Origin of the sequence: Sporolactobacillus sp. KGMB 08714 (genome assembly GCF_036598985.1) — a bacterium.
Lineage (GTDB): Bacteria > Bacillota > Bacilli > Bacillales > Sporolactobacillaceae > Sporolactobacillus.
This window is the reverse complement of record NZ_JAUUBW010000008.1, coordinates 1-100,420: the sequence shown is the minus strand read 5'-3', so window position 1 is coordinate 100,420 and position 100,420 is coordinate 1. Positions and strand designations below refer to the sequence as shown.

The following is a 100,420-nucleotide window of genomic DNA, read 5'->3' as shown; positions in this document are numbered from 1 at the left end:
TCATGCTTTTATTTTTTGTGTTACCCCCTTATCGGATAAGGCTTAAACACTGTTTTTGGTGTTTCAAGTTTTAGTTATAGAATAAAAAGCATTTAAATAGAGAGAAGACAAACATGAAGTTTGCTAAAAGAATAGATTGCAATAATAATTTAGCAAAAGTTTTTTTTGCTTTTTTCGTATAAATGATACGGACTCAACTGGTGATTTATCTTCTTTTTTTTCACTATCTTCCACCGGAAATGAGTGGCTAAGTGTGAAAGCCGGTTTTTTCTATGATTCGGGTTGGCTACCATCTCAGGTATTCAGCTATTATTTATCCCTTCCTGTATTTTCTCTTATTACAGAATCTGAGAATCGTTCGGAAGGTCATTTCAATAAGCAACCTCGAAAAAATAATCCCCGGTAAAGCCTGCTGCTTGGCATGAATAAAAGACCCATTTTCAGGGCCTTTAAATCTGAGAATATGACTTTAATGTTTACACATTAAGCATAATCAATGATTCCAGTTAAAACACCATGCTTTTGGATTTGACACACTGGATAGCCAATTGAGTAACGCACTTATCACAAAATAATTGGGACAGACTGTAAATGTTTTTACATAAAAGTGTGGCTTACTGTAATGAGAAGCTATTCATTACAGCAGCAACGGACGCTCCCAGGATTTATGTTAGAAAATGTCCGTCAGATGTTTTCGAGCTTTAACCGATCTTTTTTACTGGTTTAAAAGCAGGGCATCATCGACGATGTAATCTGCTTCTGTTTTGCTCCGAACCTCTTCAAGTGAGGTGCCTTCCTGGAGCTCCACCAGTTTCATACCTCCGCTTGTAAACTGGAAGACGGCAAGATCGGTAATAAGGCAATGGACAATCTGCCTGCCGGTGAGGGGAAGGGAGCACTCCTTCTTCACTTTGGGTTCACCATGTTTGTTCACATGATCCATAATTACGATAATCCGTTTTGCGCCCTGAACGAGATCCATTGCGCCGCCCATACCTTTGACCAGTTTCCCGGGAATCATCCAGTTGGCCAGATCTCCATTCTCTGAAACTTCCATTCCTCCAAGAATAGCGAGGTCAATATGTCCGCCCCGGATCATGGCAAAGGACTCGGCACTGTCAAAATAACAACCGCCTGGTTTAATGGTTACGGTTTCTTTTCCGGCATTGATTAAATCAGGATCCACTTCATCTTCCTTTGGATAGGCACCGATGCCAAGCAAGCCGTTTTCAGACTGGAGCATCACCTGAATTGAATCAGGAATCAAATCTGCGATTAAGGTCGGCATACCGATGCCAAGATTGACATACATGCCGTCTTTTATTTCCTTCAACGCCCGTTTCAGGATCAGCTGGCGGTTTTCTCGCATAGAAAGTCTCCTCTCTCAAGCTCGCGCAGTGACGAGCCGTTCGATTCTTTTTTGATAATGATTGCCGAGCAGAACATTCTGAACGTATACACCCGGTGTATGGATCTGATCGGGATCAAGCCTGCCCGGACCGACGAGTTCCTCGACTTCGGCAACAGTTATTTTTCCCGCGGCCGCAGCCAGCGGGTTAAAGTTCCGGGCTGTTTTTCTGTAGACGAGATTGCCAAGGGGGTCGGCCTTCCAAGCCTTTACAAGGGCATAATCACCAACAATGGCTTCTTCCAAGATATAGGTTCGACCGTTGAACGTCTGGTGTTCTTTACCCTTTGCTACATCCGTTCCTACGCCTGTTGCTGTATAGAAGGCGGGGATACCTGCTCCGCCCGCTCGGATCCGTTCGGCAAGTGTGCCTTGTGGAACCAGTTCCACCTCTATTTCCTCACGCAGGACCTGCTGCTCAAAAATCTTGTTTTCACCGATGTATGAGGCGATCATCTTCCTGATCTGTCTGTTTTCCAGTAAGAGACCCAGTCCCCAGTCATCCACTCCGCAGTTATTACTGACGATCGTCAGGTCTCGAACGCCTCTATCACGAAGCCCCTGGATCAGGTGTTCCGGAATGCCGCATAAACCAAAACCGCCGACAATCAATGTGTCTCCGTCTTTAATCCCACGGATCGCCTCTTTAATTGACGAAATGACTTTGTTCATTTTCTTCATCTCCATTCTTAAGGCCTGCAGAGAATACCTAGACAGCGCTTACATTTTGGCTGTCACGGCCTTCTGACAATTAATGCCGTTCCCTGGCCGCCGCCGATACAAAGCGAGGCAAGACCTTTTTTTGCACCGGTGCGTTTCATGTTGTAAAGAAGGGTCACCAGAATACGTGCTCCGGAAGCGCCGACAGGATGGCCGAGTGCGATCGCTCCGCCATTAATATTAATTCGGGTTGTATCAATTTTCAGATCATCCGCAACAGCTAGGGACTGTGCGGCAAAAGCTTCGTTAATTTCAAATAGATCAATATCTCCGATGGTCATGTTTGCTTTATTTAAAGCCTTTCGCGAGGCGGGAACAGGACCATAGCCCATGATTTTTGGATCAAGGGCGGTGCTGGCGTATGACTTGACGGTGGCTAAAATGTCAAGATCCATTGATTCCGCTTTCTCCCGGGACATGAGAACAATCATCGCTGCCCCATCGTTGATTCCGGATGAATTGCCTGCCGTGACTGTGCCTTTTTCTTTAAAAACAGGACGGAGCTTGCTCAGCTTATCAAGGGTCATACCGTGACGCGGATGTTCGTCCTGACTGATTATGGTCTTTTTTCGCTTGACCACAAATTCCACAGGAGCTATCTCCTCATCGAAATACTCCAAAAGCTGAGCTCTTTCCGCCTTTTTCTGGCTGTTCAGAGCAAACTCATCCTGTCGTTCGCGGCTGATTTCCCATCGTTCGGCGATATTTTCGGCGGTGACCCCCATATGGTACTGATTGAAAACATCAATCAATGCATCAGTGAGCATTCCATCGACAACTTTTGCATCGCCCATTTTCTTTCCCCAGCGAAAATTGTGAAGCAGGAAAGGAGCCAGGCTCATGTTCTCCGTGCCCCCGGCCAGGATCACATCTGCATCGCCAAGTGCAATCATTTGACTGGCTAAAATCACCGTTTTCAGCCCGGAACCGCAGACCATATTCACAGTGAATGCCGGAACCGACTCCGGGATGCCGGCATAAATGCTAATCTGCCTTGCGACATTCTGCCCCAGTCCGCTAGACAATACATTACCGATCACGACCTCGTCAATCAGATCCGCAGAGATATTGGCACGTCTGATCGCTTCCTTTGCAGCTGTAACCCCGAGACTGACAGCAGGAACTGCGGACAGACTCCCGCCAAAAGAGCCGATGGGTGTTCGTGCCGCCCCAACAATAGCGACCTCTCTCATTGAAATTCCTCCTTTTTCTGAAGAGCGACAGCGGATTGCTTCAAGGATGCTTTAAAAAATATTACGGAACAACTGAAAAAAGCGTGAAAAAAGACAGCAGGCAAGCAAGAAATGATTCAAGATCGTTCACCTGATGTCACAAACCTGGTGGTAATTCATTGTGATCCACATGTTCAATTTTCCGGAATGAAGATAAACCCATACAATAGAAAAATACAAGGTTAATATATTTTAATTCACTCGAAATTAGAATGATTAAAAATTATTTTTGAAATCCAAAGAACCGAAGAAACATGTCATCGCCGAAATTTTTTCGTTTTACAACAGCTTGACGAGGATTATCCGATCGGTAATTGTTTATTTATCAATCAATAATTTATTGTAGAGGGAGATAGCCCATGAGCCGTCCGAAAAAGGGGGACCGCAAAGAAGAGATCATCGAGGCCGGTCTGGAAGTTTTTGCGCAGAGGGGATATTATCAAACGACAACCGCGCTCATCGCGGAGATGGCGGGCATTTCTCAGCCGTATGTGTTTAAATTTTTTAAGACAAAAGAAGTCCTGTTCGAAACGGCGCTGAACAGGGCCTACGAACGGATTAACCGATCCTTTCAAAACGTGGAAGCCGATCCGGATCATCTGATCGAAGCGATGATCGCTGCTTACGAAAGCCTGTCGGATTCCCGCCCGTATGAAGTCGCTCTGCAAGTCATCGGCCTGTCCGTGCCCGATGCTGCGATAAGGGCCGTGACGCGGCAGGCCTGCTGAGGATTCGGGAAAATGTACTCAGCCGATTTCGGGAAGCCGGAATCAAAAACGCCGAACAGGAGGTCATCCGGTTTATGGCCGGGGGTACCGGGGGTATCCTCTGCAACCTTTCCTTTTTCCTTGAATTGCCGGAATTGATGGGGAAATAAACAACGGAGAATAAGAGAGGAGGGCCATTCTTTTGGCACGTTATGTTATTGATTGATCACTAAATATAAGGGGGAGATCTACGAATGAAAAGAGCTATTCCGCTGCATACGCGGATGATCGCATTGATCGGGCTCTTCGATCCGTTCATGCGGGAAATCACGGAAATCATGTATCTCACGAAAGAAGGTTCTATCTTAAACGGAGAAAAATATCGGAAACGGGTCGGACCGATCGTCAGGACATCTTTCCGGCAGGGACTGGCGCAAACACTGCGTGCCTATAAGGCCGAAGATCAGTAACGGAAGGCAGATCAGCATCTATAGAGGCAAATCCTACCCGCCGTTTGAAAATATGACCGACAGAAAAATCTTTACCCAAGGAAAACAACTGGCACACAAATCCATATGAATTATGGTATATTTATTATTTGTAGGAGTTCCTATTACTACCAACAGAACGGTTAAATAGGTACTTCCTTTTTGCTGATTGTCAAGTAGCAAATATTAAGAGCATAATTGGGATATAGAAAAGAGAACTATAAAGGATGAACATTATTGGAACACTTACAAAATGATTTGGTTAAAGTTAACGTTCAGCCATGTCTCAGAGAGGCGATGGCCGATGCGCATATATCTCAAAAAGAGTTATCCGGAAGAACAGGTATTTCTGCCAGTAGTTTATCCAGGTTTGACAGTCAGTCCAGCCATAAAGATGATCATTTATTTCTGATTGCGGAGGCCCTGAGTATACCGGTTACTGCTCTGTTTAAGATTCAGAAAGAGTGATCTAAAGTGAAAAGAATCAAAGATGATCAAATGATGCATGCTATTCAGTCAGCAAAGCATTCTCCTTCTCTCGAAGGGTTTATTGTGACCGCAGCAGCAGAAGCCGACGCTCGTCGAGTGCTGCAGGGGAAGATGAGTATGAATGAACCTGTGAATAACGTTAAGTCGGAAAGCAATGTATAATGGGTCCATCTGTTGTAATCCGGAGAGTAACGGGCTGATTAACAACCTGGATATTCATGGTCAGGGGCAATTGGATAAAATAGGCATGGATAGATTTATTGGCGGCCTCGCCGATAATGCAGATGCAGATCAAAATGTCTACCGGAAAGATATCAAGGATATTTTATCACTGCCCGCTCCACTGCATCAAAGGTGCTCAGACTGATGGGAACAGAAGGGCCTGATCCAAAGACAGTCAGACACCCACGAAGCGCGCCTGAAAAAGCGCGGAAAATCGGAGGACTTATGAGACTGATGCGGAAAGGATGCAGGCCTTTATCAGCGATTTACTGATGAAAAAGTAAATGCGTTGTATTCTTCTATTCAAAGAATGAAAGAAAATATAGCAAATATTAAGCCTGTTCTTTGATAAGGATCAGGCAGACCGCAGGGGGTCGTTTATGATTAAAAAACTCTTATCCAGTATACGGGAATACAAAAAAGATACTATCCTCACCCCGGTATATGTAACATTTGAAGCATTTTTTGAAATTGTTATTCCCACGCTGATGGCCTATCTGATCGATTACGGCATCATTAAGAAAAATATGTCCAATGTTTTATGGATAGGGCTTGCCCTTGTTATCACGGCGATGATTTCGCTGCTGGTCGGCGCTCTCGCAGGACGCAGCGCGGCAACTGCTTCTTCTGGCTATGCAAAGAATCTGCGCCGGGATATGTTCTATAACGTGCAAAAGTTTTCGTTTTCTAATATCGATAAATTTTCGACAGGCAGCATCATCACACGATTGACCACCGACGTTACCAATGTGCAAATGGCGTACCAGATGCTGATCCGCCTTGGGACACGTGCTCCGGTGATGATTGTGTTCGCATTGATCTTCTCTTTTCGTATCGATGTCCATTTATCACTGATTTTTCTTGCAACCATCCCGGTGCTCGGCATCGGCCTGTGGCTGATTATGTCGCACGTACATCCAATCTTCGTGCGGGTTTTCAATACCTATGACCGACTGAACAATGTCGTGCAGGAAAACCTGCTTGGCATCCGGGTGGTCAAATCGTATATCCGGGAGGATTATGAAGAACAGAAGTTTGCGGGCATTTCCCAAACAATCTTTCGGGATTTTTCCAAGGCAGAAAAAAGACTGGCATTCAATATGCCGCTCATGCAGTTCTGCCTTTACGCCAGCATGCTTTTACTTTCCTGGTTCGGCGCAAAAGAGATTGTTGCCAGCGGCAACAATCCGGCTTACGGGCTTTCTGCCGGCGATTTGACGGGCCTCATCACCTATGCGATGCAGATACTCATGAGCCTGATGATGCTTTCGATGGTATTTGTCATGATCATTATTTCCCGCGCGTCGGCCGAGCGCATTGTGGCAATTCTGAATGAGGAAAGCGACCTGAAAAACGGGGAACATCCGGTAACCACGGTAAAGGACGGTTCGATCACTTTTGAAAATGTCACTTTTACATATGCCAGAAAGGCCGACAAGCCGGTTCTTGATGGAATCAGCCTCTTTATCACATCCGGTGAAACGGTCGGCATCCTCGGCGGGACCGGCTCCTCGAAGTCGAGCCTTGTCCAACTGATTCCCCGCCTTTATGATGTCGTGCGCGGAAGGGTAACGGTCGGCGGTGTCGACGTACGGGATTATGATATTGAATCGCTTCGCAATCAGGTAGCGATGGTGCTGCAGAAGAATGTACTCTTTTCCGGAACGATCAAAGAAAATCTCCGCTGGGGTGATGAAAACGTGACGGATGAGGAAATGATTCATGCATGCGAGCTTGCCCAGGCCGACGGGTTTATCCGCGAGTTCCCGGATCAGTACGACACCTATATCGAGCAGGGCGGCACCAATGTGTCCGGCGGCCAGAAGCAGCGGCTCTGCATTGCACGGGCGTTGCTGAAGAAGCCCAAAATTCTGATCCTTGATGATTCCACCAGCGCTGTGGACACCAAGACTGATGGAATGATCCGCCAGGCGTTTAAGAATGATATCCCGGATACGACGAAGATCATTATTGCCCAGCGCGTTGCGTCCGTGCAGGACGCCGACAGGATCATCGTGCTCGACGACGGAAAAATCAACGCAGTCGGCACACACGACGAACTGCTTAAGACCTGTGCTATTTACAGGGAAATTTACGAGTCGCAGAATGAAGGGGGCGTTCTCCATGAATAAGATACCGCCGAAAGGAAATTCAGGCGGCAAGTCGCCGGTGCAACGCTTCAAACCTGGCACCATCAAAAGACTGTTTTCCTATATGGCTGCTTATAAAATCCAGCTGATTTTCGTTGTCATCTGTATCTTGATTAGCGCGGCGGCAAACGCGGCATCCGCTTTGTTCCTTCAAACCCTGATCGACAAGTATATCATTCCACTGTTAGGGCAGGTGCATCCCGTATTCATAGGACTGTTCAAGGCGATTCTTCTGATGGGGCTCATCTATATCATCGGAGTGCTTGCCACTTTATTCTACAACAGGGTCATGGTTGTCATCGAGCAGGGTACGCTCAAAAAAGTCCGCGACGAAATGTTCACGCACATGCAGACCTTGCCGATCCGGTACTTCGATACGCATACACACGGAGACGTGATGAGCCGCTATACTAATGATACCGATACGCTGCGCCAGGCTATCTCCCAAAGTTTGCCGCAGATGTTTTCGTCTCTTGTTACAGTGATGGCTTCGTTCTTTGCCATGCTTTATCTCAGCGTCAGCCTAACCGTTTTCGTCGCTCTGTTTGCCTTTGTTCTGCTGAAGGTGATCAAGGCACTGGTGGGCAGAAGCGGGATATTTTTTATGAAGCAGCAGCAATCTCTGGGTGGCGTGGATGGCTATATTGAAGAAATGATCAACGGTCAGAAGGTCATAAAAGTTTTTTGCCACGAGGAAAAGGTCGAGGAAGAGTTTGATAAAAAGAATGATGATCTCTGCTTCAGCTCGACCGAGGCAAACAAGTACGGCAATATCACGATGCCGGTTGTTGGCAATATGGGGTATCTGCTTTATGTGCTTCTTGCCATTATCGGAGGCGCGGCCGGCATTGCGGGTATTCCCAACCTGAGTTTTACCGGCGTCCATGCCCTGACAATCGGCACGATCGTCTCTTTCCTTACCCTGTCCCGCAGCTTTATTAACCCAATCGGCCAGATTTCCATGCAGTTCAACATGGTGGTTATGGCGCTCGCCGGAGCGTCCAGAATCTTTGACTTAATGGATGAAGAAAGCGAACAGGACAGTGGATATGTTATGCTCGTCAATACGAAAATGGAAAATGGCGAAATCAGGGAATGCAAGGAACGGACGGATACATGGGCGTGGAAACATCCGCACAGTAACGGCACGGTAACCTATACTCCATTGCAGGGTGAAATTCGCTTTTTTGATGTGGACTTTGGCTACGTGGAAAACAAAAATGTTCTGCATAACATCACGCTTTACGCCGAACCCGGCCAGAAGGTGGCGCTCGTCGGTGCAACCGGCGCCGGAAAAACGACGATTACCAACTTGATCAACCGTTTCTACGATATTGCCGACGGAAAAATCCGATATGATGGCATCAACATCAATAAGATAAAAAAGGCCGATCTGAGGCGGTCGCTTGGCGTTGTCCTTCAGGATGTGAACTTGTTCACGGGAACGGTCATGGACAATATCCGCTACGGCAAGCTGGATGCGACGGATGAAGAATGTACCATGGCCGCAAAACTTGCGAACGCCGACGGGTTCATCCGCATGCTCCCGCAAGGCTATGATACCTTGCTGGAAGGGGACGGCAGCGGCCTTTCGCAGGGGCAGCGGCAGCTGATTTCAATAGCCCGCGCTGCCGTAGCAGATCCGCCCGTCATGATTCTTGACGAGGCCACTTCCTCAATTGATACCCGGACCGAAGCCATTGTGCAGAAGGGTATGGACGCACTGATGAAGGGCAGGACGGTGTTTGTCATCGCCCACCGGCTATCCACCGTGCAGAACGCCGATGTTATTATGGTGCTTGAGCATGGGCGCATCATCGAACGCGGCAGCCATGGGCAGCTCATTGAGCAAAAGGGCAAATACTATCAGCTCTATACCGGCGCGTTTGAACTGGAGTGAACGACATCCGTTCTGCGTGGAAAGACAGCAGAAAATAATAACGCGGACTCTTCCCCGACCCGCGAAAGGCCGAGAAAAATGAAATTTAGAGTGGGTCTATCTAGTCAAGTGAAGCAGTGGACATTCATCCCGTCAATGAATAAACGGAGATTTTGGTCACTACTTCACCAAAACAGCAGATCGTTCAAATGCCGATTGACGCATCTGCATTTTCCATTCCGCGGGAACATGCAATGGGGCCATGTGTATTGATGTGCTGGAAAGCGGTGCGAACCCGAATGAAGTCTATCTGAATCACACATTTGAGACCAGATACCCAAACTCTTACAAGTGGGTCTGTCCAGGTGGCGGTCTAATCATTCGCTCAACTTGTTTATTCTAATAATTATAAAGACTGTACCCATGATTTTTAAATCAGTTGTTTATAAACTGTTGCGATTATTGGTGGAAAATACTTTGAAATGAACAGTAGACGAATAAATACTGTGTATTAGAAATCCACAATGATATAATACGCGGGGTCCGGTCTCCCAATTGTTTGCTGAAAAGAAGATGGTTTCGTCAGTCTCATCCCCTTTCTGCCGTGAAAGAGCGTGAGCGACGGCTTTTTTACCCCCTTTCGTACTAAGTCCCGACACGAGAGGGCTGACAGTTGCATGACTGGCTAAAAAAATCTTTTTGGAAACCAAAAAAACAGACGAACAGGCTGTTGCGGCTGTTCCTGTGTTTTGGGATGATTGTATTGAATTTTAAAAACATTGAGTTTCTTATGGGACCATGATATGATAAAAATAGATTTTTGTCAATAAGAAACCTCCAGTTTTTATAATTTTTACGATAGAGGTCCCTTTAATTTAATTGTTGAGGCTCGGGGGGAATAAAAGATGGACGAACAAAAGAAAGGGAGGCGCCGCCGCGGACAAGTTCTGGAAGAGGCGATCCTGCAGGCCGCGTGGGAGGAACTCTCCAAAACCGGCTATACGCAAATGACGATGGAGAGCGTCGCGACGCGGGCGAGGACAAATAAATCCGTCCTTTATCGCCGCTGGCCCGATAAGTCTGAGCTTGTGATGGCCGCCCTGCGCAAATATTATTTTCCAAAGATTACAAATGAGATCCCCAATACCGGGAACCTGCGCGATGATGTGTATGCCTATCTGCATGCGCGTGTCGCACCGCTGAAAACAATCGGCTCGGAGACGATCCGGGGGCTAATTATGGAACCGGCGGTGTGGCGCAGGATCATCGCATCCATGCCGAAAATATACGAGCGGAAATCAGAGAGCAAACAAATAGCAGCTATGGCAGCGATTTTGAAAAACGCGGAACTTCGCGGAGAAATCCGCCTTGAAAAGCTGACGCCCCGGATCATCTCATTGCCGTTGGATCTGCTGCAGCACGAGCTGATTACAAGGCTGGGACCCGTATCCGACAAAGCCATAGCAGAGATTGTAGACAACATTTTTATACCGCTTATACATGCAACACAGCAATAGCAGAATCTTTCATGAATGATGGGGGAAAAAGGTAAAAGAATCACAGCTTTTGGTCTTATAACATGAACAATCAAATCATAGGTGTGGCCATTGTGGACTTGGAAAGCTGACGCAAGGGAACGGCCGCACACGGCAACAATTCTGGGATTGATTATATCGTTGATCGGTGTGCTGCTGGTTCTTACCCATGGAGATCTTTTTCGTGTGTTTGCGATTGATTACAATGTCGGGGATCTCTTCATGCTTATGGTGATCATTTCATGGACCTTTTATACACTGCTCAGCAATAGAATCAAAGGTTTACCCCCGATCGGGGCAACTGCTGTTACCGTGGCCCTCAGTTTGCTGCTGATGCTGCCATTTTTCATTTATTCAAATTTCAACTGGTCCTTTACCCCTGCAACAACATTTGGAATTCTTTATCTGGCACTTTTCCCTTCTGTGGGTTCGCTGTTATTCTGGAATATTGGCGTACCCGTAGTGGGATCAGGCCACGCAGGCATCTTTCTGAATCTGATTACGGTTTTTACCGCAATCATCAGTATTTTATTAGGGAATGGTATTAATCTTTTTCAAATTATCGGCGGGATAGTGGTCATTTTCGGCGTCTACTTAACCAATAAAAAATTTGTTCAAAAGTCTGTTAATGATGAAATGAACTGATATCTTAAACAATATGTAATCATTCATTATAATTTATTATGTTTAGAAGGGGTACGGTAATGAGCTTAGGATAAGCAATTTTACATGGAGTTATTGATCTTCATGTGCATACATTCCCTGATGTTGTTTCAAGAAGAAATACTGATTTGGAATTGTCACGTATATAGGAACTAATAGGCTTTTTTGATTTTCTAGTGAATTTAATCCATAGATCATAGAGAATTTAAGAAAAAAGAACACGAGTCCTGCTGACGGTAGCATGGTTTGTGCCGATTCGAAATAGACTCTATTGTCCCGGCTGATGCGTAACGAAAAAGATCTTGACTGGACAGAAAAGCTGTTTACTGAGAGCTAAAATCCATATTTATCAGAGCTTGAGCCATCGTGAGGAAAGAACATTTTTGCCATTAAATTTATAGAGTGCAATGACTCCATAAGTCAACAATTATGATTATGATTCTGAACAGCGAATGACAATGCTATAAAAAATACGGGTTTAAGCAATCATCAGTAAACAGCTTTATTTGTATTTATCGAGAATCCAATAAGTCAAAATGAAATTGATTCCGGATGTCAGTGGTCGGGCGCTAAAAGATTTTACCCATACGTCACTGAAGTCCGGGGCTGATCATCCACAGTGATAGATACAGCTCGTATTAATCTCTGGCAAGTGAAGAGTCTGCTGTTAAAGGCATCAAGTTTGATCGAAGAAAAACCCGGATCACCGGCACTGGCTGCACACGATTATTTTCAATGCCCGGGCCTTTATCGCCGGCATCCTTCGTGGATGAATTCTGTTATCGGTTCAATCGTCGGCACTTCAAAGGAGAGTTGTTTAATCGCCTTTTGTCCTGCTGTACGACCATAGAAACGAACTTATAATGAGCTAACGGTATAATTAGATCAAATAAAAAGGGAACATCTGATTCTTTTCATGTGAAATGCAAGGTTGAGCGAAGCGGAACCATAGGAAAGAACGATGTCCTTTTTATTAAGCTGCTTCTCTTTTCGAATTGTTTCTGCTTTGTACAGCACCTGTCAGACTCTTGATGTTTCAGACAACGACAGTTTAGTTATCAGCAATCTTTGTATGGAATCAACTGTGCACTCTTTGTCTCCGATCAAGTGCCCATACTTCTCATCCTGTCGGATTTGCATCGTTTAATTTCCTGACGACTTTGATCTTCTATTCCGGCAGAAAAGCCGATCTCGCGATGCTCATATGACATCATGATTCTCGGCATCCTTCACTTTGCAGGTCGTCTTCGATCCCGATGAAACTTCGATGCAGCCCAAGTTGGAAACGCAGTAACATCGCCAGGTTAAATCCTACTACTAAAGCGATCATGATCCAGACATCGCTGATAATGGCTTGATGTGTTGAGATGAGGCTGCGCAAGGCGTCGATAAGATAGGTCATCGGCAGGCAGATATTAAGCGATCTGGCAAAGCTGTTGAGTAAGTAGGTCGGGTAAAGACCGCCAGAGGCAGCCAGCTGGATCACGAGAACAATAGAGACCAGCCAGGTTCCAAAACCCCCAAGCAGCAGTCTCAGGAGGAAAATCAGTGACAAGAACAGCCATGAACCAAGTAACAGGATCAGGAAAAAGGCAGCGGGGTCGGCAACGTGCAGGTGAGTGCCCTGGGTTAAAGACCAGTAGAGCAGGGCCGTTTGGAGCAAGCCGACTGATCCGACAATTGAGGCCTTGCTTGCCCACCAGGTAATGCGCGGTGTGGTTTGCGGCGCGGCAGGAAAGCCTCATACATTGTGCCCAGCGCGATGCCGCCGACGTACAGGCCCATTGCGATAGCAAAAGGAGCCATCCCGGTTCCATTATTGGGGATCTTAGCAATATCACTGGTGACTTCCCGGACAGGATTGGCTAAGGCGGCAGCATTGCGTTCTTGAGTATGGAGCACTTGAAGCTTTTCAACGCCGGTGTTCAAACTGGAAGCCAATGTCTGACTGCCGCTTAACAACTGGTTCGTGCCTTGGAGCAAGCTTGCAGTACCTGAATTTAATTTGCCGGCACCGGCCTGGATCATGGGCAGATTTTGTCGGACAGCAGCGAGTCGGCTGCCGATACGCTGATTCGCAGTTGCTAAGGTGCCGACTCCCTGGGCATAAACGTTCATACTGGCCGTCACTTTCTGTTCTCCGTTCAGTAAGGTCCGGGTACCATCACTACTTGCAGCACTGCCGGCCAGGTCTTTAACGAGAGCCGACGTTTCAGCTTGAATTTGTACCGGACTATTTGTTCCTGAGCTGAGCTGTTTTTTGATATCTTGTACCAGTTGTGTAAGCTTCGCGGCTCCGGCGGTTAATTGCGATGATTTCTGTGTGAGCTGCGTCAGGCCGGCTTCAATTTGTTGCAGGCCGCCGGTGAGTGCAACTGTGTTGCTGGTCAATTTGGCAAAGCCGGAGCTCATGGCCTGGTTGCCAGTGACAAGCTTGCTGTTCCCGCTGATCAGTTGATTGATGCCGCTGCTCATCGAGCTGCTGCCCGTGCCCATTTGAGTCTCGCCATGGATCAATTGCTGTGCCCCGTTTGCGAGCTGCTGCCCACCAGCAGCGGCTTTTTTCATACCGGAAGCGGCACTGTTCAGTGCATGGAGTACAGTCGTTGCATAAAGTCTAGTGACTTGAGCCGATACTTTTGCTTTGATTGCGGTCGCGACGCCGCCCGTCATCTTGGAAACGACGAAGCTTTGACCGGAATTGAAACGGAAGTACAGATTCATCTTCTGAGGACTTGCACTCATGATCGTGGCCGCTTTCTTTGAGAAATCCTCAGGAATCGTCAGAATCATATAGTACTTCCCGGCCTTCAACCGCTCCTCGGCAACTTTTTCTGAGATGCGATGAAAACTCAGTATATCCGACTTCACCAAACTGGCTGTTAGATCGTGGCCAATATTGATACGCTTGCCGCGGTAGGTAACCGCTTTGTCATGATTCACAATAGCCACGGGGAGGTGATCCATCTTGCCATAGGTATCCCACATTGAAGAAAGATAGATGAAGCAGTAGATCGCAGGGATCAGGGCAATCGCAATCAGAACAACGAACACCTTGTGTCGGACAAGGTATTTCCATTCACTCGCCAACATTTGATTACCTTCTTTCAAATTAACACTTTGTTCATTGATGATATTAGCTGCTCGATCTAAACCTGGCAATACACAATTTCGACCCGAATGTTAAGCTGAATACGTGCTTTTTCAGGTTTTATTCGATATTTATCATGTATGTTCCGCTTTCTTCCGCTACACAAAATCAGCAGAAGTGTTCATTGTAATTTTTTTAAATTTGTTGTTGAATGGTTATGAAATTGACGGTCTGTTAATTGGAGGCGAGCCCCATCGAAACGAACACAAAGATGTTAGAGACGGAGATCAAAATTCAAAAAGCCTTTATTAAGTTGGTTCATGAAAACGGCTTTGACAAACTTAACGTCCAGCAGCTTGCGAAGGCTGCAGGGATCAGCAGGGGTACCTTTTATCTGCACTATGTCGACAAGTATGATCTTTTAGCCCATTACGAAGATGATATCGTGGCCAATATTAGCGGGATTTTCCGGCGTTATCCGAAGCCGGCTTCCGATGCCGAAGCGGGGGAATTAAATCAGAACAACAATGCGTTTTACCAGTTGTTCAGGTATCTGTATCGACAGCGGGATTTGGCTGCACTGTTGTTGAATGAACATGCGGCAGCGATTGACGGCAAGGTGAAACACTTGATCGGCGAAGTGCTGCTGCAGACGGACTCGAGTTTTCATGGAAAGGCGGTGAATTTCTCAGCCGGCTTTGCGAAGGAAATCGTAATACAGGGAATCATTGATATTATCATTTATTGGTTGAACCAAAAAACGGTTTTGCCGCCGGAAGAAGCGTATCAAATCTTTCTGCAAAGCCGGTCATTGACCCCACAGCAACTCATAGCGGTTATTGCACGAAGCTAAAGAGGGAGTCCCTTGAAAATAAATCACAGTCTGGGCAAACAGTATGAGTGTCTGCGCGTCAATTAAGGAACTGCCGTATGCGGGGAACCGCAGGTACGATGGCGTGAGAAGTCGGCAGCGTTAGCTGACTCCTGCTCGATTATTTATAGAAGGGGCAAGTGCCTCTGTTTATTTCATAAATCATAAACACTGGGCTAGAAAGTACTGGAAACCGGGCAGCCAAGATGTATGATATCATCATGATGGTGTGAATGTAATTAATTTCACGGGATACCCATACCCATCCTCGGCCTGGTGACATTCATTTGTATTTGGAAAAAATTAAATATTTTTAAATTTATCCGATAATACAAGTAAAGATAGATTAAAAAAGTGAGGAAGCAAGTAAATTGATATAAGCTGTCCAGCATCTAGCGGAAAAAGAAATGAAGAAAAAAAGTCCGAATCCATGCCGGTTGCAGGACAGCGGAGTAAATAAAATTCATCTAACGAATTCAGTCATTGATTTTCTTACACCTTATAATGGAACGAACTATTCTTATGATCCTCAGGTGAAGCAAGCCGAGTTTCAATGGCTATATTTTCTGATATTTTTGATGCTCCCGGTGAACCAAAAATTTTTTTATTACTATTGAATTTGTTGATGAAAATAATAATCCTGTGCATTTTTCAAATTAAGTTTCAGCAACCGGGGCAGTCTGTTATTCCTTTTGAAGTAGAAGATTTATCGGATGTTTGGTCTGTTCCCATTTACCCAACTCTTAATATTGAAGCAGCTGATGGAAGTAATCGGCCGACATTCAGTCATTGGACAATCCTATCACCTCAGTGGCCTAAGCCGGACGGCCTTTCTGTGGGAGCTGGACCACAGCTTGAGAACAGAATCAAATTTAAGTTTTATGATTATACCTGATGACGCGATCACGCCTGTTGCCTATGATGAGGCCGCAGCTGCCGGCGGAAATTTTTCTTCATGGTTTTGGAACGGTTCATTAGATCCCGCTGATAGGTATCTTGTAATGGTCGGTGTGGCTGATTCGGAAAATAGTTGATCTGACTGGCAGACTCCATGTGTTGAAGATGATCTAAAGGTTCTGTTTTTAATATTCAACATGCCGCTGTCACGATCGGCGTCAATGGGCAGGCCGTTTATAGTACACGTGTATATGCCCATGCCATGGCTTATCGGACCCCTATAACACAGCAATCGTTTCGATAAATTTATGGAGATGAAGAAGAATGGAAATTCGTCCATTACAAACATTCCTTGCCGTGACCCGGCCGCAGGGACAGGCGTCAGGAAGCGTATCGGCACCGGCCGCAGATCAAAAGGCCCAATCCATTAAAGTTGATACGTCAACGATCTGGCTGATGCCCGGGTCTCCGGAAGACTATACGGAGGAGGAAAAACTTAAGCTTTACAACAAGGCGGGAGTTAAACAGGTCTTGTATGTCAGGCTCGTCAATCCCTACGACTGGCAGCCGGATTATCATTCCGTATTGGAAAAGGGATTAGATCCGCAGGCCTATCCGCAGAAAATTACCGATAATCAGTCCGTTGTGCCGGCGGGCGGAGAGACGATGGCTGACGAGACGAAGCAGCTTGTCAGCGAACAGGACGCCCAATCGGCAAACCTGGCGACGCCGATTGCGGACAGTTTGAACATCAGCCTGTTTGCCCCTTCGTCATCCGGAAACTTAACTATTCTCAGCGCTGATGATGCACTAACAACGGACTGGAATTTAACCAACGATAATCCGAATCTTCTGGCCGAAGCCGTAGTAGCCTATGATAAAACGCAGACAGAAATTGAGCAGACTTATTCCGATCAGGCCATCACTCAACGTGCGGCGGCAACAGGCATCACGAATCTGACTGCCTATGAACAAACTCAGGATCAGGCTCGTGATGCTGAAAAGTCGGCTGCTGAGCAGAAGTTTGAGAATGAAGTGGAGGCGGGCATCGGGTCTTATGTGACGGATTTATATCAATTTTTTGATCCTTCGCAGACGAATGCAGGGGGAGGATTCGACTTCAGAGCGGAACAGCTCATTGAAAACTCGACCTTTCAGCAAACTCAGGATGATATGGCTAATTTAACGCTTGAATTGAATAAATTATACGCACAATATAAGCAGACAAATTCCGTTGACTACTCAAAAGAGAGCGTCGGAGAAGTTGCCGCTCAGTTTAACGCTGCTGTCCTAAATCAGGCACAGACCACAGTGGATATCTCCGGAACTGATTTTACCTATAAGGATTTATATGTGTCTCACTCAGTCCTGCGGGCGATAGGAAACAATGATCAGTCTCTATCCGACCCTTTCCCGGCAGCGCTTGGTCAGTCGGGCATAAATTATCTGGCCCAAAATGAGATGACATCCGGGGCGGCGGCAATGCTGAAAAAAGGGTATGCTGCCTCGCTTGATCAAGCGATCACGCAGCTGAACGATCTTGTTTATGGTGAAGATCAACCTAGTACGCCGGATCGGGCTTTTCAGATGCTCGGGAATCTTGACACGAGTTCTGCCGCCGCTTTTTCATCCGGTTTCAGTCAGGCTTTCTCTCAGCTTGAGGATGAGTATGCTTCCCTTGGAAACCTTAATCAGAGCGGGATCAACCATTCTAATGCGGCTCAAACAGAGCTCGGTAAGGTTCAGGATCTCTATAATGTCCTTCAAACTGTTTTCAATGAAGCCGGCTAATCAAAGAGGCCCTTTCTCTAAATGCGGATCATTCGATGCAATTGACCAGACTGTTGTAATGATCGTGGCCTCCGGATTCTTGGGAAGACGTTTGATCGGCTGAAGGTTAGTTGCACTTCCCCATCCGGAATGATTATCCGGCCATCATGAACGAATTCTATCCTCTTCTTTGCCGGTAACAGCATTTCTTCGTTTCAATCTGGAAACGTGAGAGGACCGGCGTGAACCGGAAGGGGTACCTCCATGGACACGCTGTAACCATCCTCTCTTATCATTCAATGCACACCTCAGCATGAGTAACTGAACTCATTTTATCTGAATTTTTCAACACAGTATGTGCGCGATAATCTTAGTAACATATTAAATATTGAAACTATCCGGGGAAAACAACGTACTTAGAAGAGACATTAAAAGCGAAAATTTATATGATTCATCCATGCTTTTTTTATCGCAGGAATTCTGCACAAATCACAATGAGCGGGTTTTGTGATTTCTTCAAAATCCAACGTGTTCGCTGTGATCAAGGGCAAGCGGACTGTGCGATTCATCCATCAACGCCCGCGTCAGTTTTTAGTCAGGCGCAGGTCTTTTTCTCAAGGAAAGCTACCGTATCTGGCTGAATAATTGTCTCAGGCAAAATTCCTGAACGACCATAAATGACCAACAGGCGGAGGAGCATTAATTTGAAAATAAAACGGTTGAACAAAGCTACACGGTATACTGATTTTCGGGAAATGATTTACGCGAGCGCAAAGAAGTTCAGGAAAAAGCATGCTTTTCAGATAAAGATTGGGAGCGGGAGCTACCGCTATGTGACTTATTCTCAATTTAAAGAGGATTACAGAGCGTTAGGCACGCATTTTCTCGATCTGGGCCTGCTTGATAAGCGAATCGCAGTTGTCGGAAAGAACAGCTATGCATGGGTGCTGCACTATGCCTGCGCTGCTACAGTCGGTGTGGCCGTTCCAATTGATCGCGAACTGTCGCCGGAAGATATGCGCCATTTTATTGTCAGTGCCGGCTGCACGGCGGTGTGTGCGGACAAAGAGATACTTGAACAATTAGAACCGCTGCTCAGCAGTGAATTATTGCTTTTGTCTTTGCAGGATGCTTTACGGCCCGTGCCTGCGGACGATACACGAATTGACACCGTTCCGATTGCTGAGGATGAAATGAGTGTGCTGATTTTCACTTCCGGCACCGCCGGAAAACCAAAAGGTGTGTGCCTTTCTCAAAAGAATATTTGCTCGAATATCTTTTCGACCTCGCAGATCGTGAAGATCACGCCCCGCGACAAAACCCTTTCGATCCTGCCGCTTTGTCATACGTACGAATGCACATTGGATTGTTTGCTTATTTTATCGCGCGGAGCCTGCATTGCTTACGCAGACAGCCTGAATGCGATACGCCGCAACATTCTTGAATACAGGCCAACCGTTCTCGTCGTCGTTCCCGCACTGCTTCAGCTTTTAGACAAGCGGATTCAAGCGGCTATTTCAAAAAATGGTCCGGCGAAGTACCAATCAAAATTCAAAACATCTTCAATCTCAAAGGCGCTTCGAGATTTGTCCGGGTTTGTAAGAATGATTATTCGCCGAAAAGTGAAGAAATCGCTCGGGGGCAAAATTCATACGTGCATTGTCGGCGGAGCCGATCTCTCCCCTGCTGTGGTAGAGGATTTTCTGGCGCTTGGCATACGGGCTTTGCAAGGCTATGGGCTCACTGAATCTGCTCCTCTTCTGGCGGGAAACAATGATTTTTATTTCAATGCCCAATCGGCCGGCGTTGCTATTCCCGGCGTCGAATTGATAATAGACAGCCCCGATGGAGCCGGTGTCGGCGAAATTCTTGCCAAGGGAGACAATATCATGCTTGGATACTATAATGATCCGGATGCCACGGCCGACACTTTCCGCAACGGTTATTTCCGGACAGGTGATTTGGGATTCATTGACAGGGACGGGGCTTTGTATATCAAAGGGCGCATGAAGAATGTGATCGTAACAGCTAACGGCAACAACATTTATCCGGAGGAATTAGAAGCGCGGCTTCTGGAAAAGGAGACGATCGGCGAAGCCCTTATTCTTCCCGGAAATGATCGCAATGGAGATACCTGCGTGAAGGCTAAAATTTTTCCTAATTTAGACTGCATGACCCAAATAATAGGTCATCTGCCCGCAAAAGAAGAAATACAAGCTATGGTAAAATCAATTGTTGATGAAGTGAACAACAAAATGCCGGATTATAAACACATCCGTGTGTTTGAAATTCTGGAAAAAGAATTTGAAAAAACAACGACGAGGAAAATCAGACGATGTGGTATGAATCTCGCCTGATTGCATCCGGCAAACGAAAAGAATTCCATTAGCCGATCGAAGGATGTCGTATTCAAAACATGTGAAGGTCGGCAGCCGGCTCAGACAATCGAAGTCAACCAAAACTGTGAAACCTTGATTGAAAGATATGGCCAACCTTCAGAATAACGATGCTTCGTAATCCCCAAACCCGTTTCATTTCGAAACGGGTTATTTTTACCCCCCTAGAAAACATATAGACTAACATCCTGCATAAAAAACTTCAGCCGATCCTTCCCTGTATATAAAAATTTATGATTTAAAATGACTAAAATCCGCCCTCCGTCATATCAGGATAATAGATCTTTGTCATATAATATAAACCCCGGATTTTTTATTGTTTCTTTCTTAATAATTTTTATAAACCATTCTATGAAAGGAAGGACCGTGTAATGCGATCAGACACGGATCTCGTCGGAACTGTCCAAATTAAACCTGAATTTACAATCATCATTCAATCCATTTTCAATGACACGCCTTTCCATACATCAAAATTTCATTTGAAACGTTTTAAGCAGCCCAAATTTCGACCGTTTTCCAATCTGTTAAAAAAAGAAAAAGGCCCTTGTCTGCTCGAAAATACAACCGGGGAAAATAGCTGCCTGAGCGGCGATCTCTGGCACTTTGAAGCGGAACTGACCGATTATGACGACGAGATCAATTCATTTCTCACCGTCATCGAGACCTTCTGCAGCAAACTCCACTGTGTCACTCAAGAAATAAAATTTACATACACGCCTTTCGTCCGCCTGACCGACAGCGCGGGTAACCTGATCAGCTATGTCATAAGAAACCCGGACGACTTCAATCCCGATCACGGCTGTGACGACGGTGAAAACGATCCTGAGTACATGAGAAACAAACTTTTCATTCATTATGTCAATGACTTCGAAACACTGTTTGCCCCGGATCGGCAGGAAGAAAACAGCGGCAGCAATTTGATCCGAATAGTGAACGAAAAACATCGGCGCTTTTTAGATGACCTTCAGAAAATCAAAGACGGCAATAGCAATGTTTTAAGAAAAGAGGCCAGATAATGGGGAAAAGCCCTTTCTCACTCCGAACTGATCGAGTTGAATCATATTAAAATGTAAGCATGACAATTATTTATGGATCCCGGAAGGAGTTAAATCTGCCAAAAAGAAGGTTCATTTGTCTATGCGAAAAGACCGCATCGTTTGCTGCGGCAAACCGATGAGAGTTCTCAGCATTTTTGATCCCAATACCGGTGAGTCATCAATTATTTATGATCTGTGACCATTGCCATCAATCTATTGAAATTAAAGAAAAAAATGATATAAAGAGTGCTCATTAAGGGGGGTGCTCTTTTTCGTATGCTGTGTCCCTGATGTTCGGGACACTTTAATGGGGAAGGGAGTTAAATCTCTGTAACTTTTTATTGATAATTACGCTATGGGTAAATACCCTTGTTAAGAGAAAAACAAAACGGCAACACTGATGGCTTATGAACCTTTGGTAAATTTAGATTGAACCGCCGCTTGATAAATTGTCCGACTCTTTCAGGAATCAGTATCACTGTATTCGTTCTTGTGAAATCATTATAGTTCGCAAGTAGGCAGGCAATGTTTACTGGTTTGTAGGAAATGGGCTCCCTGTTGCATAGCAAAGCCCGGCATTAGCCGGGCTCACACATATCGGATCTTAAACTATCTTTAGAACAAGAGCGCACGGTGACATGTTGTGAATGTTCACTTGCTTTTGCCTGGAATCAACCTGGCAGAATTTAGAATAAAGATGGACTCACTGACAACATGGATAACGGCTGCGATAATCGGTGTTAGGATCCCAAAGGCTGCAAGGAACATGCCGATCACGTCTACGGCCAGAGTGCCTGTAAAATTAAACTTCACGATGCGGCGCGAGCGATGAGCAAGAGCAATGAGTGCTTGTACATCGGTCAGTTTCGAACTGACAAGAACCACTTTTGAGGAATCACGGGCAATGTCTGTACCACTTCCCATAGCGATACCGACGTCCGCATGCGCCAATGAGGGGGCATCATTGACGCCGTCGCCTACCATGGCGACATGATGACCCGCCCGGCGCACTGAATCGATCACTGCCAGCTTTTCTTCTGGCATGAGTTCAGCATGGACCTCGTCAATATGAAGCGCGTCGGCAATTGCTTTGGCAGTCGTCTTTCTATCGCCAGTAAGCATGATAACACGCAGGCCCAAGTGTTTAAGTCCGGCAATGCTTTCGACAGCTGTGTCACGTACCGAATCTGCTAAGAGGATTTTACCAATAAATTGACCGTCCAGGGAGACATATACAATGCTGGCGATAGCATCTTCTGGTTGATTTTTCGTTCCTTCATTCTCCATGAAGGACTTGCCGCCAATATGTGCTGAACTGCCGATTTTTACGGTATGACCATTAATTAGGGTTGTTAACCCTTGCCCAGGCTCGTTTTTGAATGAGTCTGGCTGGCTGAGAACTTCGCCTTTTTGATTGGCAGCCGTTACAATGACTTTGCCAAGGGGGTGTTCGGAATGCCATTCAGCGCTGGCGGCAGTTGCCAGCAGTTCGCTTTCACTGATGCCGGGAACGGGTTGCAAGGCAGCGACCTTTGGAGTACCGCGTGTCAACGTACCGGTCTTATCGAAGATGATCGTATCTATATGAGAAAGAGCTTCCATGTACGCCCCCCCTTTAACAAACGCGCCATTGCGGGCAGCTCTTGCAATTGAAGCAAGCATAGCCAGTGGAGTACCGGCTGCAACGCCGCACGCGCCGGCAACAATAATGACATCAATGGCGCTGTACAGATTTTTAGTAACGAACCACGTGATTACGGCACCGATGATAGCCGTGTACACTAGGAAGGCAGCAAATTTGTCGGCTAAACGTTGAACAGGCGCTTGGGTTGATTGAGCCTGACGCACTGCGGCGATGATTTGACCATATGAGGAATCCTCGCCGACTCGTTCCGTGCGCACCTCAAGCGCCCCATTCTCATTAACTGATCCGGCATATACATATGAACCTTTAGTCACATCCACTGGCATTGATTCTCCCGTGATCCGTGACTGATCTACGCTTGAAAAACCGGTTATAACTGTTCCGTCAATGGGTATCCGTTCCCCAGGTGAGATAATAACAGTCTGATTTAGTTGTACCTCACTAAGCGGAACTTCCTGAATCTTCTCGGTTTCGTCGGTTCTTTTCTTGATTCGCACGGTATCGGGCAGAAAAGTCATTAGATTAGTAAGGGCACTTCTTCCTTGGTCCATGCATAAGTCCTCAAGAATGTCTGCTGCCAAGACAAAGGTAGTGATGATGAGTGAAGTGACCCATTGTCCGATAACAGCTGCAGCGGCAATGGCAATGAACATTGAAAGATCCATACTCATTTTTTTATGACGAATGTCCTGCCAAGATTCCACGATGATTGGCCAGCAGCCGAAAAGAAGCCCTACGGCAGTGATTCCGACAATAACCCATATCTGGTAGGGAGCCAATGCCTCGGTTACGACCACAACTACTGCTAAAAATGCTGTAATTAAAGCTCGTGCAAGATCTCGGCGATTGATGCGTGACCAGATGCTTGGACTATTTAAAGTATCAACATCAGTTGTCGTTAATATGGTGTGTTGGCTTTTTGTCATTGATATGCTCCCCCTGAAAAATGGCTTGAGCGACGAGATTGTACGCGTGCTCGTTCATCAAGCTGTAATAGATAGTTGTTCCTTCACGGCGTGTGCGCACAAGTTTACTCAGACGCATCTTCGCTAAATGCTGTGAAATTGCAGTCTGGGATTTGCTTAATCTTTCGGCAATTTCGCCAACAGAGATTTCTCCCTCTTCCTTTAAAATTAGAATGATGCGGATACGCGTTGCATCAGCAAGTACAGAAAAAATGTTCACAGCCAGATCAACATAGAAATTGTTTTCATCATATATTCTAATATTCTTATCTTCATCCATGCGCATATACTAACATTAATCCGGCAATCTGTCAAAGTGACGAACTGTCCTTTTTGATCGATCGGCGTGACCTGATATTTTAAATTTCCGGCCGATTACAAGATTAAAGGCAGGTATTTTTCCCGGATTGTCGATTTTCATGTTTCAGCACTTCCCAATATTAAATAGTGATGAAAAGCTGAAAATGTTTATAGAATTTCAAAATACTCCTAACATTCATTCCTGTACCTGCAGACAGAGTGGTATCGCTAAAAGTTGAAGTGCGCTGACAACAGTGTTTGTAGATGGGCACATGGAAAAATTACAGAGGAAATAATTTTCTTGCATGAAAGTATGCAATGTGGTAGCATCTTAAATGAAACTAAATGACCGAAATGTTCATTCGGTCAGAAACCGGTGATAACATGATGACTGCAGATCGAAAAGAGAGTATTACCCGAGCTGCGGAAAAAACCTTTGCGGCGTTCGGATACAAGGCAACGACGATGGATCTTGTTGCCCGGGTAGCAGGCGTCGGCAAGGGAACTATTTACACTTTTTACAAGAATAAGGAGGAATTGTTCTATGAAATCATGAATCAGTTCATCGAGAAGATTAGAAAAGTGGCAACGAACGCGATCCGGCCGGATGATGCTTTCTTTGATAATCTTCATCGTGCCTTGTTCCGGGTACTGGAGTTTCGAAAAGAACATCAGCTCTCGATCAAACTGACCCAGGAGATCAAGGAAATCGGCACGGCCCAGGCCAGACGGGCATTGGGTAATGTGGAAGACGCGATTCTCGACTTTCTGGTGGAAATTATCAAGGATGCCGAGAGAAAGGGAGACATTAAACCGTGCGATCCGACAGTAACGGCCTTTGTGATCCTGAAACTCTACATTACGCTGGTGTTTGACTGGGAGCAGCGCCATGAGCCGCTGACCAGCAGGGAAATTGCTGATCTGCTTGAACTTTATCTGGTCAGAGGGCTGAAAAAAATAGCGGGTTAGTTTTTTTTACTCTTGACTGACTAAATGAACGAAATGGTCATTTAGAACAATCCATGAATCGGGTCCTTATCTCGTTTTCAATCTGAAAGGGTGCATACATTGATGAATGTCATTCAGTTAATTTGGGCGGAATTGAAGACGATTGTCTCGAAGCCACACAATATTGTCGTGATGGTCGCCGTGATGTGTGTTCCGCTTCTTTATGCGGGAATGTTTCTTTATGGCTTCTGGAATGCCTTTGGCAAAACGGGCAATCTACCGGTGGCGGTCGTCAATCAGGACAATGGAACAAAAATTGCCGGCAAACAGATTCAGGCGGGCCATGACCTGGTGACTAATCTGAAGAAGAACCATGATTTTAAATGGCAGTTTGTCAGCGAAAAAGCTGCCCAGGACGGTTTTAAAAATAATCATTATTTTATGATCGTTCGTATTCCAGCTTCATTCTCAAAAAACGCTACGACACTGAGTGATAGCCAATTGAAGCCTGCGAACATCTATTATCGAATCAACCGCGATTACAACTTTATTTCCGGGAAAATGGCGGATGCCGGCGTTCAAAAATTGAAAACAAGCATCGCCAATGAAATCACGAAAACCTACGCAAAATCAATGTATACACAGATTGATCAGCTGACGAAAGGTCTGGGTACTGCTGCCAAGGGTTCGAACGACCTTGCCGGCGGCGGCAAGGCGGAAGTCGAGGGACTGAATCAGTTGAAAAGCGGCTATCAAACGCTGATGTCCGGAACAGCTGAACTGCAGAACGGCGCCGCCAGTCTGGCCAGCGGTGCTTCTCAGCTCAATACTGGAGCAGCTCAGCTTGCCGGCGGAGCATCGGCAGTCAGCAGCGGTGCCGGAAAACTGGCCAGCGGCGCAACTACCCTGAACAGCGGTGCCGGCCAGCTCAGGCAGGGGATCGGCCAGTATACCGGAGCCGTCGGCGGCCAGCTGCTTCCCGGAGCCAATCAGCTTTCGAACGGCCTGAACCAGCTCAACGGCGGTATTCAGAGCCAGAATCTAGTCGGTCAGGTCAGTCAGCTGAACAGCGGCATGCAAGAATTTAATTCCATTATTCAAGGCCTGCCGGGACAGATCAATAGTTCGATTGATCCGGCGGCGATTGGTCAGAGTGCAGTCAATTCAGCTATTTCTCAGGGCCTTTCCGGTCAAAGTAAAAAATCTGCTTCCGATCTTGCAACGGAAGTTACAGGTTCAATCGGTCAGTCCATTAGTTCTTCTGGAACGCAATCTGCCGTCAGCGCAGGCATTCAGGAAAATTCAGATGTTAAGACTTCTTTGGAACCTTTGTTCATTGCAATGGTTGAAAAAGAAAATCCAGGTATGACAGATGCGCAGGCAAAACCGTATGCCGACCAGGCAATGGCTAAGCAATTACCTGCTCTGGCCAATGCTATTGCTCAGAGTGCTACAGAATCGATCAGCGGCAACGTTAAGAATGATAGCTCTGCAATTGCGGCTGCTTTGCAACCATCATTGCAGCAATCTGCTGAAGATACAATCAGGACCACAGCATCTTCAACTGCTTCACAGATTAAAGATGGTATTGCTTCCAGCTTTACGCAAAAGGATCAGACAACGGGTCTGACTCTGAATCAGGCTTCGCAGCAGCTGGCTGATGGGACGTCGCAGCTTGCGGGAAACAATGGTGTTCCGCTGATCGCTTCAAGCGTCAGCCAACTATTAAATGGAGCGGGACAGTTGTCCGGCGGACTGAACACACTGAACGGAAACTCAGCGGCTCTGAATAATGGCGCATCCGCGGTGACAAGCGGCGCTTCTTCCTTGGCCGGCGGTGCTTCGTCACTGTCTAATGGATCGCAGCAGCTTGTCGGCGGCACCAATAAGCTCAGCAATGGTGCCGGTGCGCTGAGCAGCGGTGCAAACACCTTGGCTTCAGGGCTGAACAGTGCTGCATCCGGCCAGCAAAAACTGGCTTCCGCAACGAACCAGATAACCGGAGGAGCGCAGAAAATATATAACGGGAATGCGAAACTGGCGGGTAATCTCGCTGATGCGCACAGCCAGCTGGCGGATACGCCGACCAATGATGCCCATGCGACAAAGTTCTCTCAGCCCGTGACGTCGATTGATGCGTCGTATCAATCGGTCAGTACCTTCGGATCAGGCTTCACACCCTATTTCATCTGCATCGGCCTGTTCGTCGGTGCATTGCTGCTGACTATTATCTATGATCTTGGCAAGCCCGCCGGTTTGGCAACCGCCGGATGGAACATTGCATTGAGCAAGTATTTTATTACTATTCTGATGTCGGTCGGTCAGGCATTGCTTGTCGACCTGGCCGTATTGAAAGGCCTCGATCTGCAAGTTAACCATCCACTGACGTTTATCGGGTTCACGATACTGACAAGCATGAGTTTCATGGCGATCATTCAGTGGCTGGCCGGTTCCTTTAATAATGAAGGCCGTTTCATAGCCATAGTCATTCTGCTCTTTCAGCTGGTTACCAGCGGAGGAGCCTATGCAATCGAACTGATTCCGAAGTGGCTTCAGCATATTTCTCCGTTTTTGCCGATGACATATGGGGTCAACGGTTTCCGAAACCTGATCGACGGGAACCAGCATCAGATGCTCGTAGGAAATTCACTTGCCCTGCTTGTGTTCATATTGATTTTCCTGACCTTGAGCATTATCACCTTTTCGATCAAATTCCGCTTTGATCGTGTTCATAGCAAAGCGGCATATGTCTCTTCGGAGCCGGATATGGAAGACAATATGTAAAAAGTAAAGGGCATCGCTGTGAGACCGCAGACCGCTTCTCTTTTACGTAAAAGAGAAGCGGTCTGTTTTTTTCTGCGGCACGGATCAGTGCTTGACCATAATATTCTCTGGGTGTCAGACCTACTTCTGCATATCCTCCAGATTATGACCATTCTTTTGTTTCGGCATCTCCTAACAATAATATTTTGTTCTCTATCCGAATGTATGCTCTACCATTGATTTCAGGCGATGGGTGTCCTTCATTACAATCAACAATATTCTTGAGCTGATCGTAATTTTCATTTGCCTGTTAATTTTATCGAATTTGCTTTTAATTCTTCGTATCGTTCTTTATCAAAAGGGTCTCTTCCATCGTATAAACCAGCCTCTGCGAGTGCGGGCAGTCGTCGATACTTAATTAATTGCCAAAGTGATCAGATCTTTTCCGGTATTTTCATAAGAATTCAAATTAACCGTTTTAAGCCATTTTAAGTTATAATTTAATTATAGCTTAAAATGGCCTATTCAAACGGGGTGATTCAAATGATTCAAAAAGAACGATTGGCGTTAATCCTGTCAAAGCTTGAATTGGAAAAGGCTTTAAGTTTAAAGGAGATCATTGCTCTAACGGGTGTTTCAAGGGATACTGCCCGCAGAGATATCGTAAAATTGTTTGAGAATGATCTGGTGAAACGGACGTATGGCGGGATTACCCTGCCTAATTCGTTCAGGAAAATTGATAATTATTTAGAAAGAAGCTCTGAATTAAATAAGGAAAAACAACAACTGGCTGCTGCAGCCGGCAAACTGATTCAAGATGTTGGCTCAATTTACCTTGATGTATCGACGACTGTTAGTTTTATTCCTCATTACCTGAAAACGATGCAGGCAGGCAGCGAGTTGTTTGCAGCAACGAATTCAATTGATATAGCTGATCAGCTTCTTAGGGATACAGAATGCACGGTACGTATTCTGGGAGGCAATATAGATAGAGAAAAAAGGTGCGTAATTGGTACCAGGCCGCTTTCGGAATTAGATGACTATAAATTCGGCATGGCCTTTTTAAGTGCTGTAGGCATTGATTCAGACGGTGTTTACTATGCTTTTGAAGAAGATATTGATATGAAGAAGAAAATAAGATTGCAGACGGAAATCCTTGTATTATTAATTGATGCTTCAAAAATCAATCAGACTCACAAGTTCAGAGGATACGAATTGAGTGATATAGATATCCTTGTAACCAACAAACAATTACCTGATGGCTTAGTCAGCTTACTTAACCAATCAAGAGTCACTGTTGTCTATACGGAGGAGGGAGAGCATGATTAATACGCTCTTATTTGACGTGGATGGAACGTTGATTGATACCGAATATGTCGTGATCGAGTCATTGCAGAAAACCTTAAAGGAAGAATTGGGACTGACCATATCTGATAAAGAACTGGAATTTGTATTAGGAATTCCTGGTGATGCAGCTTTAGAAAGATTGATCAATTCGACGGCCAGGCAAAAACAACTGTTAGAAAAATGGAATCAAAATGTGATAAAATTGGCCGGTCGAGAAAAGCCTTTTATGGGTATACGTCAATTGCTTTCACAATTAAGTAAAATGGATTTAAAACTGGGAATTGTTACATCCCGAACAACTCAAGAAATGAAAGACGAAATCGATCGGTTTGGCATCACTCCATTTTTTGATAGCATCATAACAGCTTCCGACACGACAAAGCATAAACCTAGTCCGGAACCTATTCAGAAGGCATTGGAGGTTTTGAATGCCCGGCCGGAAGAAGCAATTTATATTGGTGACTCTATCTATGATATGCAAAGTGCTTATGGCAGCCAAGTGCTTTTTGCTCTTGCGAAATGGGGAGCAAAGGAAAATAATCAGCTGGCAAAAGCAAAAGTTATCTTAGAGACACCGGGAAGTCTGATACACTTTATTGAAATTAACAGTCAAAATTAGATCAGTAAAAAGGGCAGAGAGATATTATTTCTGCTCTTTTTATTGAACAACTTTTACATCGCTTTTCAGCCGATAAATGAAGTTTTGGTGCTAATGCGAGCAAACAGCTTTATTCAAACATAACATCCTTTGATGTGCTTTTGCTTAGTTGATGATCAGGAACAAAAAATGGGATGACATATTTTACGAAAATTTATTTGAAAGGACTGGAATGCCGATCTTATTCTTGACATATGTATCGTTTGTATGATACATATGAACTATCTAATTTGGTTACAATCATTTAAAAAGGAAAAATCTTATGAAGAAAAGAACATCGTACAATTTAGATAGAATTTTATTGAATCAAAAGGTGAAGATTTCTGAAGATCTACTCAAAGTTAAAAGGGTAAAATTTAAAAAAGATGTTTTGAGAGATGCTTTTAATCATATAGGTTCATTTCTGTCGTACAGAAATTATGAAAATCTGAATGCTGAAGCTTTAAAAAAGCAATTCGGAACTTTACAAGCAGATGTTTTACTTGTGCTTGGCAACTCAATTCCTTACACAGCTGAACTGGCTGCTAAATTGTATAAGAATGGCATCTGCAAAAAAATAATGTTTAGTGGAGGAGTTGGGCATTCAACGCCAATACTTAGGGAGAATGCCAAACAAAAGTATCCTTTTCTTAATGTGGAAAATAAAAGTGAAGCTTTTATTCTTGCAGAGATTGCTAAACAGCAGGAAAATATTTTGACGGAAGATATATTATTAGAAGAAAAATCTTCAAATACCGGGGAAAATGCATTATTTTCTTTAAACCTGCTTCAAAATCAAAATATATCTCATAATAGCCTGATTTTGATACAAGACCCTCTTTTGCAGTTAAGAAGTTTTGCAACTTTGCAGCATTATTTCTCAAATAGCAAAATAAATATATTAAGTTTTTCACCATTTATTCCTTATCTGAATGAACAGTTTAATTTTGCCAGTCAGAGTGAGATATGCGGCATGTGGTCACTGAAGCGGTTTATTGAACTTATTATTGGCGAAATTCCAAGGTTGCGCGATGATAGATATGGGTATGGACCATGCGGTAAGCATTACATGATTCATATTGACATTCCCCCACGAATTGAGGAAGAGTACAGTTTAATCTTAAAATCATTTCCTGATTCTAGAAAACGGCGTCTGATCTGAAAGCGGACAGGTATGATTGTCCATTGAAATAAATATGAAACATGGGGATGAAAATTTGGATATTAATTATTTTAAAAATACATTTCGCTTTTCTACAGACAATAATATTCCTTTATACGAACAGTTGGCATCATATATAAAAATTCAAATACAGGCAGGCATTTTAAAGCCCGGCGATCAAATGATTACAGAAAACAGTTTATGCGAAGCGCTGAATATTAGCCGGACAACTGTGCGCCAATGCATGAATCGTTTGGTAGAAGAGGGACTGCTTATTCGACAACGAGGCAAAGGTTCTTTTATTGCCGATCAAAAGTTCAAACGCAATATAGATTATTTATATAATTTTACGGAAAATATGCGCAGTATTGGCGCTATTCCGACTTCTATTGTGTTAACAAAAGAGGTAATTAGTATAACAGATAGCCGAATGGTTGAATTGTTACAATTACCAAAGGCTAATCCAAAGGCATTTCATCTTATTAGATTACGTTGTGCTAACGGTGAACCCCTTCTTCTTGAAAACACATATATTCCATATTATCTATGTAATGAAATTGAAAGATTCGACTTTCAATCAGCATCTTTATATGATACATTAAATAATCAATATGCACTCAATTTATATCACGCATCTGAAACAATTGAATCCATTATAATTAAAGAACGGGTTGCTCATCTGTTAAAATGTAATCCCAACATTGCCGGGTACAGGATTGAACGAATTTCACACTTGGATTCCGGTTATGTTTTTGAATTAACGACTTCAACGACTAGAGCAGATAAATGCGTATTTCGTTTGGAATTATATAAAAAGACAGCTTCAAGCAAAGGCAAGTTGGATTTCCAGCGCAGTTTGTCTATATAAAGTCTAAAGAAGATTGTCTAGAATAAAAATTCTAGGCAGTTTTTTTATACTTAAAAACCGATTTATTTAGAAAAATGGACTTGATTTATTGCAATCAAGTCGTTAACATCATAAATGTATGATACAAATCATACAAAAAAATATCCCGCATATTAGGAGGCATTAAATGATGAAGCCAACAAAAAAAGCAAATGAAATGACAACAAAGGAGCTGGCGCGTTATATTGATCAGTCTGTGCTGAAACCCGAATTCACACAGGAGGATATTCGCAAATATGCGCAGGAAGGCATTGATTTTGGCTGCGCCACCATCTGCATCAACCCTGCCTCCCTGGACTTGGTTTCCAAAATGGTCGAGGGTACCGAGACGGGTATTTGTGTCGTCTGTGATTTTCCCTTTGGGCTCTCCACTACCGAATCCAAGGTTCTGCAGGCAAAAGAGTACTGCAGCAAGTACAAAATTCAGGATTTGGACATTGTTTCAAACTATGGCCAGTTGCGCAGCGGCAATGACGATTTCGTAATCAACGACATCAAGCCCGTGGTCGATGTTTGCCACCAGTACGGCACCAATGTCAAGGTCATCATCGAAACCGACGCCTTGGACGAAGAACAAATCAAGGAAGGTACCAAGTGTGCCATCGCTGCTGGTGCAGATTTTATTAAATCTTCAACCGGTTTCTTTACCGGTGGCCCCACCAGCGGTGCGACGGCAGAAGTGGTTAAGACTATGATTGAGGCCGGCAAGGGCAAAATTAAGGTCAAAGGCTCGGGTCACATCCGTACACGCGAGCATTTTCTTGAACTCATTGATATGGGGATCGACCGCATGGGAGTTGGATTTAATTCTACTCCGATTGTTTTAAATATAAAAAAAGGAAGCAAGATTAGATCCGATCAATAAACCGGCCATCGATGAACTAACTGAGAATCCGGATGGTTTGTGAATGATCATCAAAAAAAGGAGCGATCAACAGATGAGCAATTTAAACTTAAATGTGAAAATTTATGCGGATGGGGCCGTCATTAGCGATATGCTGGCTGCTTACCGGACCGGTTTTGTTTCCGGATTCACAACCAACCCGAGTTTAATGAAGAAAGCGGGCGTGACGGACTATGTCGCGTTCGCCGCGAAAGTGGTCCGGGCGATCCCGGATCTCCCGCTTTCCTTCGAAGTGTTCGCCGACGACTTCGCAACGATGGAGAAAGAAGCGGAAAAAATCCAGGCATTGGGGAAAAACGTCTTCATCAAAATCCCGATTACGAATACGAAGGGCGAATCGTCCGTGCCGCTGATTCAGAAGCTGGAGGACCAAGGCTATTCGCTCAACGTGACGGCGATCTTCACGACAAAACAGGTGGAAGAGACCGTGGCGGCGCTCAATCCGGACGTTGAAAATATTGTCTCCGTCTTTGCCGGGCGGATCGCCGACTCGGGGGCGGACCCGATTCCTTATATGAAGAAAGCCGCCGGGATCTGCCGGACGAAAAAGGGAGCGAAGCTGCTTTGGGCCAGCACCCGGGAAGTGTTCAACGTCTATGAGGCCGACCGGCTCGGGGTGGACATCATCACCTGCCCGCCCGCCGTCATTGAAAAGCTGAAGAGGGTCGGCAAGACGCCGGAGCAGTTATCGCTGGACACGGTGATCGGCTTTAACCGGGACATTCAGAAATTAGGCTTCTCCATTTTAACGGAATGAACGCCCGCCGGATGGGCCGGAAGGGAGCCTGAATCGGCCGATAGAGCAGTGAATTTGGCCGGAAGGGGGTCTGAATCGGCCGATAGAGCAGCGAATTTGGCCGGAAGGGGGTCTGAATCGGCCGATAGAGCAGCGAATTTGGCCGGAAGAGGAGACAATCTGGCCGGGGTGAGACCATTCATATGATCGAAAAGATGATCTCTTGCTTGGGATCATCCTTTTTTGGTACCGACGCCCTCGGGGAAAAAGCATTTAAGGGGACACTCATAGTTAGCCTGTTCACTTCAGAGCGTCAAGTGTGGCTTTGGCAGCTTCTGCGATAAGCGCATTGTCATAGGTGGCATCTTTCGTATTGCGGGTGGACAGAATGGCGATGATAATAGGCGCTCTGTTCGGCGGCCAAACGATGGCAATGTCGTTTCGCGTGCCATAGCCTCCGGCCCCGGACTTATCACCGGCTTCCCAGCCTTTTGGTACGCCGGCGCGGATCAGTTGGTCCCCAGTACTGTTTCCACGCATCCAATCCGTGAGGAATTTACGTTTATCAGTTGGGAGCACATGGCCAACCGTGAAAGCCTTAAGGTCGGCAGCAAGCGCTTTTGCTGTACTTGTATCACGGATGTCTCCCGGAGCAGCTTCATTCAAATCTGTCTCGAAGCGATCAGCTTCGGTCGTCCTATCGCCTATTTGTCTAAGGGCCTTTTCAAATCCATCAGGACCGCCCAGTTTCTTAAGTAAAAGGTTTCCTGCGGTGTTATCGCTGTAGCGAATGGCAGCCTCGCAAATTTCCTCAAGAGTCATACCGGTATCCACATGTGCCATTGTAATTGGTGAATACGTAACCAGGTCGTCCTTAGTATAGGTGATGATTTTGTTTAATTGGTCAATTGAGTTTTGCTGCAGTACTGCTCCTGTAGCTAAAGCCTTGTAGGTAGATGCGTAAGCAAATCGCTCATTGGGCCGATAGGCGACTTTCCGGTTTGTACCGGTGTCGATAGCATAGACTCCGAGCCGGGCATCAAATTTGCTCTCAAGTTGTGCGAACTCGCGGTCTATATGGGCTGGTATTTTCTTGACCGCTCTGTTGGGCCTGTCAGCAGGTTTTTTGGCGGTCATCGACCAGCCGGCGAGGGGCAGAATGGCAATCACTAGCAAAAGCAGGGCCGATATAATATGCTTGCTGAAATTATAATGTGTTTTCTTCAAGACCTTAACCCCTTTTCTATTAATAATAGATGTCTTTAAAATAGAATAAGCGTGTTTAAACATTATGGCCTGAAGCAAGACGCTGTGAAGAGTATGAAATTGCTTTGTTTCACGTAAAAAATAACGACTCCCTCGCCTGACATGAAAACAGGGGCGGAGTAAAACTTACGGGCAATATTTTAACAAATGAAGCAGTACCATTCAGATAGGCCCATCCTTTTTTGAATAGGCAGGCTATCCCCAAAGGGGAAAAGCCGATAAAATAAAGATTCATCGGAAATTAAGTTGCGGCTGTTTGTGATCGACGAATTTCCGGTATTAGCCACCATACCAGAATGAAATTGATTAACATCAACATGGCAGTGGAGATAAAGACCGCATTATAATCAAAAGCCCCGGCGATGATACCGCCAAGAAGTGAGCCCAGCATATTCCCAAGGGCCTGAAAAGATTGATTCCAGCTGAAGATAGTTGATGTCATTGCCGCTGGTGAATTTTTAGTCAGCAGAGTCTGTATTTCAGGGAACAAAGCACCATCGGAAATCCCGATCATTAGGCGCAGCAGGGCGAGCAGCCAAATGCTGTGGACGAATCCTTGCGGTAAATACATGACTGTGGCGAAGATATAGCCGAAAATCAAGACACGGCCGGAACCATGGCGATCACCATATCGTCCGAGCGGCGGTGACGCCACAATATTAGAAATCCCTGGAAGTGCGGCAATGAGTCCGGCTACTATCGTAATCGGGCCGACATCATGCATTAATTCCTTGACATACAAACTGATAATCGGTGAAATGGAGACATTGCCGAACTGAACGATCAGCGTCGAACAAAACAACACGATGATCAGCTTAGGATTAGGAAACATGGCTAATGGGTTACGGTGCCTGGATTGCTGCTGCGGGTGTTTCACAGGCCGAAAGTTTTCCTGGACGCAGAAGTAACTCAAAAGGAACGTCAGGAACAACAGCCCGGCGGTAATGAAAAACGTTAATCGAATAGAAAAAATTTGCGCCAGCGTGCCGCCGATCACCGGGCCTAGAAGTATACCGCTGGTGGCCCCGGTCATTAATGTACTTAGCGCGGCGCCGCTGTGTTCTTTGGGTGTCTGCCCCGCTACCAGAGCCTGAGCATTTGAAATAAATCCGGCAAAGACACCTTGCAGTGCCCGAAAAGCAACCAGTTCCCAAACGTGGGTGACCGTGCCCATTAAGGCCATAACTACGGCAGTTCCCAGCGATGCGCGCAGCAACATAATTTTGCGCCCCTTGCGATCAGCTAATATCCCCCAGAGCGGTGAGGCAAAAGCCATCACCAAAAAGTTGGCGGCGTAGACCAGACCGCTGTAAAAGGTCACTTGCTGCTTTGTAAAATTACCTAAACTGTTAACGTATAAAGATAAAAAAGGCATGATTTCGCTGAAAGCCATACTGGCAATAAATGTACAAAACCAAAGCACATGAAGATTTCGATGCCACGATTCTTGATTTTTTTCAGTTTCATCCAACAGACCTCGCCCCCTCAGTTTAATGCCTGTTTAATGGTTCCGTTTACGACACGTGAGGCTTAGAAATGATCACATAAAATTGATCATAAACCCAATTATGGATTATCTCAATTTTTGTGTATTATTTAATTTCCAGCATTCGCTGTTGCCAGGATTCATTAGACGGCACAATAAAGTAAGATCGAATACCGGATGATGGGACACTTTCGTATTATTTTTTAATGATCATCGTCAGTAATTGCTTTAGATGAATGCCACATTTTACGACAGAAAACAGGGCATAGTAAGGAGATGTAAGTTAGAACTTATCTGGGGATGAGAAATGTGCGATGGAATAATGATTGGATGCGTATGGCAATCATCGTCTTAATATTTTTCAATTGTTGCTTTATCAGGCCGATTAACTCTTTTGCAGCCGGCAGACAATATAAGATGAGCGGAGGAATTCCTGATCCTGTTTATAAAATGAGCGCTGTTGGCAGAAAGAAAATTTGTTATTTAACCTTTGATGACGGTCCTTCAGCATTTTCCAATAGAATAATGGATCTGTTGGACCGTTATCATGCCAAAGCAACTTTTTTTGTACTCGGTCCCAATGTTATAAAATACCCCCAGAGCGTCAGGCGTATGGCAAGGGAAGGATTCACCATTGGACTGCATGGTATCAGCCATGATTATAAAAAGTTATATCGTTCAGAGGAATCACTGGTGGGAGAAATGAAAGAGGATCAAAAAATCGTCAGACAAGCAGCCCATATTACAACGCCGTTTATTCGTGTACCGTATGGCAGCTATGTATTTATGAAAGCGCCTTATTACAAGGCAGTCACTCGAAATGGATTTATCATGTGGGATTGGAATGTCGACAGTCAGGATTGGCGATATAGAGATCAGCGATTTGTTCAGCGGACGATTCAACAAATTCAAAGACTTGAGGAGAAGAAACAAATACCGGTTATTCTGCTTCATGATCGTGCTACGACTTATCAGTCTTTTGAATTATTACTTCAATACTTACAACGCCAAGGGTATCAAATGAAACGCATCAATGCCTCGATGCACCCTTTGCAGTTTCCTAAAAGGGAACATAGCTGAAGTAAGATTTAAATGGCTGCGAAAGGTTTATTAAAAAAGGCTCTCCGATGCAAGATGGTAAAGTTATTGAAAATCCTTTTATTAAGGAATTTTTAATGCCTATCCCAGTACACTTTTGCGAAATTTGAGGGATAAAATCTGTGTTTTAATGGAAAAATAGTATGGCAAAATTAAATCCCGAAAAACTTTGACCCTTCATGTGTGTTTTAAAGTATATTTTTAAAAAGGAGCTGTATCAATATGTCTGGCGTACTTTTTATAAACCAGCCTTAAAACGGGCATGTTCATCCGGCACCAGGCTTGGTTGATGAATTAGTAAGGAAGGAGGAACAAGTGAATGATTTTTGCTCTGAAAGATATAGAACAAAGAATAGAGAGGCAGGCACTACATTTAAAGGCTATGATGAAACCGAATTCTATTCAGGCAATTTAGTTTTATATTCACTGGTCCGCCAATTTATGACAGGAAAGAAAAGATCGATTTTCGTTTCGATAAATCAGCGGATAAAAAAGTGGAGTATATCTCATTAGGTATGGTGCACAGGCAATAAACTTTATGATATATTTTCAAAACATTTGCTGAGGCCGATGCTGTTGTAGTTATGACATTTTAATGAAAACTTGACGTGGCTGCAGAAATGGTGTAATATGGCTTAAGCAGTGAAGGGATTTCAAAGAAGATGAGTCTTAGCTGTTCGTTCTATTTTAATGATTTCAGTATGATGAAGTATAGCATTCATAATTCTCATGTTATAAAGAGGTTATCAGTGTGCAGTACCTTTGTTGATACTTCTCTATAATATGTGAATTTTTTATTTTCCAGCGATAATTCGGCCGATTATGCACCGCGCAGATCTAAGCAGGGCGATCGCTTCGGGGTAAAACGTACGCATATCAAAATTTTTAATCAGGAGTGATTATAGTGACAGGCAGCGTAAAATGGTTTAACGCAGACAAGGGTTACGGATTCATTGAGTCGGAAGGCAACGATGATGTATTCGTACATTTCAGCGCCATTCAAGGCGACGGATTCAAATCGCTGGAAGAAGGCCAAAAGGTTGAATTCGATATTGTTGAAGGCAACCGCGGCCCGCAGGCAGCTAACGTCGTTAAGCTGTGATTAAGATGATTTAAGAAAAGAGGATGTCTTTAAAGTCAGTTTTCTGACTGAGACATCCTCTTTTTTATATTATATTAAGCCCGGCATGGTGATGGAATTCAAAACTCGAGGATGAAATTTGATTTAGTTAATGCATAATAAAATGACCTTTACTTTACATCCTTACATGGACATCCCCTAAAGAGATGCAAGATAAAAATTTACGGATTTCTGAGGCTTCGGCAAAACCGTTAGTGGGGCCGGAGCGGCGCATGGTGAGGACTCATAGCCGACATTTTACCGGTCCAGACGACCGGGCGTACATGGATTCATAGCTCCTTTTTATCATTTAAGCAGGCAATAACATAAGGCGTATGAGCGGATGCGGTGACACCTTGGCAAAGGTGTCACCCTTTGTGCACCGGAACATGTTGTAGAAATCTAATAAGCCGCAGCAAAGTGCTGCAGCTTAACATGTCATTTAATCTTGTGCGGATTTTTATGATTCACGCAGCCAGGCCTTAGCGAGCAAAAGTGCACCTTTGGCGGCATTCGTATCCGCCAGGTCGTTGAGCATGACAAAATCATGAATAATACCTTGAAAACGAACGGCCGTCACCCGGACACCCGCTTCTCTGAGTTTATTAGCATAGGCTTCCCCTTCATCCCGAAGAACGTCGGCTTCGCCTGTAATAATCAGCGCTTCAGGGAGCCCCTTTAGTTGCTCAATCGTTGCCCTTAGCGGTGAAGCAGTGACTTCCGATCGTGCGTTTGCATCCGTTGTGTACTGATCCCAGAACCATTGCATCCCGTCACGGCGGAGGAAATAACCTGTGGCAAATTCTTTATATGATTCCGTATCAAACGAAGCATCGGTCACCGGATAGAACAGCAGCTGTTTCTGGATCGAAGCGCCGCCCCGCTGTTTTGCCATTAATGTGATCGCTGCACTCATATTTCCGCCCACACTGTCTCCGGCAACGGTAATCCTCTGAGCATTCAAACGATAGTCATGGCCGTTTGCCACAATCCAGTCTAATGCTGTATAGATTTCTTCAAGGGCTATCGGGTATCTGGCTTCCGGCGAGAGACTGTAATTCGTGAAAACAACAGCCGAATGCGAGCCGACAGCGAGTTCACGAATCAGACGATCATGGGTATGCGCGCTGCCGAATACCCAGCCGGCGCCGTGCGTATAAAGGATCACCGGCAGCGTCTCATCAGCATATTGCGGCCGCACGATGCGAATTGATACTTCTCCTTTAGGCCCGCCTTCAATCTTCAGATCTTCAATATCAGCAGGCAATTTTTTGACAAATCCGGATTGCACCTGCTCAACGGCTTCCCGCCCTTTTTCCGGACTCAAATCAAACAGATACGGCGGATTGGCTGTCGCCTCGACAAACTTTTGCGCTTCCTGCTCAAGAATCGGTTGGGTCATCTTTTTTGACTGCCTCATTGGAATCAATCTCCTTTTTGATTTTGATGGCTGTGATAAAATCAGAAAACCTCAGACAGGAAAACCAGCCTGGCCGCTTACAGATTCCGCTTGCCGGATTCCTGACTTGGACACGGAGCCCGACCCGCGGCCCTAACTGCTGACCAACCTGTTGATCCATTAGAGACTGACCTGCCGGACAGAATATATCCCCTCGAAACACCGATTATCAGATTAAAGATTTTATAGCCTGCAAGGCCCCTTCGTAATTCGGATGATTGGTCATTTCTTTGACGTATTCGACATAGCGGATAATGTCATTCTCATCAATTATGAAAATCGAACGCATATCCAATTGCAGTTCTTTAATCAGCACGCCGTAGGCACGGCCGAACTCACGGAACTTGTAATCGGTCAGCGTGACCACTTTATCAATGCCGGCAACGGTGCAGAAGCGATCCTGAGCAAACGGCAAATCCACTGATATCGTCAGAACGGCCACGCGGTCGCCCAGTTTTGCCGCTTCTTCATTAAACCGACGTGTTTGAGCATCACAGACTTTGGTATCCAATGAAGGGACGACGGAAACAAGTTTGACTTTGTCACTGAAATTCTTAAGGCCCACTTCCGTAAACAGGTCTTTATTTACTTTGAAATCCGGTGCATGATCACCCGCCTTCAATTCGGGTCCAATTAATGTGATCGGATTTCCTTCGATTGTTGCTGCCCCTGTACGTTCTTCTGCCATACGAAACGCCCCCCATAATGAAATAGTTATACAGATTTTTTAAACAACAAGCCGACAACATTAATTTCCGGCAGTCACCTCCTTAAAGGATATAGATTGTTTAAAATTATATTGTGCACAATATATATGGCTAAAAATTTTATTTATTAACGAGCTGTACAAAATTATGAAGACAGCTTTTTATGACGGGCTGTTTCGCAAGATGGCCCTGGTCAGTCCCTTGATCGTTTCGTTCAGTTCCTTTATTTCTTCTGCGGACTTGCCGCTCGATTCAAGCAGCGATAATGGAATGCAGGCGGCTTTTTCCCGCAGCGCGCTGCCTGTGTCCGTCAGTTTTACATTGACAACTCTTTCATCTTCTTTTGAGCGTTCCCGAATGATCAAATGATTCATTTCCATTCGTTTCAAAAGCGGTGTCAATGTTCCCGAGTCTAAATCGAGAGCCATGCCCAGGCCCTTGACGGTGCTCTCATCTTTTTCCCACAAAACAAGTAAAACAAGATACTGCGGGTACGTGATGCCCATGGTTTTCAATTGTGGGTGATACATTCTCAGAATGGCCCGCGAGCAAGCGTATAAAGAGAAACAGAGATGATCCTGCAAATAAAAAACTTTATCCAACTTAATCCCTCATTACATATTTAGCAGTTATTTAATTTCGTTAAATTAAATTGTTCACAATAAGATTATAAACAATAGCAATGTCCATTGTCAATTATTTTACGCTTAAGCCCGGATACCATGAACATAGATTTATGTGTATTGGTCATGAATTCACAAAAATAACCGGATCAAAAGTTTGAAAAAGTGTCTCAATAGATGCCTCCGGCGGCCCAGCAATGAAAGCACTGCATTTTTTTACTTCATCCGCATCAGCAGGTAAATAAAATAGGGGGCACCGAGAATCGATAGGACAATTCCGACAGGCAGTTCCATCGGGGCGATGATGACTCTTGCGACTGTATCGGAGAGGAGCAGGATGCAGGCGCCAAGGAGAGCGGCCAATGGCAGGACGTATTCATAGTTCGGTCCCGTGAGCCTGCGGGCGATATGAGGGGCAATCAGGCCTAAAAAAGTCACGCCGCCCCCGACAGCTACACAAGATCCGGCCAGTCCGACCGCCATTATGAGAAGTTTCATCCGTTCTTTTTCAAGGGATACGCCGAGACCCACCACGATCGATTCATCGAGGTGCATTAAATTCATATAACGGACTTTATATATGGCCAGCGGAATCAGAACAATCAGCCAGATAAAAGTGATCCGTACATAATCCCAGTTTGTTGCCCAAATACTGCCTGAAATCCAGGTCAGGGTTTTCGTAAAATCCTGAGGGTCCATTTTCATTTGCAGAACCGTTGTACCTGCCGAAAAAGCAGCATTCAATCCAATTCCTGTTAAAATGAGGCGGGCCGGCGTTATGCTGCCGTTTGTTCTCGCAATCCCGTAAATCAGTATTGCCGCCAGGCAGGCACCGGCTAACGCGGTGAACGGCATGACAAAAATGGAGAGCGTTCCTGCCAGAAAGCTTGTTCCATTAAAGAAGAATATGTACAGCACAACAGCAAAGCCGGCCCCTGCATTTATTCCGATAATGCCGGGATCGGCAAGCGGATTTTTTGAAACACTTTGCAGAATGGCACCGGAGACAGACATTCCGGCCCCAATCAGGATTGAAAGCACAATCCGCGGCAGCCGGAACTCGAAGAGGGTAATCCGCTGATTTCCGGTGTCGCTGCCGAAGAAGGCTGACAACATCTGCGATAATGGGATTTTCATGGCGCCTGTATTAAGGCTCACCGTAAACAAAATGACCAGTAAAATAAGGAGTACCGCTGCCAGGATGCTGAATCTATGCCTGTCTTTTAGATACTTTTCCATTTATAACCCGCCCCCCTCTTTCCGGGCCAGATACAGGAAGAACGGAACGCCAATTATGGCAGTAACCGCGCCAACCGGCGTTTCAAAGGGGGCATTGATCCATTTTGCCGCATCATCCGCAATAATCAATAAAAGAGCCCCGAGAATGGCCGAGCAGGGAATGATCAAGCTGTAATCCGACCCGACAAGGAACCGGGTGACATGCGGGATGATCAATCCGACAAAACCAACCATGCCTGCAAGGAATACGGCCGCCCCGGTAAGCAAAAGAACGGCGGTCATCCCGGCAATATAAACAAATACAGTGTTCTGACCAAGGCCTTTTGCGATGTCATGACCGAGGCTTAAAAGGGTAATCGAACGTGAGATGACCAGTGCCAGCAAAAGACCGGCTATCATGGCGGGAATGACATATTTTAACTGGCTTAATTGAACACCGGCAACGCCGCCTGCATACCAGTAGCTTAAATCCTTCGAAATATTGAAACGCAATCCGATAGCTGTTGATAAAGCACTAAGCAAAGAAGTTATTGCCGCCCCGGCCAGGGCCAATTTTACAGCGATATTCCCGCCCTTTGCCGCCGCGGCAATGGTAAAAACGAGAACAGTCCCCAGACCTGCTCCGGCAAATGATACGAGTATGAGGCCCTGATAAGAAATGCCCGGGAAAAAGGCAAAGGCAATGGCCATGAAAAAAAGTGACCCTGACGTTACTCCCAGGATAGAGGGGGAGGCGAGCGGGTTTCGCGTGATCCCCTGCATGATTGCGCCGGAAACGGCCAGCCCCGCCCCAACAAAAGCAGCAGCAACCGCCCGCGGCAGCCGAAGTTCATGAATGATGACCTGTGCCGGGTTATCTGCGTTATAAAAAAACAGGCTTTTCCAAACGGTTGTGTAGCTTACATTTGATGCACCCAGATGTATCGAACCTGCTACTGCCAGGATGATGAAGATCCACCCGAAACCGAGGATGAAATAAGCCGATTTCTTTTTATAAGGTTTATCTTTCAGGCCGTGCGTCTCATAATCTGTATGCTCATTTTCCATTTCCCGAGACCTTCTTTCCGCGCTGAACTTCTTTATGTAATCTTCCTGATGGTTTTGTGGGGCATTTTCATTTTATATTGAAAAAAACATTGACATCCTCTGTTAACTTCGTTTTAATTGATGTTGATAATCATTATCAGTAATTTTATTTAATATTTTATCATAACGATAGGGGGATGAAAATGGTTTACAATCAAAAAATAAGAAAAATTGCCCAGATATGCGGGATCGTACTTCTGTCTATTGGACTGACTGCCTGCGGAAGCAATCAGTCGGGTAATGGAAGCAGCAGCCAGTCTTCTAAAGGGCAGCAATCCCAGACACGCCAGATGACAGATGCGATGGGACATAAAGTGAATGTACCGGTACAGCCTAAACGTGTTCTTGCTTCTTACATGGAAGATTATCTCGTCGCACTCGGTGTAAAACCAGTCGCACAATGGAGCGTCAGCAACGGGATTCAGGAATATTTGCAGGATGATCTGAAAGGAGTTCCGACTATTTCTTATGACCTGCCCTTTGAAGAGGTTCAGAAGTTCAAACCGGATCTAATCATTATGAATTCCGCTAGTATGGTCGAAGGCGGGAAATATGAGCAGTATAGCCAGATCGCCCCGACCTATGTAGCAAGCAAGGAACAAAACAATGACTGGAGAAAAGAACTGCGGGCAGTCGGAAAAGTTCTGAATAAAGAAGCGAAAGCCGGGCAGGTGCTGGCAGATTATGAAAAAACGGCCAAAAAAGCAAAAGAAAAACTGGCGGAGAACGGGAGAACACCTTCTGCCGCCGCAATTTGGCTTGTTAATAATAAATTCTTCATCGTATCCCAAAATGTATCGAGCGGTACTGTCCTTTACAATGACCTCGGTTTGAAAGTTCCGGATGTCGTAAAAGAAATCTCTGCAAAAGCGGTAAGCAACTGGAATGCCATTTCGCTTGAGAAATTGACGGAATTGGATGCAGACTATATTTTCCTTATAAACAGTGATAAAAACAGTGCGACTGAGCTGGATCGTGCATTATGGAAGAACATTCCGGCCGTCAAAAAGCATCACGTGGCTGAATTCTCCGCAAATTCCAGCTGGCTTTACACCGGAACGATTGCCAATCAAGAGATAATCAGAGATGTGCTGAAAACGATTGATAAATAATGAAATGAGGAGAATCTCTTATCGAGTATTTTACTAAGGAGGCCCTTTTCTTGAAAAATTATTTCTCTGGAGAGCCTCATCAGATCGAAAGTAGATTCAGCATTGGCATTCGCTTGATTGCTAAATATTGAACAGGTTTAACCGGCTCATACCCGATTCCGCCGCTTTACGGGTTAGGTTAAAAATCTATTTCATTAGAAACATTGATTCATAGGAGGATCCGTAATGCCAGAGCTTTGTGCAGAAAACTTACATGTCGCCTATGGAGATATAAAAGTGATCAAAAATTTAAGTTTAAATATACTTAGCGGAAAAATCACAGCGATTATCGGGCCGAACGGATGCGGCAAGTCGACTTTGCTGAAAGTAATGGCGCGTCTTCTTCTTCCGAAAGACGGATCGGTTTATCTGGACGGAAAAGAAATAGCAAAAGAACCGACGAAGAAAATTGCCCGAAAACTGGCGATCCTGCCTCAGTCGCCTGATGTCCCGGACGGGCTGACTGTCTCTGAACTTGTTTCCTACGGAAGGTACCCGCATCAGAAACGGTTCGGAAAGCTGAACCATGAGGACTGGAGGGCAATTGAGCGCGCGCTCGGCATCACCGGAATGGAAGGACTGAAAGATCGGCCTGTAGATGCGCTCTCAGGCGGACAGAGGCAGCGGGTATGGATCGCACTTGCTTTGGCGCAGGATACGGAAATGATTTTACTGGATGAACCGACAACCTTCCTGGACCTGTCCTATCAGCTGGAAGTGCTGGAACTGCTGCAGAAACTGAATCGGACAGAGCATCGTACCATCGTGATGGTGATTCATGATTTAAACCAGGCAGCGCGTTTTGCGGATCACATGGTTGCCATGAAGGACGGCGAAATCTATAGTCAGGGAAGTCCTGAAACCGTCATCACGGCAGACATGATGCGTGATGTCTTTCGGCTTGACGTCCAAATCACGCTGGATCCGAAGTACGGGCGGCCGGTTTTCCTGTCCTATGATTTAATTAAACCGCACAAAGAAATGCACACAAGAATGGCATAGTCTGATTTTTTTTATGATCAAGACAGTAACCCGATGGAAGGGTTACTGGTCTTTTATTGACCGAAAGCCGCGCATTTCTATACAGGAGGGGTCTGAAGTTGGAGAATGAACGATATGATGTAACGATCATTGGCGGCGGGCCGATCGGTTTATTTACAGCCTTTTACAGTGGCATGCGGAATTTAAAAACAAAAGTATTGGAAAGCAGCGGCGGACTGGGCGGCAAAATCACGATGTTTTACCCGGAAAAAAAGCTCCGGGATATTGGCGGAATCCGCGAAATAACAGGCAGAAGGCTTGTCCGCGAACTGATCGGACAGGCGGGGACTTTTTCACCGACGATTCTCTGCAAGCAACATATATCGGATCTGGGGCGGCGTGCAGATGGGGTATTCAGATTGAAAACGGAAACCGGCAATATTCACCTTACAAAAACCATTATCCTGACGGTCGGGGCGGGAATTTTTAAGCCTATTAAGCTGGGCATTGCCGGTGCAGAACGCTTTGAATCGGGCAATCTTCATTATACTGTCCATGAGCTGGAGCCGTTCAGAAACAAACGTGTGGTTATCTCGGGAGGCGGAAATACGGCCGTGGATTGGGCCGTTGAACTGGCATCCATTGCCCAAAGCGTTGCCGTTGTCCATAGGCGCGAAGAATTCAGCGGACATGAGCGGCAGGCAGAGCGGATGAAACAGATGGCGGATGTCTATACGCCTTACTGTATGACAGAGCTGATCGGGAATGATAACACGATTAAGCGTGTTGCCATTAAACATTCCGATACCGGTGAAGTAAAATGGCTTGAAGCCGATGAAGTCGTTGTGAGTCATGGCATTCGCGGCGATTACGGGGGAATATCAAAATGGGGCCTTGAACTGGCAGATGAGCGGATTCAAGTAAACGGAGCAATGGAAACCAATATCCCCGGGATTTATGCAGCCGGCGATGCCGCGATTTATCCGCATAAATTAAAATTAATTGCCGGAGGATTTGCAGAAGGTCCGGTTGCTTTAAACAGCGCTGTCCGCTTTATGTTCCCGGATGCAGGGCCAATGGCCATGTATTCCACTCATCATCAAGCCTTTTTGAAATAGAAAATGTTCCGGATTTTCGGCCGGAGCATCATCCAATTTGTTCATGAAAAAAATGTTGCTGCACTTCATGCGTTTTATAAGTTCAAATAACGCCCGGCCTGATCATACGGTGGGCGTTATTTGCTGTTTGCCGTGCTCACATAATGCGGTGCGCGGATTATAGAATTCCTGCTATTATTACCTGCTACATTATTATATGGATGGATTCCATCCGTTTGACAAATGTGACCTGTAAAATCATCGGCTTGATTACAGGACCCGATCAAAACATAAACTTAACGACCAGCAAAAGAATGAGCAGGTAAGTCAGGACATAGACGATATAGCCGAAAAGGTAGCCATGTTGTATATAAGACACAAATCTGACTTTTTTTCTGATCGCATAAAAAATTTTCTCGTAGGGACTGATGCTCAGGACCTGCCGCGCACGCGTCCATACATGAATTGACTGAGGCACCGGCAAATGGCCGTTTTGTTCCTGCCGAATGAATTTAAAACTCAGCAGATCGCTGAACAGCATGCGATAGATATTGCTGTATGCCGTAGCTGAATATTTGCCCGGTCTGCTGTAACCTGTCTGCCCGCCCTGCCATGTCCGAACCCGCCTGGTCTTGTACGGCCGCCCGGCTGCTTTAATTAAAGCCCAGGCGATCAATCCGAAAAGGATAAATCCACATAACAGATAAGTGGGAGCAATGCTCGCTATGTCTCCTGAAGCCGGTTCGAGCGTTGTTCCCGGAACCGGAAGCTGGTGAAGCAGCCGTCCCCCCAGCTTAGGCAGCAGATCGCCGGGAGCAACGTGCTGAAAAACATTCGGCATAATGCTTTGAATCGCACCATGAAAATATCCGTTTTCCATGGGGGCCAGGAAATTGAGAAACAGTGTCGGAAGAAATCCGAGCAGGGCGGAAAGACAGGCGAACAGCGTCAGCGCAGTCCTCGTGAGAAGAGGCATCCTTGGGCCCGCTTTCCGCCTGGTATGTGGCTCCGCGGATCCGAATGTATAGACATAGGCTCTTAAAAAAGCAGTCAATGCCAGTGCCGATCCCAATGCCAATAAAATTAAGGAGATACTGGCCATCACTTTTTCCACCGGCGAGACAACATTGTGAATCTGGAACAGGCCCTGCAGTCCCATCCATTCGGCAGTAAATCCACTGAATGGGGCGACTGTGGCTAAAGACAGACAGGCGACCAGAAAGGTCCAGTTGACGGTCGCCGGTATACGCCGGATCAATCCCTTCAGCTGATCCAGATTCGTCGTTCCCGCTGTGTTTTCAATCTCCTCGACGTCCAGAAAAGCCAGCGCCTTGGCCAGGCCGTGAGAGAGCATCAGGATCAGCAGCGCGGTGAAAGAAACGGCGGCAAAATCTGTATCTCCGTGATTGGTATACAAAATCACCAGGCCCAGATCAAGAAGCATAAAGCTGGTATTTTCTATACTGCTATATCCAAGGATATGCCTGAGATTGCGCAGAATGGTCGCATATAAAGCACCGAGGAAAACACCGATGCTGCCGACCAGCAGCATGGCTGCCCCCATTCCATCAGGGATGTGCCCGCCGAACCAGCTGAAATAAACACGCAGAATGCCGAAAATACCCAGATTGACGAGACTGCCCGCCAGCAGAGCCCCAAGATTGCCCGGGACGACCAGATAAGCACGGGGAAGCCAGAATTGAACGGGAATAATGCCTGCTTTGACGCCAAATCCGATGAAAGCCAAGATGGCGACTGTCAATCTGATTCCCGGTGAACAAGTTTGCAGATTTGCAGCAATGTCATTAAAAGTCATCGACAGATGCGCATGGCTCGGTAATAACAGGGCAATGACAAGGGCCAGAAAACCAATCTCACTCGTTACAATCGTTAGCAAGGCACTTCTGCGTGTTTTACTGTTCAGATGATCGGTCAGAACGTAGCAAAAGGCCATCAGCGACATACCTTCCCATGCAATGAGCATGGGAAGAGCGTTCGAGCTGACGATCAGAATATTGGTGAAAAAATATTGCAGGCCAACCGATGCCAGCGCCCATGTCCGGTAACCGACTCTGCGCTTTTTAACATAAGCAACATTATAAATCGCCACCAAAAATCCAATGACACCCATTAACGTGATGAAAAAGGCTCCCAGTCCGTCAAGGCGCCAGAACCAATGTCCGAAAGGAATAATTTGTCCCCATTCACCCAGGCGCTCATCATTCCCTGAAAGAAGACATTTTACGCCGATGACTGTATCAAGCAGACAGAGCAGGGCGACCAGGAACCAGCCGAAAACAAGCCCGCGGTTTTTAATCCATACAGTCCAAAAAATGCCGGTCAGTAAAAAACAAAGAGTTACGATCCAAAATAACAGTGTCATCGCCGGCTGCCCTCCCTTTGTTTATTCACCGCGATGATCAGCCCGTTAATCAGCGCAAAGGGATTGGGCGGACACCCTGGTATTTCCACATCGACAGGCAGAAAATCCTTTACACGGCCGGCGAATCGCGGGCTGCTTTGAAATAGTCCGCCGTTTATCGCACAGACACCCGATGCAATCACAAGCCGTGGCCGAGGCATCGCTTCGTACGTTTCAATTAAGATATTCTTCATGGCCTTTGTTACTATGCCGGTGACCAGCAGGACATCCGCATGCCTGGGAGAATCTGTGAAGAAAATACCCAGGCGATGAAAATTGTAATAGGGATTAGACAAGGACAAAATCTCCGATTCACAGGCATTGCAGGAGCCCGCATCAATATGACGGATATAAAGCGATTTTCTGAGCAGCCTTCTGATCTTCTTCTCAGTCAGCAATGTCCTCAGATCAGGATTTTCAGCTGACGAATCGGTTATATCCGCCGCGTCCAGCGCACCGCAGGTATCTTTAGTCCAGTGGGCATATTTGTCAATATACTCATCTCTGCCCCGCGGGTAGGATTCGGTCGATCTTCCGCTTCTGAGGCCGTCCCGGAGCCATTTTGCAAACATGGATCATTCATTCCCTTCTGATTTTTAACGATCGCAACTTGCGACACTCAAGGCAAAGCTCGTTTCAATAATCGGAAAATCAGTCTGAATATTCCCATTGGCTGCGGCAAGACCGAATATCGGCCAATTGCACCCTGAAGCCGAGCGGACATTCCAAAAACTGATCTTTCGATCGCTGTCAATATGAACGAGATGATTGGTTCGGCCTCTTGGGGATTCCACAATTCCCAGGCCCCATTTCTCAGGACTGATCCGATCGTCATCCTGCCATTTTTCCAGACCCCACTCCGGATCTTCCAGAAAGGCCAGCATCAATCGAACAAACTCCAGGGATTGTTTCCATTCATCGACACGTACCTTATAACGCCCGAGGGCATCTCCTTCATTTCTTAAATCGGTCATCAGTTGAAGACTGCCCAGATTAAGGGATTTTTGTGAGTAATCGAAACGGGCATCATGAAAAATACCGGATGCACGGGCAACCGGCCCGACCACGTCAAATTCTCTCACCCATTTAAGATCTGTTTTCCCCGTGCCCTGCAGCCTGTCGATAAAGGTAGAGGTACGACTTAAATCAAAGGTAAATCGATTGAATCTCCGGGCAATATCATCCAATTTTTTTTGGCAAAGTTCTGCATGAATTTTCCAATCAATAGTCGAGGGTCTGCCGATATGAACGGTTCCTCTCAGGAAACGTGATCCCGATAAATCAGCGTTGATTCGCAACAGTTCCTCTTTAATTCTGGCCATCTGCGCCTGTCCGACGCTCATTCCCGTCGCGCCTGCCAGCTGGCCGATATCATGCGCATGATTATACAGCCGCTCAAGTTCTCCGAGCAGCAGCCGCTCCTGAACGGTCCGTACAGAAACATCAATTTCTGCCGCTTGTTCCGCCGCTGCGGCAAAAGCCGCTGCATGAGCCACCGTTGAAGTGCCGCCGATCCGTTCAGCAAGCTGCAGAGCCTGTTCCGGAGCCATCCCTTTCGCGAGATCCTCAATCGCTCGATGCTTGTAGAACAATTGACTGTCCAAAAACATAATTTGCTCGCCCAGCAGATCAAACATATAGACGATCGATTCCATCACGTCGCCCCGAACCGGACCGAGCGGCATGTGAAAAGTTCCTGACCCATGCGCGACTCCCTCCGGCAAAGCTTTTTCAGGATAAAGGAGCGGTCTGGATTTAGGCCGGCCGGTCATCTCTATTCCCGTCCTGTCCGTTATCTCCCTTTCCAACCACAGAGCTGCGGGCCAGATAGTTCCTAAAGAATGAATGGAAGGGTCCTTGCCGGAAATAACTGTTTTTAGCCACTCCACTTTGCCTTCTTCATTCCCGGTCAGTGCGACCAGCGACCAGCCCTCATGATTTTCTCTAACTGCCGTATAGTGAAGGAGCTGTTTCATCTCGCGCTTTTCTAATATTCTTGCGATAAATCTGTTATTCTCGAGAACGATAAAATCTTCTTTCTTAGCCAATCTGTTCACACCTCCTCATTTGCCCATATACAGTAGCTGCTGCAAAACCATTGGAATAGCCGTACCCATCACTAATGAACCGATAAGATGCAGAAGCGGAGGAAATACCGTCCGCCAGGTAAACCGAGCTTTCCCGACTATCGGTGTATTTGGACGGCCGAACACCATCTTGAGTGCGTATCTGAGAAAATTAGCAAACAATATGGCCAAAAGAATTACAAGGACCACTGCCATCCAGATAAGGCCTTCATGCAGTGCACTGAGTATAATAATGAATTCACTTAGGAATAAACCGAAAGGCGGTGCCCCGGCAATCGCCAGCATCAGCAGAACAAGGAGCAGACCGGACCATTTCATTTGAAATAAAATGCCTCTTGCCTTTCTGATTTCCGTACTTTGATACTGGATCAGCAGGTTGCCGGAAAGGAAAAAAAGGCCGGGTTTGATGAGTGCATGGTTCAGCATCTGCAGCAGGGCGCCGTATACGCCGAACGTCCCCAGAGTATAGCCAAAAGCAATCAGCCCCATATTTTCAATACTGGAATAGGCAAACAGCCTTTTAAAGTCTTTTTGAACGCCCGTCATCGCTATGGCAACCAGAACGGTCAGAATTCCCGTCCAGCGGAGAAGGAAAGCAGCGAAGGATATCTGCCCATTAGCGGATAAAATATCATAGAAACGCAAGATCCCATAAAGAGCGATATTGATCTTAATCCCGGACAGCATCGCGCTGACCGGCGACGGGGCCATGCTGTGCGCATCGGGAAGCCAGGAGTGCAGAGGAACCAGCCCGGCTTTAATCCCATAGCCTGCAACAATCAATGCAAATCCCAATTTTAAATTCAGGGGAGGGATGCTGTGGCCGGCCGTCATCAGAGCCTGCCAGGATAACGATGATCCGAGACCGGCAGGCCTTCCCATCAGGATAATGACCGTTCCGGCCAGTGCCAGCCCACCGCCGATCTCCATCATGATCAAATATTTCCAGGTTGCTTCAAATGTTCCGGTCGTATTTTCATAATCGACTAAAAAAACGGAGGCCAGAGAAGTTCCTTCAATGCATACCCAAAGAAGAATGACATTATGAACGATCGGCGTCCATAATAGAAAAAAGTAAAAGAGCATGATGAGCAAGAAAAAGCGCATGTGTTTCCGATTTGTCAGCTGATATTTATCCGCCGACAGGTTTAGGTATCCCGACGCATACACGACAGAGGTCAGCCCGACGATCGTTATAATCATGAGAACGACAAGGCTCAGGCGATCAAACTGGTTGATTTCAAGCCATACCCCTTTTGCGGTTATCCATGCACCTGATTTAAATACAATAAGGACCAGCGCCACAAAAAGTGTTGCAAGAAAAGCGGCAATTTCCCGCGCTTTTGTCCATGGCAAAAGTGTCAACAGGATTCCTGCAGCCGGAATCATAAAGAGCAGTAGCTCAAGCACGCCATTCATCCTTTCAAATTCGTTAATTGTTTGACAGAACGTACTTTTGTACGTCTTTCAATCGATTTGACCAGTATGACCATACAGACAGCCGACCAAAGTATGATCAGATAGATCAGAATTTCAAAAAACAAGGGAAGACGGTTCAAAAAATAAATAACCATGAGATCTCCGGCAGCATCTACGGACAAAATACCGAAGACCTGTTTGCTCGGATCATGCTTGAGCAGAACAATGCTGATGCCCAGGAGCAATACACTGACGGCGGTTCCAATGAAGTCTCCTGTCCCGCGTCCCATCATGAATCCGAAAATGGCGAGGAAAGCATAGAGAGGGACGGCTTTCCGGACATCGATTAAGTCGCTGGTTACTCGGTCATGCCACCAGCTTTTTTTCAGAAACGAATAAATCAGAATCGGAATGGCGATCAACCGGATGATCAGCAGAGCGCTCCATCCGATAAAAGCACCGGACTCGCCGGTCTGGAAAATTTGATAGAGATAAAGAACCAGCAGGCTGACCACTTGCAGAATATAACCAGTCATCGCCAGCCGGGTTTCACGGACAACGCCGATCCATACCGTGAATAAAATCAAGGCCACATTGACCCATGATGGAATTAAATCCATTCCGCTGTTTCCTCCATATTCCGTAATTTAAGTTAAACTGAAAATAACCGCTAAAAGAGCAAATGTACCGGCAACGCCGAGGTATTCACTGATACGCAGCAGCCGGAGTTTGCCGATGGAAGACTCAATCCAGACAATTAATGCATCCAGGATCAAAAATTTGAAGAACAAAACCAGTTCTGCAGTCAGCAAATCGAGAAACGTCGCTGAAGATGCCAGCCCCCAGGGACCGAAAATGACATTCATCATGATCACGGACAGGACAAAAAATTTCATGGATCCGCCCCACTCAATCAGTGCAAGATCCGGTCCGCTGTAGTCATAAACGCGATTGGCATCGATCATCGAAAATTCCTGATGAGAACTTGGGTTATCGACAGGAATCCGTCCTGCTTCAGCCAGCAGCATCATAAAAAATGCGATAAAGAGAAAGATATGAATCGGAGAAAAGAACATACCGCCCATCGTCTTTGTCACATTGTAAGGAACCGTTGAATGTGCGGCAAATCCGACGCATAGCAGGACAAGAAACATGATCGGCTCGGTACAAAGCGATACAAAACGATTGCGTGTCGTTCCTACTCCCGCATACGGACTTCCTCCGGCGGTCGCTCCGGCGAGCAGAAAAAAGCCCCCCAGGCCAAGAATGAACCCTCCGGACAGCATATCTCCGGCAAAAGCCATGAAGAGAGGAAACGCCGTGAGGACCGGAATCAGCAAGGTAACGATTAGCGGAGCCGCAAAATAAATATAGGGGGCTGCAGAATAAATCCATCCGGCCGAATCAGGGACGACGCGTTCTTTATGAAATAATTTTAGAAAGTTCCAATACGGCTGAAAAATACTCGGCCCTTTCTTTCCCTGCACAAACTCTTTCCAGCGAGTTAATATTCCGCTTATCAGCGGGGCAAGAAGCAGCACGGTCAATAACTGAAGCAACTGCAAAAAAACGGCTTCCTGAAGAGAATGAACCACAAGGTAAACCCCCTCGTAACGATTAATGATAAATAAGGACCCGAAGGCCGGACGTTGCGCTGTAAATTGAAACTGTTCTTCCTCGGATCAAGGGACTGCGACATAAACGGCGGACTATAGCCTATAGCCCTCTTAACTGCCTTTTAGTGAACAGCCTCAAGTGAAAATGAAAATCATTTTTTCGATATCAAGCTAAAACATTTTACTTTTTTGATAAACACCGGACTCTTCTCCTCCCTGAAAAGTATTTCCACAGAAAATAGGGTAAAAGCTATACCTAAAACAGTGGGTTAGGAGCTCGCATGGAGTGCTGCACATGAAACATTTTCTGGAAAACCGATTTTAAGAAAAAAATGGCCCCTATTTTAATCAAAGATTAAAATAGGGGCCATTAGCATTCATTCATGCGTTAGGGTGAGCTCCATCACCAATTACGTATAGTAATTATAATGTCTGACCGATGATCTGTCAAAAATTTTTCAAAACAGAAAAACTTTAAATGATATCAAGGGTAATCACTAAATTTGATAATCAATGAAAGTTGTTTTATAAGAAACATGAAAAATTATGAAAGAGGATGTAGTCACATAAATGGTCACGAACTTAAATGATAACATTCTATTTTCCTGTTGATGCTCCAACTTAAGAAGACAATATGAACTATTTGAAAGCAATGAACAAGTTTATTTTGCTCACTGCTTTTATTTGTGAAAATAATTTTATCTTTTAGGGTTGCAATTTAGGCGAAGGCAGATTATATTGAGTACAGGAATAAAAGTTTCTTTAAAGAAACAAATATTCACTAAGCAAATAGGAGGCCAGAATAAATGTCTTACAAGGAAGGTGCAACGGCAACTGACAATGGATCTGCAGCCGGGGCTGTGTCAAAATTTAAGAGACGAGAGCATTCTGAATCCTTTAAAACAGCTATTGGGACGAAAAAAGGCTGGAGACAGGCACTTCCATTTGTCGGACCCGCCTTCATTGCAGCAGTTGCTTACATTGATCCGGGTAACTATGCAACGAACATTCAAGGCGGTTCACAGTATGGTTATTTGCTGCTATGGGTGGTGATTGTTTCCAATCTGATGGCGATTCTGATTCAGACTTTGTCATCAAAGCTGGGAATTGCCACTTCGCGCAATCTTCCGGAAGTTTTACGGGACGAGTGGAAACCAGGCGTTGCGATCTTTTATTGGATACAGGGTGAGATTATGGTCATGGCGACGGACCTGGCCGAATTTATTGGCGCTGCTCTTGGTTTCCATCTCGTCTTTGGACTGCCCATGATTCCTTCGGCAGTTCTGACAGCGATCTGTGCACTGCTCATTCTTGCCTTTCAAGTCAGAGGGTTCCGTCCACTTGAAATGGTGATCGCGACAATGGTTTTTATTGTGGTTATTGCTTTCAGTTGTGAAATTGCCTTTTCCATGCCACAGTTTGCGCCATTCATGGCCGGGTTCGTTCCCCATTTTCAGGGGGCGGGCAGTGTCATGCTTGCCGCCGGCATTTTGGGAGCAACGGTGATGCCTCACGCGATCTATATGCATTCGGGTCTGACGTGCCGGAGAGTCATTGGTAAAAATGCAAGTGAGAAAAAGAAAATCTTTCACTTTGAAATGGTCGATATTCTGATCGCGATGATTATTGCCGGATTGATTAATGCGATTATGCTGACAGTTGCTGCTTCAACATTTCACGGTCACATGGTGATTTCGGATCTGGATGTTGCTTTTAAACAATTTGGTAATTTTATTGCGCCGAGCGCCTCAATCCTGTTTGGCATCGGGCTGCTCTCGGCAGGCCTCTCGAGCTCATCCGTCGGGACACTGGCCGGCGACATCATGATGCAAGGTTTCATTCATAAGAGAATTCCGATTTTTATCCGCCGCGTTTGCTCAATGGTCCCGCCGTTAGCCGTTATTATTTCGGGTGCGAATGCGACAGGGGCCCTGGTGATGAGCCAGGTGGTTCTCTCCTTCGGCATAGCTCTCGCTATCATCCCCCTTGTTATTTTCACAAGTAAAAAACGAATTATGGGAGAACTGGTTAACCGCACACTGACTACGGCGACAGCATGGGCGATTGCAGGTGTGGTGATTTGCCTGAACGTTTTTCTTCTCTATCAGACATTTTTCGGATAATCAAAAAATTGTATTATCGTCTGTTCCTCCCCTGGCACTGTTCATACCGGGGGTTTTTATCAGAAGCCGGATCGTGTGTATGAGAAGGGAGTGTAATAGATGAATTCCCGTCCGAAATTCAGTTATACAGGAAAAGTAAAGGCTAAAAAGCCATGGGAAATATATCTGGGTGAGCAGCGGACAAAAGTTAAAGACGCACGGGAAGAAGAGGTTGATACGGACAGCCTTGCTGCTCAGTTCATCCATTTACGCAGAAAAAGAAAATGTTTTCAGAGAGAAATGACACGTTTACTCTCAGTCAATCAAAGCATGATTTCCCGAATAGAAATGGCGGGAATCGTATCTCATTGAATATCCTTATGGAAGCTTCGAAGGGTTTAGGTGCCAAGATTATTATTTCAGCGGATTCAATCACTTTAATCACGAATAAGTAACATCTGAGTTTTCTTCAGGCCTTACCGGGCAATAGATACAGGTTTTTGAAAAATTCAGTCTTACATCTTAATCGTTTCGTTTATCTGTCACATGATATTTAAGCAGCTCTGTATTTTTGAGAATGAGCCATAAAAGATGATCTGAAATGACGATAGATGAAAGAATCCAGAATACGGTGAAGGATTTAATTAATAAAGACCCTATGCCGGTTAATCCACTGCTCATGGCATTAAAGGCATTAAAGGAAAACATTCATGTCTTTCATGCAGATTTTGAATTTCGCAATCTTTTCGCCATTGCTAAGAAAAACAAAAAAGGCGTATATTTTTATCCGACAATTAGTGGGGATCAAAGAACACAGCGATTTATTCTCGCCCATTTGCTGGGTCACTATTATCTCCATTTTTTTCAAAATAAGAACGGTCAATTCTATCGCCAGTACCATTATTTATCTGATGCGATTTCTAAGAAAGAATCAGAGGCAGATAAATTTGCTTATCAGCTGCTTATGCTGATCAGGTAGTTAGAAAGCTCATAATCCAACACTACTCTGCTAAACAAATGGCAAACGTTTTTCAAATTTCCTCACAAAAGGTAAACATTCGGTTAAATCAAATAACCGAAGGAAATCTCTGAAACTTGATTAACTTGAGATTCATGATTATCACTATATTAAATACGTGAGGAGTCCGGTAATAATGTCAGAAACATTATCCCATACAATAAATGAAAATGGAGAAATCACTTATCGGAATATATTAATCGCTGTCGATGAATCCAAGGAGGCTGCTAAAGCCTTCGAAGCGGCTGTCAATTTGGCAAAGAAATACGATGCACATCTGTTGATTGTTTCTTTTTTAAACACCGGATCACTTGAAGCTTTAAGAACCTTTACTCCGCAAATCCATAACATGCGGGCGGAAGTGGCAAACCGGGTTAACATTTTTAAAAAGGAAGCACAGAACCAAGGAGTAAAAAGTGTCTCGGTTTTTACCGGTGAGGATTCACCGGCTTCAGCGATCATCGAGAAGGTGATTCCGCAGTACCATTGCGATCTGATTGTTTGTGGTGCCATGGGAACCACAAAATTAGATCGTTTCCTGATCGGTATCGGCAGTCAGTCCTCATATATGGCCCGGCTTGCCCCTTGTTCGGTATTGATTGTCCGCTGATTAAAAACGATAGACAGAGTTCTTCCGGAGCTGATTGATAAACAGCTAACTTGAGGGGGGACTCTGTCTCTATTTAGCTTTTTTTAGGCGACAATTTGAAGTCGGTTTGCCTACAAGAACCTGGAATTTGATATATATTACGGGCCTACAGACTCATCGTTTGACTTAATTTTAGCCGTAGGTTATTTAGAAGACTTTTATCAACCCACAGATCAACTGCTGCGAGAAGATAAAATACGTAGGGTCAGATTATTGACGGCTAATAATCAAAAATGAGTATCCCTCTTGCTCATTGCCCTGCTGTGCCGTCAAATGATGATCGGCTTTTCCTGAGACCGTCAATCTCTTGAAAGAAAAGAACGTTTCCGTGATGAACAAACTTCTGTAACAGTCGATAAACTTCTGTCGCGTTTGATAAATCGGGTGTACCTGCTGACGACCGATCAACCTGGCGCGACGACCGATAAACAGCTGCTAACAGTTGATAACCCGGACGTAACGACCGATAAACAGCTAAAACTGCCTGCCGCGGTCGATAATGGACTAAAGGCCAGGCCTGGCCAGTATCGGTCCGAGAATCCTCGTCTCGAAAAATTGACTATCGCCTTCAAGCAGCGAGCTATCGCTCCGTCAAAAGTTTATCGTCCCGAAAAAAGAATGAATCGCCCTGAAGCAGCGAATAATCGCTCCGAAATGGACTCGATTCGCCCTGTTCCGGCGAAGTATCGCTCCGTCAAGAGTTTATCGCCCCGAAAAAAGAATGAATCGCCCTGAAGCAGCGAACTATCGCCCTAAAATAGGCCCGATTCGCCCTATTCCGGCGAAGTATCACCCCGTCAAGAGTTTAAACCGAAAGTAACACGGCCGATCCGTCAATCAGGGACGGTCTTGCTGCTCTGATTATTCACATTCATTGATTCCGATCTGTTTACTGTCGATTCTCCGAACTTAACAGCGTTTTCCGGCGATTTTGGCCACTGTTCACTATGAAATCAGATGAGCCAATCCATTAACATTTTGAAGCAAATGCTGATAAAAATAAACAGGGAAAACGGCCGGCTCTGAAACCCGGAAAGTTTTCCCTGCTTTTATGGTCTAATTTATTGTGTCAATGGTTGAACGGGAAATAAATGGCGGTTCGCTATTATTTTTTTACATTCTCGGAAATCCGTACGCATATTGTACCGGTATATTCGTTTTCTTGTTTAATTTGACTGCTGCTTCCAGTGTCCAGTACGGGTTGCGCAGCTGCCCTCTCCCGACAGCGACGAGATCCGCTTCTTCGTTGCCGATAACGGCATTGGCCAGCTGCGGTTCTTCCAGTTTGCCGACCGCGATCACCGGAACATTGAGCGCCTCTTTGATTTCCCGGGCCAGCGGAAGCTGATAGCCGGCGTGCGTTCCCGGTTTCCCGTCGCCGCCGATCGGCCCTTCTCCGCCCGAGCTGACATGAAAAATATCAACGCCCGCTTTCTGATATTCTTTGGAAAAAGCGATGCTTTCTTTAATTCCGTAACCGCCTTCCACGTACTCTTTGGCAGAAATACGCAGAATCAGCGGCATATTTCCGGGCAATTCGCTTTTTACCGCCTGAATCACTTCTCTGCCGAACTTCGGCAGATCCTTGCCGTATTCATCGGTCCGGTGATTGGTATACGGCGATTGAAACTGGTGGATTAGATAGCCGTGGGCCCCGTGAATCTCAATCGTATCGAATCCTGTTTTTACAGCCCGGCGCACGGCCAGACGGAATTTTTCCACCAGTTGCTTGATTTCATCCGTCGAAAGAGCTTTCGGCGTTTTGGATTGTGCATTGAAAGGTATGGCCGAAGGGGCGACAGGCACCGCGGCGTCTTCCGCTTTGCGCCCGGCATGCGCTATTTGAATGCCCACTTTTGCTCCGTACTGATGGGCGGCTTCGACAATTCGCGCCAGAGGCGGAATCTGTTCATCCGACCATAAACCCAAATCAAAATCCGTCGTCCGGCCGTCCGGCTCGATATCCGTCATTTCAATAATGATCAGGCCGGCTCCGCCGACAGCTCGGCTGACATAATGCACATAATGCCAATCTGTGGCAATCCCGTCTTTTTTTTCTACCGAGTACTGGCACATCGGCGGCAGCACCACACGATTTTTCAACGTCAAACCTTTTAATTGATAAGGGGTAAACAAATCTGTCATTCTGGACACTCCTTCTAAAATTTTGATGGACAGGAGCGGGCCGCTTCACGCATTCCATGTTCAGGATTTTTTCTCTGTCCTGGTACATTTGTTATCGGTCACAGCTATTTCCTGCTTTTCCTGAATTATTTGCGTATAACGAGACTTTCAGCGTTCCGTTTCCTTACCATAGGCCTTATTCCAATAGCTGTCCTGATACATACATCTGCACGTCATGCAGAAGGGGAGGGCATCGTGCCGAACACCGGCATGCCGCTCACACAGGCGGTTTAAATGGCATGATCAAAGCAATGCTCATTTACACCCTATGAGGCTGACCGGTGGAAGCACTGGTGCCGCCGTCAACGGGAAGCACGACGCCTGTGATGTAGGCTGCATCAGGGGAAGCAAGAAACAATACAGCCGGAGCGATATCCGCCGGATATCCCGGCCGTTCCAGGGGAATACGGTTGATTAACTGAGCGAGCTGTTCAGACGAACCTGCCACGCTTGCAGTCATATCGGTAACGGTAAAAGCCGGTGCCACGGCGTTCACACGAACGCCCTTCGCGCCCCAATCGAGCGCTAGCGAGCGGATAAAACCGTTGACCGCATGTTTGGTCGCATTGTAAGCAGCCTGTTTCCAGTCTCCGTTCAGCCCCGATACCGACGAAGTTGCGATCAATGTGCCGCCGGTCTTCTGCAATGCCGGAAAGGCGGCCTGAGCCAGATAGAACAGCGCATCGACATTCGTCGAACGCAACTGTTCCCAATGCTTCTGATCCAGATCCATCAGATCCCCGCCCGCAAAAGCGCCGGCGTTGCTGACCACGACATCCAGCCGGCCGAAACGTTCCAGCACCGCCGCCACGATTTGCGCGGCGGCCTGCGGATCGGAAATATCTTTTGAAATCGCCAGGGTGCGTTCTCCCGGAAAAGCGGCCAGCGTTTCCTGCAGTGCCTGCGGGCGCCGCCCGGTTACAGCAACGGCAGCGTGATTATCCAGAAATGCCTGCGCAATGGCCCGGCCCATTCCGCTGCCGCCGCCGGTAATCAAAACGACCTTTTGATCGAATGGATAGATGTTCTTTGTCATGCGAATCTGGCACCACCTTCGACATGGATCGTTTCTCCGGTAACATTTCCGGCACCGAGCAGCCAAAGGGCAGTATCGGCAATATCATCGGACGTGCCGACCCGTCCGACTAAGCTGGACTTTGCAACACTTTCGAACATTTCCTTTTTAACCTGCTCGCCGAGAGCGTCATAAGTACCGGAATCAATGATGCCCGGGGAGATGGCATTGACGCGAATGGGTGCGAGTTCCTTTGCCAGTTGCGGCACGAGAAAAGCAACTGCTCCGTTGGTCACGCCCATGACCGTATAGGGAGGAGCCGGGGTCCACGCGGCCACACCGGAGAACAGAAGGATAGAACCTTTTGGAGACAGAATCGGTGCGAAGTGCTTTGCCAGCAGCATGGGGCCAATCACTTTTGCCTCAAATGCGGTAACAATTTTATCATGTTCCAGATCTTTGACCGCTACGTTATGGTGAGCGGATGCGGTGATGACTACATGATCGACGTGACCCAGTTTGGCTGCCGCAGCAGCAATGGTGCTTTCATCCGTAATATCAAGGTGGATTGAACTCGCGTTTGGAAGATTTGCGGCTGCCTGAGCAGCCAGTTCAGTATTGCGCGCTCCGATAACTACCTCCGTTCCGGCTTCACTCGCCCGCCGTGCAATGGCCAGGCCCAGAAATTTTGATCCGCCGATAACCAGTACCTTTTGCTTACTAAGTTTTCCTGCCATTTTGTTCTCCTTTCACCGATCAAATTATATTTTGCGTACGATACGAAACTTCGGACTTGTTGATTATTCAATCAATCACATAGGATCAGGCAGTTTTCCCGCCCGCAATAAGCTAAATGAAAATTCCTGTTCTCACCGCGGAAAAAGCCGTTCAATGCCTTCTGTTTTCTTCTGTAACAGCATGCTTGCCAAGTTATTATTTATGCATGACTTGCACTCGAAAACGTTAAAAGGAGTTCCCTGATTGCAGGGGCGGAAACAATCCCGGCTGTCTCCAGTGGTTAAACTGGGTTCTTTAATTTTATCAAGATCGCGTCCGGACTTCGTTTTGCAAAGCCTTGATATTTTTCTGTCAAAGGCTCCATGTGGGTTATTGACTGCAGATTTAACGAAAAGCTATGAATGCCGGCCTGCCCCGCATCATGCCAAAAATGCCCCATTAATAGTCATGGAATTGACCTTGTCCCCTGGTTCGGCAGTCAGCGAAACGCCTGTTTTGACCGCCTTGAATATCGTCAGCATAATAATCAAAAGGTTTTCTTTTTTTTCGATAATAGTTCCCCCCTTTAAATTCTGTTTACCTTATGATAAACTGACTTACAATAAATAGAGGGAACGCACTTTTTGCTTCCTGACAAGGGGCAGTTCGGTAAATTGAGCTTGCCTTATAAAAAAAGATAAATAGATAGGATATATCTTTTATCTATAGGAATGATAAGCCCTATTCCGGAGCTTGCCTAATTGATATTGTGCATACTGGATATAGCTAAAACGCATAGCCTGTAAAGGAGGATATTATGATCAGCCTTGAACAAATACGATATTTTCTGGAAACTGTCTGCTGCGGCAGTATGAATAAAGCTTCCGAACGCCTCTATATCTCGCAGCCGTCGCTTTCCAAACAGCTGAGACAGCTTGAAAAAGGGCTTGGCTGTGAGCTGCTCAGCCGAAGCTACGACGGGGTGGAACCGACCCCTCAGGGAAGGCTCCTCTACGAACGGATGAGCGGCGTGCTGGATGAATTTGATTCGGCAATTGAGCAAGTGAGGCATTTTGGGAAAGTGCGTCAGCTGCGCATCGGCGGGATTGGGAGTCTCGTAACCTATTTTCTTCCCCGGTATATGGAAAAGCTGAAAGCGGGCGGACAGAATCAGGTGATCGTCGATACCCGGCTTTCCAACGCGGAACTCGTAGACGGAGTCGAAAACGGCAAATTCGATATAGCGCTGCTTTCCAACGCAGAGCCGCAGCAGGACCTTGCCGTGATCCCGCTTATGACGGAACCGCTCTATGTGGTTTTTCCTGTGACCCATCCTCTGTACCATCGAAAAGACATCAGTTTTTGGGATATCGTCACCCATGAAAAACTGATACTCTATAAAGACCCGTGCACCATCCGCGCCTCGATACGCAGAGAGTGCAACCGCATGAAGGTAACCCCCCATATCGTGCTGGAACTTGATCTGACAGAGTCGCTTCTCAGCTATGTGAGCCACGGGGACGGCGTCACCCTTCTGCCGGCGATCGTAGCGAAAGGGATTCAGATCCCGTCCATTGCCGTCCGGGAAATTAACTGCATTCCGATATACCGGGAGATATCCGTTGCCATGAAAAAAGAAAAGGTATCCTCTTATCTGCCCATGTTTTCCGAGAACGCTGCAGCATCCTGAGCTTCCGCCGGGCGATGATGTTCTCTTGACAACAGGGTATCGGAACAGCTTCACTAGAAGTTTGCGATTTGCGTTCAGGGGAAATATGAAACAGGCAATGCCTTCCGTTGGACCGGGCATTCAAGCAGGCTCCTGAAGACGGCCGGTCTTCGCCATATCCGATCAGATATAGGGAACAGGATTCAAGGTTGGAAAGATTCTACCTCCCGGGTTTGCCGATCCCGTTTGCCATGATTGCCGATGCGTTCACTACGGCGAAGGTAAAATCGACGTTCATGCTGACGGGATTTCTTATGCGGCGATTTCTCTGTCGGACAAATAAGGCCTTGCTTTCGGTGCTCCGAATAGGGGGCCTTGTCATGGGTGCATTTGGTTATGCAGTTAGCTCGTATACGGGCTCCTCCGGGTCAGCCGTTTTAATTCCATTTTTCTATCCATTGACGGGAAAAGCTAACGATGCCATCAAATGGTGGTTTTCTTTTTATCGATATAATAACAGCTTTTGTCTAATGAGTGTGAGCAGTGTTTTACTGAATGAAGTGAGCGATGCCTCTCTTGAACCGATAAACCATAAACAGGAGGTAGTTAACATTTCCGGATCCTGTTCGATGGGGATCAGTTTTATTTGCTGCAGATCTTCAAAAAATATATGAAAGAGCGAGTAATACGGTCCGAAGGCAATGGCCATATCCTGGCACACGGCCTTAGCGATCGCACTTATATGATTCGTTTTAAATAGTATCCGGGCGGAACAATGGGTTTTATTCTCCATTTGGCTCAAATAATTCAGTAGATAATTATCCTGGTAAAGAGCCAGCGGCTGTTGAATGACTTGCTCATACCTTAAAACTTTAAATTTGGCGAGCGGGGATTGCCGATTGACTGCAAAATGGAAGGTTCCGTCAACCAATTTCGTTATATCAAAAGGCAAATGATAATTGTTCAGAGTATCTGAAAAACCGATCAAGGCAAAATCAAGCTTTTCTTCCTTCAATGCTTTTAATAGATCCGGTGTGTTGTATTCGGACAAGTCGAGCTGGAGAAAAGGGAAATCCTGCTTCAGAGCATAAATCACTTCGATTAAGGAATCCGTGATACCCGGAATCGTCCCCATTTTTACTTTAAATGAAGGTAAATCTTTCCCGGCTTTATATTTATAAATTTCTTTCTGTTTTTCAAGAATGATATGGGCTTCTCGAATCACATACTGTCCGTCGATTGTCGGGACAGTCGAATTTCTTGTGCGCTGGAACAATTGAAGCCCCAACTCTTTTTCCAGATTGGAAACGGCCTGGCTGACTGCAGATGTCGTGATATGCAATTTCTTCGCTGCTCTTGAAAATTGTCTTTCCTGAGCCAGCGAAATGATAATCTCCAGCTGTTCAAAATTCATTTTTAAATGTCCTTTGATTAAGTTTTACTAAATTATAATATAACATTTTTTAAATTTACTTAATAGAAGCCGGCTGTTAAAACTATGGATAGAAATACTAAAAGCATTGAGGAGAGTGTTCATTGATGTGTACAAGCCTGACCCTGGAAACGAATGACGGCCATCATCTATTCGCAAGAACGATGGATTTTACATTAGATTTCGACCAAAAGGCGATGGTTGTGCCCCGGCAATATACGTGGAAAAATGTCTCCGGGAAAACCGTCATAGCTAAACAGGCTGTCGCAGGCATGGGGATTGAACATCAGGATCAAGCCATACTGGCAGATGGATTGAATGAAGCGGGAATGAGCTGCGCGGCCCTCTACTTCCCGGGCTTTGCTTGCTACAGCCCCAATAGGGATCTTCATAAAACAAATCTGGCTCCGTTTGAATTTGTCCTATGGTCTCTGTCACAATTTGATTCTGTCCAGTCTGTAAAGGAAGAAATCGACTGTGTTTCTTTCCTTGATTTCCCGCTGTCTCTTTTAAAGACTACGCCTCCGTTGCATTGGATTCTATCCGACAAAAGCGGAGCCTGCATGGTCATCGAGTCAACAAAGCAGGGGGTGCGCGTTTACGATAATCCAGTGGGCGTTATGACCAACAGTCCGGAATTCAGTTGGCATCTGCAAAATTTAAGACAATATATCGGACTCAGGCCCGGACAATTTGAGCCGACTCAATGGGGGAGTTTGCCATTAAATGCCTTTGGGCAGGGGTCGGGCTCAGTTGGATTACCCGGTGATTTTACGCCGCCGTCACGATTCGTCAGAGCCGCCTACTGGAAACAGAACATTCGGGCTGTAGAAAATGAAGGGGAGGGTCTGACGGCCGTTTTTCACATACTTTCTACTTGCGAAATTCCTAAAGGCGGAGTCACTACACTGGATAACTTGGAAGATCATACCATCTATACTTCGGCCATGTGTGCGGAATCAGGTACCTATTATTATCATACCTATGATTGCAGCCAGATTTCGGCGATCCGTTTATCTCATGAAAATCCGGATGCAGACAGGATAAAAATGTATCCCTTTCATCGCGTACAGTCTGTTCATGATGAAAACTGAATGGCTCTTAAAATAAGTCGGGCGGCTTTTCGATGAGAAGCCCATTAAATGTCGCAAGGGCACTACATATTTGGGGACAAGAATGATCAGGCTTACGAATTTTTATTCTTTAGGAGGGTGGATTGTTTTGCAGGGCTTTTCTACTTCCCAGGACAAAGAACTTTATATATTCGTCATCATACTAGTTTTATTTCTTATTCTCTTTTTTGCCATTGATGGCATTATGTCAATTTATGACAGACACAAATTGAAAATACGCCGTTTAAGTCAGTCGGACCTTCAGGATATTGACCGAATGGATGGCACTGATTTTGCACATTATTTGGAATTGCTTTTTAAAAAACAGGGATATCAAGTTAGGAGGACATCTTCATCCGATCATTTCCTTATATTAGAAAGAAAGGAACGGATTGTTGTCCAAATCAAACCATTTAAAAATAACGTGGGCATTCGGTCTGTTCAAGAGATTAACCGGGCCAGAGATCACTGGATAGCGCAAAAAGCCTGGATTATAACCAATAACTTTTTCACGGCACAGGCGATTAATTTTGCGGAAGCAACGGATATAAGGCTCATTGATCGTTATGAACTATTCGATATTGTAATGTATGATAAATACCATCTTAAATAGGAGTTCATATGATTTTCGGATTTTTTTACGAGAGAAAACTGATCATGAATGGAGGAATAACAAAATTAATAGAAAAATTGCTTAACTATCTAACGGAACCGGATGAAGAAAGAATCAAAGCGGCACTGGATCCTTTATAAGAAACCTGCCCGATAGATACGGTCAGCAATGAAGAAAAGAAACGTGTGGAAAGTCTTTTTAAACGAGCTGCACGTGCCGATGAAAAATTCATCCGGGAAGCATTGGAGTCTATTCCTTCTGAGAAACGAAGAATCGCCATCGGGAAACTGGATGCCCTGCTGCCCTGCAGGGAATTGACAGAGATAAACTGATTAAGGGCTATATATCCTGTATGATTCGACGTTTTATTAGTTTAATAAACGTAAAAGATACAAGGCAATCATGAGAATCTGCAGGAAAATTGCTCTGTCTAAGCTCTGATTGAATTCCAGCATGAATCGAGAATCTGCTGCTTTTTTAACTCATCTAATATATATCTATTGCTCTGATTGCCTCTTGCGATTGAAGCAATAATGCCGCATGTGATCTGGATCAGAATCGGGATTTCATAGTTCAGAATGATTTTTTGATCCTGCCCGTCTGTAAAAATTTTCCCTAATGCCGATCGAAAGGGCGTATCGAATGCCGAATCGCTTGGCCTCGTTTTCCGAAGTATATAAAAATACTGTTCGGTAAAATTGTGCTCATGAAAGTTATGGATTATATATTCCAAATAACCTTTCAACAGCTTATTAAATCGAATTCTGACACTTTCGTGCGGATCGTAGCCGTTCAGCACACTTTCCGACATTCTTCCGGATAATTTCAGGTACAGTTCATATAACAATTGCTCTTTACTCGAAAAGTAATGATAGAGCGTCCCCGATCCTACACCGGCCTTGCCGAGAATTTTAGCAAGGGTGACAGCCTGTATTCCTTCTTCAATAATTAATTGAAGCGTCGCATTAAAGATATCTTCTTTTTTACTCATGATCAACACCGCCATGATCGATCTGACTAAAATATGAAAAACTGAGAAGTGCTTGACAGCCTGGAACGTGAACATTATACTCAAAACCAGATTGAACATTCCATCCAACTTCATTTTACAATACCTTAATTTTATCACACTTGCCGTTTTTTTTCTGACATAAGAAGACCTGCCGATGCCGTATCCCATCTTGACGGCGCAAATCCGTTCTTTTTTTTATAGCTTCATCGCTGAATTTTAGATGATAGATTCAATGATCGGAAAAATAAGAGAAGCCTTCGCTATTCCCAGAAAGAGAAGCTCCGCAGGTATAGTGGACAAAAAGTTCCCCCTCATTAAAGTGCTCTTTCTATACGCAAACAGCACAATCAATTGGCCTGATCCAATCTGATAAATTATGAAAGCCGGTGTAGAAAAAATTGGAAAACGAATCAACAGTGAGTTCAAAATATAAGTGGATTGCTCTCTCCAACACAACACTGGGTGTGTTGATGGCAACGATTAACCAATCGATTCTCATTATTGCTCTGCCCGTTATTTTTAACGGTGTGAAAGTGAATCCGCTGGCGAATGGGCAAAGCAGTCTCCTGCTCTGGGTTCTGATGGGCTTTAATATTGCGATGACTGTTTTTTTAGTGACTTTTGGACGCTTATCCGATATTTACGGCCGGGTGAGGTTATACAATCTCGGATTTCTCATTTTTACCGTCGGTTCCATTCTTGCTTCTTTGACCTGGGGTACAGGGAGTGCCGGAGAAATTCAATTAATTATCTTTCGCATTATCCAGGGAATCGGAGGCGGTTTCCTGTTTGCCAATAGTACGGCCATTCTGACAGACGCTTTCCCGGTCAATCAGCGCGGCATGGCGCTGGGCCTGAATCAGGTCGCAGCTGTCGGCGGCAGTGTCATTGGCTTGTTAATCGGCGGCGCGCTTGCGGCGACCGGATATTGGCGCTTGATTTTTCTTGTCAGCGTTCCTGTCGGGTTAATCGGAACTGTTTGGGCCTATATCGGCCTGCATGAGATTAAGAAGAGCCATCATGAAAAGGTCAGACTGGACATACTGGGAAACCTGACGCTTGCTGTAGGCATCCTTGGCATCATGCTCGGCCTGACTTATGGAATTATGCCTTATGGATCTCACACGATGGGCTGGACAAATCCATGGGTATTGTTGGGCCTCATCGGCGGTTTGATCTTACTGATTGTGTTTGCGGTCGTTGAACGATATGCCGAACAGCCTCTGTTCGACTTATCTTTGTTTGCGATTTGGCCATTCACGGCGGGCAATATAAGCGGCATATTAAGTTCCCTGTCCCGAGGGGGCCTGCAGTTTATGCTGATCATCTGGCTGCAGGGTATTTATCTTCCGTTGCATGGCGTTTCCTACACAAGTACGCCGCTGTTGGCGGGACTTTATACGCTTCCGCAGTTAATCGGCTTCTTTATGGCCGGACCGATCAGCGGCGTGCTGTCGGATCATTTCGGATCGCGGATTTTGGCCACATTGGGCATGGCCGTTACGGCGGTCGGATTTTTTCTGCTGGACACGCTGCCGATTAACTTTAATCCCTGGCTCTTCTGGACATACTTATTTATCATCGGAGCGGGAATGGGACTCTTTTCATCGCCGAATACGGCCGCGATCATGAATGCAGTGCCCGCAAAATTCCGCGGTGTCGCATCGGGCATGCGATCAACCTTCACCAATGCCGGAACAATGCTCAGCATGGGCGTCTTCTTCTCGATTATGATCGCCGGACTCGCGCAGAAACTTCCCCGCGCAATGTACAGCGGATTGATTCAACACGGCATTCCTGTTTCGATCGCTCATAAAGTTGCGGCATTGCCGCCGACCTCATCGCTCTTTGCCGCACTGCTCGGCTATAATCCGTTACAAAGTTTGCTGCCTAAGCAAGTATTGGGAGCGCTCCCGGCCGAACAGGCTAAAATCATTACGGGACAACATTTTTTCCCGAATTTAATTAGCGGAGCCTTCCTGCACGGATTATCGCTGACGTTCATTATGTCGATGCTGATGTCGCTCCTGGCAGCGATTATGTCCTATTCCCGCGGAAAACGATACATTTTTCATGAATTAAAACCGACAGATCCGGCTGAAAAAAAACGGGTTTACAGATAAAACGGGTAATAGCAGGTTTCCAGTGAAAATAACCGCACGTAGTAATTTAGAAGATGCATGACACATGGCAGACGGGTCACCAATAAAAAACCCTTCACAGGCAAGGGCACGGCCAGCCAATAGATTAAAGACGCAGGAAGCCCGCTGTTGGCGGATCAGCCTTGAATGAGAGAAAGGCGATTTTTTCACTTTTCTTGGCTCTAAAGGCGCGGGAAAACCGTCATCCCCTAACACTTTAAAAAATCACAGGATTCGATTCAGGCAGGGAAGAACAGGGAGGGTTCGAAAGCATAGGAATTCTATTCCGAAGACGAGCTCGGCCTTGGCCCCGTCCGCAGGGGATAATTATCCGGCTTTATGCCTGCATGTGCATCTGGATTATTATGCAGGTACCGTGAGTCAATGAAAAGACGATTGCCAGTATATGCGTGGATAAGAAACGGAGAATCGGTCACGCGATCGTATGACGGAGCGTGAATGCGTGGATCTATTTGCCGAGTAAGTAGCGCGAACAAACGGGGGATCGTCTTTTTTTAAAGGCTGTTTCAACAACGGCATGGGTAATGGACTTTTATGGACGTTACTCCCAAATGCTTGTTGGTCGGCAAATACATGATTTTAGTCTGTTTAGATCGGTTTACAAGAAACTACACGCAGACCGCGAAACGGGCCGCTGACAACAGACAGCGACATGCTCCGCTCCCCTGGGGAGGCATATCGTCGTTTTGTTTTGCGGGTTTCCAAAGGGGGCACCCCCTTGGCACCCCCGCTTTGCTTCGCAAAGTGTATGTGTTATACGCTCTGTCAGCGGTTCCGCTTCAAATGTCATTGCCGCTGTGAAGGGCAAGAGCGTTTGAAGCGGCAGGAAAGCGGGCACATACTATGGGACTGGCAAGACACGAATATACGGCCGGTTTCATCAATAGACAGAGAACCTTCGGGTCAATTTGGCCCGAAGTGGTTGTGGAATAAATACTTTGGGACATGGTAATTGAGCTTGTGGCTTGAAAGCTGATTACTTATAGGTTGCTTAACTCCCATTCAATCGTATGTGATAATGCGTGGTCAACGGGCACGATTTCCTTGTATCCCAACGACTTTCTGATTTTAGCAGTATCCAAAACAAAATGTTGCTGGGTATTCAAGCCGGGAGTCCCTTCGTCCAAAGGGATGATTTTTCCTGACCAGTTTAGTTTTTGGGCCAGAAGTTCCCACCATTCACGTTCTGTTAATACCCAATTATCCGCTAAGTTGTAGATCTCACCTGCCCTGCCTCGTACTACAGCCAAAACAATACCATGGGCGGTATTTTCCACATAGCCTTTACTCGCGCAAAAGTCGGCCATACCCTTCGCTATTTCAATGGATTTCGCCACCCGACGCCATTTTTTGAATAGGGTCTGCAAACCGCCGGTTCGGGTCATTTTCTCCATAAATCATCCCCAACCGGAGGATAACGGCATCAAGCACGGGGCTCCGCAGCGCCGCCCGTTCCATCAAAATCTTTTCATAATCATGGGCAAAATCGGTATCGAGCTTGCCGCGATACGGATAAAGCACATCCCGCAGCGGCGATTTCTCCGTGAATGGCACAGGTATGAGGTTTGCTTCGGACAATTTCGTCAATACCTCATATCCCTTATAGACATCGGCGCTGGATATAATGATGGTTTTCACGGCATGACCATTAAGAGCCTTTTCCAATACGGCGATATGGCTCTGAAAATAAGCGACCATGTGAATAATCACGTCCGGCCTCGCGCTTCTGAGGGCGCTCTGTAAATCCCCGACATTTCTGCAATTGCCCTGAATATGCGTATATCCCATCGAAACATTTTTTGCAGAACGGTGAAATAACGTAACTGCATGCCCCGCTTCCGACAATTCCCTTGCTACAGCAGGGCCGATAAAATTTGTGCCGCCAATAATGAATACATTCATGCCCATAAACTTCCTTCATGTTTATATTTTTAAGACGGACAAATATTGCTGTGCTATAAATATCACATTTTATCAAAAGGATCAAGTATTATAATGGGTCTAGATTTAAAAAGCTGGCGGATATTGGGTATCGGATTTCGATTATCAGGCAAGCAGCTAAGCAGCGTAAATAAACGGTCCTTTTTGAGGGGCAAATCATAGAAAAAGCTGGCTTTCGAGGCACAATCTAGAGCAAAGGGGGTAAGGCCCCATGACCGCAGAATTAACCTACTGGGAACATCTTCATCAACATTCGAATTTTTTGAAGGAGCTCGCAGATCCTCTGCGTTTTTATTGGAACAGATGCTATTTAAACGGTATAACCCCGGAAACGGACACCTTTCATCGGTTTACGGAAGCAGAATTTAAGAAAATTAAAGAATCATCCATTAAGATTTACGCCTATTCCAACCGTTTGCTCTTACAGATGCAGAGATACATCATGAATCCGGATATAGGATTCGCACTTTTTGACAATCATTGCCGTCTTTTAAAATTATATGGCAAGGAGAAGTTTCTGAAATGGTGTACAGGGCACAACATCATGATCCGAACCGACTGGAGTGAAAGTTCCGTCGGTATCAATGCGGTCTCACTGGGACTTGAGACTCAACGAACGCTCTGTATGGCTGGAAGTGAACATTTCTGCCGTGCGCTGATTGACGCCGCCGTTTATTTCTCCCCGTTTATAATTGACGATGATAAATCCACCCACAACACCATTGAATTCGGCGGAATAGCCCTCATAGTACCACAGGACAAACGCAACCCGGACTATCTTACGACGGTTGCAGCAATGGCTAACGATGTTGCCCTTCATTTATATATGGCCACGAGTCTATACGAGCTATCTTACACAGAGCAGACCGGATTAGTCTCCATCGACATCAATGTGATAACCGGGAAACCGCATATTCTATATCATAATTCTACGATTTTCAAAGCGCTCGGTATTTCCTATTCCAACCTTTACTTCAAAAAAGCAACTGAGCTTTTCGATCCCCTGCCTAAAAACAAGGCTTTTTGGGAAATTATAAAAAACAGCAAAAATGTACAGAACGAAGTCATCCCGCTCTGTATTAAGGGAGTCGAAAAAAATTATAAAATCACAACGGATTCATATTATCAGATGCATCTCGGCTTTCGCGGCGTGCGGGTTTTTATCACATCCCCAATGCAAGTGTCCTACAACGTCGCAAAGCGGATAGGCAACAACGCAATTATCACTTTCAATGACATCATCGGGCATGACGGAAAATTTGTAAGCGCAATCAAAAAAGCAAGAATCATTGCCAAAAGCGATAGCAATGTCTTGATATTGGGTGAAAGCGGCACCGGGAAGGACATTTTCGCACAGGCGATTCACAATGCGAGTCAGCGAAGCGACAGACCTTTCATTGTTGTCAACTGTGCGGCGTTCCCACGCGACCTGATCGCCAGCGAACTGTTTGGCTATGAGGAGGGGGCTTTTACCGGAGCGAGAAAAAACGGCAATATCGGCAAGTTTGAGCTGGCGAACACCGGGACCATATTCCTCGATGAAATCGGGGACATGCCGCTAGATCTGCAGGCGATGCTGCTTCGGGTCATAGAACAAAAGAGTTTTATGCGTCTGGGCAGCAAGAAGATGACGAAAATTAATGTAAAAATTATCGCGGCAACCAACGCAAATTTACAGCAGCTGATAGAACAGAAAAAATTCAGGGCTGATCTCTATTACCGATTGAGTACACTGCATCTTTATCTGCCACCTTTGAGAGAGAGAGGCAACGATATAATTGTGCTGGCCGAACATTTTATCAATTCTGTCTCGCGGCGTATCAAGAAACCAAACATAATGACTCTTTCAAGCAAGGCGAAAGATCTGCTCCGGAGACTTCCATGGAAAGGAAATGTACGGGAGCTGCAGAATTTAATTGAAGGGATTGTCCAGTTAAACGCTATTGACGTTATTGAGCCCAGACATATTTTCGATTATTTCGGGGTAGACAATTCCGTCGCTGCTCACGAGGATGCAGAGCGAATGTGGTTTCACAACGAACCGGCAAAAACCAGAAGCGGAATTAGCAAAGAGGCCATAAAACAGGCACTGATAGAAAACCAATACAATAAAACAAACGCTGCCAAATCGCTTGGCATTTCGAGAAGGACTTTGTATCGTCAGCTGCGTCATATAGGCTCATTGGCGCCGGCAGACTCATCGGCAAATTCCAAATAGGTGTGCTGCGAACAAAAAAATTTGCAGCGCACGTTTTATTTTTAAAAACACATTTTTTAACATTTATGTCTCAGGATTGTTCGTATTTAGTTCCAAACAAAGTTATTTGTTTTGTCTCAAGCGTGAATTTAAGTTTAGCGCTGTTTGATCCGGAATTTATTATTTTTAGTAAAGAATTTTATGACATGTTTTTTAAAAGACGGTTTAAACCGGATGAAAAAAGGACCCTGCAGTCATTCTTCTTACCGGGGCGGCGGCATAAGAAAAAATATGGCGAATGCCGGACGGTGAGGTTCGGACAATATCTCAAAGAAATCATATCTATGCGATGATTTGAACAGACTGGAATCAAAGTGCAGCTCTGATCATCTGCAGATGCATTTTTGCGGTAAAAAAGTTAATTTAAAAAGGGGGGACGTTAACAAACTGCAAGGTCGTCCCACCGGGCGTATCTTTGAACCTTTTCAGCAAATTTTTTCGACAAAAAAGAAGTGCTGCAAAATTTTTATTCTGCAACACCCTTGCGGTTACGCACAGGCAGTAATAGGAATTATCATAAGCTTCGCTATCCTTTTTCCGGGACATGGAAAAGATCATTTTAAAGTTCTGCCCGTGGGGGAAATGCGGATTTTGCGTATTGATAACTTTTTCGGTTAGTAATATTTTTTCCTCAAAAGCTGCTTTTTAATCTTGCCTACGGGGCTGCGTGGAACCTTGTCGAAAAAGACTTTCACGGGTTGCTTGTACCTTGGCAGGCAGGAGCAGAACCCGAGAATTTCCTCTTCCGAGCAGGAACAGCCGGGTTTTAGTTCGACGATTGCCCCCGCGACTTCTCCCTTGTATCTGTCTGGAAGGCCTATTACTGCCACATCCGCCACTGCGGGATGCTCATGAAGAAAATCTTCAATCTGAACCGGATAAATGTTTTCGCCACTGCGAATGATGATGTCTTTTTTGCGGTCCACCAGGTAGATGAAGCCGTCTTCATCCATGCGGGCAATGTCCCCGGTGAAAAGCCAGCCGTTTTTTAACGCCGAGTCGGTAGCTTGCGGGTCATTAAAATAACCTTTCATCACTCCCGGCCCCTTTATGACAAGCTCCCCTCTTTCTCCTGGTGACACGGGGGCCCCGGCATTGTCCACAATGCGGACGTCCCATCCTGGAGAAGGCTTTCCAATTGCGCCGGCTTTATGAACGTTTTCTATTCCTAGATGAATGCATCCCGGTCCGCTTGCTTCAGTCAGACCGTAGGATGTGTCATAAAGCTGGCATGGGAAGTTCTTTCTCCACCTGCGGATAAGCTCCGGGGGGATTGGCTGAGCTCCCATATGGAGAAGCCTCCACTGAGTGAGGCTATAGTCTTTCAGTTTCACATCACCTCGTTCAATCGAGTCAAGAATATCCTGCACCCAGGGGACAAGCAGCCAGACAATCGTGACCTGCTCATCCGAAATTGTCTGTAGGATTTGCTGCGGCCTGTTTTTTTTATTTCCGTGCAGCAGGACAGCTTTGGCCCCCACCGGAAGGTTCCCAAACCAATGCATCTTGGCTCCTGTATGATACAACGGGGGAATACATAAAAAATTATCTGCTTTCGTTTGATGATGATTGTGTTGTTCCGTCCGGCACGTTGCAACGAGGTTACGGTGTGTCAGCAAAATCGCTTTCGGGAAACCGGTTGTCCCTGAAGAAAAATAGATAGCCGCTTCATCATCCTCTTCAAGCTCTGAGCTGGGCGGTTTGGCGGAACAAGATGCTGCAAGCCGTTCAGCACTCTCGGCAAATGGAGGAGGCAGGTTCGGCTTTCCCGCTAAAAAGCGCAGCCGGATTTTTGGAAGCCTGCGACAAATGTTCCTGACACAATCGGTAAATTCAGATCCGAAGACCAAAACGCAGGTCTTAGACAGCTCAAGACAGTGCTTAATCTCATCTTCGGTAAAAAGTGTGTTGAGGCACACAGCCACGGCACCGGATTTCAGAATTCCAAAATAAATCGGCAGCCATTCGAGACAATTTCCCAGCAGAATGGCAACTTTGTTCCCCTTTTTAACCCCGCTCTGCTGCAGAAGATTGGCAAAGCGATTGGCCTGTTCGTCAAATTCATTCCATGTAAGTTCCAGACGAGACTGGGTGTCTGTGTCTATGTCAACCAGACTTACTTGATTTCCAAAGAGATCTGCATTTCTGGAAAGCATGTCTCCTATCAGCATTTTATTACATCCCTTTTCTGTACTCGGCCAAATACGCCTGAAAGCTGAATCTGAGCTCATGTCAGGTGCACCAGTCCAGGTCCATAGGGCATGCTGGAATAGAGTGTTTCAACCGTTGTCGGCATGCCCTTTTCGCTGAAAGTGCTCACGTTGCGCCTATTTTAAAGGCATTGTCGGTAAGCTGCATTGCGCCAATGTGCCGCAAGCGCTATAGATTTGCGGAGCTACCCAGCTCAGACTCAGGGCAACGCAGGGAACAGAGAGAACAAAATAACCGACACTACAGTTGTGATAAAAATATTGAGAGGACCCAACAGGAATACGGCACCATAAGTTCCTTTATGTGTGTCTTTACAAATCCCGTTTATGACCGTGACGACAAAGCCGTTATACGGCAACAGACCACAGCCGAAGGATGCGATGAGCATCATTCGGTGCAGCACGCCAAGACTCACGGTCGATGCATAAATCTTCCCTAAAATCGGTGCTGCGAGTCCCACCCCTCCGGTGGCGCCTCCGGCAACAGCAGCCAGCACGTTTGTGGCGACTGCTACCGAGGCGAGCTTCGGGCCGGGAATGGACGTTATTCCTTGTATCAGCAGCGGGAATCCGACGGTCGCCGCGGCAACCGTGCCGACGGCCACCATAGCGGAAGTGTTGCTTATCGAGCTGATGGCGCTCCAAAAAGCCTGACCGACATGCGACATCACAGAAACCTTGTCACTGTGGTATTTTCTCATGAGAATATATGCGAGTACGGCTCCCAAAGCCAGGCCGTATTCTACCGGTATGATGTTTTCACCGTGGATTTTGATATTGATGACAACAAGTGTCAATACCAGCGGAAATAAAGCAAGCCATCCGTTCGGCATCCGAGCGTCTTCGTCGGTGATATCTGTTTCTCTTGCAACAAAGTGTTCTCCGCGGCGCTTTGATCTCTTAATCATTAAGTTCAGAAACAGCTCTCCGGTTACCAGCGTGATCGCCAGCGCTATAAAGCCTATCGTCGCTCCGGACATCAGCGATGTATGCAGTGCGTTCATGATGACGACATTCGTAGGCTGCGGATTACCCGGCCCGAAGCCGGAAAAAGTGCAGGCCCCGAAGATAATGACCGCTGGAATGAGTTTTCTTGTGAGATCCGCTTTTCTAAAGACTTCCAGCACTATTGGATATACCGCAAATGCTACAACGAAGCCCACGACTCCGCTGTAAGTCATCAGCCCGATAATCAAGGGCAGCGCCAGTACCGCTTTTTTAGGGCCCACGCCTTTTATGACCAGGTTGGCGACGGATTTAGCCCCGTTTGTAATTTCATATGCTTTCCCCATTAAGGCCCCGGCAACAAAAATTAAAAAGTTGTTTTTAATAAAGTCTACGAAGCCGGTCATATAAGAGACCTTTAAAGCCGAATAGATATTTAGCCCGCCGCCGATTGCCATCAAAAGAGAGGCGCCGATTGCAACGACAAAGATATTAGCACCCTTCATCATCAGATAGCAGAGGAAAAACAGCGCGACCACTATAACAATAATGCTTATGATTTCAGACACATAGATTCTCCTCCTTTTAACCGGCGATACCGCCTGACAGCATCGCCGGTTTGTCTGTATGAAATGAAATTACAACATTTTGGTTACACCGGAAGCGGCCAATTCCCCAATTGCTTTCCGGTCGTATCCCAGTTCAATGAGCACTTCCACCGTATGTTCGCCCAGTAGAGGAGCATTTCTGTGTTCAGGCGGTTCCGAAGTCCCGAACTTAACGGGAGTGGACACAGTGAGATCCTCGACTCCGTCTCTGTTCTTGTATTTATATAGGAAGCCGTTGTCCCAGGCCTGTTTGTCATTCAGAATATCTTTGATATGGTTGATCCTGTCATGTGCTATATCTGCTTCGTTCAAAATCCGATCCCATTCTGCAAAATCCTTTGAGAGAAAAATCGGGTCCAGAATCTTCATTAGGGTTTCAGCATTCGCTTTCACCGCAGTTTCGGTATTGAACCTTTTGTCGTTTATAAGATCTTCCCGACCGACCACTTTGCAGAAGACCGGGAAATATCTGTCATAGACAATTACCGAGATCATCATCCAGACACCGTCTTTGCATTTGAACGTGTTTCGCAGAGGGCTGTCCGGTTTCTTCCGGGTCTTCGGCCAGATATCACCGTGATAAACAGACTGAACAAGAGCAGACTCATCCCACAGCCCCTGTCCGTACAGGGAAACGATCACTTTTTCACCCTCGCCTGTCTTGGCCTGACGGTATAGACAGGCTGCTACGCCGCCGGCCAAAGAGCACGCCGTTCCCATGTCGCCCAGCCCGAAAGGAGGCGTCAGCGGGAATTCTCCGTTTTCGCAGAAATCAATCATCTGCCCGGTCTTTGCATAGAAAGCGACGGTGTCGAATCCGGGGTTATTCACCATTGCACCCTCCAGGCCGAATCCGGTCAAAATCCCCCAGATGATGTGAGGGTGCTTTTTTGACACAGTTTCATAATCAAGCCCCATACCTTGGAGTGCTTTGATTCTGTAATTGGAAATAAAAATATTTGCCTTGTCCAAAAGCTTATCCATGATTTCCTTTCCGGCCGCCGTTTTCATATTTAGAGGAAGAGAACGCTTGTTGGCATCTTTCAGTTCCATGTGCTGATTCTCCCCGTCGTCCGCCCTCATACCCAGTGTTTTGCTCGTGCTACGGGAAGGATCGCCTTTCAGAGGCTCAATCTTAATTACGTCCGCACCCCAGTCGGCAAGCATTTTCCCTGCGGCAGGGCCCGCCCCGTATGCAGAAAAATCAATAACTTTTATACCTTTCAAAGGTTGGTTCATCATTGTAAATATCTCCCTTTAATTTCATTTTTTGTCTTTGATACTCAGTAATGGCCCCTTCCAGGCTGTTAACGGCGCTTAACGTTTATCTTTCTTGATGATGTTTGAAGCAATAACAGCTTTCATGATTTCCGAAGACCCTTCATAGATCTCCGTAATTTTGATGTCGCGGTACATTCTCTCCAGCGGATAGTCATTCATATAACCCAATCCGCCGTGAATTTGTAGGGCCAGATTAACGATTTCTCTTCCGAATTTTGAGGCATAAAGCTTCGCCATCGCCGCTTCTTTCGAAAAAGGTTTTCCTTCTTGCTCCAGCCACGCCGCACGATAAACAAGCAGCCTTGCCATGTCGAGCTTTGCCGCCATCTCCGCCAAGTACCACTTGATGCCTTGATTGCGGTTTATAGATCTGCCGAACTGAACTCTTTCGCCCGAATACTGCAGCGCTTTTTCATAGGCGCTCTGTGCGACCCCAAGAGCCTGTGCTCCGGTTCCGATTCTCGCTGCATCCAATGCACCAAGAGCGTATCTGAGCATCTGTCCGACACCGTTTTCTCCGCCCAGCATGCAGGATCTATGCACTTTCACATCCTGCAGAATGATTTCTGCTGTTGGCAGCGCTCGAATTCCCATCTTGCTTTCAATTTTCCCGATGCTGAGGCCGTTGGTTTCCTTTTCTACGATAAAACCGTTGTATCCGTTTTCTCCGGCGTTTTCATCTGCTTTCGCGACAATCAGCAATGCATCCGCAATGTTCCCGGCGGTGATAAAGCATTTTGTTCCGTTGAGAATGTAATAGTCTCCGTCTTTGACTGACTTGGTTTTGATAGACCTCGCATCTGAGCCGGCATCCGGCTCCGTTAGACAGAATCCTCCTATATATCCATTTTGAATGACGGGTTTTATATATTTCTCTTTCTGCTCTTCAGTTCCGAACTTCTCTATAAACGTCGGGAACCCGTGAGAGAGCAGGGCATATATGGCACCGTGCGTCAGGCTGGCCTTAGAAAGCTCCTCTATGATAATCATCTCTGAAATCGGGTCCAATCCGCCGCCGCCGTATTTTTCAAGATGATTCACCTCGTTCAGACCGGAACCGGCCGACGACATCTTTTTCCATGTTTCCATAGGAAATTTATGCGTACGATCTATTTCGGCCGCTTCAGGCTCGCAGTACGTCTGCGCGAACTGTGCCGCCGATTCGCGTATCAGCTGCTGATCCTCAGTTAATTCAAAATCCATATTCTCACTCCTAAACTCCTTATTTGATTACAAAATTTACTTATTTTTAAACACAGGTTTTCTCTTGTCAAAAAATGCTTTGACTCCTTCTTTTGCATCCTCCGTTTCTACCAGTATCCCGTTCACCTTCGCTTCATAATCCAAGCCGTCCTTGAGGCTCATCTGAAGTCCTTTGTTCACCATAAACTTGCAATATTTTACGGCGATCGGTGCATTTTTGATAATCTGCTGCATCATTTTCTCTGCCTCAGAGATTAGTTCAGCATGCTCTACCACTTTGTTTACCAGACCGATTTCTTTAGCCTCTTGCGCCGAAATTTTTTTGCCGGTCATCAAAAGTTCCAAAGCGGCTCCCGGGCCAACCAGCCTGGGAAGCCTTTGCGTGCCCCCATAACAGGGTGCGACACCCAGATCGACTTCCGGAAGACCGAAGATTGCTTTTGAGCTGGCAATGCGTAAATCACAGGCCAGGGCGAGTTCGGTTCCTCCGCCCAAGGCATACCCGTTGACAGCGGCAATTATCGGTTTCCCGATTTCCTCAAATTTGTTAAAAAGTTTGTGCGCCTTTTTCGACATTGCGGTAGTTTCTTCTCCTTTTTTATCAGTGGAAATTTCAGAGATGTCGCTGCCGGCGATAAATCCTTTCCCGCTGCCGGTTATGATCATTCCTCTGACTTCTTCATCTGCCGCCGCAGTGTCAATCGCGTTTTCCAGTTCCTCCTTCGTCTGCGTCCTCAGTGCGTTGAGCACTTTCGGCCTATTGATGGTGATAAGCGCGACATTGTCTTTTACTTCATAAATAATGTCTTCATAGCTCATCGAACGTGTCCTTCTTTCTGTTGGTATTTTTCTTACACCTTAAAATTCCAGCAATTTGTATGCCAAAATCTTATATCTATTCAAAAACATAAAAAGCCTCCTTTTTCCCCTGAAAAGTCGCCGTATTTCCTTTTTGAAGGTTTCAAATTTGAGGGTATCCAAGTGTGACTCTCAATGTCTCAGTCTGTGCCATACGATGCCCATGTCACAATTCAGAGCTGTAGCTGCCGCTGCTTTGCTCCATGGTCGTTTAACCTTATAGAAATAAATCTAAGGCTGCAGAAAAAGTTGGCATGCAGATTGCTTATTAAAAATGAATGGAGAAAGTTGCCCTGCAGCCGTCGACGGCACTGGGGGAAAATAACGCATCAAGGGAGGGGGTGATTGACTTGTCATCAAGGATAAGATTTGAACGGATACATCCGCATGGTCAGGTGAGATATACCATTCTTGAAAAATGGTTTGCCAAGATTGGGGCCGACTTTCAATATTTCTGAGTTTTCCGGCACGAATAGTGCCAGAAAACTCAGGTTCAGTTGATCTATTAAGTGAGAAATCAGTCAAATACTGTGCTTTTGAACGGGTACTGGGAGTGGAAAGAGAGACGACCATGGAGCGCTTGTCGGTGTGACTGATCAATAAATGCGAGAACATCTGCATTAGAAAATTCACATGGCGCCGCTGAAAAAGAAAAATTGATAAAGACAGGATCGGGGGGCTCGCTAAGACAGCGATAAAGAAAAATCCGGAGGACAGCTTTTCGTCATGAATAATGGGGAATATGTTTCGAAACAGATAAAAGACTTCTATAGATAGATAAGGAATTTTTTAAAAGCTTTTCGATACTTCGGATAGATGCAGGTATTGCTTTACAGGAAGAGAGTAGCTGGAGTGGATAATTTGAAGATCTGCTCCGCGGCACTGCATTTTAATTTGCCTAATCACAATGACTTGAGGTGAAAAATATGAATATCATTACCTGTTTTAAAGTGGTTCCCGATGAACAAGATCTGTTCATAGATGTCAATGGTGATATTTCTGCTGAAAAAGCAAAAATCAATATCAGCAATTATGATTTAAACTGCATTGAAGCGGGGACACAATTGATAGAGAGCAACGGAGGAAACTATGCTGCTATAAGTGTAGGATCTGCCAGAATCAATGACTCAAAGCTGAAAAAAAATGTATTATCACGCGGACCGAAAAGTCTGCTTCTGATTGCTGACGATCAATTGAATAATCTGGACACACATCAAACGGCGCTTGCTTTAAAGGCGGGAATCGGAAAAATCGGAAAATACGATCTCATCCTTTGTGGGGAAGGATCTGCAGATTTATATGCTCAACAGGTCGGCGTTCAGCTGGGTGAACTGCTGAATGTTCCAACGATTAACAGTGTTGATAAAATTTCTGTCGTCAATGGAGCAGTAATTGCCGAACGTTCTTTGGAAAAAGAAGTTGAAACGGTAGAACTATCTTTACCTGCAGTGATTTCGGTAACTTCAGACATTAATCAGCCCAGAATTCCGTCGATGAAACAGATTCTGAACGCAGGAAAAAAACCTTCAACTGTTTTGACAGCATCCGATCTGGATCTGACCGATTTTACAAGAACGATTGAAGTTTTGAGTACGAAGGTGTTGAAACAAGCAGCTAGGAAGAAAGATATTGTTGAAGGAGATTCAACTGAGGCTATTCGACAGTTTATTGATAAAATTTCCGGAGAATTAAAATAGGTGGTGCTGAATAATGACAATATTTGTATTTGCAGAAAATAATTCCGGTTATGCAGAATTATGCGACGGTGCCAGTCAGTTAAACCATCGAGTGGAAGCCGTTATGATCGGTTCGAAAATTCAGCAGGTCAATGCAGATAAAGTGTGGCACATACCCGATCAAAAAGATACCATGCTTGAAGATTATACAGACACAATCATTGCACTTGTAAAAAAGGTCAAACCTGATTTCTTCCTGATAGAGTCGACAAAAAGATGTAAATTAATTGCCGGGCGCATAGCGGCTGCCGGCGGAACCAGCGTGATTACAGATGTTTTTGAATTGGCCGGGAACGGAGAAGCGAAACATGCGGTTTATGGTGGTGCGGCAGTGCGTGAGGAAAAAGTAAATACGGCCACAGCAATTATAATGATGATGCCGGGCGCATTTTCGGCAGGGGGTCCGCCTGTAAAAAAGCCGGAAGTGGAAACCTTTGAGTACGTAGAACCTCATTCCAAAATGAAAATAATTAATAAGGAACAGAAACAAAGAATCAATGCCGATGTCAGCCATGCAAAAAGGGTCATAGGGGTAGGCCGCGGATTAGCTGCACGGGAAGACCTGGACATGATCCGGAAACTCGCTTCTTTGATCGGTGCAGAAATCGGATGCTCAAGACCCATCGCCGAGGTGGAACATTGGCTGCCAAAAGAAATTTACATCGGCGTCACGGGTGTTACCATATCGCCGGATGTTTATCTGGCTTTGGGCATTTCGGGACAAATTCAGCACGCAGTCGGAATCAGTCAGGCAAAAACAATCATTGCCATTAACAAGGATAAGAAAGCACCCATATTTGAGCATGCCGATTATGGGATTGTGGCTGATCTCTATAAGGTAGTGCCTGCTTTGATCCATCATTTTAATTAATAAAATAAAATAAAAACGGAAAAACGGCGGCTGAGTTTTTCCGCTTTTCTATAAGTATGGAATAGAGAAGGGGAGTTCAAAGTGTCTGAAGAAAAATTCGATGCCATTATCGTCGGTGGCGGCATTGCCGGAACAGTTGCCAGTTATTTATTGGCCAAAGAGGGATTGGATGTTGTTCTGATAGAACGCGGGAATTATTGCGGAAGCAAAAATATGACAGGAGGACGGATCTACGGTCACAGTATTGAAAAGATTTTCCCCCATTTTGCCGAGGAAGCACCCATAGAACGAAAGATCACGCGAGAAAAAATCAGTTTGATGACAGGAGAAAGCAATTTTACCATTGATTTTTCATCTTCAGAATTAGGGAGGCAAGGCGGTGACTCTTATTCGGTTCTGCGCGGAGCTTTTGACCAATGGCTTGCAGGCAAAGCTGAGAAAGCAGGTGTCAACATTATTACCGGAATTCGCGTTGATAATCTTATTATCCATAATGGAGCTGTAAGTGGGGTTGTGGCCGGAGAAGATGAATTAGAATCGGATGTAACGATCCTTGCCGATGGCGTTAATTCTCTGTTAGCGCAAAAATTAGGATTTTGCGAGGAACTACGAGCCAATCAAGTCGCTATCGGCGTCAAGGAAGTCATTGAACTTCCTGCTCATGTCATTGAAGATCGTTTTCAGTGTTCAGGAAAGGAAGGAACTGCCTGGTTATTTGCCGGCTATCCCTCGGGAGGACGAATTGGCGGTGGATTTTTATATACGAATCAATCCAGCCTTTCTTTGGGTATCGTCTGTACGTTAGACGATGTCATTAAAGGAGAGAAGTCCGTTCCGCAATTGTTGGAGGATTTTAAGAAACATCCTGTCATTCAGCCATTGATCAAAAATGGAAAGTTGCTCGAATATTCCGGTCACCTCGTTCCGGAGGGCGGCCTTAACAGCATTCCGAAAATTGTCGGCAACGGTGTCTTAGTCGTGGGCGATGCGGCGGGTTTTTGCATCAATCTTGGCTATGCTGTGCGAGGTATGGATTTTGCTGTGGCTTCGGCAGAGTGTGCAGCAAAGGCAGTGCTTAAAGCTAAAGAATCTCAAAATTTTCGCGAAGAATCACTAAATGGTTATCACGACAATTTAGAGAGAAGTTTTGTCATGAAAGACCTGAGGCTTTATAAGAAATTCCCGCATTTTCTAGAAAAGACACCGAGAATTTTTAAAGAATACCCGCAAATGGTGGAAAATCTGATGAACGATTTATTTATCATGAATGGCCAGCCGGCTAAACCGTTAACAAAGAAAATAGTGAATAATATGAAAAAAGTTGGGATATTAAATATTGTAAAAGATTGCTGGAGAGGAGTCCGTTCGCTATGAATACAGTCGACGTTGACGAAAAACTTAACATAGATAAATTTAATGTAGATGAAGACAATGCACATATTGTTTTAAAGCAAGATGAAATTGATTCGCATGAATTTCAGAAATTGATTGTTGCCTGCCCTGCGAATTGTTATAGGGTAACAGAAAATGGCGAATTCCATTTTGATTATGCCGGTTGTTTAGAATGCGGGACATGCAGGGTATTATGCGGGAAAACAATTTTGAAAAAATGGGAGTTTCCGCAAGGGACCATGGGTGTTGAGTATAGATATGGATAATAAAAGGATAGGTATACTTTTTAGAAGCAAATAATCGGTCATTTCAGAACCTTATAGATTACCCGGAAGAAAATGTGTCTGACTGCGAGGTGATTCTCGTGGCTAAGCCTGAAGATGTGGTTCGTTTACCGGAGATTTATCGGAAGTCCCGGCTTTGGTGCTGGAAATGTCGGATTGATCAGGGAAAATGGCGAGTCCGATTTATGTTGAATCTGAAATGCTGGAAGTGAGCGGGAATGAATGAGAGAGTTGCTATTTATCCGGGAGATTTTGATCCTGTGACGTACGGCCATCTTGATATCATTGTCCGCGGGTTGACCATTTTTGATAGGATAATTGTTACAGTTCTCAATAATTCAAGGAGGGATTTCCTTTTTTCAGTAAAGGAACGGGTGAAGTTGCTTCAGATGGCGACAAGTACAATGGCTGCAGTAACTATCGATTCATTTAACGGACTTCTGATAGATTATGCCGATCAAAAAAAGGTGCACACAATACTGCGTGGATTGCGGGCGGCTTCGGATTTTGAATGCGAGCTGCATATTGCAGTGATTAATAAAAATTTAAATCCAAATATTGAAACCTGCTTTATGATGACCAGCAGCAAGTATTCTTTTTTCAATTCCAGCATGGTCAAAGAAGCGGCGGGCTGCGGCGGTTCTGTTTCAAATCTTGTACCGCCGTGTGTCGAAGAAGCTTTGAAAAATAAATTTGCTGCGGCCGGCAAAAGTTGATAGCCATTACGCCAAGTTTTTTTACTTGGCGTTTTTTAATGTGCGCCCGGCATGAGCAGCAGCTGATCGAAGCAATTGGCTAAAGGCTTGGCCGGAGACAAGCATGTCCGTTGTGGGGCCGGAATCTGAAAGAAATCAAATCGGGATCAATCTTTTGAATAAGAATTGTATAGTCAGGCAGAGCAGCACAGATACATAAGAACCGTTTATTCATTGATTTTAATATATCGAACCTGACAACCTGCCTGCGATTAACTAACAAAAACAAATTGCACGAGAGCCATATAAACGAGTGTACCTATGACAATACAAGCCAGCGTATTTTTCTTCCATATGTAAAGAATGATGATAGATAAGATTGCGATTATTTCCGGTAATCCGTGGGAACCGGAAAAAAAAGAAACATCCTTCAAACTGTAAATGACTAATAAGCCGATTACGGCGGAAGGCAATACTTTTCCCAAATATTTAATGTAGCGCGGCGCTGTTTTGCTTGCCGGGAAAATGATAAAGGGTAAGAATCTAGTCATTATTGTTCCTAAAACGACCGCAATGATTGTGATGATGCTTTGTTCCGGAGTCATCGTCATCTTGCCGCCTCCTCTCTGCGTTTAAGGCTATTTTTTAATATCGTAAGGCTGAGCAGTATCGTCATCATTGCAGGAATCATAAAGTTGCCGGATCCAAAGATAAATAAGCAAATGGCCGAGGAAAGTATGCCAATAGAGGATGACAAATGATTTTTTGAATAGGTCCATTGACTAAGGAAAATGACGACGAATAACGCGGTTAAAACAAAGTCAATTCCTCTCGTATTAAATTTAATATAATTTCCAAGTATGCCGCCCAAGGTGGCACCGGCTACCCAGTAGAAATGATTTAATAAGGTAACAAAAAACATAAACCATCCTTTGTCTACATTTTTAGGAGGCGTTACGGAATAATTAATCGAGAAAGATTCATCACACAGTCCAAAGATCAAATACCATTTTTTCTTTCCCGTATCTTTGTATTTTTCGAGCATGGATATTCCATAAAAGAGATGCCTTGCATTGACCATTAATGTCAGTAGAAAAGCATAGATAGGATTGAATGAGGACATTAATAGGTTTACGGTCACAAATTCCATGGATCCCGCAAAAATCGTCAGGCTCATAAGCATCGGATAAATGAATGAAAATCCTTCGCTGTTCATGTAAATGCCATAGGCCAATCCTAGAACTAAGAAACCTGTACAAATTGGAAGTGTATATGGAAAAGCAGTTTTTAATGCATTCATTTTATTCATGGTACAGACTCCCGTCAACACTTGATTTTTAATGGTTTCGTATGTAAAATATAAAGAACAAATGAACAACTTATTTAACAATCGTAATATATAATTTACGATGGTTAAATATAATTGTCAAGCCCGGAAAGGATATTTTATGGATCTTAATCATATTATTGCTGCGAATCTTAATCGACTAAGAACCGGGAAAAATTTGAGCCTGGGTCAATTATCTGACTTATCCGGTGTCAGCAAAGTGATGCTCTCACAAATTGAAAAAGGAGAATCCAACCCGACAATAAATACCATTTGGAAAATTGCCAATGGGCTTAAAGTTCCTTATACAAAGCTGATTGATGAAATGCCCAATAACGCTGTCATTGTAAGAAAATCCGAATGTAAAAAACAAGTGAATGAAGCTGAGAATTATCGCGTTTTTTGCTATTTTACAAGTACGCCCACACGAAATTTCGAACTGTTTCGTGTAGAATTAGATTCTCATTCAGCGAATGAATCGATTGGACATTCGGAAAAATCTCAGGAATATATTTACATCACTAACGGGAAATTGATTTTAAAAACCAAAGGAAAAGAGTACACGCTTTCAGAAGGAGATTCCATTTATTTCGATTCTTCAGTGCGTCACACTTATATTAATCGACAGAATTGTTTACTGACCTTCGTTGTCATAAACTATTACCTTTAAACAAGAATTCCGATCGGACTCATGATAGATTTTTGCTGCGTGTCAGCGGGCTTTCTGACCTGAATTGTCGTGAAATTATAACAGCGGTTTTGAGGAGCGAATGGATAAAGGCCTTTTGGCCGAACAGCACGTTCACATAAATATTTGCTGCAAAACCGCTGTTAATCAAAGGACCGCCCTATACTAGAATTTTTCAGAGCCTGGCTGTAAAGAGACGACATGCAGCTTTTGAGCTACCCCGCTTCAAAATTCTTCGAGTCGCATTTCTAATAAGCCTTTATCCCAGGACACATTTCTCTATTTTACTTAATCAATCGTATTTATCTATCCTTTTACAAAATAATTAACCCTTTTTATAAACTGTCGGCCATTATTTTCCGCGGCAAATAGCGGCGCTTTACGGGAAAAGAGGGCGGACAGCAGATGAAAATACGGCGTCAATCGGATCCTGCCGTCATCATTCTGGTGCTGTCTTTTCACAAACAGCCAGTCATGGGGAGAAAGCGTAAGGGCACCCGGATTGATTGAAAGCAGATATCGGTCGGATGGGAAGCCGGTTCCGGCTGACTCCGCGGCCCGCTTCCGGAATGCCAATCTGTTTGCATTGATAGTAAAAACTGTCATCAGTTGTTTTGCTTCAATCTGACAAATCTGTAAGATTGCGCTTCGGAAATGTAAGAATGACCTGCACTGGATCTTGTATACTAAATCCATCAGCCAAATAATAGGCAGGGAGCGAGCCAAATGTTGTTACAAGTCAATCACTTGCAGAAAATTTTTCAGACAAGATTCAGCAAAGAGAAAACCGTCGCGCTGCAGGATGTCAGCTTCAGTGTCGAAGATGGGGAGTACATTGCCATTATGGGTGAGAGCGGTTCCGGGAAAACGACGCTTCTGAACATTTTGGCAACGCTTGAAAAGCCCACGTCGGGATCCGTGGTGCTGAACGGGCAGGAGGTTACGAAAATTAAAGAGAGCAAGCTGGCGGAGTTTCGCCGCACGCATCTGGGCTTTGTCTTTCAGGACTTCAACCTACTCGATACACTGTCCGTGCGCGACAATATTTTCCTGCCGCTCGTACTCGGCCGCCGGAAGGTACGGGAGATGGAGCAGCGGATCGAGCAGCTGGCACCGAGATTAAATATTGCCGACTTGCTTAACAAACAGCCTTTCGAATTGTCAGGCGGTCAGAAGCAGCGCGTGGCGATCGCGCGTGCCCTGATCACGCGGCCGCAGCTTGTTCTGGCCGATGAACCGACGGCAGCGCTTGATTTCAGGAACAGCGAAGACTTATTGGGCCTGCTTGAGGAAATTAATGAAACCGGTCAGACGATCCTGATGGTCACTCACTCGGCGATCGCGGCCAGTCATGCCAAACGCGTTTTGTTTATTAAAGACGGCCGCATTTTCCACCAGCTTTACCGTGCAAATCAGGAATCATCCGGCTTCATGCAAAAAATCAGCATGACCATGATGAACCTGCTCGGGACCGAGGCGAGATAAGATGTTTTACTTCAAACTGGCGAGCCGCAACATTCGCAAATCCATAAGCAGTTTCCTTCCTTTTGCACTTTCAAGTATCGTGATGTTTATCATGAATCTGGTCATTGCGACGATATTGCTCAGTCCGAGCCTGAAAAAACTGCCGGGTGCGGCGAATGTGGCGATGCTGCTCGGCCTGGGGCTGATCGTCCTGATCATCTTTGCCGTCATCTTTATGATCTACAGTTATCGGTTTTTACTGAAACGAAGAACGAAGGAATTCGGGCTTTATAATATTCTTGGCCTGAAAAAACGGCAGATTGTCAGAATCTCGATTCTGGAACTATTGATCATGTTCCTTGCGACCGTCGTTGCAGGAACCGTCTTCGGAGTCATTTTCGCCAAATTTTTATATCTTATCTTAATCAACCTGCTTGGCGAAAACTACTTTGACCTGCAATGGAGCACGTCGGCAGTCATGATCGTTTCCGCAGTCTTCGCGATGATTTATCTGCTGCTGATTATCATCGGCAGCTTCTCAATTCACCGGCAGTCCAGTCTGGAATTGCTTAACGACGCGAATAAAGGGGAAAAAGAGCCGAAGTCGCGCGGAATTCTTGCCCTGCTGGGCATGATTTTCCTGGCAATCGGCTATTATCTTGCCGTCACCGTAACCTCTCCGCTCGATGCGTTAACAAAATTTTTTATCGCTGTGCTGTTTGTCATTTTCGGGACATTATTATTCTACCTCAGTTTTACGGTCTGGCTGCTGAAACATCAGAAAAGGAACAAAAACTATTACTATCAGCCTAAACATATGATTACTCTGTCGAGTATGATTTACCGTATGAAACAGAACGCGGTCGGACTGGCCAATATTACGATTCTCGTCGCGATGACATTCGTCACCCTGGCGACAACGGTCGGTTTATATTCCAGCATCAATGGATTTCTGAATGAATTTTTCGTTCGGAATACAGTCGTTAATATTAATGCTCCGCAGCAGCGAAGCACCGCATTCATCGATCGGGTGGCTGAAGATACGGGAATACCGTTGAAAAATGAAATTGTCTATGAAATGTCAAACGGCATAACCGGAGCAATAAAGGACGGTCATTTTGAAAACAGACAAAATCTTTCCAATCTGACTACAGTAAATTTCATGACGGCACAGACTTATGAAAAGCTGACCGGCAAAAAGGTTCATTTGCAGGGCAATGAGGCCATCGCGTATCCGGCGGTTGGAAGCTTTAAGGAAACCGAAGTGCGATTCGGAAATCATACTTTTAAAATCAAAGAACAAATTCAGCACATCAATAATTTCCCATCAATGAACCTGATGGCCTCAAACTGGCTGATTCTGATTGTCAATACGAAAGAACAAATTCAGCCGATATTAGACGCTGCAACCCAGGCGGCCGGGCAGCCCACTGTCAAACTGGGTTTTGAGACCACGATCGGTACCGACATGACTGCGCAGAATGCAAAGAGGCTCAAAGACGCTTTGTCCCCCTATCGCGCGAATGGAGACAGACCGATTCAACGTATCGATCGCGCGGAAACCAATGGGGGTCAGGCAGTTTCCGGTATGACGCCGGCCATGAACAGTTATGAAGAGATGCATAAGAGCTTTTTGAGTTTTGCGGGCGGCTTCCTGTTTATCGGCCTCGTTCTGGGTTTCACCTTTATCCTGGGTACGGCGTTAATCATCTACTATAAGCAAATCTCAGAAGGGGAACAGGATAAACGCAGTTTTAAAATTCTCCAGGAAGTCGGGCTGAGCGGCGAAGAAGTGCGGCAGACGATTCGCTCACAGGTTCTGCTCATGTTCTTCTTACCGGTTGGCGTCGCGATTGTTCACTTTGCCTTTGCGTTCATCATGATTCAAAAACTAATCAGTTTATTCGGTACGGCACGATTCAGCTTGCTGCTGATGACCAGCACGGGGACGATTGCCGTTGTTTCCGTCATTTACTATCTCATTTACAGACAAACGAGCCGGACCTACTATCGAATTGTTGAACGGTAAGGTCAGGGGCATCCCGGGTTTGGGATGCCTTTTTTGTATTTGTCGGCTGCTGTGAAAATCAGTAGAATGGATATAGCCGATTAATAAGGGAGACATTTTGATGGCAAAAGTGTTTGTTGTGGAGGACGATGCGGCCATTGTCAAGCAGCTGAAAACAGCTCTGATTGTGTACAAGGTTGTTTCCGTACAAAACTTTCGCAGCGTCCGCCAGGAAATTGATGAGGCGGCACCGGATTTAATCCTGATGGACATCACCCTGCCGTATTTTAACGGCTTCTACTGGACAACGGAAATCCGTAAGCGGTCAACGACACCGATCATCTTTCTGAGTTCGGCGGATGATGAAATGAATCAGGTGATGGCGATGAACATGGGCGCGGACGATTACATCACAAAACCGTTTTCGATTGACGTGCTGACGGCAAAGATTAACGCATTACTCCGCAGAACCTACAGCTTTTCTCAGGCAAAGCTGGTTTTTAAAGAGTTTGTATTGGAAGGAACAGAGTTGAAAAAGGGTTCCGATCAGGTCGATCTGACACCCACGGAAGCGAGGCTGCTCCGTACATTATTTGAACAGCCCGGTCAGACCGTGACAAAAGAGGCGCTGCTTGCAAAGCTTTGGGCATCGGACGAATACATCGATGCCAATGCGCTGCAGGTAAATATTGCACGTATGCGTAAAAAGCTGAATGCCATCGGCTTTGACTATATTGGAACCGTACGGGGTGTCGGTTATGTATTGGCATGAGCGAAAGCCTTATTATTTTGCCGTTCTGGTGGTATTCTTCATCATGAGTCTTACCTTTTATCTGCGCGGATTGCCCTTGCGTACCTTCTGGTCGAGCTTCCTGTTCGGCGCGACCGTTCTCGCCGTTTTCGGCAGTTATGACTATTATCGGTTTTTCCGCCGCCATAAGGAACGAATCAATCAAGTTGTCCCTTCTGTTTCTTTAAGACCGGAAACCGCGGCAGAGAAGGACATGCTGACATTACTGGGTGAACAAAAAGCATATTATGAAGATAAACTTTTCAGAGTACGGCAGTTTGATGAGAACTTAACCGAAGTGGTGAGCATGTGGAGCCATCAAATGAAGGTACCGCTATCTGTACTCGATCTGATGGGACAGACGAAAGAGTTTACAATCGATGAATTGAGGGAGCAGACGTTCCAGCTGGAAAATTATCTGGACATGCTGCTGTACTATCTGCGCCTGAATAATGAACAGACGGATTATCGCTTTTCAAAGGTGCAGCTGAGGCCGCTCGTTCAGGCCCTCGTGCGCAAGTTTGCTCCTCTGTTCATAAAAAAGGGGCTTCGTGTAGCGGTTGATGGCGACGCGATCTGGATCACGGATGAGAAGTGGCTGTCCTTCGCGCTTGAACAGATTGTCAGCAATGCGGTAAAGTATACTGAAAAGGGCCAGGTCGGTATCCATATGACTCCAACCTCTATTCAAGTCCGCGACACGGGTATCGGCATTTTAAAGGAAGACCTGCCGCGTCTGTTCGAACATGGCTTTACCGGCTACAATGGGCGGCGCGATAAAAAAGCGACAGGCCTCGGTTTTTTCCTGGCAAAAGAAGTTGCCGACCGGCTCTCTCTGACTATTCGCGTCGATTCCGAAATTGACAAGGGGACGACCGTGACGATTAAGCGCATGGAAGAAAAGCGGCACAGTTGAAAAAGATTGCTCCATCAAGGTCAAGGCAGCGAAAAGATGGATAAGGACATTCGAACGTTTAAAGACAATAAAACGGGTGACGCTTTTAGTCCCCTTTTTTTTGATGAATGAATGCTCAGACGTCGTTTTATCCCATGGGGAAGGAATCTGGCTAGTCGTTCATTGTTATAGACTATTGAAGGGGGGACAGGAACGATGAGTAAAAATATTGTTATTTCAGGCGGCAGCGGATTTATCGGGCGGTCGTTGATCCGTTCCTTTCATCAGGAAGGGCATCATCTTTACATTTTGACCAGGCAGGATCCCAAACGTTTTACTCCTTTAAATCATGTCCATTACGTTCAGTGGATGCAGAAGGGTGCGGATGATTGGACCACAAAGCTTCCGGATTCTATTGACGGCCTAATCAATTTATCAGGCGCTTCCATCAACGGCGGACGATGGACACGCAAAAGAAAGGAACGTTTATTGAGCAGTCGTTTACAAAGTACCGGCACACTGGTCCGCTTTATCGAGCAAGTCAAAACAAAACCCGGTTTGCTGATCAGTGCGTCGGCAGTCGGCATTTACGGGACCTCCGCTACGAAGACTTTTAGTGAAACATCGGGTCATGGAAATGGCGATTTTCTCAGCCATCTTGCCTCTGTGTGGGAAAAATCCGCGCTCGAAGCGGAACGGTTCGGGGTGCGCACGGTCTGTGCACGATTCGGCCTCGTTCTCGGTCGTCAAGGCGGCGCGCTGCCTCTCCTCAATCTGCCTTATCGGCTTTTTATGGGCGGCAAAATCGCCTCGGGAAATCAATGGCTGTCATGGATCCACATCGATGATCTTGTCCGCCTGATGCGATTCATTATTGATAATCAGCAAATCAGGGGTCCAGTCAACTTTACATCGCCAAGTCCGGCCACAATGAGAGATCTTGGCAGAACACAGGCAAAAGTACTGAAACGGCCCTATTGGCTGAACGTTCCGGAACAATTAATCAGGCTCGCGCTCGGTGAAAGAAGTTTTATGGCGACGGAAGGACAGCGCGTTCTTCCTCGAAAGGCGCTGGATGCCGGCTTCCGGTTCCAATTTAACAATCTTGAAGAAGCACTGCTTGATTTGTCGAAAGAAAAACCGATCTGAACGAGAACGTATGGATCATCAGGCGGCTGTCCGTTCCCGGTTGTTTATCTGTAAACAGGCAAGATCGATAACCTGGCTGCATTTCAAATGCGGGTGGCCGGGCGGTGGCACGAACTGATCAGAAGACGAACTGAGCTGAATCGACAGACATATCCTGGCAGGAAGATAAAGTTTCTGTTTCCGCTTTCTGCTTGAACGGCGATCCCATACGCTGTCAATCTGTTTCCGTTATCGCTGTTTTCCAGCATACCTGCCCCTATTTTACGCGTTTTACGCATCTATGAGCAGTTGGCCAATCGCAGCTGCAATTACTTGTGTAAAACTTACGGCTTTTCCGCCTTTGTTTCTTTTACTCTGAAGGCAAGAAGAAATCCAATGACTGAAAGCACCAGGGCAAAACAAAATCCATATTTGGAGCCCTTGACAAAGGCTTCCGCTTCACGCGTACCGCCGCCGGAGAAATACGATGTTTGCCCGACACTGAGCAGCCACGTAGCGACTGCAGTACTCATCGCACCGATGATCTGCTGCAAGGTGTTTATTATGGTGCTTCCATCCCTTGCCAGATTCGCCGGGAGTGCATTCAATCCGCTCGACTGAGCCGGTGCCATGACCAGCGGGATACCGATCATTAGTAAAATATGACATAAAATGATATAAGCTACGGAACTTCCGGACGATGTCAAGAGCAGCAGTGCGGTACTGATCATAGAGGTGAAAAATCCGATTCTGACGAGATGCTTCGCTCCGAATTGATCATAAAACCGCCCCGACAGATAGGAGAACAATACATTGATCAGTCCTCCGGGCAGCAATATCATCCCCGCCAGAGCTACCGGAATCGTCAGGCCGTTCTGAAGATATTGCGGCAGCAAATACATGGCGGATAAAGTAACGCTGAAATCCACCATCACCAGGATGGCTGCTGTTCGGAATTTAGGAACCATTAGTGCTTTGATATTGAGGACAGGATTTTCCATCTGCAGCTGTCTTTTTGTATAAAGTATCATGGCAATGATACCGATGATCAGTACTCCGATGATCGGACCCTTGAATCCGAATTCACTGGCCAGACTGACGCCGAGCACAATGCCCCCAAAACCAAGGATGGAAGTCAAACAGGAAATCACGTCGACTTTCGGATGGCTTAGTTTATATGGATTGACCATGAAAATGGCTGTAAAGATCATGGCAATCATTAATATGATCACAAAGAAAAAGAAAATCCAGCGCCAGGAAAGAGCTCCGAGAATGAGGCCGGAAAGAGTCGGCCCAATCACCGGTGCAAACATGACAACCAGGGAGGATACTCCCATAGCGGAACCGATTCGCTTCGGGGGAAAGATTTCCAAGATGACCGAAAACGTCATGGGCAGGATCATGCCTGTTCCAAGGCCCTGAATGACACGTCCGGCTAGAAGTAGCCCGAAATCAGGTGCAAAACCGCTGATAAGAGAGCCGATGATGGACGATCCCAAAGCAAAAAGAGTCAGCTGCCTGATTGAGAAACATTTCATGAGCAGGCTGGAAAAGGGAAGAATAATTCCGATCATCAGCATATACCCGATCACCAGCCACTGGGCAATACCTGCACTGATATGAAAAAATGCTCTTAATTGCGGCAGGGCAATATTTAGAGAGGTTTCACCGAACAGCCCGTTAAACGTTCCTAAAAATAATCCCAGCAACACCAGATATGGATGCTTCACTTCCACTCTGGCTTTTGAGAATGTTTGCTGCTTTTGTACCATAGGATAAAGTGCCTCCGCATATTTTTAAAATTTTTGGGGTATGTTGCCCATGTTTTATCATTTAAGATTTCAAGTGACAAAAATCAATCTATATATAATTTCAATTATTTAATAAACTTTATGGAAATAATTTTTTCCGTATCGCAAAGTGGCCACTTGTAGACCGGTCTATATATTAAGGCCAAAAAACAATTCCCCTTAAAGACTATTATTTTTCACTCAATAAAACATCTATACTATGACTGACCGCTGCAAGCGGGACTGTATCCTTCCTTGTAACAGAGACCGTAATGGCACCTTCAATCATGATCTCGATGATCATACCCAACTGTTCAGCTCTTTGTTTTGAAAAACCATTCTGGACCAATTTATCCGCGTAGAGGCCGCTTAACGATGCAAATACTTTTTTACAGGCTTCTCTCAAAGGTTCACTTGAAGCATACGTTTCTAAAGCAATTAGACTCACTGAGATATCCTGAAGTTTATTTTCTTTTTCCAAGTCGGTGATGATATTGCCGATTAAATGATTTATAGCATTCTCGGGGTCTGAATATTTATCCAGTGCGGCCTGCAATTTTTCCTTTATAGATTTGTTTGCTGATTGAATGGCTTCCAATGCCAACTGTTCTTTGCCATTTGGGAAATAATAGTAAAGAGAACCCTTCGGTGACTCGCTTTCCTTCAAAATTTCATTTAATCCCGTAGCATTGTACCCGTTCATCTGGAAAAGTCGAGTAGCCGTATTAATAATTTTTTCTCTTGAATGATTTTTAGAATTCATAAGAATGTCCTTTCATTAAAATAAACCAACCCGTTTACATAGTAGGTTATTATATATTAAATTATTTTTATGTCAATGTTTTCGTTGCCGGAGTGCACTCCTAAGCATAGAAGCCGAAAGAGTACAGAAATTACGGCTCCCGGCGCCGATTTTATTTTATGGAAGGGAAGTATCGGGATTAAAGTTCATGAGTACTCGATATTATATAGATAAACGGGCCGTTTCACAGTAGGTTACTTTAAGTATGCAGGGCTCCAAAAGTGGGAGAAAACGGCGAAAGGCTTCAAAACATGAAGAGTAGGGATCGGAATTAAAAACAAAGGCATGCTTATAGTCTTCGGCACGGTGCGGAAAAAGCGAAAAGGAGGGGATAACAGAAACGGAAACGGCTTGAGCACAGAAAGCATGATGCCATCGGCTTCCCGGTCCGCTGAAATGATATCGTTTTAGAGAAGGCATCCGGCCGGACCGTTTTCTGTCCGACGGGATGCCTCTATTCCGTAACAAACATGTTTGAATGTCAAACGCATGGCCCCGATCATGATTTCAGACCGGCGCCGGCTCTGTTCGGAGTCTGATCGTTTTCACAATTGTTGCTGAAAGATTTATTGTGAAGGCTGCCGCCCGGCCGATTTTTCATGTGAAGGCCGACATTCCGGGTCAGTCGGATACTGTGAAGCGGCTGTTTTTAACTGTAGGGTGCTCGATTTCGTCCAGAATGGCGGCAGCGATCGTGGCGTTTGTCACATGCGAGGTTCCGTCGGCAGCCTTGAGCAGATGATCCCTCCCGAGTTTCGGGGCATGCCGCTCGCCTTCCTGAAAGAGGGCCGACGGTGAAACGCCCACCCAGTTTACATTATCGACGCCGCGCAGAAATGTGAGTTCGCGAGACTGCGCTTCCGGAATGGTAATCCATGCATCGGAGCCGGGCTGTCTGCGGATCGTTTCGACGAACGGACGATCATTCTCATCAAGCAGGCTGCCCGCGCCGAGAACAAAGAAAAGACGGGGCCTCTGTGTCTCGCGGAACAGGGCCGTCAGCTTAGCCGCCAGGTCCACATGCAGATAGGCCTTCGCCGGCGGAGCACTGAAGGCATTGATGACGACATCAAAATCCGCAAGATCGCTTTTCTGCAGCTCGAACGCATCTTTTGCAAGCAGGCTGACATCGTTGCCCAGCAGCTGGCGGGCCCGTGCACCGTCACGGACAATGGCCGTGACCTCATGCCCGCGTGTGACGGCTTCGTGAAAGACGGCATGGCCGGCCATGCCGGTTGCTCCTATGATCGCAATTTTCATATTCGATACCTCCATGAATGATTTTGATAAATTATATTGCTCTTTTTTTGTAAGGAAGCTGAGGATCATCCCTGTGCCAATGATTTTGGCGGATGAAAAATTCTGCCCATAGATTGGTTGATTCATCCATCATGTAATTTTCAGTTGCTGCCGTACAAATATAATTATATCATATAATTATATTCGATATCTATCTGGGAGGATGCTTTATGTCCGGCACGTGTAACTCGAATCTGACAGACAGGATTCTGGACGCATTGGAATGTGCAAGGGAGGCACATAACTTGCTGCCGCCTTTGCCTCTTAATATGAAGCCTATATATTTCCGTATTCTCGGTGCTCTGTACCGAACCCGCGATGACAGCGGCAAAGCGCGCGTTTCCGACATCAATAAAGCGTTGGGCTTTTTGCTGCCTAATACAACCAAGTATCTCGGTGAACTCGATCATCTGAAAATTATTGAAAAGACCTCTTTGGATTCCGATAAACGGGTAGTACTGGTACGGGCGACCGAACTGGGTGAAGTGTATATTCAAAAATTTGTTGTAAATATTCATGAGCGTTTGGAGAATGAATTTGCCTCAATCAGTAAAAACGATCTGATCACGATGATCGGAACTATCCGAAAGGTCTATCGTGCCATGAAAAAAGTTTATCAAGAAGAAAATATCAAAATGGATAAATGAAAAAATCAAGCGACCGTTTTAAATGAAAGAGAATACTATGGGGAATATCTTAGAAAACAAAAAAGCACAAAATATCTCGGCAGCAAAGGACTGGTTCTGTTTCTGGCGCTGCTGAGCGCATTTGTGCCGCTGTCTACTGATCTTTATCTGCCCGCCCTGCCGACCATGCTGAGGTTTTTTCATGTGTCCGAATTGGAGATAAATCTGATTTTGCCATTTTCCGGGGGTTCCAGGGTACCGTTCTAACGAAAAGCTTCCCTTAATTCTACATTTATTTTATTTCATATTGTTACTGAATTTTCCTTGTCTAAAAAAGGTTAAGGAGAACAGTACAAGAGCAAGCAGTGCGCATAGAGCGCCAAAATAGAATGTGACTGCGGGTGACCATTGATCCCATAAAAATCCGGCGATCAGATTGGCCGGCAGGGTCATGATCCCGAGCGTGGCGTTGAAAATTCCATAGGCAGTGCCTCTCTGTTCTTCCGGAACGAGTCCGGCGACGAGCGCTTTTGCGGCGCCTCCGTCCGCAGCGTAATACATTCCATAGAAAATGAAAACGATCCAAATTTCCCAGGCTTTGTTGGCAAGGGCAAAGCCCAGATAAGCCAGAATAAAGATCAACCATCCCAGCTGCATCACTCTGATCTTACCGATTTTGTCGGCCAGAATTCCAAAGGGAGTCGATAATAACGCATAAAAAAGGTTAAACAGCGCGTAAATGAGCGAAATGGTAAATGCATTAATGCCCAGATTCTGAGCACGGAGAATTAAGTAGGAATCACTTGAATTCCCAAGAGTAAAAAGAAGCATAATTAACTAAAACTTGAAACACCAAAAACAGTGTTTAAGCCTTATCCGATAAGGGGGTAACACAAAAAATAAAAGCATGA

At 45.5% G+C, this 100,420-nt stretch carries 87 protein-coding genes and 1 riboswitch; of the genes, 48 read left to right on the top strand and 39 right to left on the bottom strand.

Going from position 1 to position 100,420, the window contains the following annotated elements:
• Positions 1 to 715: 715 nt before the first annotated feature.
• From Q6A92_RS04800 to Q6A92_RS04790, 3 genes are all read right to left on the bottom strand, one after another.
• Positions 716 to 1,369: a 3-oxoacid CoA-transferase subunit B gene (locus Q6A92_RS04800; RefSeq protein ID WP_274401517.1), complete on the bottom strand. Its 654-nt coding sequence runs from the start codon at positions 1,367 to 1,369 to the stop codon at positions 716 to 718.
• Positions 1,370 to 1,384: 15 nt separating this feature from the next.
• Positions 1,385 to 2,080: a CoA transferase subunit A gene (locus tag Q6A92_RS04795; RefSeq protein WP_274401516.1), complete on the bottom strand. Its 696-nt coding sequence runs from the start codon at positions 2,078 to 2,080 to the stop codon at positions 1,385 to 1,387.
• Between the two features lie 62 nt (positions 2,081 to 2,142).
• Positions 2,143 to 3,321 carry an acetyl-CoA C-acetyltransferase gene (locus Q6A92_RS04790; RefSeq protein WP_274401515.1) on the bottom strand — a complete coding sequence of 393 codons (1,179 nt, stop codon included), beginning with the start codon at positions 3,319 to 3,321 and terminating at the stop codon, positions 2,143 to 2,145.
• 398 nt (positions 3,322 to 3,719) lie between these two features.
• On the opposite strand from Q6A92_RS04790, the gene Q6A92_RS04785 reads away from it, so the two are divergent.
• The 8 genes from Q6A92_RS04785 (at position 3,720) to Q6A92_RS04750 (ending at position 11,475) form a co-directional block, all read left to right on the top strand.
• The gene (locus Q6A92_RS04785; RefSeq protein ID WP_332237231.1) at positions 3,720 to 4,088 is read left to right on the top strand and encodes a TetR/AcrR family transcriptional regulator; all 369 of its coding nucleotides are present in this window, start codon (positions 3,720 to 3,722) and stop codon (positions 4,086 to 4,088) included.
• A gap of 233 nt (positions 4,089 to 4,321) precedes the next feature.
• Positions 4,322 to 4,537 carry a hypothetical protein gene (locus Q6A92_RS04780; protein WP_332237230.1) on the top strand — a complete coding sequence of 72 codons (216 nt, stop codon included), beginning with the start codon at positions 4,322 to 4,324 and terminating at the stop codon, positions 4,535 to 4,537.
• Between the two features lie 255 nt (positions 4,538 to 4,792).
• Positions 4,793 to 5,023 (top strand): helix-turn-helix domain-containing protein, encoded by a 231-nt coding sequence (locus tag Q6A92_RS04775; protein WP_332237229.1) that lies wholly within the window; start codon positions 4,793 to 4,795, stop codon positions 5,021 to 5,023.
• Positions 5,024 to 5,029: 6 nt separating this feature from the next.
• Positions 5,030 to 5,206, top strand: a complete 177-nt coding sequence (locus Q6A92_RS04770) for an antitoxin VbhA family protein (protein ID WP_332237228.1) — start codon at positions 5,030 to 5,032, stop codon at positions 5,204 to 5,206.
• Between the two features lie 440 nt (positions 5,207 to 5,646).
• A complete protein-coding gene (locus Q6A92_RS04765) occupies positions 5,647 to 7,398 on the top strand; it encodes an ABC transporter ATP-binding protein (RefSeq protein ID WP_332237227.1) in 1,752 nt (583 codons plus the stop codon).
• The gene (locus Q6A92_RS04760; protein ID WP_332237226.1) at positions 7,391 to 9,316 is read left to right on the top strand and encodes an ABC transporter ATP-binding protein; all 1,926 of its coding nucleotides are present in this window, start codon (positions 7,391 to 7,393) and stop codon (positions 9,314 to 9,316) included. The genes Q6A92_RS04765 and Q6A92_RS04760 overlap by 8 nt, the downstream gene beginning before the upstream one ends.
• Before the next feature lie 884 nt (positions 9,317 to 10,200).
• A complete protein-coding gene (locus Q6A92_RS04755) occupies positions 10,201 to 10,812 on the top strand; it encodes a TetR/AcrR family transcriptional regulator (protein ID WP_274401495.1) in 612 nt (203 codons plus the stop codon).
• 90 nt (positions 10,813 to 10,902) lie between these two features.
• Positions 10,903 to 11,475, top strand: coding sequence for a DMT family transporter (locus Q6A92_RS04750; protein WP_332237225.1), 573 nt, complete (start codon positions 10,903 to 10,905; stop codon positions 11,473 to 11,475).
• A gap of 1,228 nt (positions 11,476 to 12,703) precedes the next feature.
• Here the strand turns inward: Q6A92_RS04750 and Q6A92_RS04740 are convergent.
• Both Q6A92_RS04740 and Q6A92_RS04735 read right to left on the bottom strand, forming a co-directional pair.
• Positions 12,704 to 13,156: a hypothetical protein gene (locus Q6A92_RS04740; RefSeq protein ID WP_332237224.1), complete on the bottom strand. Its 453-nt coding sequence runs from the start codon at positions 13,154 to 13,156 to the stop codon at positions 12,704 to 12,706.
• Positions 13,123 to 14,586, bottom strand: a complete 1,464-nt coding sequence (locus Q6A92_RS04735) for a YhgE/Pip domain-containing protein (protein ID WP_332237223.1) — start codon at positions 14,584 to 14,586, stop codon at positions 13,123 to 13,125. The genes Q6A92_RS04740 and Q6A92_RS04735 overlap by 34 nt, the downstream gene beginning before the upstream one ends.
• Before the next feature lie 269 nt (positions 14,587 to 14,855).
• Between Q6A92_RS04735 and Q6A92_RS04730 the strand changes: the two genes are divergently transcribed.
• The 5 genes from Q6A92_RS04730 to Q6A92_RS04710 all read left to right on the top strand — a co-directional run bounded on the left by Q6A92_RS04730 (position 14,856) and on the right by Q6A92_RS04710 (position 21,534).
• Positions 14,856 to 15,437, top strand: coding sequence for a TetR/AcrR family transcriptional regulator (locus Q6A92_RS04730; protein ID WP_274401492.1), 582 nt, complete (start codon positions 14,856 to 14,858; stop codon positions 15,435 to 15,437).
• A gap of 731 nt (positions 15,438 to 16,168) precedes the next feature.
• Positions 16,169 to 16,489 carry a hypothetical protein gene (locus Q6A92_RS04725; RefSeq protein ID WP_332237222.1) on the top strand — a complete coding sequence of 107 codons (321 nt, stop codon included), beginning with the start codon at positions 16,169 to 16,171 and terminating at the stop codon, positions 16,487 to 16,489.
• Positions 16,490 to 16,676: 187 nt separating this feature from the next.
• Positions 16,677 to 18,143 carry a hypothetical protein gene (locus Q6A92_RS04720; protein WP_332237221.1) on the top strand — a complete coding sequence of 489 codons (1,467 nt, stop codon included), beginning with the start codon at positions 16,677 to 16,679 and terminating at the stop codon, positions 18,141 to 18,143.
• Positions 18,144 to 18,826: 683 nt separating this feature from the next.
• On the top strand, positions 18,827 to 20,479 hold the full coding sequence (locus Q6A92_RS04715) for an AMP-binding protein (protein WP_332237220.1): 1,653 nt from the start codon (positions 18,827 to 18,829) through the stop codon (positions 20,477 to 20,479).
• Between the two features lie 410 nt (positions 20,480 to 20,889).
• Positions 20,890 to 21,534, top strand: coding sequence for a hypothetical protein (locus tag Q6A92_RS04710; protein ID WP_332237219.1), 645 nt, complete (start codon positions 20,890 to 20,892; stop codon positions 21,532 to 21,534).
• Between the two features lie 672 nt (positions 21,535 to 22,206).
• Here Q6A92_RS04710 and Q6A92_RS04705 read toward each other — a convergent pair.
• Both Q6A92_RS04705 and Q6A92_RS04700 read right to left on the bottom strand, forming a co-directional pair.
• Entirely contained in the window at positions 22,207 to 24,126 is a 1,920-nt protein-coding gene (locus Q6A92_RS04705) for a heavy metal translocating P-type ATPase (protein ID WP_332237218.1), read from the bottom strand.
• Positions 24,089 to 24,451 carry an ArsR/SmtB family transcription factor gene (locus Q6A92_RS04700; protein WP_274401485.1) on the bottom strand — a complete coding sequence of 121 codons (363 nt, stop codon included), beginning with the start codon at positions 24,449 to 24,451 and terminating at the stop codon, positions 24,089 to 24,091. The genes Q6A92_RS04705 and Q6A92_RS04700 overlap by 38 nt, the downstream gene beginning before the upstream one ends.
• 401 nt (positions 24,452 to 24,852) lie before the next feature.
• Between Q6A92_RS04700 and Q6A92_RS04695 the strand changes: the two genes are divergently transcribed.
• Together Q6A92_RS04695 and Q6A92_RS04690 are read left to right on the top strand one after the other, a co-directional pair.
• Positions 24,853 to 25,434, top strand: coding sequence for a TetR/AcrR family transcriptional regulator (locus Q6A92_RS04695; protein WP_274401484.1), 582 nt, complete (start codon positions 24,853 to 24,855; stop codon positions 25,432 to 25,434).
• Positions 25,435 to 25,536: 102 nt separating this feature from the next.
• Entirely contained in the window at positions 25,537 to 28,197 is a 2,661-nt protein-coding gene (locus tag Q6A92_RS04690; RefSeq protein WP_332237217.1) for a YhgE/Pip domain-containing protein, read from the top strand.
• 278 nt (positions 28,198 to 28,475) lie between these two features.
• Here the strand turns inward: Q6A92_RS04690 and Q6A92_RS20215 are convergent, their stop codons facing one another.
• Positions 28,476 to 28,580 carry an NUDIX hydrolase N-terminal domain-containing protein gene (locus tag Q6A92_RS20215; RefSeq protein WP_443029685.1) on the bottom strand — a complete coding sequence of 35 codons (105 nt, stop codon included), beginning with the start codon at positions 28,578 to 28,580 and terminating at the stop codon, positions 28,476 to 28,478.
• Positions 28,581 to 28,719: 139 nt separating this feature from the next.
• Here Q6A92_RS20215 and Q6A92_RS04685 point away from each other — a divergent pair, with 139 nt between their 5' ends.
• From Q6A92_RS04685 to Q6A92_RS04660, 6 genes are all read left to right on the top strand, one after another.
• The gene (locus Q6A92_RS04685) at positions 28,720 to 29,505 is read left to right on the top strand and encodes a DeoR/GlpR family DNA-binding transcription regulator (protein ID WP_332237216.1); all 786 of its coding nucleotides are present in this window, start codon (positions 28,720 to 28,722) and stop codon (positions 29,503 to 29,505) included.
• Positions 29,498 to 30,142 (top strand): HAD family hydrolase, encoded by a 645-nt coding sequence (locus Q6A92_RS04680; protein WP_332237215.1) that lies wholly within the window; start codon positions 29,498 to 29,500, stop codon positions 30,140 to 30,142. Before Q6A92_RS04685 ends, Q6A92_RS04680 begins: the two co-directional genes overlap by 8 nt.
• Before the next feature lie 301 nt (positions 30,143 to 30,443).
• Positions 30,444 to 31,322 carry a YdcF family protein gene (locus Q6A92_RS04675; protein ID WP_274401480.1) on the top strand — a complete coding sequence of 293 codons (879 nt, stop codon included), beginning with the start codon at positions 30,444 to 30,446 and terminating at the stop codon, positions 31,320 to 31,322.
• A 16-nt stretch (positions 31,323 to 31,338) separates the two neighbouring features.
• The gene (locus Q6A92_RS04670) at positions 31,339 to 32,190 is read left to right on the top strand and encodes a GntR family transcriptional regulator (RefSeq protein ID WP_274401479.1); all 852 of its coding nucleotides are present in this window, start codon (positions 31,339 to 31,341) and stop codon (positions 32,188 to 32,190) included.
• Between the two features lie 169 nt (positions 32,191 to 32,359).
• Complete coding sequence (gene deoC, locus Q6A92_RS04665; protein WP_274401478.1) at positions 32,360 to 33,094, top strand: deoxyribose-phosphate aldolase; 735 nt, start codon at positions 32,360 to 32,362, stop codon at positions 33,092 to 33,094.
• Between the two features lie 73 nt (positions 33,095 to 33,167).
• A complete protein-coding gene (locus Q6A92_RS04660; protein ID WP_332237214.1) occupies positions 33,168 to 33,890 on the top strand; it encodes a transaldolase in 723 nt (240 codons plus the stop codon).
• A gap of 279 nt (positions 33,891 to 34,169) precedes the next feature.
• Here Q6A92_RS04660 and bla read toward each other — a convergent pair whose 3' ends face one another.
• Together bla and Q6A92_RS04650 are read right to left on the bottom strand one after the other, a co-directional pair.
• Positions 34,170 to 35,096, bottom strand: a complete 927-nt coding sequence (bla, locus tag Q6A92_RS04655; protein WP_332237213.1) for a class A beta-lactamase — start codon at positions 35,094 to 35,096, stop codon at positions 34,170 to 34,172.
• Positions 35,097 to 35,376: 280 nt separating this feature from the next.
• Positions 35,377 to 36,606 (bottom strand): MFS transporter, encoded by a 1,230-nt coding sequence (locus tag Q6A92_RS04650; RefSeq protein WP_332237212.1) that lies wholly within the window; start codon positions 36,604 to 36,606, stop codon positions 35,377 to 35,379.
• A gap of 324 nt (positions 36,607 to 36,930) precedes the next feature.
• On the opposite strand from Q6A92_RS04650, the gene Q6A92_RS04645 reads away from it, so the two are divergent.
• Together Q6A92_RS04645 and Q6A92_RS04640 are read left to right on the top strand one after the other, a co-directional pair.
• On the top strand, positions 36,931 to 37,701 hold the full coding sequence (locus Q6A92_RS04645) for a polysaccharide deacetylase family protein (RefSeq protein WP_274401470.1): 771 nt from the start codon (positions 36,931 to 36,933) through the stop codon (positions 37,699 to 37,701).
• 919 nt (positions 37,702 to 38,620) lie between these two features.
• Positions 38,621 to 38,821, top strand: a complete 201-nt coding sequence (locus tag Q6A92_RS04640; protein WP_274401542.1) for a cold shock domain-containing protein — start codon at positions 38,621 to 38,623, stop codon at positions 38,819 to 38,821.
• Between the two features lie 478 nt (positions 38,822 to 39,299).
• Here Q6A92_RS04640 and Q6A92_RS04635 read toward each other — a convergent pair whose 3' ends face one another.
• The 5 genes from Q6A92_RS04635 to Q6A92_RS04615 form a co-directional block, all read right to left on the bottom strand.
• Complete coding sequence (locus Q6A92_RS04635; RefSeq protein WP_332237211.1) at positions 39,300 to 40,259, bottom strand: alpha/beta hydrolase; 960 nt, start codon at positions 40,257 to 40,259, stop codon at positions 39,300 to 39,302.
• 208 nt (positions 40,260 to 40,467) lie between these two features.
• The gene (gene tpx / locus Q6A92_RS04630) at positions 40,468 to 40,986 is read right to left on the bottom strand and encodes a thiol peroxidase (RefSeq protein ID WP_332237210.1); all 519 of its coding nucleotides are present in this window, start codon (positions 40,984 to 40,986) and stop codon (positions 40,468 to 40,470) included.
• 180 nt (positions 40,987 to 41,166) lie between these two features.
• On the bottom strand, positions 41,167 to 41,607 hold the full coding sequence (locus Q6A92_RS04625) for a MarR family winged helix-turn-helix transcriptional regulator (protein WP_274401467.1): 441 nt from the start codon (positions 41,605 to 41,607) through the stop codon (positions 41,167 to 41,169).
• Positions 41,608 to 41,844: 237 nt separating this feature from the next.
• Entirely contained in the window at positions 41,845 to 42,867 is a 1,023-nt protein-coding gene (locus tag Q6A92_RS04620; RefSeq protein ID WP_274401466.1) for a FecCD family ABC transporter permease, read from the bottom strand.
• Positions 42,868 to 43,914 (bottom strand): FecCD family ABC transporter permease, encoded by a 1,047-nt coding sequence (locus tag Q6A92_RS04615; protein WP_332237209.1) that lies wholly within the window; start codon positions 43,912 to 43,914, stop codon positions 42,868 to 42,870. It abuts the gene before it with no gap.
• A 182-nt stretch (positions 43,915 to 44,096) separates the two neighbouring features.
• On the opposite strand from Q6A92_RS04615, the gene Q6A92_RS04610 reads away from it, so the two are divergent.
• From Q6A92_RS04610 to Q6A92_RS04600, 3 genes are all read left to right on the top strand, one after another.
• Complete coding sequence (locus tag Q6A92_RS04610; RefSeq protein WP_332237208.1) at positions 44,097 to 45,065, top strand: ABC transporter substrate-binding protein; 969 nt, start codon at positions 44,097 to 44,099, stop codon at positions 45,063 to 45,065.
• Between the two features lie 225 nt (positions 45,066 to 45,290).
• A complete protein-coding gene (locus tag Q6A92_RS04605) occupies positions 45,291 to 46,106 on the top strand; it encodes an ABC transporter ATP-binding protein (RefSeq protein ID WP_274401463.1) in 816 nt (271 codons plus the stop codon).
• Between the two features lie 92 nt (positions 46,107 to 46,198).
• Positions 46,199 to 47,203, top strand: a complete 1,005-nt coding sequence (locus Q6A92_RS04600) for an NAD(P)/FAD-dependent oxidoreductase (RefSeq protein ID WP_443029684.1) — start codon at positions 46,199 to 46,201, stop codon at positions 47,201 to 47,203.
• 262 nt (positions 47,204 to 47,465) lie between these two features.
• Here the strand turns inward: Q6A92_RS04600 and Q6A92_RS04595 are convergent, their stop codons facing one another.
• The 6 genes from Q6A92_RS04595 to Q6A92_RS04570 are packed head-to-tail and all read right to left on the bottom strand — an operon-like array spanning position 47,466 to position 54,705.
• A complete protein-coding gene (locus Q6A92_RS04595) occupies positions 47,466 to 49,565 on the bottom strand; it encodes a proton-conducting transporter transmembrane domain-containing protein (RefSeq protein ID WP_332237206.1) in 2,100 nt (699 codons plus the stop codon).
• A complete protein-coding gene (locus Q6A92_RS04590) occupies positions 49,562 to 50,176 on the bottom strand; it encodes an NADH-quinone oxidoreductase subunit B family protein (protein WP_332237205.1) in 615 nt (204 codons plus the stop codon). The genes Q6A92_RS04595 and Q6A92_RS04590 overlap by 4 nt, the downstream gene beginning before the upstream one ends.
• Before the next feature lie 24 nt (positions 50,177 to 50,200).
• Positions 50,201 to 51,652, bottom strand: coding sequence for an NADH-quinone oxidoreductase subunit C (locus Q6A92_RS04585; protein WP_274401458.1), 1,452 nt, complete (start codon positions 51,650 to 51,652; stop codon positions 50,201 to 50,203).
• A gap of 15 nt (positions 51,653 to 51,667) precedes the next feature.
• Positions 51,668 to 53,101 (bottom strand): proton-conducting transporter transmembrane domain-containing protein, encoded by a 1,434-nt coding sequence (locus Q6A92_RS04580; protein ID WP_332237204.1) that lies wholly within the window; start codon positions 53,099 to 53,101, stop codon positions 51,668 to 51,670.
• A 5-nt stretch (positions 53,102 to 53,106) separates the two neighbouring features.
• Positions 53,107 to 53,730 (bottom strand): hypothetical protein, encoded by a 624-nt coding sequence (locus tag Q6A92_RS04575; RefSeq protein WP_274401456.1) that lies wholly within the window; start codon positions 53,728 to 53,730, stop codon positions 53,107 to 53,109.
• 27 nt (positions 53,731 to 53,757) lie between these two features.
• Entirely contained in the window at positions 53,758 to 54,705 is a 948-nt protein-coding gene (locus tag Q6A92_RS04570; RefSeq protein WP_274401455.1) for a respiratory chain complex I subunit 1 family protein, read from the bottom strand.
• Positions 54,706 to 55,080: 375 nt separating this feature from the next.
• Positions 55,081 to 55,143, bottom strand: a riboswitch (Fluoride riboswitch).
• Positions 55,144 to 55,586: 443 nt separating this feature from the next.
• On the opposite strand from Q6A92_RS04570, the gene Q6A92_RS04565 reads away from it, so the two are divergent.
• The 4 genes from Q6A92_RS04565 (at position 55,587) to Q6A92_RS04550 (ending at position 58,456) form a co-directional block, all read left to right on the top strand.
• Positions 55,587 to 56,849 carry an Nramp family divalent metal transporter gene (locus Q6A92_RS04565; protein ID WP_443029683.1) on the top strand — a complete coding sequence of 421 codons (1,263 nt, stop codon included), beginning with the start codon at positions 55,587 to 55,589 and terminating at the stop codon, positions 56,847 to 56,849.
• 99 nt (positions 56,850 to 56,948) lie between these two features.
• Entirely contained in the window at positions 56,949 to 57,200 is a 252-nt protein-coding gene (locus Q6A92_RS04560) for a hypothetical protein (protein WP_332237202.1), read from the top strand.
• Positions 57,201 to 57,429: 229 nt separating this feature from the next.
• The gene (locus Q6A92_RS04555) at positions 57,430 to 57,807 is read left to right on the top strand and encodes an ImmA/IrrE family metallo-endopeptidase (protein ID WP_332237201.1); all 378 of its coding nucleotides are present in this window, start codon (positions 57,430 to 57,432) and stop codon (positions 57,805 to 57,807) included.
• Between the two features lie 175 nt (positions 57,808 to 57,982).
• Complete coding sequence (locus Q6A92_RS04550) at positions 57,983 to 58,456, top strand: universal stress protein (RefSeq protein WP_332237200.1); 474 nt, start codon at positions 57,983 to 57,985, stop codon at positions 58,454 to 58,456.
• Positions 58,457 to 59,608: 1,152 nt separating this feature from the next.
• Here the strand turns inward: Q6A92_RS04550 and Q6A92_RS04545 are convergent.
• The 3 genes from Q6A92_RS04545 to Q6A92_RS04535 form a co-directional block, all read right to left on the bottom strand.
• Positions 59,609 to 60,640 (bottom strand): NADH:flavin oxidoreductase/NADH oxidase, encoded by a 1,032-nt coding sequence (locus Q6A92_RS04545; RefSeq protein ID WP_332237199.1) that lies wholly within the window; start codon positions 60,638 to 60,640, stop codon positions 59,609 to 59,611.
• Between the two features lie 298 nt (positions 60,641 to 60,938).
• Positions 60,939 to 61,715: an SDR family NAD(P)-dependent oxidoreductase gene (locus Q6A92_RS04540; protein ID WP_332237198.1), complete on the bottom strand. Its 777-nt coding sequence runs from the start codon at positions 61,713 to 61,715 to the stop codon at positions 60,939 to 60,941.
• Positions 61,712 to 62,431, bottom strand: coding sequence for an SDR family oxidoreductase (locus Q6A92_RS04535; protein ID WP_332237197.1), 720 nt, complete (start codon positions 62,429 to 62,431; stop codon positions 61,712 to 61,714). The genes Q6A92_RS04540 and Q6A92_RS04535 overlap by 4 nt, the downstream gene beginning before the upstream one ends.
• Positions 62,432 to 63,228: 797 nt before the next feature.
• Between Q6A92_RS04535 and Q6A92_RS04530 the strand changes: the two genes are divergently transcribed.
• Entirely contained in the window at positions 63,229 to 64,101 is an 873-nt protein-coding gene (locus Q6A92_RS04530) for a LysR family transcriptional regulator (protein WP_332237196.1), read from the top strand.
• Between the two features lie 481 nt (positions 64,102 to 64,582).
• Here Q6A92_RS04530 and Q6A92_RS04525 read toward each other — a convergent pair whose 3' ends face one another.
• Positions 64,583 to 65,494, bottom strand: coding sequence for a LysR family transcriptional regulator (locus Q6A92_RS04525; RefSeq protein WP_332237195.1), 912 nt, complete (start codon positions 65,492 to 65,494; stop codon positions 64,583 to 64,585).
• Between the two features lie 125 nt (positions 65,495 to 65,619).
• Here Q6A92_RS04525 and Q6A92_RS04520 point away from each other — a divergent pair, with 125 nt between their 5' ends.
• The 3 genes from Q6A92_RS04520 (at position 65,620) to Q6A92_RS04510 (ending at position 67,569) form a co-directional block, all read left to right on the top strand.
• The gene (locus Q6A92_RS04520; RefSeq protein ID WP_332237233.1) at positions 65,620 to 66,606 is read left to right on the top strand and encodes a choloylglycine hydrolase family protein; all 987 of its coding nucleotides are present in this window, start codon (positions 65,620 to 65,622) and stop codon (positions 66,604 to 66,606) included.
• Between the two features lie 82 nt (positions 66,607 to 66,688).
• Positions 66,689 to 67,237 carry a restriction endonuclease gene (locus tag Q6A92_RS04515; protein ID WP_332237194.1) on the top strand — a complete coding sequence of 183 codons (549 nt, stop codon included), beginning with the start codon at positions 66,689 to 66,691 and terminating at the stop codon, positions 67,235 to 67,237.
• Between the two features lie 185 nt (positions 67,238 to 67,422).
• Positions 67,423 to 67,569 carry a hypothetical protein gene (locus Q6A92_RS04510; protein WP_274402071.1) on the top strand — a complete coding sequence of 49 codons (147 nt, stop codon included), beginning with the start codon at positions 67,423 to 67,425 and terminating at the stop codon, positions 67,567 to 67,569.
• A gap of 98 nt (positions 67,570 to 67,667) precedes the next feature.
• On the opposite strand, the gene Q6A92_RS04505 is transcribed toward Q6A92_RS04510, so the two are convergent.
• Complete coding sequence (locus Q6A92_RS04505) at positions 67,668 to 68,228, bottom strand: TetR/AcrR family transcriptional regulator (protein WP_332237193.1); 561 nt, start codon at positions 68,226 to 68,228, stop codon at positions 67,668 to 67,670.
• 419 nt (positions 68,229 to 68,647) lie between these two features.
• Here Q6A92_RS04505 and Q6A92_RS04500 point away from each other — a divergent pair, with 419 nt between their 5' ends.
• Entirely contained in the window at positions 68,648 to 70,372 is a 1,725-nt protein-coding gene (locus Q6A92_RS04500; protein WP_274402069.1) for an MFS transporter, read from the top strand.
• 1,019 nt (positions 70,373 to 71,391) lie between these two features.
• On the opposite strand, the gene Q6A92_RS04495 is transcribed toward Q6A92_RS04500, so the two are convergent.
• Both Q6A92_RS04495 and Q6A92_RS04490 read right to left on the bottom strand, forming a co-directional pair.
• Complete coding sequence (locus Q6A92_RS04495; protein WP_332237192.1) at positions 71,392 to 71,748, bottom strand: hypothetical protein; 357 nt, start codon at positions 71,746 to 71,748, stop codon at positions 71,392 to 71,394.
• Positions 71,732 to 72,313, bottom strand: coding sequence for an NAD-dependent epimerase/dehydratase family protein (locus Q6A92_RS04490; protein ID WP_332237191.1), 582 nt, complete (start codon positions 72,311 to 72,313; stop codon positions 71,732 to 71,734). The genes Q6A92_RS04495 and Q6A92_RS04490 overlap by 17 nt, the downstream gene beginning before the upstream one ends.
• Before the next feature lie 250 nt (positions 72,314 to 72,563).
• Here Q6A92_RS04490 and Q6A92_RS04485 point away from each other — a divergent pair, with 250 nt between their 5' ends.
• Positions 72,564 to 74,570: a sigma-54 interaction domain-containing protein gene (locus Q6A92_RS04485; RefSeq protein WP_332237190.1), complete on the top strand. Its 2,007-nt coding sequence runs from the start codon at positions 72,564 to 72,566 to the stop codon at positions 74,568 to 74,570.
• Between the two features lie 653 nt (positions 74,571 to 75,223).
• On the opposite strand, the gene Q6A92_RS04480 is transcribed toward Q6A92_RS04485, so the two are convergent.
• The 5 genes from Q6A92_RS04480 to Q6A92_RS04460 form a co-directional block, all read right to left on the bottom strand.
• Positions 75,224 to 76,780: a class I adenylate-forming enzyme family protein gene (locus Q6A92_RS04480; protein WP_332237189.1), complete on the bottom strand. Its 1,557-nt coding sequence runs from the start codon at positions 76,778 to 76,780 to the stop codon at positions 75,224 to 75,226.
• A 239-nt stretch (positions 76,781 to 77,019) separates the two neighbouring features.
• A complete protein-coding gene (locus tag Q6A92_RS04475; protein WP_332237188.1) occupies positions 77,020 to 78,333 on the bottom strand; it encodes a GntP family permease in 1,314 nt (437 codons plus the stop codon).
• 69 nt (positions 78,334 to 78,402) lie between these two features.
• A complete protein-coding gene (locus tag Q6A92_RS04470) occupies positions 78,403 to 79,614 on the bottom strand; it encodes a CaiB/BaiF CoA transferase family protein (RefSeq protein WP_332237187.1) in 1,212 nt (403 codons plus the stop codon).
• A 75-nt stretch (positions 79,615 to 79,689) separates the two neighbouring features.
• On the bottom strand, positions 79,690 to 80,856 hold the full coding sequence (locus Q6A92_RS04465; RefSeq protein ID WP_332237186.1) for an acyl-CoA dehydrogenase family protein: 1,167 nt from the start codon (positions 80,854 to 80,856) through the stop codon (positions 79,690 to 79,692).
• Positions 80,857 to 80,892: 36 nt separating this feature from the next.
• A complete protein-coding gene (locus tag Q6A92_RS04460) occupies positions 80,893 to 81,675 on the bottom strand; it encodes an enoyl-CoA hydratase/isomerase family protein (RefSeq protein ID WP_332237185.1) in 783 nt (260 codons plus the stop codon).
• 965 nt (positions 81,676 to 82,640) lie between these two features.
• On the opposite strand from Q6A92_RS04460, the gene Q6A92_RS04455 reads away from it, so the two are divergent.
• The 5 genes from Q6A92_RS04455 to coaD all read left to right on the top strand — a co-directional run bounded on the left by Q6A92_RS04455 (position 82,641) and on the right by coaD (position 86,713).
• Entirely contained in the window at positions 82,641 to 83,411 is a 771-nt protein-coding gene (locus Q6A92_RS04455) for an electron transfer flavoprotein (RefSeq protein ID WP_332237232.1), read from the top strand.
• Positions 83,412 to 83,424: 13 nt separating this feature from the next.
• Positions 83,425 to 84,321, top strand: coding sequence for an electron transfer flavoprotein subunit alpha/FixB family protein (locus tag Q6A92_RS04450; RefSeq protein ID WP_332237184.1), 897 nt, complete (start codon positions 83,425 to 83,427; stop codon positions 84,319 to 84,321).
• A gap of 81 nt (positions 84,322 to 84,402) precedes the next feature.
• On the top strand, positions 84,403 to 85,695 hold the full coding sequence (locus tag Q6A92_RS04445; RefSeq protein ID WP_332237183.1) for an FAD-dependent oxidoreductase: 1,293 nt from the start codon (positions 84,403 to 84,405) through the stop codon (positions 85,693 to 85,695).
• The gene (locus Q6A92_RS04440; RefSeq protein ID WP_332237182.1) at positions 85,692 to 85,979 is read left to right on the top strand and encodes a ferredoxin family protein; all 288 of its coding nucleotides are present in this window, start codon (positions 85,692 to 85,694) and stop codon (positions 85,977 to 85,979) included. Before Q6A92_RS04445 ends, Q6A92_RS04440 begins: the two co-directional genes overlap by 4 nt.
• Before the next feature lie 236 nt (positions 85,980 to 86,215).
• A complete protein-coding gene (gene coaD / locus Q6A92_RS04435; RefSeq protein ID WP_332237181.1) occupies positions 86,216 to 86,713 on the top strand; it encodes a pantetheine-phosphate adenylyltransferase in 498 nt (165 codons plus the stop codon).
• 251 nt (positions 86,714 to 86,964) lie between these two features.
• Here the strand turns inward: coaD and Q6A92_RS04430 are convergent, their stop codons facing one another.
• Together Q6A92_RS04430 and Q6A92_RS04425 are read right to left on the bottom strand one after the other, a co-directional pair.
• Positions 86,965 to 87,303: a branched-chain amino acid transporter permease gene (locus Q6A92_RS04430; protein ID WP_274402068.1), complete on the bottom strand. Its 339-nt coding sequence runs from the start codon at positions 87,301 to 87,303 to the stop codon at positions 86,965 to 86,967.
• Positions 87,300 to 88,001 carry an AzlC family ABC transporter permease gene (locus Q6A92_RS04425; protein WP_332237180.1) on the bottom strand — a complete coding sequence of 234 codons (702 nt, stop codon included), beginning with the start codon at positions 87,999 to 88,001 and terminating at the stop codon, positions 87,300 to 87,302. The genes Q6A92_RS04430 and Q6A92_RS04425 overlap by 4 nt, the downstream gene beginning before the upstream one ends.
• A gap of 139 nt (positions 88,002 to 88,140) precedes the next feature.
• Between Q6A92_RS04425 and Q6A92_RS04420 the strand changes: the two genes are divergently transcribed.
• From Q6A92_RS04420 to Q6A92_RS04395, 6 genes are all read left to right on the top strand, one after another.
• Positions 88,141 to 88,689 (top strand): helix-turn-helix domain-containing protein, encoded by a 549-nt coding sequence (locus Q6A92_RS04420; protein WP_274402066.1) that lies wholly within the window; start codon positions 88,141 to 88,143, stop codon positions 88,687 to 88,689.
• A 744-nt stretch (positions 88,690 to 89,433) separates the two neighbouring features.
• Positions 89,434 to 90,192 carry an ABC transporter ATP-binding protein gene (locus Q6A92_RS04415; RefSeq protein WP_274402065.1) on the top strand — a complete coding sequence of 253 codons (759 nt, stop codon included), beginning with the start codon at positions 89,434 to 89,436 and terminating at the stop codon, positions 90,190 to 90,192.
• A gap of 1 nt (position 90,193) precedes the next feature.
• A complete protein-coding gene (locus tag Q6A92_RS04410; RefSeq protein ID WP_274402064.1) occupies positions 90,194 to 92,200 on the top strand; it encodes an FtsX-like permease family protein in 2,007 nt (668 codons plus the stop codon).
• A 100-nt stretch (positions 92,201 to 92,300) separates the two neighbouring features.
• Complete coding sequence (locus tag Q6A92_RS04405) at positions 92,301 to 92,951, top strand: response regulator transcription factor (protein ID WP_274402063.1); 651 nt, start codon at positions 92,301 to 92,303, stop codon at positions 92,949 to 92,951.
• Positions 92,938 to 93,885 (top strand): sensor histidine kinase, encoded by a 948-nt coding sequence (locus tag Q6A92_RS04400; RefSeq protein ID WP_274402062.1) that lies wholly within the window; start codon positions 92,938 to 92,940, stop codon positions 93,883 to 93,885. The genes Q6A92_RS04405 and Q6A92_RS04400 overlap by 14 nt, the downstream gene beginning before the upstream one ends.
• Before the next feature lie 195 nt (positions 93,886 to 94,080).
• Positions 94,081 to 95,013 carry a TIGR01777 family oxidoreductase gene (locus tag Q6A92_RS04395; protein ID WP_274402061.1) on the top strand — a complete coding sequence of 311 codons (933 nt, stop codon included), beginning with the start codon at positions 94,081 to 94,083 and terminating at the stop codon, positions 95,011 to 95,013.
• A 323-nt stretch (positions 95,014 to 95,336) separates the two neighbouring features.
• Here the strand turns inward: Q6A92_RS04395 and Q6A92_RS04390 are convergent, their stop codons facing one another.
• From Q6A92_RS04390 to Q6A92_RS04380, 3 genes are all read right to left on the bottom strand, one after another.
• Complete coding sequence (locus Q6A92_RS04390) at positions 95,337 to 96,764, bottom strand: DHA2 family efflux MFS transporter permease subunit (protein ID WP_332237179.1); 1,428 nt, start codon at positions 96,762 to 96,764, stop codon at positions 95,337 to 95,339.
• A 208-nt stretch (positions 96,765 to 96,972) separates the two neighbouring features.
• Complete coding sequence (locus tag Q6A92_RS04385) at positions 96,973 to 97,545, bottom strand: TetR/AcrR family transcriptional regulator (RefSeq protein WP_274402059.1); 573 nt, start codon at positions 97,543 to 97,545, stop codon at positions 96,973 to 96,975.
• A 660-nt stretch (positions 97,546 to 98,205) separates the two neighbouring features.
• Entirely contained in the window at positions 98,206 to 98,844 is a 639-nt protein-coding gene (locus Q6A92_RS04380) for an NAD(P)-dependent oxidoreductase (RefSeq protein WP_332237178.1), read from the bottom strand.
• A gap of 209 nt (positions 98,845 to 99,053) precedes the next feature.
• Here Q6A92_RS04380 and Q6A92_RS04375 point away from each other — a divergent pair, with 209 nt between their 5' ends.
• Positions 99,054 to 99,530, top strand: coding sequence for a hypothetical protein (locus tag Q6A92_RS04375; protein WP_274402057.1), 477 nt, complete (start codon positions 99,054 to 99,056; stop codon positions 99,528 to 99,530).
• 276 nt (positions 99,531 to 99,806) lie between these two features.
• Here the strand turns inward: Q6A92_RS04375 and Q6A92_RS04370 are convergent, their stop codons facing one another.
• Positions 99,807 to 100,340 carry an MFS transporter gene (locus Q6A92_RS04370; RefSeq protein ID WP_332237177.1) on the bottom strand — a complete coding sequence of 178 codons (534 nt, stop codon included), beginning with the start codon at positions 100,338 to 100,340 and terminating at the stop codon, positions 99,807 to 99,809.
• Between the last annotated feature and the right edge of the window lie 80 nt (positions 100,341 to 100,420).

What these genes read in the sequence shown, in the direction of transcription:
- Q6A92_RS04530 (WP_332237196.1), top strand. Translation starts at nt 63,229, where the DNA reads ATGATCAGCCTTGAACAAATACGATATTTTCTGGAAACTGTCTGCTGC.
- Q6A92_RS04390 (WP_332237179.1), bottom strand. Translation starts at nt 96,764, where the DNA reads ATGGTACAAAAGCAGCAAACATTCTCAAAAGCCAGAGTGGAAGTGAAG.
- Q6A92_RS04455 (WP_332237232.1), top strand. Translation starts at nt 82,641, where the DNA reads ATGAATATCATTACCTGTTTTAAAGTGGTTCCCGATGAACAAGATCTG.
- Q6A92_RS04615 (WP_332237209.1), bottom strand. Translation starts at nt 43,914, where the DNA reads ATGGAAAATGAGCATACAGATTATGAGACGCACGGCCTGAAAGATAAA.
- Q6A92_RS04660 (WP_332237214.1), top strand. Translation starts at nt 33,168, where the DNA reads ATGAGCAATTTAAACTTAAATGTGAAAATTTATGCGGATGGGGCCGTC.
- Q6A92_RS04485 (WP_332237190.1), top strand. Translation starts at nt 72,564, where the DNA reads ATGACCGCAGAATTAACCTACTGGGAACATCTTCATCAACATTCGAAT.
- Q6A92_RS04540 (WP_332237198.1), bottom strand. Translation starts at nt 61,715, where the DNA reads ATGACAAAGAACATCTATCCATTCGATCAAAAGGTCGTTTTGATTACC.
- Q6A92_RS04780 (WP_332237230.1), top strand. Translation starts at nt 4,322, where the DNA reads ATGAAAAGAGCTATTCCGCTGCATACGCGGATGATCGCATTGATCGGG.
- Q6A92_RS04395 (WP_274402061.1), top strand. Translation starts at nt 94,081, where the DNA reads ATGAGTAAAAATATTGTTATTTCAGGCGGCAGCGGATTTATCGGGCGG.
- Q6A92_RS04400 (WP_274402062.1), top strand. Translation starts at nt 92,938, where the DNA reads ATGTATTGGCATGAGCGAAAGCCTTATTATTTTGCCGTTCTGGTGGTA.
- Q6A92_RS04405 (WP_274402063.1), top strand. Translation starts at nt 92,301, where the DNA reads ATGGCAAAAGTGTTTGTTGTGGAGGACGATGCGGCCATTGTCAAGCAG.
- Q6A92_RS04785 (WP_332237231.1), top strand. Translation starts at nt 3,720, where the DNA reads ATGAGCCGTCCGAAAAAGGGGGACCGCAAAGAAGAGATCATCGAGGCC.
- Q6A92_RS04755 (WP_274401495.1), top strand. Translation starts at nt 10,201, where the DNA reads ATGGACGAACAAAAGAAAGGGAGGCGCCGCCGCGGACAAGTTCTGGAA.
- Q6A92_RS04685 (WP_332237216.1), top strand. Translation starts at nt 28,720, where the DNA reads ATGATTCAAAAAGAACGATTGGCGTTAATCCTGTCAAAGCTTGAATTG.
- Q6A92_RS04690 (WP_332237217.1), top strand. Translation starts at nt 25,537, where the DNA reads ATGAATGTCATTCAGTTAATTTGGGCGGAATTGAAGACGATTGTCTCG.
- Q6A92_RS04425 (WP_332237180.1), bottom strand. Translation starts at nt 88,001, where the DNA reads ATGAATAAAATGAATGCATTAAAAACTGCTTTTCCATATACACTTCCA.
- Q6A92_RS04595 (WP_332237206.1), bottom strand. Translation starts at nt 49,565, where the DNA reads ATGACACTGTTATTTTGGATCGTAACTCTTTGTTTTTTACTGACCGGC.
- Q6A92_RS04675 (WP_274401480.1), top strand. Translation starts at nt 30,444, where the DNA reads ATGAAGAAAAGAACATCGTACAATTTAGATAGAATTTTATTGAATCAA.
- Q6A92_RS04720 (WP_332237221.1), top strand. Translation starts at nt 16,677, where the DNA reads ATGGAAATTCGTCCATTACAAACATTCCTTGCCGTGACCCGGCCGCAG.
- Q6A92_RS04705 (WP_332237218.1), bottom strand. Translation starts at nt 24,126, where the DNA reads ATGACAAAAAGCCAACACACCATATTAACGACAACTGATGTTGATACT.
- Q6A92_RS04480 (WP_332237189.1), bottom strand. Translation starts at nt 76,780, where the DNA reads ATGCTGATAGGAGACATGCTTTCCAGAAATGCAGATCTCTTTGGAAAT.
- Q6A92_RS04550 (WP_332237200.1), top strand. Translation starts at nt 57,983, where the DNA reads ATGTCAGAAACATTATCCCATACAATAAATGAAAATGGAGAAATCACT.
- Q6A92_RS04460 (WP_332237185.1), bottom strand. Translation starts at nt 81,675, where the DNA reads ATGAGCTATGAAGACATTATTTATGAAGTAAAAGACAATGTCGCGCTT.
- Q6A92_RS04505 (WP_332237193.1), bottom strand. Translation starts at nt 68,228, where the DNA reads ATGAGTAAAAAAGAAGATATCTTTAATGCGACGCTTCAATTAATTATT.
- Q6A92_RS04695 (WP_274401484.1), top strand. Translation starts at nt 24,853, where the DNA reads ATGACTGCAGATCGAAAAGAGAGTATTACCCGAGCTGCGGAAAAAACC.
- Q6A92_RS04520 (WP_332237233.1), top strand. Translation starts at nt 65,620, where the DNA reads ATGTGTACAAGCCTGACCCTGGAAACGAATGACGGCCATCATCTATTC.
- Q6A92_RS04620 (WP_274401466.1), bottom strand. Translation starts at nt 42,867, where the DNA reads ATGGAAAAGTATCTAAAAGACAGGCATAGATTCAGCATCCTGGCAGCG.
- Q6A92_RS04560 (WP_332237202.1), top strand. Translation starts at nt 56,949, where the DNA reads ATGAATTCCCGTCCGAAATTCAGTTATACAGGAAAAGTAAAGGCTAAA.
- coaD (WP_332237181.1), top strand. Translation starts at nt 86,216, where the DNA reads ATGAATGAGAGAGTTGCTATTTATCCGGGAGATTTTGATCCTGTGACG.
- Q6A92_RS04590 (WP_332237205.1), bottom strand. Translation starts at nt 50,176, where the DNA reads ATGTTTGCAAAATGGCTCCGGGACGGCCTCAGAAGCGGAAGATCGACC.
- Q6A92_RS04415 (WP_274402065.1), top strand. Translation starts at nt 89,434, where the DNA reads ATGTTGTTACAAGTCAATCACTTGCAGAAAATTTTTCAGACAAGATTC.
- Q6A92_RS04735 (WP_332237223.1), bottom strand. Translation starts at nt 14,586, where the DNA reads ATGTTGGCGAGTGAATGGAAATACCTTGTCCGACACAAGGTGTTCGTT.
- Q6A92_RS04490 (WP_332237191.1), bottom strand. Translation starts at nt 72,313, where the DNA reads ATGAATGTATTCATTATTGGCGGCACAAATTTTATCGGCCCTGCTGTA.
- tpx (WP_332237210.1), bottom strand. Translation starts at nt 40,986, where the DNA reads ATGGCAGAAGAACGTACAGGGGCAGCAACAATCGAAGGAAATCCGATC.
- Q6A92_RS04410 (WP_274402064.1), top strand. Translation starts at nt 90,194, where the DNA reads ATGTTTTACTTCAAACTGGCGAGCCGCAACATTCGCAAATCCATAAGC.
- Q6A92_RS04430 (WP_274402068.1), bottom strand. Translation starts at nt 87,303, where the DNA reads ATGACGATGACTCCGGAACAAAGCATCATCACAATCATTGCGGTCGTT.
- Q6A92_RS04710 (WP_332237219.1), top strand. Translation starts at nt 20,890, where the DNA reads ATGCGATCAGACACGGATCTCGTCGGAACTGTCCAAATTAAACCTGAA.
- Q6A92_RS04760 (WP_332237226.1), top strand. Translation starts at nt 7,391, where the DNA reads ATGAATAAGATACCGCCGAAAGGAAATTCAGGCGGCAAGTCGCCGGTG.
- Q6A92_RS04605 (WP_274401463.1), top strand. Translation starts at nt 45,291, where the DNA reads ATGCCAGAGCTTTGTGCAGAAAACTTACATGTCGCCTATGGAGATATA.
- Q6A92_RS04790 (WP_274401515.1), bottom strand. Translation starts at nt 3,321, where the DNA reads ATGAGAGAGGTCGCTATTGTTGGGGCGGCACGAACACCCATCGGCTCT.
- Q6A92_RS04700 (WP_274401485.1), bottom strand. Translation starts at nt 24,451, where the DNA reads ATGCGCATGGATGAAGATAAGAATATTAGAATATATGATGAAAACAAT.
- Q6A92_RS04800 (WP_274401517.1), bottom strand. Translation starts at nt 1,369, where the DNA reads ATGCGAGAAAACCGCCAGCTGATCCTGAAACGGGCGTTGAAGGAAATA.
- Q6A92_RS04420 (WP_274402066.1), top strand. Translation starts at nt 88,141, where the DNA reads ATGGATCTTAATCATATTATTGCTGCGAATCTTAATCGACTAAGAACC.
- Q6A92_RS04465 (WP_332237186.1), bottom strand. Translation starts at nt 80,856, where the DNA reads ATGGATTTTGAATTAACTGAGGATCAGCAGCTGATACGCGAATCGGCG.
- Q6A92_RS04575 (WP_274401456.1), bottom strand. Translation starts at nt 53,730, where the DNA reads ATGGATTTAATTCCATCATGGGTCAATGTGGCCTTGATTTTATTCACG.
- Q6A92_RS04450 (WP_332237184.1), top strand. Translation starts at nt 83,425, where the DNA reads ATGACAATATTTGTATTTGCAGAAAATAATTCCGGTTATGCAGAATTA.
- Q6A92_RS04635 (WP_332237211.1), bottom strand. Translation starts at nt 40,259, where the DNA reads ATGAGGCAGTCAAAAAAGATGACCCAACCGATTCTTGAGCAGGAAGCG.
- Q6A92_RS04610 (WP_332237208.1), top strand. Translation starts at nt 44,097, where the DNA reads ATGGTTTACAATCAAAAAATAAGAAAAATTGCCCAGATATGCGGGATC.
- Q6A92_RS04555 (WP_332237201.1), top strand. Translation starts at nt 57,430, where the DNA reads ATGACGATAGATGAAAGAATCCAGAATACGGTGAAGGATTTAATTAAT.
- Q6A92_RS04470 (WP_332237187.1), bottom strand. Translation starts at nt 79,614, where the DNA reads ATGATGAACCAACCTTTGAAAGGTATAAAAGTTATTGATTTTTCTGCA.
- Q6A92_RS04385 (WP_274402059.1), bottom strand. Translation starts at nt 97,545, where the DNA reads ATGAATTCTAAAAATCATTCAAGAGAAAAAATTATTAATACGGCTACT.
- Q6A92_RS04545 (WP_332237199.1), bottom strand. Translation starts at nt 60,640, where the DNA reads ATGACAGATTTGTTTACCCCTTATCAATTAAAAGGTTTGACGTTGAAA.
- Q6A92_RS04680 (WP_332237215.1), top strand. Translation starts at nt 29,498, where the DNA reads ATGATTAATACGCTCTTATTTGACGTGGATGGAACGTTGATTGATACC.
- Q6A92_RS04375 (WP_274402057.1), top strand. Translation starts at nt 99,054, where the DNA reads ATGTCCGGCACGTGTAACTCGAATCTGACAGACAGGATTCTGGACGCA.
- Q6A92_RS04525 (WP_332237195.1), bottom strand. Translation starts at nt 65,494, where the DNA reads ATGAATTTTGAACAGCTGGAGATTATCATTTCGCTGGCTCAGGAAAGA.
- deoC (WP_274401478.1), top strand. Translation starts at nt 32,360, where the DNA reads ATGAAGCCAACAAAAAAAGCAAATGAAATGACAACAAAGGAGCTGGCG.
- Q6A92_RS04515 (WP_332237194.1), top strand. Translation starts at nt 66,689, where the DNA reads ATGATCAGGCTTACGAATTTTTATTCTTTAGGAGGGTGGATTGTTTTG.
- Q6A92_RS04370 (WP_332237177.1), bottom strand. Translation starts at nt 100,340, where the DNA reads ATGCTTCTTTTTACTCTTGGGAATTCAAGTGATTCCTACTTAATTCTC.
- Q6A92_RS04725 (WP_332237222.1), top strand. Translation starts at nt 16,169, where the DNA reads ATGTTTGGTCTGTTCCCATTTACCCAACTCTTAATATTGAAGCAGCTG.
- Q6A92_RS04795 (WP_274401516.1), bottom strand. Translation starts at nt 2,080, where the DNA reads ATGAACAAAGTCATTTCGTCAATTAAAGAGGCGATCCGTGGGATTAAA.
- Q6A92_RS04535 (WP_332237197.1), bottom strand. Translation starts at nt 62,431, where the DNA reads ATGGCAGGAAAACTTAGTAAGCAAAAGGTACTGGTTATCGGCGGATCA.
- Q6A92_RS04380 (WP_332237178.1), bottom strand. Translation starts at nt 98,844, where the DNA reads ATGAAAATTGCGATCATAGGAGCAACCGGCATGGCCGGCCATGCCGTC.
- Q6A92_RS04765 (WP_332237227.1), top strand. Translation starts at nt 5,647, where the DNA reads ATGATTAAAAAACTCTTATCCAGTATACGGGAATACAAAAAAGATACT.
- Q6A92_RS04730 (WP_274401492.1), top strand. Translation starts at nt 14,856, where the DNA reads ATGTTAGAGACGGAGATCAAAATTCAAAAAGCCTTTATTAAGTTGGTT.
- Q6A92_RS04440 (WP_332237182.1), top strand. Translation starts at nt 85,692, where the DNA reads ATGAATACAGTCGACGTTGACGAAAAACTTAACATAGATAAATTTAAT.